This window comes from Microbacterium invictum (genome assembly GCF_034421375.1).
Classification (GTDB): Bacteria; Actinomycetota; Actinomycetes; order Actinomycetales; family Microbacteriaceae; genus Microbacterium; species Microbacterium invictum_A.
In genome coordinates, this window is sequence record NZ_CP139779.1 from 1,929,116 (window position 1) to 2,041,604 (window position 112,489).

A 112,489-nucleotide genomic window follows, 5' to 3' on the forward strand; every position below is an offset into this window, starting at 1 on the left:
TCGTCGACCATGTGCGCGGGGAGGGGGAGCTGCCAGGCGAGCTCTGCGACGTCTCCGGCAGCCGCGAGGTACCGCGCGACGGCCTCGTCGTCGCCCATGACGCCCGTGTGACGGGTTCCCAGGGCGATGGTGATGGCGCCGGTGAGGGTCGCCACGTCGATCAGCAGGTCGGGGTTCTCACGGCTGGCCGCCACCAGGCCGTCCGCGAGGACGAGACGCCCCTCGGCATCGGTGTTGAGAACCTCCACGGTCGTGCCGTCGGCGATGCGCACGACGTCACCGGGGCGGGTGGCGCGGCCGGAGGGCATGTTGTCGGCGACCGCGAGCCAGCCGGTGACGCGCACCGGCAGCTGCTGGGCCGCGGCCGCGCGGACGACCGCCAGGACGGTCGCGGCGCCGCACATGTCGTACTTCATCCCCACCATCGATGCCGCCGGCTTCAGCGAGAGCCCCCCGGTGTCGAAGGTGATGCCCTTGCCGACGAGCGCGACATGGCGCGTCGCACCGGAGGGCGAGTAGTCCAGGCGCACGAGTCGGGGCGGGCGGTCCGACCCCTGACCCACACCCAGGATGCCGCCGAACCCGCCCTCGCGCAGCGCGGTCTCGTCCCATACCGTCACCTCGACGGGAAGGTCCGCAACCTCCTCGCCCGCGCGGGCGGCGAGATCGGCGGGACCCAACCACTCCGCCGGGATCGAGACGAGATCCTTGACGAGGGCGACGGCCGACGCTGTGGCGGTGACCGCAGCGAGCGAAGCCGGGTCGAGGTCATCCGTCCCGCGCAGGATCACGCGATTCGCGCGGCGCTTGGGTCCGTCCGCCTTGTACCCGTCGAAACGGTAGCCGCCGAGGACGGCGCCCTCCGCGGCGGCGAGGAGGTGCTCGGCGGCGAAGGGCACGGCGACGACGACGGTGTCGAATCCGGTCAGACTGCGCAGGGCCGCGCCGACGGCGTCACGCACCGCTGCCGAATCCGGGGCGGCTCCCGTACCCACGACGGCGAGCGGTCGCGGGGTCACATCGGGTGCGTAGACCCGTTGGAACGAGCCGGGCGAACCGCTGAACCCGGTCGCCAGGAGTGCGTCTTGCAGGCCCGGGAAGTCCGCCAACGATGGGGCGGCATCGCCCTCGACCGGGGGCAGCGCGATGACGACGGCGTCTGCGTCGATCTCGGAGAGGGGGGCGGAACGGTATTCGAGGTCGGGGAACGACATGGGTTCCATCCTAAGGAGCGGTGTTCGCTGTCAGCGGCAGGGGCCCGGCTCGCGGTGTCGCTCCGACTCGTAGCATGGAGCCATGCCTTACGCCGGTCCTCTCTACGAGCGCTCGGTCTCCGCCCCGACTGTGCCGGCGGGCCTTCCGCTTGTGATCGCCCTCACCGGCTTCACCGACGCCGGGGGAGCGGTGGCTCGCCTGATCGAGTACATCCGCGACGATCTGGACCCCATCCCGCTGGCCGTCTTCTCCAACGACGTGCTGCTCGACTACCGTGCGCGCCGGCCGATCGTGACCTTCGAGGCCGATCACCTCACCGACTACCGTCCGCCGCGGCTGGAGCTCTCGCTCGCACACGACGCCCTGGGCACGCCCTTCCTCGTCCTCGCCGGCTACGAGCCCGATTTCGCGTGGGAAGCGGTGTCGGATGCCGTGCTCGAACTCGCCGACACCTTCGCCGTAGCCTCTGTCACGTGGGTTCACGCGATCCCCATGCCGGTGCCGCACACGCGCCCGATCGGCACGACGGTCAGCGGCACCCGCAGCGAGCTGACCGAGGCGCACTCGGTGTGGCAGCCTCACACCCAGGTGCCGGCGACCGTCGCGCATCTGCTGGAGTACCGCTTCGCCGCCCGCGAAGCCGCCGTGTCGGGGTTCGTCCTGCTCGTGCCGCACTACCTCGCCGACACCGAGTACCCCGCCGCCGCGCTCGCGGGCCTCGACAGCATCGCGGTCGCGACCGGGCTCGTGTTCGACGGCGACGGTCTGCGCGAAGAGAACCGCGAATACCTGACGAAGGTCGAGGAGCAGGTCGCGGGCAGCGACGAGCTGTCGCGGATGCTCCAGGGACTCGAAGAGCGCTACGACGCCTACATGGCGGGCGCGACGAACGCGACGCCCATCCTGCACACCGGCGACCTCCCGAGCGCGGACGAGCTCGCGGCGGAGCTGGAGCGATTCCTGGCGTCCCGGCCGAACAGCGACGAGGACAAGCGCCCCTGACGGCGTCCGAGGGAATTCCCCTCCCTCTCGCGTCGTTGTCTCCTGAGGGTGCGTCCGGGGATTCGTGGGGTGTACGGATGCGGACCGCCCGGACAGATGTGAGACAATGGACGTTCTGACCCATTGTCGTCCCCCGTCCGCTGCCCTGCGTACGGGAACGGGACTTGACAAGGGTCTTACTAGTGTCCGAAAGATACCGCCGCGGCGCTCCGCGTTCGTGACGGTGAAAGGCGAACCGTGACCGCAGGCACGAAGACGACGAACCGCAGCACCAAGGACACCGACACCGCCGACACGGTCGAGGAGGTCGAGACCGCCACCGCGGCGCCCGCGAAGAAGCGGCCGGCTGCGAAGAAGGCTCCCGCCAAGAAGCCCGCCGCCAAGGCTCCGGCCAAGGGCGCCAAGAAGACCGACGCCGACGACGTCGACGACGAGATGGACGACGTCGAGCTTGACGCCGATGACGAGGTCTCGGGCGACGACATCGATGACACCGACGAGACCGACGCCGAGGCGGACGCCCCGGCCCCGAAGGCGGCGGCCGCCGCCACGACCGAGGGGGAGTCGGAAGAGGACGAGGAGGAGAACACCAAGCCGGTGTTCGCCGAGCCGCTTCCCACGGGCGCCATCGTCATCTCCAACGACGAGGACGACATCCCCGTCTACTCGACGCAGATCACCGGCGCGACCGCCGACCCGGTCAAGGACTACCTGAAGCAGATCGGCAAGGTGCCGCTGCTGAATGCGGCCGAAGAGGTCGAGCTGGCGATGCGGATCGAGGCGGGTCTGTTCGCCGAGGAGAAGCTGTCCCACATGTCGGCGGCCGAGAAGGCGTCGCAGCTGGGTCTCGACCTGCAATGGGTCGCGCGTGACGGTCAGCGCGCCAAGAGCCACCTGCTCGGCGCCAACCTGCGCCTCGTGGTCTCTCTGGCCAAGCGCTACACGGGCCGCGGGATGCAGTTCCTCGACCTGATCCAGGAGGGCAACCTCGGTCTCATCCGCGCGGTCGAGAAGTTCGACTACACCAAGGGATTCAAGTTCTCCACCTACGCGACGTGGTGGATCCGTCAGGCGATCACGCGCGCCATGGCCGACCAGGCCCGGACGATCCGTATCCCCGTGCACATGGTCGAGGTCATCAACAAGCTCGCCCGCGTGCAGCGGCAGATGCTCCAGGACCTGGGTCGCGAACCCACGCCCGAGGAGCTCAGCCGCGAGCTGGACATGACCCCCGAGAAGGTCATCGAAGTGCAGAAGTACGGCCGCGAGCCGATCTCGCTGCACACTCCGCTCGGTGAGGACGGCGACAGCGAGTTCGGCGACCTGATCGAGGACACCGAGGCCGTGGTCCCGGCCGACGCCGTGGGCTTCACCATGCTGCAGCGCCAGCTCGAGTCGCTGCTGGACTCGCTGAGCGAGCGCGAGGCGGGCGTCATCCGCATGCGCTTCGGCCTCGGCGACGGCCAGCCGAAGACCCTCGACCAGATCGGCGACACGTTCGGGGTGACGCGCGAGCGCATCCGTCAGATCGAGTCGAAGACGATGGCAAAGCTCCGCCACCCGAGCCGTTCGCAGTCGCTGCGGGACTACCTTGAGTGAGCGGTCGGACGCATGACCGGTGAAGCGAACGACGGCAAGGCCCTCACGGTCACCGTCGACGGGGCTTCGTTCGCCCGAATCCCGATCCGTACGCGCGTCGTGATGCCGGGGGACGACCTCGATGCGTTCGTCTGCGAGTACGCCGCGAGCCTGGTCCGGCCCGATGATCTGCTGTTCGTGACCGAGAAGATCGTCGCGATCACCCAGGGTCGGTCGTACCCGCTGGACGAGATCCAGCCGCGACGGCTCGCCCGGTTCCTGTCGCGCTACGTGACCCGGACCCCGCACGGGATCGGTCTGGGCATGCCCGAGACGATGGAGATGGCCCTCCGCGAGTGCGGCACCCCTCGCATCCTGCTCGCCGCCGCCGTCTCGGCGGTGACGAAGGTGTTCGGCCGGAAGGGCGACTTCTACCGGATCGCCGGCGACAGGGCGCGTGCGATCGACGGGCCCACCAGCGGCACCATCCCGCCGTACAACAAGGCCGTGGTGCTCGGGCCGGATCGCCCCCGCGAGGTGGCGAAGCGCGTGAAGGATCTTCTCGGAGGCGTTCCCGAGGTCGCGGTGGTCGACATCAACGACCTGGGTGGCAACATCCTCGGCTCGACCGTCGACAAGGCACGCGAGAAGCAGCTCGTGGCGATCCTGAAGGACAACCCGCTCGGCCAGGGTCACCAGTCGACCCCGCTCGGTATCATCCGCGCAGTCTGACGCGGCGGACAGCGGCCCTCAGCCGAGGATCGCGGTCGCGGCCAGCAGCACCGGGATGCATCCGATCGTGGTGAGGAATACGGTATCCCGCGCGATCGCCTCACCGACGTCGAAGCGCTGGGCGTAGTTGAACACGTTCTGCGCGGTCGGAAGAGCGGCGAGCACGACGATGACGAGCACGTCGGCGCAGGGGAGCGCGAACACCACGGTTGCGACCACCCAGGCGATCGCCGGCATGACCAGCAGCTTCAGCGTCGATGCGAGGATCACGTCGCGCCGTCGCCCGTGGGCTCCGAGGACGCGCTGCCCGTACAGCGACAGGCCGTAGCTGATGAGCAGCACCGGCACGCAGGCGTTCGCCACGAGCGCGGCCGGAGCCATGACGACCTCCGGGAGCTCGAGTCCGCTGATCGAGACCGCCGCGCCGAGCGCGGAGCCGATGACGATCGGATTGGTGACGACGCGACCGACCGTCTTCCCGAACGACGAACGCCCGGATGTCACGGCATCGAGGATCGCCATCGTGATCGGCGTGAAGACCAGGAGCTGCAGGAGGATGACCGGCGCCGGGAACGCCGCATCGCCCAGGAGGTAGAGCGAGAGGGGGATGCCGATGTTGTTGGAGTTCACCTGGCCTGCGCTCAGGCTCCCGATCGTCGTCTCGGCGACGGACCGGCGCCACACCAGGCGGGCGATGACGGCGTAGACCGCGATGACCGCCACGGCGGCGATCGCGGACACCGGCAGAAGCGACGAGAAGAGCGTTCGCACGTCGGCCTCGGCCAGGACGACGAAGAGCAGGAACGGCGACAGGACGAAGAAGGTCAGCCGTGCCAGGACCGGGCGCGCGTGCTCGCCGAGCAGGTTGATGCGCCCGAGGATGTAGCCGATGAGGATCGCGACACCCACCACGACGAAGCCGGTGAGAGCCGTGAGCATCCCTCGATGCTAGTGCGGCCGAACTCTCACGCCGGTCGTACCCGGAGCCAGACGACGCCGTGCGCGGGGAGCATGAGCCCGCCCGTCAGGACGACGGGGGAGTGCGAGACGATGTCGCTGGCATCCGGTCGGAACCCCGAGAAGGTGTCCGGCTCGATCAGGACGGTGGAGTCGCCGACGTTGCCGAGCACGAGGACCGTCGATTCGACGTCCACGCGCTGGAAGCCGACGACCTGCGGAAAGGGAGTGCGGAACGGCACGAGCGGATTGCTCGCAGCGAACTCGGGGGAGCGCTGCCGGGCGTGGATGAGCGCCTGGAGCCGGGTGGCGATGCGTCCTGCGACGGTCGACAGATCGTGGCGGGAGGCGTAGGCGCGCTCGTCTCGTCGCGGGCGGTGCACCCAGCGGCTGTCATCGGCGTGGGCCGGGTCGTCCCGGTAGCCGTAGTCGTTGAGCTGACCGACCTCGTCGCCGAGGTAGATGAGCGGGATCCCGCCGCTGGAAAGGGCCAGAGCGTGGGCGAGGATGACGCGGTCCTCACCGCCGGGGTCCCCGGCCTCGATGCCTGCGAGAGAGGCCGTCGTGCCGGCGACACGGGCATCGCCGGTCTTCGGGTTCTCCTGGAAGGGCTCGCCGCGCGAGAAGGTGCCCTCGAACCTTCCGACGTAGAAGTCGTTGAGGAACCGCCGATGCGGGTAGCCGTCGATGCCGAGCTCGGCCGCGTCCTCGTCGGCGAAGGTCCAGCCGATGTCGTCGTGGCTGCGGACGTAGTTCACCCACGACGTCCCGGGCGGCAGCGCGTGGCGCTCCTCGAGCGCCTTCTGCAGCAGCCGGGCATCGCGGGTGGCGAGGGCTTCCCAGCCGAGCGCCATCTGCAGCGGGTTGTACGACAGCTGACACTCGTCGGGGGAGATGTACGTGATCACCTCGTCGGGGTGGACGATCGCCTCGGATTTGAACAGCACCGAGGGCGCCGCGAGTCGCAGGACCAGGTTGAACGCGCGCAGGAGCAGGTGGGCCTCGGGAAGCGACTCGCAGAGCGTCCCCAGGCGCTTCCAGATGAACGCGACGGCGTCCATGCGAAGCACCTCGACGCCCTGGTTGGCGAGGAACATCATCTCCTGCGCCATGGCCCGGAACACCCGGGGGTTGGCATAGTTGAGGTCCCACTGGAAGTGGTAGAAGGTCGCCCAGATCCAACGCCCGTCGGGCAGCTGCACGAACGCGCCCGGGTGGTCGTCGGGGAAGATCTCGCGCACGGTCTCCTCGTACCGGTCCGGCATCGTGCGGTCGGGGAAGATGAGGTAGAAGTCCTCGTAGTCGGGGTCGCCCGCGACGGCCTTTCGGGCCCACTCGTGCTCATTGCTGGTGTGGTTGAAGATGAAGTCGAGCACCAGCGAGATGCCCGCCGCGCGGAGGTCGGCCGACAGGGCGGCCAGATCGGCCATCGTCCCGAGCGGCGGGTCGACCTTGCGATAGCTCGAGACCGCATAGCCGCCGTCGTTGTTGCCCTCGGGGGAGTCGAAAAGTGGCATGAGGTGCAGGTACGTCAGCCCCAGCTCCTGGAAGTACGGGATCTGCGCGCGGATCCCGGCGAGGGTGCCGGCATAGCGGTCGACGTAGCAGACGCCTCCCAGCATCCGCTCCGACAGGAACCAGTTCGGGTGCGCCGTGCGCTGGGCGTCGAGCTGCTTCAGCTCCGTCGGTCGATCGCGCCACCCCGCGGCGGCCGCCGCGATCACCTCGGCGAGGGCCTCGCGTCCGTCGTCGCGATCGCCGTAGAGCTGCGCGAACAGGCCGTGAAGCTCGGGCAGCGTCGCCGTCAGACGTTCGTCGAAAGCGGGATCGGCATCTCCGAGGACGGCACGTGCAGCCGCCCGGGCGGCCTCGAGATCGAACGAGGGATCAGGACTGAGGCGTGTCATGGCGCTCCACATCGACGGGGATCACGTGGATCGCATCGTATCGCTCACGTGGCGTCGGCCTGACACCTCGGACACCACCAGGTGCGCCGGCGGCCGGGATCATCCGGGACCTCGGCGGCGACCTCGATCCTCGTGCCGCACCGCAGACACGGACGACCCGCCCGACCCACGACCCAGTGCGTGGACCCCCGTGCGCGATTGCCGGTGGTCACCTGGTACATCGCGGGGACCGTGGCTGAGACGCGGAGACAGCGGGCCGCGAGGTCGACGAGCGCGGCGATGTCGGTCCTGCCGATAGGCGCGAAAGGATGGATGCCGCGGAGGAAGGCGAGCTCGTTCACCCACAGGTTGCCGAGCCCGGCGAGGTTCGCCTGATCGAGAAGGGTGGCGACGGTCGGCCTGTCGGGCCGCCGTGACAGGCGTCGCGTCGCCTCCGCGGCATCCCAGTCCGCGCGAAGCGGGTCGGGACCGAGCCGCTCGCGAACAAGGCGTTCCTCGGCGGTGGGCGCGTGCTCCATGACCGGCACGTCGATGCCCCAGAGCGTCGCTCCGTCATCCAGGGCGAACCGGCAGCGCACACGATGCATCTCGGCGCGCGGGATCGGACGCCGGGTCACCGACCATGAGCCTTGCATCTTCAGATGGGTGTGCAGCGACCAGCCGTCGTCGAATCGTGTGAAGAGGTGCTTGCCGTGGGTGTCGTACGACACGATGCGTCGGCCGTCGAGTTTCGTCCCGGCTTGGCTGCCGGAGCGCAGTTCGCCCGCCACGATCGTCCGACCGGTCGACGCGGCGTGCAGGCGACGTGCCAATCGGTAGACGCTGTCACCCTCGGGCATCACGCAAACCCTAGGCCCACCGGCGGACACCGAAGATATCACCGATAATGCACATTATGTCAGTTCGAGCGTGACGGGCTCGAAACGACGCTCACAGCACGCTCCCCCGGGAAGGCTCAGCGATCCACCCGCACCGCGTCGTAATCGGTTGTGGGCGTCGGCGGGGTCCCGAACCGGGCGTTCGGCAGATAGAGATCCTGCCGGTACGCGGCCACCGTCGTCGGCACGCGGAATGCGTCGCTTGTGATGACGTTCTCGAGCGTGCCCGACCTGCCCTGGACATCGAGGCGGAACTCGGCGACCTGATTCAGCCTGTTCTGCACGACGTAGAGCGTGCGGTTGACGACCAGCAGGCCGTCGCCGTTCACCAGCGAGTATCCGCCCAGATCGACCGCAGTGGCGACGCCCGACTCGGGGTCGACGCGGAAGAGGGTGCCCGTGGCCGACTGGACGACCAGCAGCGCCTGGCGATTCGGCGTCAGCGCGATGCCGTTGGCGTTGAAGCCCTCCTGCTGCACCCACTCCCCCGTGAGCGGCAGCGTGACGATCTCAGAAGGGTCGGGCAGATCGCCCGATCGCGGGATCGGGAGGAAGTACAGTTCCGCCGCCGACGAGTTGGTGAACCACGCGCCATCTCGTGTCAGGACGACGTCGTTGATGAACCCACCGGGCGCCGTGAGCTGGTACCGCGCAAGCTCTTCGCCGGTCGATGCATCGATGACGCGGGCGACACCCGTGGGTCCGCCGGAGATGAACAGTCTTCCGCGCAGGTCGACCTTGAGCCCCGCGGCGGGGATGCCGGGACCCTCGCTGATGACCACGCCCTCGCCGGTGCGCACGTCGGCTGCGTAGATATCACCGTCGACGAGCGAGCCGAAATAGGCGGTTCCACGATTGTCGATCGCGATGCCCTCGGGCTGGAACCCGTCGGGAAGCGGGATCTGGTCGACCGCCCCACCGCGAGAGGCCGGTGGGGCCGCGACCGCACCGGTCACAGGAAGTGCGGCGAGAAGCCCCGCGAGAGCGAAGGCAGGAAGGACGAGGGCGAAGCGTCGGCGCGTCATGGGCCAAGGCTAGGGTCGGTTCAGGGCACTGCGGGCCGAGATGAGAAAGGTCTCAGAGATGCCGGCGCGGCCTGGTTGACTGGGCAGAGCTGTCGAACGGGAGAACTGATGCCGTCACCCCACCACACCCTCGGTCGAGTCGTCGTCGCGCCGGAGGTGAGCGACGCCGTCGCCCGCGGCATCCCCGTTCTCGCGCTCGAATCCACGATCTTCACCCATGGACTCCCCCGACCCCGCAATCTCGAGGTCGCCCGGGAAGCCGAGGACCACCTGCGCCGTCGCGGCGTCGTTCCCGCGACCATCGGTGTCGTCGACGGGCGCCCGACCGTCGGCCTCTCCCCCACCGAGATCGAACGACTCTCGAGCGAGGACGGGGTCGTCAAGGTGAGTCTTCGTGACCTCCCCGTCGTCACCGCCAAAGGCTTGAGCGGAGGGACGACCGTCGCGGCAACCGCATTCCTCGCAAGCAGTGCAGGCATCCGCGTGTTCTCGACCGGTGGTCTCGGCGGTGTCCACCGTGACGCGCAGCAGACTTTCGACGAGTCGGCCGACCTGCCGACCCTCGCGAGCCTCCCGCTCGTCGTCGTGAGCGCCGGGGTCAAGTCGATCCTCGACATCCCGTTGACCCTGGAACGCATGGAGACCTTGAATCTCACGGTCGTGGGGTATCGCACCACCGATTACCCCGGGTTCTACATCGCCGACTCGGGGCTCGACATCGAGTACTCCGCCGACTCCGCCGCCGAGATCGCCGACATCGCGCGAGCCCGCGACGCGCTGGGGATCGTCTCGACCCTCCTCGTTGCCCGGCCCGTCGACGCCGACCATCAGCTGCCGCCCGATCTGCACGACGCCGTCCTGGCCCGCGCGCTGGACGCCGCCACGACGGCCGGCGTCACAGGCCACGACACCACGCCGTTCCTGCTGGACTATATGCAGCGCGAGACCGGGGGCCGGAGCCTCGACGTCAACGTCGAGGTGTATCGCGGCAATGTCGCTCTCGGCGCCGAGATCGCCGCCGCGCTGGCCGGCGCCGACGGATGTTGACGGTCGTCGGGGACCTCCTCGCCGACGTGGTCGTCCTCGGCACCTCGACGCTCGAGCGCGGCACCGACAACCCGGCGACGATCACCCACACCCGGGGCGGGAGCGCGGCCAACGTCGCGGCGGCGGCCGCGCCCGCGACATCCGTCCGTTTCATCGGCAGGGTCGGATCGGATGCCGAGGGCGAGGCGCTCGTCCATGAGCTCGAGCGCTCGGGGGCCGAGGTGCGCGTGCAGCGAGCGGGACGGACGGGGTCGATCGTCATCCTCGTCGACGAATCCGCCGAGCGGACGATGCTCACCGATCGCGGGGCGGCGGCGGAACTCGGTCCGATCGATCCCGGATGGCTGGAAGGCACCGACTGGCTGCACCTCCCGCTCTACGGCTTTACCGATGCGCTCTCTCGAGCGGCGCTGCTGAGCGCCGCGATGTGGGCGCGAGAGCGGCACGTGCCGCTCAGCCTGGACGTGTCGAGCGTGGCGACGATGCGGGCGCTGGGGGGCGAGGTGCTCAGCGATCTGCTCCTGCGCCTCTCTCCCGCCGTGGTCTTCGCCAATGTCGAGGAAGCGGTTCTTCTCGATGAGTCGGAGGTCGTCGTGCCCGGCGGGACGGTGTTCGTCGTCAAGCGCGGTGCGGAGCCCGTGCAGCTCCGCCAGGACCACGGCATGACGGAGGTTCCGGTCGACCGTGTCGAAGGGGTGCTCGACAGCACCGGCGCCGGAGACGCCTTCGCCGCCGGGTACATCGTCGCCGCGCTGCGCAGCGAGGATCCCGCCGCATGCGCGGCCTCCGGGTGCGCCTTCGCGCGCGAAGCACTGCTGCGCCCGGGAGCGCTGTAACCCGCGGGCGCGGATGCCCGCGCCGCCGCGCCGACCTAGCCGGTCGCGAATCCGCCGTTGACCTTCAGCAGCTGTCCGTTGATCCACGACCCCTCCGCCGAGAGGAGGAAACGGACGGTGCTGGCGATGTCGTCGGGTGTGCCGAGCCGCCCCGCCGGGGTCGCGTCGTACGTCCACCGACGGATGTCGTCGTCCATCCAGCCCGTGTCGATCGGGCCGGGGTTGATGACGTTGGCCCGCACGCCCCGTGCGCCCAGCTCGGCGGCCGCCGCGATGACGATGCGATCGAGTGCGCCCTTGCTCGCGCCGTAGGGAAGGTTGTGAGCGGTGTGGTCACTCGTCAGGGCGATGATCGACCCCGCGACCTCTCCGGGCGGGGCACTCTGCGGCAACCGTTCGGCGAAGGCCCTGATGAGAAGCCAGGTCGCCCGGGCATTGACGGCGAAATGGCGGTCGAAGCTCTCGACATCCGTCGTCAGGATCGAGCTGTCGACCGACTCGCAATGCGACATGACGAGGGCACGAAGCGGACCCGCAGCAGCGGCCTCGTCCATCACTCGCTCCGGGACCGCAGGATCGGACAGATCGCCACGGACGACGGTGACCGTGACGCCGTGCGCCCGGCACTCGTCCGCGATGTCGAGAGGATCGGATGCCCCGCGGTCGAGCCCCACACGCTCGTCGTAGTCGTCCCAGTGATTCAGAACGAGGTTCCACCCATCACGGGCCAGACCGAGCGCGAGCCCTGCGCCGATCGAGCGGCGCCGGCCGACGCCGGTGAGGAGGGCGGTACCCGGCGGCGACGGAGGGCTCATCCTTCGAGCCTACGGTCCCGCCGGGTGACGTCAGAGTCCCGCTGCGTCGTCGGGACGGCTGGTCGACTGCCGGGTGACCCGCTCGTTGGTCGCCGGATCGACCGTGGTGCGGCTCACCGATTCGGTGTTGCGGCGACGGGCGAGCAGCACGATGCCGATGAGGAAGACGAGCGCACCGGCGCCCATCAGGATGTAGCCGATCATGTCGAGGTTGACCCACTCGACCTGCACATTGACGGCGAAGGCCAGGATGGCTCCGATGGCGAAGAGTGCGATACCAGCACCGATACTCATGGGTCTCCCCTTTCCGGGTATGCGAGGGCGTTGCCCACCCAACACTGTGGACTGTCTGAGACCTCGGCCGCACCCTCTTGACACGGCAGGACTCATGCGGCATGTCGGAGGCACCGCATAGGCTTCGGGCATGACTCCGGTGATCTTCCACACGGCGACGACGCTCAACGGATTCCTGGCCGACGACGCCGACTCGCTGGAATGGCTCTTCGCCACGCCGGGGGCGGACGAGGCCGAACAGGACTTCTCGGCGTTCCTCGAGACCGTCGGCGTCCTCGTTATGGGATCGACGACCTACGAGTGGGTCGTCGAGCACGAGGACCTGATCGCCCACCCCGAGAAATGGACGGAGATCTACGGCGACCGGGTGACCTGGGTCTTCACGTCGCGAGCACTCCCCCGCATCGACGGTGCGGATGTGAGATTCGCAACCGGCGCGGTCTCCTCCGAATGGCCGCAGCTCCAAGCGGCCGCGGCGGACCGGGCGGTCTGGATCGTCGGCGGCGGCGACCTCGCAGGGCAGTTCGCCGACGCGGGACTGCTGTCCGAGATCCGCGTGTCGCTCGCGCCGGCCACCCTCCCGTCCGGGCGCCCCCTCCTCCCCCGGCGGATCGGACCCGACCGGCTCCACCTCGAATCGGTGGCACGCGCGGGGCAGTTCGCCGAGCTACGGTACTCGGTCAGGCCGACCTGAGCGGCGCGCGCATCAGCCTGAGGCCGGCGTGAGGGTCACCCAGTCCGCGTACTTCGGCGCCCGGCCGTCGCCGGACGATGTGCCGGTCAGGCGCCGGCGGACCCACGGGCCGAGGTGTTCGCGGTAGTAGTCGCGCCGCCCGAGCGGATCCAGATCGAGCTCGGGCAGGGACCACCACCCTTCCGGCGGCGTCAGCCCCAGCGCCGTCAGCACGCGGGCGGCGACACGGTGATGACCGCGGCTGTTCATGTGCAGACGATCGGGTGACCAGTACGGCGGCGCCGACAGCTCCCGGTCCGGCCAGTTCAGAGCTCGGATGACATCGGGCCGGTCCTGAACCCGCCCGACCACCGCCACCGACAGCAGGTCGCCGCGCCGCTGGATGACCCGGCTGAGCGGAAGCTGCGGCGAGGGGTTCGCCCCCGAGAGCAGGATGAGTCGCACACCCTCCTCGTCGCACCGGCGGAGCACCTGGCTGAACGCGTCGGCGATCCGTCTGATGGAGGTGCGCGGCCTCAGCATGTCGTTGCCACCGCCGTTGAACGACAAGTGCGTGGGCTTCAGGGCCAAGGCGGGTTCGAGCTGCTCCTCGACGATCGGCCAGACGAGCTTCCCGCGGATGGCGAGGTTGGCGTACTGGATCGGGTGCCCGCTCGCATCCGCCCACCCCTGAGCCGCGAGATCCGCCCACCCGCGCGTGCGTCCGTCGGGGAGTTCATCGCCGACACCCTCCGTGAACGAATCCCCGATCGCGACGAAGCGCACTGCAGCCATCGGACCAGCCTACAAACGCTCAACGATCGTCGAGGGCCCGTCCCCGCCGATCCGCGAGGCCCCACGCCCCGGTCGCCGCCACGGCGAAGAACGCCGCGAAGACGACGAAGAGCAGCGGCGCGCCGCCCAGGCCCAGCAGTGGCGGCACCGCGAGCGGGGCGATGATCGAGGCGATCCGCCCCACCCCCGCCGCCCAGCCCGCCCCGGTGGCCCGTACCGAGGTGGGATAGGTCTCGGGCGTGATCGCGTACAGGGCGCCCCACGCACCCAGATTGAAGAACGACAGCGCCATACCGGCAGCGATCACCGTGGCCTCGGTGGTCGCCGTGCCGAACAGCACTGCCGAGGCAGCGGAGCCGACGAGGAAGACGGACAGGGTCGCCCGGCGCCCCCAGACCTCGATCAGCCAGGCCGAGACGGCGTACCCCGGCAGCTGGGCGAGCGTGATCACGAGGGTGAATCCGAAGGAGCGGACCAGGTCGTACCCCTGCGAGACGAGGATCGAGGGGATCCAGATGAAGGCGCCGTAGTAGCTGAAGTTCACACAGAACCACACCAGCCACAGGGACGCGGTGCGAAGGCGGAACTCCGCACTCCAGAGCGTCCCGATGCCCGTGCGCACCCTCGCCCCGTCGCCGGATGCGGCCACGGCGGGAGGCACGGGCACTCGGGCACCGGTCTCGCTCCGGAACAGTGCCGGCGACCGCTCGAACTGCCTCACGACGACCTCGGCATCAGCAGCGCGACCCCGGCGCTCGAGCCAGCGTGCCGACTCGGGAAGCCCCCATCGGACCACCAGCGCGTAGATCGCGGGGATCGCGCCGAGGGCGAACGCCCAGCGCCACCCGTCCTCGGAGGCGGGAATCACGAAGTATCCGATCAGCGCCGCCGCGGTCCATCCGACGGCCCAGAACGCCTCCAGGATGACGATGATCCGGCCCCGCATGCGTGCGGGGGCGAGTTCGCTCACATACGTCGAGGCGACGGGGAGTTCGGCTCCGAGGCCCAGACCGACGACGAAACGGAGCACCAGTAGCGCCGCGACACCCCCGACCAGCGCACTGGCCCCGGTGGCGAGGCCGTAGACGAGGAGGGTCACCGCGAACACCGAACGGCGTCCGATCCGATCGGCGAGCAGTCCTCCTAGGCTCGCCCCCACCGCCATCCCGAGGAAACCTGCCGAGGCGATGAGGGACGCCTCGGTGCCGGTCAGGCTCCACTGCTGAACGAGGACCGCGATGACGAAGGAGATCAGCCCGACGTCCATCGCGTCCAGCGCCCACCCCACCCCCGATCCGGTGAGGACCCTGAGGTGTCGGCGGGTGAAGGGAAGGGCGTCGAGTCGGTCGCTGACCGATGCGGGCGCCGTGCGGATGCTCACGCAGTCATGTTAGGGCGCTGCCGTCGTCGCCGGCGCGGGCGCGGCATCCTGCTCCTGTGCCTCGGCGACCAGCTCGCGCACGCGCGGGATCACCTGCGTGCCGAACAGCTCGATCGAGTGCATGAGCTTGTCGTGACCGAGGGTGCCGTTGGAGTACTTCAGATCGAACCGGTCGAGCCCCAGCGTCAGAACCGTGTCGGCGATCTTGCGCGCGACCCGCTCCGGAGATCCGGCGTAGATGGCGCCCTCGCCGACATCCTGCTGGAAACGCAGCCGGTTGTAGGGCGGCCATCCGCGCTCGCGCCCGATGGTCGAGAACATGACGTCGAAGGCGGGGTACGCCTCCTCCCACGCCTGCTCGTCGGTGTCGGCGATGTGGCCGGGCGAATGCACGCCGATCGGGCGCGAATCGTGACCGAAAGAGACCAACGACCGGCGGAACAGCTCGGCGTAGGGGGCGAAGCGGGCGGCCGGCCCGCCGATGATGGCGAGCATGAGACCGAAGCCGTACCGGGCGGTGCGGACGACCGACTCGGGCGAGCCGCCCACGCCGACCCACGCCGGCATTCCAGCTTCGGTCTTGGGGAACACATCCACGTTCGACAGACCGCGACGCGTCGTACCCTCCCAGGTGACCGGCCGCTCGGTGAGCAGCTGTGCGAACAGCTCGAGCTTCTCCTCGAAGAGGACCTCGTAGTCCTTCAGCTCGTAGCCGAAAAGCGGGAACGACTCGGTGAAGGAGCCGCGTCCGAGGATGGGCTCGGCGCGACCGTTCGAGAGGGCGTCCAGGGTGGCGAAGCGCTGGTAGACCCGCACGGGCTCGTCGGAGGACAGCACGGTCACCGCCGTTCCCAGACGGATGTGGCGTGTCCGCGACGCGATCGCGGCGAGAACCACCTCAGGGCTCGACACGGCGTACTCGCGTCGGTGGTGCTCCCCTACGCCGAAGAACGAGATGCCCACCTCGTCGGCGAGCACGGCCTGGTCGACGAGGTTGCGCAGGGTCTGCGCCTGCGACAGCTCGTGGCCGTCCGCGTCGACGGTGACGTCCCCGAAGGTGTGGAGTCCGAACTCGATCATGATCGCCTCTCTCTGCGGCCCGGCGGACCTATTCAAACGAATAGAACACCGCGGCTTCCAGACTATTCCCTCGACGACGCCGCCGCCCGTGTCAGCGTGCGAGCGCCGTGCGGAGGGTGTCCAGCCCCACCCCGCCGATGTCGAGCGCCTTCTTGTGGAACGCTTTCAGGTCGGCGTCCGCGCCGTTCGCGTCGCGGTAGTCGTCGCGCAGCTGCTCCCAGATGCGCTGACCGACCTTGTACGACGGCGCCTGCCCCGGCCAGCCGAGGTAGCGGTTGACCTCGAACTGCACGAATTCGTCGGGCATATTGACGTTGCGCCGCATGAACTTCAGCGCGAACGGGGCATCCCACGTGCCGTCCCCGTCGGGACGCTGCTTCTCCAGGTGCACGCCGATGTCGAGCACCACGCGCGCGGCCCGCATGCGCTGCCCATCGAGCATCCCGAGTCGATCCGCAGGGTCGTCGAGGTACCCCAGCTGCTCCATCAGCCGCTCGGCGTAGAGGGCCCATCCCTCGGCGTGGCCCGACGGCCCGGCGAGCAGCCGCCGCCAGGAGTTCAGCTGCGCGCGGTTGTAGACGGCTTGGGCGATCTGCAGGTGATGGCCGGGAACGCCCTCGTGATACACGGTGGTGAGCTCGCGCCAGGTATCGAACTCGGTGACGCCCTCGGGCACCGACCACCACATCCGGCCGGGGCGGGAGAAGTCGTCGGTGGGTCCGGTGTAGTAGATGCCCCCCTCGTTCGTCGGGGCGATCATGCATTCCAGGCGCCGGATCGGCTCGGCGATGTCGAAGTGGGTCCTGCCGAGTTCGGCGACGGCGCGGTCGCTGGTCTCCTGCATCCACTTCTGGAGGGCCTCGGTGCCGTGGAGCTTGCGGGACGGGTCCTTCTCCAGGAAGGCGACGGCCTCTTCCACGGAGGCACCAGGGCTGATCTCCCCGGCGATCTGCTCCTGCTCGGCGACCATGCGCGCGAGCTCCTCGACGCCCCAGTCGTACGTCTCGTCGAGGTCGATCGTGGCGCCGAGGAAGCGGCGGGACATCAGCGCATAGACCTCGCGACCCACCGCGTCCTTCTCCGTCGCAGCCGGGGCGAGCTCACCCGAGAGGAAGGACGCGAGCTCGTCGTAGGCGACCCGGGCGGCGCCCGCGCGGTCGGACAGCTCTCGCGCGAGGGACGCCGGCAGCTGGCCCTCAGCCGGAGCGGCGTTCCCGACGAAGGTCGTGAAGAAGCCCGCGTCGGCGGTGTACCTGCCGATCTGCGTCACGACCTCGACGACCTGGCGTCGGGCGGGGACGACCCCCTGTGCGATCCCCTCGCGCAGCGTCGAGATGTACCCGTGCACTGCCTCGGGGAGCGCCGCCATGCGGTCGCTGATGACCGCCCAGTCCTCGGCACTGTCGGTCGGCATCAGGTCGAACACGGCGCGGATGTCCTGCGCGGGCGAGGCGATGACGTTCAGGTCCCGCAGGTGCCATCGCGCCTCGTCGAGCTCGATCTGAAGGTCGAGCTCGCGCGTGAGGTCCTCTTTGGTGACGGCGTCGACGTCGTCGACCGGGGCCGCGCTCGCGAGCGCGGCGCGCACCTTCTTCGCCTCGTCGATCAGGCGGGCCTGACCCTCGGGCGAGTAGTCGCCGTACCGGTGATTGTGCTCGGACCGGCCGATGTATGTCGCCAGCGACGGATCGAGTTCGGCCAGGGTGTCGACCCACGCCTCGGCGATCGTGTCGATCGGCGTGGGGGTGCGGGATGCATCTGTCATGCCTCTGAGCCTAGGCACCCCGCTCCCCCGAGCGCCAACGCGGGGTCCTCGTCCCCGCCCCCGGCCGCCCGGTCACGGCGCCGATCGGTCAGTGCCCTGCGGCGTTCCAGTCGGCCCCCCGGCCGATCTGGACATCCAGCGGAACGGTGAGCTCCGCCGCATCCGCCATGCGTTCCCGGACGATACGCTCGGCAGCATCCCACTCCCCCGGTGCGACCTCGACGACGAGTTCGTCGTGGATCTGCAGCAGGACGCGCGAGCGGAGCTCGTGCCGGGTGAGGTCGTCGTGGATTCGGAACAGCGCGACCTTCATGATGTCGGCGGCGCTGCCCTGGATCGGCGCGTTCAGCGCCGCGCGCTCGGCATTCTCGCGCAGCACCCGGTTAGGGCTGTTCAGATCGGGGAACGGGCGACGCCGCCCGAAGATCGTCTCGGTGTACCCGTCGATGCGTGCCTTCTCGACCGACGTGCGCAGGTAATCGCGGACGGCCCCGAAGCGGGCGAAGTACTCGAGCATCAGTTCGCGCGCCTCGGACTGCTCGATCCGCAGCTGCTTGGACAGCCCGAACGCCGACAATCCGTAGACGAGGCCGTACGACATCGCCTTGACCTTCGTGCGCATCGCCGGACTGACGTCTTCGGGTGCCACGCCGAAGACCCGGGCCCCCACGAAGCGGTGGGTGTCTTCACCGGAGTTGAACGCCTCGATCAGCCCCGGGTCCTCGGACAGGTGAGCCATGATCCGCATCTCGATCTGGGAGTAGTCGGCGGTCAGCAGGGCCTCGTAGCCGTCACCGACCTCGAACGCCGACCGGATGCGGCGGCTCTCCTCCGTGCGGATCGGGATGTTCTGGAGGTTGGGGTCGGTGCTCGAAAGCCGCCCCGTCTGCGAGCCGGTCTGAAGGTACGTCGTGCGGATACGCCCGTCCCCGGCGATCGCCACGTCGAGCGACTCGATGATCTGGCGGAGCTTCGTCGCCTCGCGATGCTGCAGCAGGAGGTTCAGGAAGGGATGCGGGTGGGATTCCTGCAGATCCGCCAGCACCGCGGCATCCGTCGAATAGCCCGTCTTCGTCTTGCGGGTCTTCGGCAGCTGCAGCTCCTCGAAGAGCACCTCCTGCAGTTGCTTGGGCGACCCGAGGTTCACCTCTCGGCCGATGGCGGCGTAGGCGTCCTGCGCGATCCGGTCGGCCCGGTCGCCGAGCTCGCCCGAGAACTCCGAGAGCTTCGCGTGGGAGACGGCCACACCGGCGAGCTCCATATCGGCCAGGGTCTGGAGGGTCGGAAGCTCGATGTCGGTGAGGACCGACAGGACGGATCCCGCGAGCTGCGCCCGCTGCGCCTCGGCGACGCGCAGCGTGAACCACGACAGCTGCCCCGGGGTCGCACCCTCGGTCTCGGGGACGAGCTGCGCGGGGTCGGACTCGGGGAGCTTCTCGCCGAGGAATCGGTCGGTGAGGTCGGCGAGCGACTTGTCGGGGAAGCTCGGACGCAGCAGCCACCCTGCCAGGATCGTGTCGAAGGCGAGGCCGCCCAGCCGGATCCCTTCGCGCCGGAGCGCCTTGACCTGGGGTTTGGCGTCGGTGAGCACCTTCGGCGACTCCGAGAGCAGCCACGGCGTGAGCGCTGCGGCGATCTCCTCGGACCAGTTGGCCTCGACGGCGGCATCCGCCGTGGCAAGCCCGATGCGACGCGGGCGCCCGTTCTCGACGGTGACGGTGAGGGCCACGTCGCCCTCGACCTTCTCGAGCCAGGCCGCCAGTTCCGCCGAATCGGGCTGAGAGGGCGTGGGCGCCGTGGCGGTCGGGACCGCCGCCTGCGCGGACATGGCCTGATCGACGCCCGCTGCCTCGAAGACCCGCGGCAGCAGGGTGCGGAATTCCAGCTGTGCGAAGATCTCGCGCACGGCCTGCGCATCGATGGGCTGCACCGCGAGATCGGCGGGGCCGATCGGGAGATCGACGTCGGTGAGGAGCGCGTTCAACTGCCGGTTGCGCCGCACGTCGTCGAGGTGCTCGCGGAGGTTGTTGCCGACGACCCCGGTGACCTTGTCGGCCTGCGCGAGCAGGTCGTCGAGCGAGCCGAACTGGTTCAGCCACTTCACGGCTGTCTTCTCACCGACCTTCGGTACACCCGGGAGGTTGTCGCTGGTCTCGCCCACGAGGGCCGCGACGTCGGGGTACATCGCCGGCTCCACCCCGTACCGCTCGCGCACGGCCTCGGTGTCGTAGCGCTTGAGCTGTGAGACGCCCTGCACGTTGGGGTACAGGAGCGTGACGTCGTCGGTGACCAGCTGGATGGTGTCGCGGTCTCCGGAGCACACCAGGACATGGAAGCCTTCGGCGGCCCCGCGCGTGGCGAGCGTGGCGAGGATGTCGTCGGCCTCGATGTCCTCCTGCTCGAGCACCGGGATACTCATCGCCGCCAGGCACTCCTTCAGCAGCGGGATCTGCCCCTGGAACTCCTTCGGCGTCTCGGAGCGGTTGGCCTTGTACTCCGCGTACTGCCGGGTGCGGAACGACTGGCGGGAGGTGTCGAAGGCGACGGCGAGGTGCGTGGGCTTCTCGGCCTTAATGAGGTTGATCAGCATCGCCAGGAATCCGTAGATCCCGTTCGTGTGCTGCCCGTCCTTCGTGGAGAAGTTGTCGACGGGGAGGGCGTAGAACGCTCGGTAAGCCAGCGAATGGCCGTCCACGACGAGGAGGGTAGGCTTTGCGGAGTCCGTCACCCTGACAGCCTAGACGCGGGGTGAGACACCGCCTGAGCCGGGAACGCACCGATGACCGATACCGTCGACACCGCCTCCGACGACCTCGCGTGGGCGGAGGCCCGGGGCATCGGAGCCCTCGCCGAGAAGATGGGCTTCGAATGGCTGGAGTTCTCCGCCGCGCGGTGCGCGGCACGCATGCCGGTGGCGGGCAACACTCAGCCGGTGGGGCTCTTCCACGGCGGCGCCTACGTCGTGCTCGGCGAGTCGCTGGGGTCGATGCACGCCAATTTCCACGCCGGCCCCGGGCGGCTCGCGGTCGGCGTCGACATCAACGCCACGCACACGCGATCCGCCACATCGGGGTTCGTCACCGGCGTGTGCACTCCCCTTCACCTGGGCCGCAGCATCACCGTCCACGAGATCGTCGTGACCGATGACGAGGGGCGGCGCTGTTCGACCATACGGATCACCAATCACATCAAGGACGTGTCGGGCGGCTGAGGTTTCGCGGCGGCGGCTCCGCCGGCCCGGTCATCGAGGAGCGCGACGCGCGTATCGAGATGCGACCTGAGCCGCAGCCGCATCAACGCCGCCGCGCAGCATTGATCCGGCTCGGCTCACTTCTTCGGGGCGAGCTGTTCGATGATCGCCTTGGCGACATCCTGCATCGTCAGGCGACGATCCATCGACGCCTTCTGGATCCAGCGGAACGCCTCGGGCTCGGTGAGGCCCATCTTCTCGTTCAGGAGGCCCTTGGCCCGGTCGACGAGCTTGCGGGTCTCGAATCGCTCGACCATGTCGGCGACCTCGGCCTCGAGGGTGATGATCTGCTCGTGACGGGCCAGAGCGATCTCGATGGCGGGAAGCAGATCGTTGGGAGTGAAGGGCTTGACCACGTACGCCAGAGCGCCCGCCTCGCTGGCGCGCTCGACGAGCTCCTTCTGGCTGAAGGCGGTGAGCAGCACCACGGGCGCGATGTGGTTCTTGCTGAGCTTCTCGGCAGCGCTGATGCCGTCGAGCTGCGGCATCTTGACGTCCATGATCACGAGGTCCGGGCGCAGTTCGGTGGCCAGCTGCACGGCGGTCTCGCCGTCGCCCGCCTCTCCGACGACGTCGAAGCCGTTGTCGCGGAGGATCTCGACGATGTCGAGGCGGATGAGCGACTCATCCTCGGCGACGACCACCCGGCGGGGGGCGGATGCGGCGGCCTGCTCTTGCCCGGTCTGCTCTTGCCCGGCGCGCTCTGACTCAGTCACCCCGCAATCCTACGGCTTCGCGCGCTCTGGCCCGCAATCGTCCCCGCGCCCGCCCGCACCGGGGCGGCAGCCGCTGCGATAAGGTCGAGGACGGACGCGGCCGATGGCCCGCGCGCCGGTGTGGCGGAATGGCAGACGCGACCGACTCAAACTCGGTTGCCCGAAAGGGCGTGTGGGTTCGACTCCCACCACCGGCACCGTGCTGAATGCGTGGCCGGCTCACGCACCGTAGAACTGGTGGCCGAGCGCCTTGCTCTTCAGCGCCTCGAACTCGCCCTGGGTGATGACCCCCGAATCGAGAAGCTCCTTGGCCTTGGCGATGTCGTCCGCAGGGCTGGCCGACGGCGCGGGCCGATAGTCGTCGTTCTCCGCGACGGTTCGTGGCGCTGCGGAATGGGCCCGTTCCGCCATCCCCCGGCCCCGGGCGATGATGTAGATCAGCGCGGTCAGAAGCGGCACGAAGACGAGCGCGATGATCCACAGCGCCTTGAACCAGCCGCTGAGCTGATGGTCGCGGAACAGATCGGTGATGATCACGATGACGACATACAGATAGGCGACGAAGTAGAACGCCCACAGCATGAGCCAGATCAGATCGGTGATGTAGGGCATCTTCGCTCCGCGCCTCGAGGTGTGGCATCAGCCTAGCGACCCCGCGGTTCGTGCGGGAGAGGCGCCGGCGACCGCTCGATAGCCGGTTGTCAATCCCCCGGAGAATGCCGCACAGCACGTGGCAGGATGATCCGGCCCCCGGGAAGGACAGGATGTCGAGGATGTCGATCGCTCGCGCTGCGCGCGAGCTCTTTGGTTGGGATGAGCTTCGGGAGGGACAGGAGGAGGCCGTCCGCGCCCTGCTGGCGGGCCGTGACGTGATGGCCGTTCTTCCGACCGGCGCGGGGAAGTCCGCCGTCTATCAGCTCGCCGGAGCACTTCGGGATGGCATGACGATCGTCGTGTCTCCCCTCATCGCCCTCCAGGCGGATCAGCTCGCCGGACTGTCCGAGACCCCGCACGCGCCCCGCGGTGCCATGCTCAACTCGTCCCTCGGAGACCGGGCCACCGAAGAGCTCTGGGAGTCGGTCATGGCCGGGGAGGTTGAGTTCCTCTTCCTAGCCCCGGAGCAGCTCGCGAAAGACGACTCGTCCAGAGGCTGTCGGCGCTCGCGGTCGGGTTGTTCGTGGTGGACGAAGCTCACTGCGTCGCCAGCTGGGGCCATGACTTCCGACCCGACTATCTCGGTCTCGGCGGGGTTCGCGAACAGCTGGGGCATCCGCCCACCGTCGCCCTCACCGCTACGGCTGCAGCGCCCGTTCGCGAGGAGATCGTCGAACGCCTCCGACTGACGGATCCCCTTCTCGTCGTGCGAGGTGTCGATCGACCCAACATCGATCTGGACGTCCGGCGGTTCGCGATGGAGGCCGAGAAGGACCGGGAGGTCCTCGAGGCGATTCCGACGCTCCCTCCGCCGGGGCTCGTCTACACCGCGACCCGACGGGCTGCGGAGGAGCTGACGTCCCGGTTGCGCGAGAGAGGTGTTCGCGCGGAGACCTACCACGCCGGGCTCCCCGCCCGCGAGCGCCGTCGCACCCACGAGCGGTTCTCGCACGGGGACATCGACGTCGTCGTCGCCACCAACGCCTTCGGGATGGGCATCGACAAGTCCGACGTGCGCTTCGTCGTCCACGCCGCCGTTCCGGAGTCTCTGGATGCCTACACGCAGGAGACCGGTCGAGCGGGAAGAGACGGAGAACCCGCGCAGGCGGTGCTCTTCTACCGCTCGGAGGATCTGGGGATCCGGAAGTACTTCACCGCGCGATCCGTCGATTCGGCGGCGGTCAGCCGGGTCTACCGGACCTTGGTCGAGGCGCGATCATCGGTCCGGATCCGGGCGCTCGCTGAGACACTCGGTCTCTCGGCGCGGCGCGTCACGGGGCTCGTCAACCTTCTCGTGGAGGCGGGAGTGGTCGGCGTCGACCGCGACGGTGCGACGGTCATCGCCGTGCGCCGGCCGAAGGAGGCAGTCGCGCTGCCGCGGGAGGCCGCCGAGCGCCGGGAACGGATCGAGCGGTCGCGCCTGGACGTCATGCGCCGGTACGCCGAGACTCGGGGGTGCCGTCGACGGGTGCTGCTGTCCTACTTCGGGGACGAGGGTTCCGAGTCCTGCCGCAGCTGCGACACCTGCCGACGCGGCACCGCCGATGAGGGGGACTCCGTTGCGGCAGATGCGCCCTACCCCACCGGGTCCGAGGTCGAACACGCGGAGTGGGGACGCGGGAGCGTCGTGGACGTCGAGGACGACCGGCTCACGGTTTTCTTCGAGGAGCAGGGCTACAAGGTCCTGCAGGTGGCGGCCGTGCAAGAGAGAGACCTCCTCACGCGCGTCGCGTGAGGAGGTCTTTCGGGACCGGGTGAGTCAGTCCCGCGTCTGGTAGATCGGGGCCGCGCCGTGCACGGCATCGCCGACCTTGTGGATTCGGATGTCGTTGGTCGACCCGATGATTCCGGGGGGCGAACCGGAGATCACGACCACCTTGTCGCCGACCTTGGCCAGGTCGTTGGCGAGCAGGTAGTCGTCGACCTGGATGAACATGCGGTCGGTGTGGGGCACGTGCTCGACGAGCGTCGAGCGGATGCCCCAGGTGATCGCCATGCGACGGCGGATCGCCGGCTCCGGTGTGAATCCGATCATCGGAATCTTCGGGCGAAGCCGCGACATGCGGCGGGCGGTGTCGCCGGACTCGGTGAAGATGCAGAGGAACTTCGCCTCGACGAACTCGGCCACCTCCATGGCGGCGAGGGTGATCGCGCCACCCTGCGTCCGGGGCTTGGTGGTCAGCGGAGCGATGCGCTCGAGCCCGTGGTCCTCCGTCGACTCCACGATGCGCGCCATCGTCTCGACGACCTTCACGGGGTATTCGCCCACGCTGGTCTCGCCCGAGAGCATGACGGCGTCGGCGCCGTCGAGGACGGCGTTGGCGACGTCGCTGGTCTCGGCGCGCGTGGGCACCGGGTTGTTGATCATCGATTCGAGCATCTGCGTGGCGACGATGACGGGCTTGGCCATACGGCGGCAGAGCTCGACCGCGCGCTTCTGAACGATCGGCACCGCCTCGAGCGGCAGCTCCACGCCGAGGTCTCCGCGAGCGACCATGATGCCGTCGAAGGCGTCGATGATCTCCTCGAGGTTGTCCACCGCCTGCGGCTTCTCGATCTTGGCGATGACCGGGACGTGGCGTCCCTCCTCGGCCATGATGACGTGGACGCGCTGGATGTCCTTGGCGTTGCGCACGAAGGACAGGGCGATGAAGTCGGCTCCGATCCGCAGACCCCAGCGGAGATCGGCCTCGTCCTTCTCGGACAGCGCCGGAACGTTGACGGCCACACCCGGCAGATTGATGCCCTTGTTGTTCGAGACGGCCCCGGCGACGACGACCCGCGTCGTGACGACCGAGCCCGCGACCTCGATGACCTCGACGCGGACCTTGCCGTCGTCGATGAGGAGGAAGTCGCCCGGCTTCACGTCGCCGGGGAGCCCCTTGAACGTCGTCGAGACGAGCTCCTTGGTGCCGGGGACGTCGTCGGTCGTGATCTTGAAGATGTCGCCCTCGGCCAGCTCGTGGGGGCCGTCGGCGAAGCGGCCGAGACGGATCTTCGGCCCCTGCAGGTCGACGAGCACGGCCACCGGCCGCCCCGCGTCGTCTGCAGCCTTTCGCACGTTGGCGAAGTTCGCCTCGTGGACGGAGTAGTCGCCGTGGCTGAGGTTCAGCCGAGCGATGTCCACCCCTGCGTCGATGATCGCGCGGACCATGTCATAGGAGGAAGTGGCAGGACCCAAAGTGGCGACGATCTTGGCGCGTCTCATCCGTGTATGAACTCCGAGTGATGGGGGAAGGGGCGAAGGGCCGGGGCCAGCCTACGCGGGCTGCAGCCCGATGGCGACATCGTTCGGGTGAACGGGGGCCGGCAGGTCGGTGCTGCCCATGAGGTACTCGTCGACCGCCGCGGCTGCGGCACGGCCCTCGGCGATCGCCCAGACGATCAGCGACTGCCCACGCCCGGCGTCGCCGGCGACGAAGACGCCGGGAGCGGATGTCTGGTAGACCGCGTCGCGCTCGACGCTGCCTCGCGGGCCGAACTGCGTGCCGAGCTGATCGGCGAGGTGGGCGTGCTCGGGGCCGGTGAACCCCATCGCGATGAGAACCAGGTCGGCGGGGATCTCGCGCTCCGTGCCCGACTTGGGCACACGGCGCCCGTCCCGGTACTCGGTCTCGGCGACCCGCAGCGCACGTACCTCGCCGACGGCGTTGGCAAGGAACTCCACGGTGGACGCCAGGTACTGGCGCTCGCCGCCCTCCTCGTGTGCGGAGGCGATCTCGAACAGGTTCGGCACCATCGGCCAGGGCTGGTCCTCGGGGCGCTCCTCGGGCGGCTGCGTGCCGATGGCGAGGTTCGTCACGCTCAGCGCCCCCTGCCGGTGGGCGGTGCCGATGCAGTCGGCGCCGGTGTCACCGCCGCCGATCACGACGACATGCTTCCCCTCAGCGCTGATCTGATTGGCCACGGCGTCGCCGGCGACGGCCTTGTTCGATTCGACGAGGTACTCCATCGCGAAATGGATGCCCGCGTGATCGCGCCCAGGGATCGCGAGGTCGCGGGGCACGGTCGCGCCGGTGGCGATGACGATCGCGTCATAGCGTGCGCGGAGGTCGCTCCACGAGATGTCGACGCCGATCTCGACGCCCGCGCGAAAGCGGGTGCCCTCGTCGCGCATCTGGCGCAGCCGCGCCTCGAGATGACGCTTCTCCATCTTGAAGTCGGGGATGCCGTAGCGCAGCAGGCCGCCGATCCGGTCGTCGCGCTCGTAGACCGCGACGGTGTGCCCGGCGCGGGTGAGCTGCTGTGCGGCCGCAAGGCCCGCCGGGCCCGAGCCGACGACGGCCACCGTCTTGCCGGTGAGCCGCGCCGGGGGCTCGGGCTCCACCCAGCCCTGCGCGAACGCCTCGTCGACGATCGACACCTCGACCTGCTTGATCGTCACCGGGGGCTGGTTGATGCCGAGGACGCACGAGCTCTCGCAGGGCGCGGGGCAGAGCCGGCCGGTGAACTCGGGGAAGTTGTTGGTTGCGTGCAGGCGCTCACTGGCGGCGCGCCCCTCGCCCCGCCAGACCAGGTCGTTCCACTCCGGGATGAGGTTGCCGAGGGGACACCCCTTGTGGCAGAACGGCACGCCGCAATCCATGCAGCGACCGGCCTGCCGCCGGAGCACGGCGGAATCGCCCGGCTCGTAGACCTCTTTCCAGTCCATGATCCTCACCGGGACGGGGCGCCGGGGCGGCAGCTCCCGCTCGGTCACTTTCAGAAAGCCTTTGGGATCAGCCACCGGTCACCTCCAGGATGCGGCTCCACACGACGTCTCCATCGGGATCGAGTCCCTGATCGAGCGCGTCCTGCCGGGTCTGCAGCACCGCGGCGTAGTCGCGCGGTACCACACGGACGAAGTTCGACGCCTCGACCTCGAAGTCGTCGAGGAAGCGCTGCGCCAGTTCGGAACCGGTCTCCGTGACGTGCTGCTCGAGCAGATCGCGGAGCATCTCGACATCGCCCGCGCCGAGCTCACCGAGGACGAGTTCGCCCGACGCGAGCGCCTCGCGGTTCACGAGTTTGCGATCCAGCCGGTAGATGTAGGCCGTTCCCCCCGACATCCCGGCACCGAGGTTGCGGCCGGTCTCTCCGAGGATGACGGCGAGCCCACCGGTCATGTACTCCAGCGCGTGGTCGCCGACGCCTTCGACCACCGCGGTCGCACCGGAGTTGCGGACGAGGAAGCGCTCCCCCACGACACCGCGGAGGAACATGGTGCCCTGGGTCGCCCCGTAGCCGATGACGTTTCCGGCGATGACGTTCTTCGACGCGTCGAACGATGCACCGCGCGGCGGGCGGACGACGATCTGCCCGCCGGACAGTCCCTTGCCGACGTAGTCGTTCGAGTCGCCCTCGAGACGCAGTGTGATGCCCGCCGGCATGAACGCGCCGAAGGACTGTCCCGCCGAGCCGGTCAAGTTGACCGTGATCGACCCCGAGGGCAGACCGTTCTCGCCCCGCGCACGGGTGACGTGGTGCCCGAGGAGGGTGCCGACCGCCCGTTCGGTGTTGCGGATCGGCAGGTCGATGGTCACCGATCCGCCGCGCTCGATCACATCTCTGGCGCGCTCGATGAGGGTGTTGTCGAAGTGCTCTTCGAGCTCGTGCAGCTGAGCGCGCTCGTGACGACGGGGCTCGTCGTCGGCGAAGTTCGGTCCGTGCAGCACCGGTGCCAGGTCGAGCCCGCTGGCCTTCCAGTGCTCGATCGCACCGTTCAGATCCAGCATCTCGGTGCGTCCGATCGCCTCGTCGAGGGAGCGGAAACCGAGTTCGGCGAGATACTCCCGCACCTCCTGTGCGACGAACTCCATGAAGTTCACGACGAACTCCGGTTTGCCGTTGAAGCGGGCACGCAGGGTCGGGTTCTGCGTCGCCACACCCACCGGGCAGGTGTCGAGGTGGCACACCCGCATCATGATGCAGCCCGAGACCACGAGCGGTGCCGTGGCGAAGCCGAACTCCTCGGCACCCAGAAGCGCCCCGATGATGACGTCGCGTCCGGTCTTGAGCTGTCCGTCGACCTGCACCACCACGCGGTCGCGCATGCCGTTGAGCATGAGCGTCTGCTGCGTCTCGGCCAGTCCGAGCTCCCACGGGGTGCCCGCGTGCTTGAGCGAGTTGAGCGGGCTGGCACCGGTTCCGCCGTCGTGCCCCGACACGAGGATGACGTCGGCGAGAGCCTTGGCCGTGCCGGCGGCGACCGCGCCGATGCCCGACTGGCTGACGAGCTTGACATGCACCCGGGCGCCGGGGTTCGCGCGCTTGAGGTCGAAGATGAGCTGCTTGAGGTCTTCGATCGAATAGATGTCGTGATGGGGCGGCGGCGAGATGAGGCCGACGCCGGCTGTTGCGTGTCGTGTCCGCGCCACCCAGGGGTAGACCTTGGTGGGGGGAAGCTGACCGCCCTCGCCGGGCTTGGCGCCCTGGGCGAGCTTGATCTGGATGTCATCGGCCTCGGTGAGGTAGAGACTCGTCACGCCGAAGCGTCCCGACGCGACCTGCTTGATGGCGCTGCGGCGCTCGGGGTCGAGCAGCCGCTCGACGTCTTCGCCGCCCTCCCCGGTGTTCGACTTTCCGCCGATGCGGTTCATGGCGATCGCGAGGGTCTCGTGCGCCTCCTGAGAGATGGAGCCGTAGCTCATCGCACCCGTCTGGAAGCGCTTGACGATCGCGGACACCGGCTCGACCTCGTCGATCGGCACCGGCGGGCGGACTCCCATCCTGAGGGCGAACAGTCCGCGGAGGGTCTTCAGCTCCGCCGCCTGATCGTCGACGAGCTTGGTGTACTCGCGGAAGATGTCGTACCGGCGCGTCCGGGTCGCGTGCTGGAGCCGGAAGACGGTGTCGGGGTTGAACAGGTGCGGCGACCCATCGCGCCGCCACTGGTACTCGCCGCCGGTCCACAGCCGCTCGTGCGCGCGCACGGCGGCGTCCTCGGGGTAGGCGTAGGCATGGCGGGCGGCGTTCTCGGCGGCGATGACGTCGAGCCCCACCCCCCCGAGCTTGGTCTCGGTGCCCGTGAAGTAGGCGTCCACGAGCTCCTGGGACAGGCCGACGGCCTCGAAGACCTGAGCCCCGGCGTAGGACGAGACCGTCGAGATGCCCATCTTGGACATGATCTTCAAGACACCCTTGCCCAGGGCGTAGATGAGGTTCTTCACCGCCTTCTCGGGGGTGACACCGGTGATGTAGCCCGCACGGACGAGATACTCGACCGTCTCCATGGCCAGGTAGGGGTTCACCGCGGACGCGCCGTAGCCGATCAGCGTGGCGATGTGATGAACCTCGCGCACGTCGCCGGCTTCGACCACCAGGCCCACTTTCATGCGCGTCTCGCGCCGGATGAGGTGGTGGTGCACAGCGGCCAGCATCAGCAGCGACGGGATGGGAGCGAGGTCCTTGTTGGAGTCCCGGTCGCTGAGCACGATGAACTCCGCGCCGTCCTCGATCGCCTGGTCGACCTCGGTGCACATCTGCTCGAGCCGCTTGCGCATGCCCTTGTGTCCGGCTTCGACGCGATACAGCCCGCGGATCGTCACGGACGAGCGGCCGGGGAGCGCCGTGTCGATGTGCTGGATCTTGGCCAGCTCGTCGTTGTCGATGACGGGGAAGTCGAGCATGACGGTACGCGTGTGGTCGGCGCCCCACGACAGGAGGTTCCGTTCGGGACCGAGCCCCAGCGAGAGCGAGGTCACGACCTCTTCGCGAATCGAATCCAGCGGCGGATTCGTCACCTGGGCGAACTGCTGGACGAAGTAGTCGAAGAGCAGACGCGGCCGGTCGCTGAGCACCGCCACCGGTGTGTCGCTCCCCATCGCACCCAGCGGCTCGGCACCGTTCTGCCCCATGGGCGTCAGGAGGATCCGCACCTCCTCCTCGGTGTAACCGAAGGTGCGCTGGCGGCGCGTGATCGAGGCGATCGGGTGGACGATGTGCTCCCGCTCGGGCAGGTCGGCCAGGCGCACGCGCCCGGCATCCAGCCACTTCTGCCAGGGGTGCATGGTCGCGAGATCGCGCTTGATCTCCTCGTCCTCGATGATGCGACCCGCGGCGGTGTCGACGAGGAACATCCGACCGGGGCGCAGGCGGCCACGACGCTTGATGCGCTCGGGGGCGATGTCGAGGACGCCCGTCTCGCTCCCGATGACGACGAAGCCGTCCGTCGTCTCCGTCCAGCGGCCCGGGCGGAGACCGTTGCGGTCGAGGGTGGCGCCGACGAGCGTTCCGTCGGTGAAGATCAGGGCTGCGGGCCCGTCCCACGGCTCCATCTGGTTGGCGTGGTAGTCGTAGAACGCGCGCAGATCGGGGTCGATGTCGGCCTGCTTCTCGTAGGCCTCCGGCACCATCATCATGACCGCATGAGGGAGGCTGCGTCCCGTCAGTGTCAGCAGCTCCAAGACCTCGTCGAACGACGCGGAGTCGCTGGATCCGACGGTGCAGATCGGCAGAAGCGGGCGGATGTCGCCGAGGAGCTCGGACTCCAGCTGCGACTGCCGCGCGCGCATCCAGTTGCGGTTGCCGTTGACGGTGTTGATCTCGCCGTTGTGCGCGAGCATCCGCAGCGGCTGCGCGAGCGGCCAGGACGGGAAGGTGTTCGTGGAGTAGCGCGAGTGGACCACGGCGAGCTCGGAGGCCAAACGCTCGTCCTGGAGGTCGGGATAGAACGGCTCGAGCTGGAGTGTCGTGACCATGCCCTTGTAGCCGATGGTTCGAGCCGACAGCGAGACGAAGTAGGCGTCGAGCTCGTGCCGGGCGCGCTTGCGCATCCGGTAGGCGCGGCGATCGAGGTCGATGCCCGACAGCGCGGGGGCGTCGCCCTCCCCCGGACGGGACACGAAGATCTGCTCGAAGGCCGGCCGGGCCTCGAACGCGAGCTTGCCGAGGTGCTCCTCGGCGACCGGCACCTCGCGCCAGCCGAGCACGACGAGGTTCTCGCTCGCGGCGATCCGCTCGATTCCGGCCTTCTGCGCGGTCCGTGCCTCCTCGTCGCGGGGAAGGAAGACCATTCCGGCGGCGTACTCCCCCGCCGGAGGCAGGTCGAACGCGACGACCGCACGGAAGAAGGCATCCGGCATCTGGGTGAGGATCCCCGCCCCGTCGCCGGTACCGGCGTCGGAGCCGATCGCACCGCGGTGCTCGAGGTTCCGCAGCGCCGTCAGGGCCAGGTCGATGATGTCGTGGCCCGGTTCGCCACGGAGCGTGGCGACCATGGCCAACCCGCAGGCATCCTTCTCGAATGCCGGGTTGTACATGCCCTGCAGGGCGGGGAAGCCACCGCCCACGACCGACGTGGAGGTGCTGCTGCCGGAACTCGCGGCCATGCGTACCGTCCTCACATTGATGCTCAAGATGGGACGACGTCGGCCCGAATCAGCTGATGAACACCCCTACTTCTTGGCGGCTGTGCTTGTGGCATCGCTCTCGGCGACCTCGTTCCCCGGTGGTTCGCTGAGGTCGACGAAGTCGTTGGTGTCCTGCGATTGTACCGTGCCCGAGCCCTTCCACTCCCGACCGGGCACATACGGCGACGGCTCGGTGCCGGGGTGCCGTCGACGCTGCACGATGATGATGGCAAGGCCCACCACGACGCCGAAGATCGCCGCCCAGACGTTGGTGCGAAGACCCAGGTAGATGTCGCTCGGATCGATGCGGATCGACTCCCACACGATCCGGCCCGCGCTGTACCAGACGAGGTACAGGCCGAACAGGCGTCCCCACTGCATCCGCAGGCTCCTGCCCGCCCAGAGCAGGACGAGGACGCCCGCGGTGTTCCAGATGACCTCGTAGAGGAAGGTCGGGTGGAACAGCGTGTCGGCGGGAAGACCAGGGGGGAAGGCGGCGTTGTCGGAGTCGATCTCGAGGCCCCACGGCAGGTCGGTGGGAAGGCCGAACAGCTCCTGGTTGAACCAGTTGCCGAAGCGGCCGATCGCCTGGGCCAGCAGCATCCCCGGGGCGAGGGCATCGGCGAAGGTCCAGAAGCGGATCCCCGTCCAACGGCAGCCGAGCCACGCGCCGACGGCACCGCCGATCAGCGCACCGTAGATCGCGATCCCGCCCTCCCAGATGGCCCAGACCGAGCCGGGCTGGAACGGATTCCACGGGTTCGAGCCCTCGTAGAAGTAGAAGCCCAGGTGGGTGAGCACGTGAAAGATCCGTGCGCCGACGATCGCGAGCGGGACGGCGAGCAGGGCGATGTCGATGACCACCCAGGGCTCCGCACCGCGCTTGGTCAGCCGGTGGTTGGTGAGCAGGACCGCGGCGATGATCCCGGCGATGATGCACAGCGCGTAGAAGTAGACGCGCACCGGTCCCAGCTGGATGAAGCTGATCTCAGGGCTCGGGATGCTGGCGAGCACGGCGGTTCCCGCACTCGAGAGGGCGAACGACATGGGTTCGAGTCTAAGCGGGCCGCCCGGCGCCCGCCGACATCGTGCCCTGGTACAGCTCGGCGGTGAGATCCCGCAGCGCCGGGATGCCGCCGTCGCGCAGCGCCCGCACGAGGGCTGTGCCGACGATGGCGCCGTCGGCGTACTCGAGGACTCCCGACACGTGCGCGGCGTTGGAGATGCCGATGCCGACGCACGCCCGCTCGGCGCCGTGAGCGCGAAGCCGCGCGACGAGCCCTCGGGCGGCGGCGTCGAGGTCTTCCCGGACGCCGGTGATCCCCATCGTGGAGACCGTGTAGACGAAACCGGTCGAATTCGATGCGATGAGATCGAGGCGCTCGTCGGTGGACGTCGGGGCGGCGAGGAAGACGCGGTCGAGGTCGGCACGGCGGGAGGCCGCGATCCATTCGCCGGCGGCGTCGGGTGTGACATCCGGGGTGATGAGCCCCGCTCCCCCGGCCGCGCGCAGGTCGTCGGCGAACCGGTCGACGCCGTACTGCATCACCGGGTTCCAGTACGTCATGACGAGGACCGGCGTGTCGGTCTGCCGCGTGACCTCGGCCACCGCGGTGAAGGTGTCGCGCAGGCGGAACCCGGCGGCCAGCGCCGTCTGCGTCGCCTCCTGGATCACGGTGCCGTCCATGACCGGGTCGGAGTACGGCGGGCCGAGCTCGAGCACGTCGGCCCCCGCCTCCGCCAGGGCGACGGCGGCGTCGATGCTGGAGCCGAGATCGGGGAAGCCGATCGGAAGGTATCCGACCAGGGCGCCGCGGCCGTCAGCCTTGGCGGCGTCGATCGCCGCCGAGACGGGGGAGGTCACAGCTTCACGCCCTCCCCCTTGGCCGCGTCGACGACGGGCTCGGCCGCGGCGGCCGCGAGATCGATGCCCGCGTCGTAGAGCTCGAAGTAGCGCGCGGCGGTGTCCATGTCCTTATCACCACGACCCGAGAGGCAGATCGCGATGACGGCATCGGGACCCAGCTGCTCGCCGATCCGTATCGCTCCGGCCAGGGCGTGCGCGGATTCGATGGCGGGGATGATCCCTTCGGTCTCGGAGAGCAGTCGCAGCGCCGCCATCGACTCCGCGTCGGTGGCGGGGATGTACTCGGCTCGGCCGATCGACGCGAGCCACGCGTGCTCGGGCCCCACACCCGGGTAATCCAGGCCGGCCGAGATCGAGTGGGACTCGGTGGTCTGGCCGTCCTCGTCCTGCAGCACGAAGGTCTTCGCGCCGTGCAGGACGCCGGGGCGACCCCGCTCGATCGACGCCGCGTGCCGCACCGTGTCGACGCCGTCGCCGGCGGCTTCGACCCCGTAGAGCCGCACGTCCGCGTCATCCAGGAAGGCGTCGAACATGCCGATCGCGTTGGATCCCCCACCCACGCACGCGAACACCGCGTCCGGGAGGCGACCGACCTCGTCGAGCAGCTGCTGGCGCGCCTCTTCGCCGATCACCTTCTGGAAATCGCGCACCATGGCGGGGAAGGGGTGGGGCCCCGCCGCGGTGCCGAAGATGTAGTTGGTCGTCTCGACGCTCGAGACCCAGTCGCGATAGGCCTCGTTGATGGCGTCCTTGAGCGTGCGCGATCCCGTGGTCACCGGGACGACCTCGGCACCGAGCAGGCGCATGCGCGCGACGTTCAGAGCCTGACGCTCGGTGTCGACCTCGCCCATGTAGACGGTGCACTCCAGCCCGAACAGCGCAGCCGCGGTCGCCGTGGCCACGCCGTGCTGACCGGCGCCGGTCTCGGCGATGACCCGCTTCTTGCCGAGGCGGCGGGTCAGCAGCGCCTGACCGAGGACGTTGTTGATCTTGTGCGAACCGGTGTGGTTGAGGTCCTCGCGCTTGAGGAACACCCGACCTCCGCCGGCGTGCGCGGCAAAGCGCGGAACCTCCGTGATGATGGAGGGTCGGCCGGCGTAGCTGCGCAGCAGCTGCAGGAACTCGTCCTGGAACGCGGGGTCCGCCTTCGCGCGGTCGTATTCGGCGCTCAGTTCGTCGATGGCGGCGATGAGCGATTCGGGCATGAACCGCCCACCGAACTCGCCGAAGAATGGCCCAGCGGCTTCACGCAGACTCATGTCCGCTCCTTCCGTCGTCGGCCGGCGGGACGGTCTCCCGCCGCGAGGAACCGGCCGAGGGTCGCCACCGGATCACCCGTGACGAGGGCTTCGCCGATGAGGACGACGTCGGCACCGTGATCGCGATAGTGCGCGACGTCGTCCGGGGACGAGACCGCCGACTCCGCGATGCGGATGGTTCCTTCGGGGATGAGTGATTCCAGGCGCCCGAACAGGTCGCGATCCAGCTGGAACGTCGACAGGTCGCGCGCGTTGACGCCGATGACCTCTGCGCCGAGGTCGATCGCCCTCGACACCTCGTCGGCACTGTGGGTCTCGACCAGTGCGGTCATGCCGAGGTCGCCGATGAGGCGGTGCAGCCGGACGAGGACGTCCTGGTCGAGGGCGGCGACGATGAGGAGCACCAGGTCGGCACCGGCTGCGCGGGCCTCGAGGACCTGGTACTCGGTGGCGATGAAGTCCTTCCGCAGGACCGGCACATCGACCGCGGCGACCACCGCCTCGAGGTCGGCGAGGCTGCCCGAGAAGCGACGCCCCTCGGTGAGGACCGAGATGGCCGCGGCGCCGCCCTGCTGATAGCGCCGGGCCTGCGCGGCCGGATCGGGGATCTCGGCCAGCGCACCCCGGGAAGGGCTTGCGCGCTTCACCTCCGCGATGATCTTCACCCGATCTGCGGGTGCGAGCGTGGAGACGGCATTCCGGGCGGGAGGTCGCGCCGACGCGGAGCGCTCCACGTCGATCAGCGGGACGTGCTCGGCGCGTCGTGCGGCATCCTCGACGGCGCCTGCAGTCAGTTCGGCGAGGAGGTCGATCCCCGTCGATGTCCGCTCAGCGCCGGCGCTCAATGCTCTTTCGCCGTTGTCTTGGCCCTGCCGAGCGTCTTGGCGCCACCGACGCCGTACCCGGCCTTCGCCATGCCCCATCCGACGAGCAGACCGACGACGACGAGCCCCGCGGACGCCCACACCACGGCGGGCACGTCGAAGAAGAAGGCGACGGTACCGACGGTGAAGCCGACGAGCATGATGACGACAGCCGTCCACGCGGCCGGCGAATTGCCGTGACCGGGCTCACCGATGTGGTTGCTCATGAAAATCCTCCAGGACGCCGGGACACACCATCGCCAGTCTATCGGTCAGACCGTCGGATCCTGGCCGCGGGACAGCTCGTCCCACGAGTCGATCGCGTCCGTGCGGCGGGAGGCCGTGCCCTCGGGCGAGGCGCCGACGGCGGTGCGGTACTTGCGCCCGGCGCCCGGCCACCGGTGCGCCGTGGCGAGGATGAGGACGCCCGCGGTCAGCAGAACGACGGACGCCCCGAGCGTGATCCACGGCCATGGGGTCGCGGAGATCTCCGTGACCAGCTCGGCGACGGCGTCCAGGCCCGCGATCCCGGTCGCCTCTGTCACCGCCGACACGACGGCGGCCGCAGGCGCGGTGACGGCGATGATCGCCGTCGCCGCGCCGACGATCCCCGCGATCACCACGGTGAGGACTCCGAAGACGTACCGCAGCACGGTCCCCGCGATCGAGAGGGCGGCGCCGAGCGCGAGACCGGTCAGGCTGAGGGGGGCGAGTACCGGAAGTGCCGCCGCCCCGCTCACCGGAAGCAGATCGCGCGCGCCGTCTTCGATCGTGACGGTCAGCCAGGTCTGCGTCGAGGCGATGACACCGATCGCCCCGGCGGCCAGGATGAGCAGAACCGCCAGCGAACGAGCGCGCGCGGACGCTCTGCCGCGCCCCTGCCCGAGCGCACTCACAGCCGGTCGCCGACGGGCGGGGTGCCGACGGCCGGATCCAGATCATCGGCGTCGAAACACGTGCGGGTCCCGGTGTGACAGGCGACGCCGATCTGCTCGACCTCGACGAGGATCGCGTCGCCGTCGCAGTCCAGCCGTGCACCGCGGACGAACTGCGCGTGGCCCGAGGTGTCGCCCTTCCGCCAATACTCCTGCCGCGATCGCGACCAGAACGTCACCCGGCCTTCGGTGAGAGTGCGGCGCAGCGCCTCGGCATCCATCCATCCGAGCATGAGCACCTCGCGGGTGTCCCACTGCTGGATGATCGCTGCGACGAGGCCGTCGCCGCCGAAACGCACCCGCCCGATGCGGTCCTCGACCCGCGAGGAGGACTCGGTGCCCGTCATCGGTCGACCTCCGTCCGGCGCACGGGAATCCCGTGACGCGCCAGGGCCTCTTTGACCTCGCCGACGCGCAGCTGGCCGGTGTGGAACACCGAGGCGGCGAGTACGGCGTCGGCGCCGGCGGTGATGGCGGGGGCGAAGTGCTCCAGCGCGCCGGCACCACCGGAGGCGATGACGGGAACACGCGCGACCTCTCGCATCGCCGCGATCAGCTCCAGGTCGAACCCCTGCTTGGTTCCGTCGGCGTCGATCGAGTTGACCAGCAGCTCCCCCGCGCCTCGTTCCACGGCCTCGCGCGCCCAGACGAGGGCATCGAGCTCCGTCTCGGTGCGACCGCCGTGGGTGGTGACCACGAAGCCCGACGCCGAGCCCGCCCGTCGCTCCGCCGACACCCGCTTGACGTCGAGGGAGAGCACGAGCACCTGGGCGCCGAAGCGGTCCGCGATCTCATCGAGCAGCCCCGGCCGCGCGATCGCCGCGGAATTCACGCCGATCTTGTCCGCTCCGACCGCCAGCAGACGGGCGACGTCCTCGGAGGAGCGCACCCCGCCGCCGACCGTGAGGGGGATGAACACCTGCTCGGCCGTGCGCTGTACGACGTCGTACGTCGTCGCGCGCTCGTCGACGGTCGCGGTGACGTCCAGGAAGGTGACCTCGTCGGCCCCCTGGTCGAAGTAGGCCTTGGCGAGCTCCACCGGATCGCCCATGTCGCGCAGATCGACGAAGTTCACGCCTTTCACGACGCGACCGCCGGCGACGTCGAGACACGGGATGACACGCGTGGCGAGGGTCATCTCAGAGCCTCGCCGCGTGGATCTCGGTGACGAGGATCGCGCGTGCGCCGATGGCGTACAGGGCGTCCATGACCTGGTTCACACCCTTCCGGGGGCTCATCACCCGCACCGCCACCCACTCCGGATCCCGCAGCGGCGAGACGGTCGGCGACTCGATGCCCGGCGCCACCGCGACGGCGTCGTCGATCAGCCGGGCGGGCAGGTCGTAGTCGATGAGCACGTAGCGACGGGCGACGAGGACGCCACGGAGCCGCCGGAGGAGGGTCTCGGTCCCCGCGGCATCCGTCGGTCCGCTGATCAGCACGCCCTCGGACTGGAGGATCGCGGGGCCGAAGATCTCGAGCCCGGCCTGACGGAGCGTCGTCCCCGTCGAGACCACATCGGCGACGGCGTCGGCCACGCCCAGGCGCACGGCCGACTCCACCGCGCCGTCGAGCGGGACGAGATCGACGGCGACCCCGCGTTCGTCGAGGAAGCCGTCGACGAGACCGGGGTAGGCGGTGGCCACGCGGACGCCGTCGAGATCGTCGACATCGGTGAAGCGCCCCGGAGGCCCGGCGAAGCGGAAGGTCGACTCGCCGAAGCCGAGCGCCTCGATCTCGCGCGCCCCGGGCATGCGGGCATCCAGCAGCAGGTCGCGGCCGGTGATGCCGACGTCCAAGGCGCCGGATCCGACATAGGTGGCGATGTCCTTCGGGCGCAGATAGAAGAACTCGACCTCGTTCTCGGGGTCGATGACGTGCAGATCCTTCGGATCACGTCGGCCGGTGTACCCCGCCTCCTGGAGCATCGCGGAGGCGGTGTCGGCGAGGGAGCCCTTGTTGGGCACGGCGATTCTGAGCATGGGGGAACGCTTTCGGGAGGGAGGACGGATGGCGGACCGCTCAGAGATGTCGGTACACGTCCTCGAGGGTGAGCCCCTTTGCAACCAGCATCACCTGTAGGTGGTACAGCAGCTGGGAGATCTCCTCCGCGGTGCGCTCGTCCGATTCGTATTCGGCGGCCATCCACACTTCGGCGGCCTCTTCGACGATCTTCTTGCCGATCGCGTGCATACCGGCGTCGAGTTCGGCGACCGTTCCCGATCCGGCCGGGCGTTCGACGGCTTTCGCCGTGAGCTCGGCGAACAGCGCGTCGAAAGTCTTCACCATGCCAGGGTAGCGAACGGGCAGGCCCGCCCGGCGCCCGCGGGTCAGTGCACGAGGATGCTCAGGCCGATGACGAGGAGCCCGAGGACCGTCGTCGCGATGACGCCCAGCACCCGCCACGGCCAGGTGGCCCCGTTCCGGCGCGCGTTGAGGTAGCCGATCAGACCGAGGATGACCACACCGCTGCCGAGCGCGAGGAAGTACGCCGTCCATTCGTCCAACACCCCCCAGGTGCCCGTGGCCAGGAGGAACACGGGGATCAGCATCGCCAGCGCCATTCCGCCGGAGTGGCGGACGCCGTCGCGGATGCCTACGTGCAGTGGCGGTACGGGCCGGCGCGACCTGCTCGCGACGACGGCGGCGTAGATGTGCGCGAGCCAGAACACGCCCACCGTCCCGGCGACGAACCAGATGACGTCGAGATCGGTCGGCGCCTCGATCTCCGCGCCGATGAGGGCGGTGACGAGGACGACGCCGTAGATGCCGTGCTCGCCGCTGTAGGCCGACAGCAGCCACCTCGCGCCGCGGGCGCCGGCCACGCGCATCGCTCCCGTGCCGGGGGGCGTGGTCGCCCCGAGGCCGTCGGCCGCGGGGTCAGGCGCGGGGCGGACGGGCTCGTCTGCGGAGCGGTCGGTCATGGCGTACTCCGATCAGCCTCGGGGATGACGGTGATGGCGGTGCGCTCGGTCGCGGAGCGCGACGATCGCCTGCTCGGGATGCGCCGCGCCGAACACGGCGGAGCCCGCGACGAAGGTGTCCGCGCCCGCCTCCGCAGCCTGGGCGATGGTGGACTCGCCGATGCCGCCGTCGACCTGGAGCCACACCTCCGATCCTCGCCGCCGGGCCTCGGCGGCGAGGGCGCGGAGCTTGGGCATGGTGTCGGGCATGAAGGACTGCCCGCCGAATCCCGGTTCGACGGTCATCACCAGGATCTGATCGAACTCGTCGAGCACGTCGAAGAGCGATTCGACCGGGGTCGCGGGCTTGACCGCCACCCCGGCGCGGGCGCCGACCGCACGCAGGCGGCGCGCGAGGCTCACCGGTTCCCTGGCCGCCTCGAGATGGAAGGTCACCGACGCGGCGCCGATCTCGGCGTAGCCCGGGGCCCAGCGCTCGGGATCATCGATCATGAGGTGGACATCGAGCGGGACGGGGCTGGTGTCCTGGATGCGCTCCACCATCTGCGGACCGAACGTCAGGTTCGGGACGAAGTGGTTGTCCATGACGTCGACGTGCACGAAGTCGGCGGCGGCGATGCGCGCCAGCTCGTCGGCCATGCGGACGAAGTCCGCGGCGAGGATGCTGGGGTTGATCCGCACCGCTGCGGCGGTGTCGTTGTCGGCGTGCACCGGACCATTATGTCGGCCTGCCCCCGCAGACCCGCGTCCTGCGCGGGTCAGCGCCGCCGGAGCAGCGAGATCGACATCGCGTCGGTGTTGTGCCGGTGGGGCCACAGCTGCGCACGCCCCGAGCCGTCGGCCTGCGGGACGAGAGCAGGATCGGTCACGCAGAACGCCGTGACGACGGCGCGCGCATCGAGTTCTTCGACCTCGGCGTCGCGGTCGCGCAGCACGTCGGCGACGACGCCGGCGGTCTCGGCGAGGTGGGGCGAGCAGGTGACGTAGGCCACCAGACCCCCGGGCACGAGCCCGTCGATCGCTGCGTTCAACAGGCCCCGCTGCAGGTCGACGAGGTCGGCGACGTCGGCGGGCGTCTTCCGCCAGCGGGCCTCGGGGCGCCTGCGGAGGGCGCCGAGCCCCGTGCATGGGGCGTCGACGAGGATGCGGTCGTACCCGCCGGCCCGCGCTCGGACACGCCCGTCCTCCTCGCTGACGGGAACCTCGAGAGGCACGCCCGCGATCGACTGCCGCACCAGTCCCGCACGCGCGGGATTGATCTCGTTGGCCTCCAGCCGTGCATCGGCGGCGAGGGCTTCGGCGGCGAGGATCGCCGTCTTCCCGCCGGGAGCGGCGCACAGGTCGAGCCAGCGCTCCCCCGCCTGTGCCGGCCGAGCACGGGTGAGCGCGAGGGCGGCGATCTGCGATCCCTCGTCCTGCACTCGGATGCGGCCGCCTGATTCGGTGACCTGCGTCTCCGGGTCCCCACCGGGCGAACGGAAGCCGAGAGGGGAGAAATCGGTTCGTCGCGCGTCGTTCGGGACGTCGGCGAGGCCCGGAAGGGCGGCGAAGGTCACACGCGGTGAGGCGTTGTCGGCCTGGAGGAGGTCGTCGAGCTCGTCCGCGCGGCCCTCGGCGGCCAGGGCCCGGCGGAAGGCGCGCACGACCCAGACCGGGTGAGACGTGAGAAGTCCCAGCCGCTCGTCGTCCGAGCGGGCGGTCTTGCCGACCCGGGTCATCCACTCCCCCGGGGTGTCGCGCGAGATCCGCCGGAGCACCGCGTTGGCGAAGCCGCCGGCGCTCCGGCCCGCGCTGCGGCGGGCCAGCTCGACGGACTCGTTGACGGCGGCGTGGGAGGCGACACGCGTCGACAGCAGCTGATGGACCCCCAGTCGCACAGCGTCCAGGACGGGCGGGTCGATCAGGTCGACCGTGCGATCGGCGGCGAGAGAGATGACGGCGTCGTAGGTGTTCTCACGGCGGAGCGTCCCATAGGTGAGCTCGGTCGCGAGCGCCGCGTCGGCGCTGTCGAGCCCGGCCCGGCGGATCGCCGTGGGCAGCAGCAGATTGGCGTAGGCGTCGGAGTCGTGGACCGCGCGGATCGTCTCGAACGCCACGAGCCGGGCGGGATTCATCGCGCTCATGATCCGAGCACCAGCGCATTCTGACGCAGCCCGCGGAACCAGTCTCCGGCGTCCATCGGCCCGCGCCCCGCGGGTTGGACCCGCTCGAGCGCGACGGGCTCGGTGGCCGTTCCGACCACGACGGTTCGCGCATGCAGGCCGAGACGCCCCGGCGGCAGAGCAGGCGCTTCGGGAGCGGCGGCACGGGCCCGCAAGACTTTCAGCCGGCCACCGTCGAGGGTGGTGTGGGCTCCCGGCTCGGGAGTGACGCCCCGGAACCGGTGGAGGACCTCGTCTCGGGGGGCATTCCACTCCAGGCGGCCGTCGTCATCGCCGAGCTTGGGGGCGAAGGACGGAGCACCCACCTGCGGACGGGCCACCGCCGACCCGTCGGCGATCGCGTCGACGACGTCGCGCAGCAGGAGGGCGCCTCGCTCGGCGAGGAGGTCGAGCACCTCCCCCGCAGTGGCGTCTGCCGGGGTGGGGAGCACCACCTCGTCGAACACGTCGCCGGCGTCGAGCTCGGCGACGAGTCGGAAGACGCTCGCGGCGATCTCGAAGTCTCCCGCGATCAGTCCGTGCTGCACGGGGGCGGCGCCCCGCCAGCGCGGCAGCCTCGAGAAGTGGAGATTGATCCACCCGTGGCGCGGCGTCGACAGCAGGGGCTCGCGGACGAGACCGCCGTAGGCGACGATGACCCCGAGGTCGGGGCGGACGGCGGCGATGGCGGACGTCGCCGCCTCATTCAACCGGCCGGCCTTGACGATGGGCAGGCCGAGCTCCGTCGCGGCGGCGGCGACCGGTGACGGGGTCAGCACGCGCTTACGCCCCAAGGGTGCGTCTTCGCGCGTCACGACGGTCACGATGTCGTGGGATGACGCATGCAGCGCGCGAAGCGACGGCACAGCCGGTGCGGGGGTGCCGGCGAAGACGAGACGCATGGGGGCTCTCACAGGTCGAGGTCGGGCAGATCCACCCGCACTCTGAGTGTAGGCGGCGTACCGGTGGACGCCGGGGCGCGTCCCCGGGATCGCCGGGTGCGGAGCGCGGCCGCGACGACGGAGGAGCGGAGCGACGCGGCGACGTCTGCACCCAGGCGATAGTCGAAGCGGACCAGTGCCCGCATCCCGCCCTCCGGGCGGGATGCGGGGCCCAGGACGCTGTCGTCATCGAGAGCCGGGACGGCCTCGCGCAACGCCGCGACGGCCGTCTCGACGCTCGGCGCATCGCCGTCGACCGCCGCAACGCGTACCGCGGGAGGCATGCGCAGCGGTGCGCGCGAGGCCAGTTCGGCGCGGGCGTACGCCGACTGCGACCAGGTGGCCAGAGCCCGGGCAACGGAGCCGGTCACCCCGACCAGATGCACCGGAGCGTCGGGGGCGGCGAGGGCCGCGGCGTTGGACCACCATCGAAGGGCGGCTTCGCCGATCCGCAGATCGTCCGACAGCAGCATCCGCTCGCCGTCGAGGAGCACCACCGCGCGATATCCCCCCTCGGCCGGGGGCTCGGCGCCGCGGGTGGCGATCACCAGCGCAGGGGTCGCGGGCACGCCCTCTACCTGATGACCGCCGTCGGAGACGATGATGCGCACGCCGGGGAAGGCCCGGCCGAGCTCCTCGGCGGTGCGCTCGCTGCCCGACGACGCCAGGCGCACCTTCTCGGAGCCGCAGTGCACGCAGGTCCAGCCGCGCGCTGCGCGCGCGCACCAGGAGCATTCGGGCACGGCACCGATACTCCGCGCGCGAAGAGGTCCCTCGCAGTGACGGCACCGCGCGGGACGACGGCACTCGGCGCACACCAGCACCGGGGCGTACCCGGGCCGCGCGACCTGGACGAGGACGGGCCCCTCGGCGAGGGCGTCTCGAGCAGCCCGGAACGCGGTCGACGGGATGCGCACTCCGCGGCGCTCCCCCTCCTGGGTGGCGCTCAGCACCACCCGGGGTGAGCGGCGCCTCGCCGCGGGGATGTCGCGGACGAAGCCGAGCTGCACCAGCCTCTCCACATCGGTCGTGCGCGTGTGACCGGCGAACAGCAGGGCGCAGCCGTCGAGCTCCTGCCGGATGAGGGCCGCGTCGCGGGCGTGGACCCCCGGAGACAGCGGTTCGGTCAGAAGGGGATCTCCGTCGTCCCAGATCGCGACGAGTCCGACGCGGTGGACCGGGGCGTAGACGGCCGACCGGTTGCCGACGACGATGCAGGGGGTGTCGGCGAGCATCCGCAGGAAGCCGGCGTACCGCACGGGGCCGGATCGACGCGCGTCGTCGCGGACGATCGCCGCGTCGTCCACACGGGCGGCGAGGGCCCGCTCGATCTGCGCCTGGTCGCGGTGGTCGGGGACGACCACGACGGCGCTCCTGCCCGCCGCGAGCGTGTCCACCGCCGCGGCCGCCAGCAGATCCGCCCACCCGCCGACCTCGCCCGCCGAGGTCAGGACCGGGTGAGGCGGAGCGTCGACAGCGAGGCGCTCGGCCGCACGGATCGCCTCCCTGAGTCCCGGAAACGCCCCGAGCGTCGCGCGGGCGTGCTCCGCAGCGTCGCCCGAGACGATCGTCGGCACCGCCCCCTCGCCCGCGAGCCACGCCTTCTCGGCACGCACCATGCGCTTGGGGATCACCAGGCGCAGGATGTCGGAGGCCGACCCCGCCGCGCGGTCCGCCGCCCGTCGTGCGAGGCGATACAGTCCCTCGGGCAGCACCGGCACCGACGAGACGACGGTGTCGATCTCGGAGAGAGGTCGCTCGCCGACATCCGGCTCATTGTCGACCTCGACCACGTAGGCGTCGACGACGCGCCCGGCGCTGCGGAGCGGAACCTTGATGCGGATGCCCGCAGCGACCTCGCCGGCGAGGGCCGGCGGCACGGCGTAGTCGAACAGGCGGTCCAGCTGCGGCAGCGGGGAGTCGATGAGCACTCGCACCACCCGCACCCCGCTCATGGGCGCTGATCCCCTCCCGGGAGGGAGGCGGTCACAGGCCTGCGGCGGCGCGCAGGTCGTCGACCCGGTCGGTGCGCTCCCAGGTGAAGTCGGGAAGCTCACGACCGAAGTGCCCGTACGCCGCCGTCTGCGCGTAGATCGGACGGAGAAGATCCAGCTGCTCGATGATCGCCCGGGGGCGCAGGTCGAAGACCTCGCGGATCGCGGCGGTGATCACCTCGTCGGGCACGTGACCCGTGCCGAACGTCTCGACGTAGAGACCGACGGGCTTGGCCTTGCCGATCGCGTAGGCGACCTGCACCTCGAGGCGGTCGGCGAGCCCCGCGGCGACGGCGTTCTTGGCCACCCACCGCATCGCGTACGCCGCCGACCGATCGACCTTCGAGGGATCCTTGCCGCTGAAGGCCCCACCCCCGTGGCGGGCTGCGCCGCCGTAGGTGTCGATGATGATCTTCCGACCCGTGAGTCCGGCGTCGCCCTTGGGCCCGCCGACGACGAAGGGTCCTGCCGGGTTGATGTAGAACTTCACGCCCGAGATGTCGAGCCCGGTCGCCTCGAGCACCGGCTCGATGACCTCGTCGCGCACCGCACCGCGGAGCGCCTTCTGCGAGATGTCGGGGTGGTGCTGCGTGGAGAGCACCACCGACTCCACGGTGCGCGGCACCACGCCGTCGTACCCGAGGGTGACCTGGGTCTTGCCATCGGGGCGGAGGAACGGCAGTCCGCCGTCGCGCCGCACGGCGGCGAGTCGCTCGGCCATGCGATGGGCGGTCCATGCGGCCATCGGCATGAGCTGAGGGGTCTCGGTGGTGGCGTAGCCGAACATGATGCCCTGGTCGCCCGCGCCCTGCTCGTCGTTGGGATCGACCGATCCGCCCTCACGGCGCTCGAAGGCCTTGTCGACGCCTGCGGCGATGTCGGAGGACTGTGCGCCGATGGAAACGCTCACGCCGCAGGAACCGCCGTCGAAGCCGGTCTCGCTGGAGGTGTAGCCGATGCGGTTGACCACCGAACGGACGATCGCGGGGATCTCGACGTATGCGGCGGTGGAGACCTCGCCGGCGACGTGGACGAGCCCGGTGGTCACGAGCGTCTCGACCGCGACCCGCCCGTGCGGATCCTCGGCGAGGATGGCGTCGAGGATGCTGTCGGAGATCTGGTCGCAGATCTTGTCGGGATGCCCCTCGGTGACGGATTCGGACGTGAACAGACGCAGTGCGGTCATCGATGCTCCAGATCTCGCGGGGACGGGCACAAGTATGCCCGGGGTGGCCGACAGCCACCCCGGGCAGGGACGCGGGGACGACTTACTCGGCGGCCCGCAGGCGCAGCTTGTCTTCGTTGATCTCGTGAAGGGCGATCGTCAGCGGCTTGTCCTCGACCGTGGAGTCCACGAGCGGACCGACGTTGTCGAAGAGGTTTCCCTCGTGCAGATCCGAGTAGTAGTCGTTGATCTGACGCGCGCGGCGGGCGGCGTAGATGACGAGCTGGTACTTCGAGTCGACCTTCTCGAGAAGGCTGTCGATGGGGGGCTCGATGATGCCCTGGTTGGTTCCGGCCATGGCTGAACCTCCTGGTTCGAAAGGATGTCGGCGGAGAAGTCCTGAGGCGCGGGGCGGTCGGCCGAGCCGCGCCATCCACCCATTCTACAGGTCCGCGCGCCTGCTCAGCAGTTGACGGCGCGAGCTGATCACCCCGGTGTCGAATCCGGCGAGGTGGAGCCCTCCGTGGAACCGCGCGTGCTCGATCTTCACGCACCGGTCCATGACGACCGACAGGCCGGCGTCCTCGGCGATGGCCGCGGCACCCTCGTGCCAGGAGCCGAGTTGCAGCCACAGTGTCTTCGCACCGGCGGCCACCGCTTCGGCCGCGACCCCCGGCAGATCGTCATGGCGGCGGAAGACGTCGACGAGGTCGGGCGCGACCGGAAGGTCGGCGAGCGAGGCGTAGGCCGGCCGGCCGAGGATGGTGTCGGCGCGGGGGTTGACGAAGTACACGTCGTAGGGCGCGCTGCCCAACAGGTAGGAGGCGACGAAGTAACTCGCCCGCGCCGGGTTGTCCGAGGCGCCGACGATCGCGATGGAGCGGGTCCGGCGCAGGATCTCGAAGCGCTCCTGCGCCCCGGGGCCCTGCCAGGTGCGACCCGGTGTCGGCGCGGAGGGCAACGCGCAGAAGGCGCCGTCGGCCGTGGCCGGAGTATCCAGGGGCTCGGCGGTCTCGCGGGCGGCGGGCAGGGCGCAGGACGCGTCGGTCATCGGGTCGCTCCCGTCGCGATGGTGAGGGCCTGATCGAGGTCCCACAGGATGTCTTCGGGGTCTTCGAGCCCGACCGAGATGCGCACCAGGTCGGCGGGGACGCCGGCGGCGCTGAGCTGCTCGGCGCTCAACTGCTGATGGGTCGTGGACGCGGGATGGATGACGAGGGTCCGCGCGTCGCCGATGTTGGCGAGGTGCGAGGCGAGCTGGAGCGCGTCGATGAATCGCTCCCCCGCTGCGCGCGCCGCATCGGGGTCGATCTCGCCCGTGGAACCCGCCGGACGGATGCCGAAGGCGAACACCGAACCGGGGCCGAGCGGCAGGTACCGCCGCGCCCGGTCGTGGTGGGGGTGCTCGGGGAGCCCGGCCCACGTGACGTACGACACCCGGGGGTCTTCCTTCAGCCACTCGGCGACGATGCGCGCGCCGGCCAGGTGCGCGTCGATGCGCTGCGGCAGGGTCTCGACCCCCTGGAGGAGCTGGAAGGCCGACTGAGGGCTCAGGGCCGGACCGATGTCACGCAGCTGCTCGCTGCGGAGCTTGGTGAGGAAGCCGTACTCGCCGAAGTTGTCCCACCACCGGATGCCCCCGTACGAGGCCACCGGCTCGGTCATCTGCGGGAACTTGCCATTGCCCCAGTCGAAGCTGCCCCTCTCGATCACCACCCCGCCGAGGGTCGTGCCGTGCCCGCCGAGGAACTTCGTGACCGAGTGGATGACGATGTCGGCCCCGTGCTCCAGCGGGCGCGCCAGGTAGGGCGTCGCGAGCGTGGAGTCGACCACGAGAGGGATGCCCGCGGCGTGCGCGACCTCGGCGAGGCCCTCGATGTCGGCGATGGAGCCCGAGGGGTTTCCGATCGTCTCGACGTAGAGCACCTTGGTCTCGGGCCGGATCGCGGCGGCGTAGTCGGCCGGCTCGGTCGAGGCGACGAAGGTGGTCTCCACGCCGAAGCGCCGGAGCGTGACATCCAGCTGCGTGACCGTGCCGCCGTACAGCTGCGCCGACGCGACGACGTGATCGCCCGCGCCGACGAGGGCGGCGAAGGTGATGAACTCCGCGCTCATGCCCGACGCCGTCGCCACCGCGCCGATGCCCCCCTCCAGCGAGGCCAGGCGCTCCTCGAGCGCCGCGACCGTGGGGTTGCCGATGCGCGAGTAGATGTTGCCGTACTTCTGCAGGGCGAAGAGGTTCGCGGCATCCTTCGCACCCTCGAAGACGAACGAGGTGCTCTGGTAGATCGGAACGGCACGGGCGCCGGTGGCGGCGTCGGGCGTGCCGCCGGCGTGGAGCGCGCGGGTGCGGAAGCCGAAGCGGTGGTCGTCGGTCATGGGTCCTTTTCCTGGGGGGCGGCGGGTCAGCGGGCCGCGAGGGTCTGGGCGATCGCCGCGACGGCGTCGGGGTTCTGCAGCGAGGTCGTGTCGCCGAGCGGCGTCGGCGCACGTCCGGCGCGGCGATCGAGGTCGGCCTCCCACAGCTGGGCGAGCAACCGCCGGAGGATCTTCCCCGATCGGGTCTTCGGAAGCTCCGGCACGCAGACGACGCGGTGCGGACGGGCGACGGGCCCGATCGCGCGCGCCACCTCGTCGCGCAGGGCCTGCTCGTCGGGTCGTGCGTGGCCGGCGGCCACGACGAAGACGACCACGCGCTGGCCGGTCACCGGATCGGTGACGCCTGTGGCCCCCGCCTCCGCGACGTCGTCGCGCGCGACCAGGGCCGACTCGATCTCGATGGTCGACAGACGGTGGCCCGAGACGTTCACGACGTCGTCGAGGCGGCCGAGGATGCGGATGTTCCCGTCCTCGTCGCGCGTCGCGCCGTCGCCGGCGACGTAGTACCCGCCCCAGTCGCCGAGACCTGCGAAGGTCGACCAGTAGGCGCTCCGGTAGCGCGCCGGATCGCCCCACACGGTGCGGGCCATCCCCGGCCAGGGGCGCCTGACCACGAGGGTGCCGGCGTCGCCCGGGGCGATCTCCGCCCCGCGGTCGTCGACGACGGCGACGTCGATGCCCGGGAGGGGCCGAGTGGGCGAGCCGGGGACCAGGGTGGTCGCTCCCGGGAGCGGGGCCACCATCGCCGCGCCGGTCTCGGACTGCCACCAGGTGTCCACGACCGGGAGCTCGCCTCTTCCGAACGTCTCGCGGAACCACAGCCAGGCCGCGGGGTTGATCGCCTCGCCCACCGTGCCCAGGAGGCGCAGGGTCGACAGGTCGAACCCGGCCGGGAGCGACTCGCCGAACCAGGCCATGAACGTGCGGATGAGCGTGGGCGCGGTGTAGTACACCGTCACGCCGTAGCGCTCGATGATCTCGAGGTGCCGCGTGCGGTCGGGGGTGTCGGGGGTGCCTTCGTAGATGACCTGCGTGAGTCCGTTGGAGAGCGGCCCGTACAGCTCGTAGGTGTGCGCGGTGACCCAGGCGAGGTCCGCGGTGCACCAGTGGACGTCGTCGGCCTTGGCGTCGAAGTGCGCCCAGTGGGCCCACGACGCGTGCGCGAGGTACCCGCCCGAGGTGTGCACCAGCCCCTTCGGGCGGCCGGTGGTTCCCGAGGTGTAGATGATGAAGAGCGGATGCTCCGCGTCGACGTCGTCCGCCTCGTGCACGTCGGGCTGCCCGGCGGTGATCTCGTGCCACCACACGTCGCGTCCGGACGTCCACGGCACGTCGTGCCCGGTGCGGCGGACGACCAGGACGTGCTCGAGGTCGGCGAGGCCCTCAGCCGCGGCATCCGCCGTCGACTTCACCTCCACCGCGGATCCCCGGCGGAACTGCCCGTCTGAGGTGATGAGCAGCTTCGCCCCGGTGTCTTCGAGGCGGAAGCGGAGGGCCTCCGCGGAGAACCCGCCGAACACGAGGGAGTGCACGGCGCCGATGCGGGCGCACGCGAGTGCGACGACCACGGTTTCGACGAGCACCGGCAGGTAGACCACCACGCGATCGCCCGCCTCGATGCCGAGCGCGGTGAGCGCGTGCGCGGCGCGAGCGACCTCGCGCTGCAGGTCGGCGTAGGTGACCCGGCGCCGGTCGCCCGGCTCACCCTCGAAGTACAGCGCCACGGTGTCGCCGCGCCCGGCGGCCACGTGCCGGTCGACGCAGTTGACCGCGACGTTGAGGCGCCCGCCGTCGAACCAGGTCGCCGACGGGACGATCTCGGGATCGTCCGGGTCGGGCGGCGTCCACTCGAGCGTCCGCCGCCAGGGCGTCGTCCAGTCCAGGCGCCGCGCCGCGTCGTCCCAGAAACCGAGCGGGTCGGCGGCGCCGCGCTCGTACGCCTCGGCAGTGACGTTGGCGCGGGCGGCGAGATCGGCCGGCGGGGCGAAACGCAGGGCCGCGCGGTCGAGGGTGTCCGAGCCCGTCACGCCCACCGCCGCAGGAGCCGCTTCTGCACCACGCTCAGGATCGCGTTGGAGAGCGCGCCGAGGAGCGCGAGCAGGACGATCGTGAGGAGGATGCGGTCGACCCGCCCGGTCTGCTGCGAGATCGTCAGCAGGAACCCCAGTCCCATCGCCGCGCCGAGCAGCTCGGAGGCGACGAGGAACAGCCACGCCTGCGCCATCCCGAGTCGGAGCCCCGAGACGAGCGCGGGGAGCACGGCGGGGAGCTGGACGGTACGGAAGAGCCCCCACCCTCGCAGGCTGAACGAACGTCCCATCTCCACCAGGTGCGCGTCGACGTGACGGAGAGCGCCGGCGACCGTGGTGAAGACGGGGAAGAACGCGCCGATCGCGATCAGCGTGACCTTCGACTCCTCCCCGATCCCCATCCACAGCAGCAGGAGCGGAACGAGGGCGAGCGACGGGATGGCGCGCAGCGCGGCGAGCGAGGGGCTGAGCAGCACGTCGCCGATGCGGGTGAGACCCACGAGCCCCGCCGCGGCGATCCCGATGACCGAGCCCAGGGCGAACCCGAGGAGCACACGCTGCACCGAGATCGCGATGTTCAGCCACAGCTCGCCGGTCTGCGCCATCTCGACCGCGGCGGTGACGACCGTCGCCGGCGCCGGCAGCCGGTAGGCGGGGATCGCCCCCGTGCTCGAGGCGACCTGCCAGGCGAGAAGGAGCACGGCGGGAACGATCAGGCCCCCGACGATCCGGACTCCGGGCCGTGCCCAGAACTCCCGACGCGCGGGAGCCCCCGTCGCCGCAGCGACGGGGGCGGGGGCCGGAGCGGCCGTCACAGACGGCCCGTCCCGCCCGGGTTCGTGATGGAGCGTCGAGGCGCGGCCCTGTCGGACGTCGGTGCTCACTGGTCCTCCGTCGCCGCGCGGGCGAAGCTGTCGTCGACGAGGGTCTCGAGGGCGTCGTCGACCGCGGCCTGGCCGCCTTGGATGGAGCCGGACTCGACGAGCACCGGACCGATCTTCTCCAGCACCGACAGCTGGTCGTCGCCGGGGATGCCGCTGACGTCGAGGTTCGAGCGCTCGGTGATGACCGTCTCGGCGACGACGGGGTCGATGCCGGCGACCTCGGCCAGGAGCGCCGCGGTCTCGTCGGGGTTCTCCAGGGCCCAGGCACGGGCTTCCTCGTAGGCGTCGACGACGACCTGGGCCACGTCGGGGTGGTCGGTCAGGAACTCCTCGGTGGCGTTCAGGAAGCCGTAGGAGTTGAAGTCGACGTTGCGGTAGACCAGCTCGGCGCCCGACTCCGCCTCGGCGGCGGCCATGATCGGGTCGAGCCCGGCCCATGCGTCGACCGAGCCGGCGTCGAGGGCGGCGCGACCGTCGGCGTGCTGCAGGTTCTGCAGCTGGACGTCGGCGATCGTCAGCCCCTCGGTCTCCAGGGCCTGGAGGAGGAAGAAGTAGGGATCGGTGCCGGGGGTGGCGGCGACAGACTTCCCGGCCAGATCGGCGACGGAGGTGATGTCGCTCCCCGCGGGGACGACCAGGGCCGACCACTCGGGCTGCGAGTAGATGTCGATGACCTTGATCGGCGAGCCGTTCGCGCGGGCGAGGAGCGCCGCCGAGCCTGCCGTCGACCCGACGTCGATCGACCCGGAGCGCAGGAACTCGTTGGCCTTGTTCGATCCCGCCGACTGCACCCATTCGACGGTGACCTCGTCGCCGAGGGCCTCCTCGATGAGCCCCTGGTCGCGCACGATGAGGCTCAGCGGGTTGTACGTGGCGAAGTCGATCGACAGGGTGTCGGTGGACCACTCGGTGCTCTCGGCGCCCGTCGAGCCCGCGGCGTCCGCGTTCGACGCGTCCGCGCTCTCGCCGGCGAGGCATCCTGTCGTGGCGAGCATGATCGTCCCGGCGATCGCAAGGGCGGGAACGGTTCGGCGGACGATGGTGCTCATCGGGTCTCCTCGGCGGTGCGGCGGGTGTCGGGTGCGCTGTGGTGGGTGTCGACGCCGAGCCCCTCGAGGAGTTCGGCGCGAAGGGCGGTGAAGTCGTGGGCGGCGCGATCGCGCGGGCGGACGCCGGGCACGTCGACGATCCGGGCGATCGAGGATGCCGCGGGGTCGCCGCCGAGCGAGCGGAGGAGCAGCACGCGGTCGGCCAGGTACAGCGCCTCCTCGACGTCGTGGGTGACGAGCAGGACGGTGGTGGGCCGCGCGGCGTGGATCTGCAGCAGCAGGTCCTGCATGCGCAGGCGGGTGAGGGCGTCCAGTGCGCCGAAGGGCTCGTCGAGCAGCAGCACCTCGGGGTTCCGGGCGAGCGCCCGGGCGAGGGAGGTGCGCTGGGCCATTCCGCCGGAGACCTCCCGCGGACGGCGATCGGCGGCGTGGCCGAGACCGACGAGAGCGAGGAGCTCGGCGACGCGCTCACGGCGCTCCGCCCCGCGCACCCCGCGGGGAAGGCCCAGCGCGACGTTGTCGGCGATGGTGCGCCAGGGCAGGAGACGCGGCTCCTGGAACGCCACGGCGGTGCGCTCGTCGGTGTCGCGGACAGGGGCGTCGTCGAGCTCGATTATCCCGGCGGTCGGGGTGTCCAAGCCCGCGAGAAGACGCAGCAGCGTGGACTTGCCGCACCCGGAGGGGCCGACGACGGCGACGATCTCACCGGGCGCGAGAGCGAGGTCGACGTCACGCAGGACGGGCAGCGGGGCCGGCGTCGGAAAGGTTCGCGACACCCCGGCCACCCGCACCGCGCCACGACGACCGCCGCGGGCGGGCACGTCGATGACGCGGGAGTTCGGGGTGGGCATGCACCAAGCCTGCCCACCCCGGCGCTCGATGACACATCGGGCGTAACGTTCTGAAACGTCCGCGTCCGCGAAGTCAGCGCGCAGCGAGCGAGACGACCTCCGCCGCCGCCCGCGCGACGTCGTCATTGACCACCCGGTAATCGAACTCCGACTGCGCCGCCAGCTCCACCCGCGCCGTCCGCAGCCGGCGCGCCCGCTCCTCGGCGTCCTCGGTGCCTCGGCCGACGAGACGGTTCACCAGTTCGTCCCAGCTGGGTGGGAGGAGGAAGACGAGCGTCGCCGACGGCTCGGCCGCCCTCACCTGCCGGGCGCCCTGCAGATCGATCTCGAGCAGCACCGTGCGCCCGTCCTCGAGGGCGTCCTCGATGGGCCGGCGAGGGGTGCCGTACCGGTGGGAGTTGTGCACGGTGGCCCACTCCAGAAGCTGACCCTCGGCGATGAGCCGGTCGAATCCCGCGTCATCGACGAAGAAGTAGTGCTCTCCGTCACGCTCGCCGGGCCGGGGTGCGCGCGTCGTCGCCGAGATCGACAGCAGGATGTCGGGATGGTGCGCTTTGATGTGCGCGGCCACCGTGCCCTTGCCGACCGCCGTCGGGCCGGCCAGGACGATCAGGCGGCTCCGGTCGGTGCGCGGCGCCGGCTCGGGCCAGCGGTCGTCGAGGAATGCCAGCAGATCGCGGCGCTGGCGGGCGCCCAGCCCGCCGAGCCGCTTGACCGGTGCAATGGCGAGGGTCTCGAGGATGCGGTCGCGCTTGCCCTCGCCGATCGCCGGGAGGGCGGTCAGGAACTCCGTGACGCGGAGGGTTCCGGCGGGCGAGTCGGGCGCGGCGAACGCACGACGAGCGAGCTCCTGGGGCGAGGTCACCCGTGTGGCGAGGTCGCGCTTGAGCGCCGCCCTCGCGCGGCGGGCCGCGACGGCCCGCTCCGACGCGGCCCGACGGTCGACCTCGGGGGGACGACGCGGCGAGCTCACGACAGCACCTTCCGGTATAGGGCCCGCCGTTCGTCGATCCGGGCGGCGAGCTCTGTCGGACCGGCGGAGAGGATGCTTCGGCTCTCGCTGGCGAGCACGTTGCGCGAGAGCGCCCCGAACAGGCGCGGCAGGTCGGCGGGCTCTGCACCCTGGGCTCCGAAACCGGGCGCGAGGATCGGCGCACCGCGGAGCAGGTCGTCGGTGAGCCCGAGCTCGCCACGGTCGACGGTCGCGCCGACGACGAGGCCGATCGGGCCGAGATCGCCGGTGAAGGCGGCCGAGCCGTTCACCCAGGTCACGTCGCGGGCGACCCGGGCGGCGACGGTCTGCCCGTCGTCCGCGGCCACGTCCACCGGGTGGGCGGTCTGCAGCGGAGCCGCTTCGGGGTTGCTGGTACCCGCGAGGACGAAGACGCCCTTGCCGGCACGGACCGCCCCGGTGAGGGTCTCGCGGAGAGAGTCGGGCCCGAGATAGGGGCTGACGGTGAGTGCATCGGCCTCCAGCGGCGCACCGGTGCTCAGCCAGGCTGCGGCGTACGCCGCCATCGTGCTCCCAATGTCGCCGCGCTTGGCGTCGGCGATGACGAGCAAGCCCGATGCGCGGGCGGCGGAGAGGGTCTCTTCGAGCACGGCGAAGCCCGCGGCGCCGAACCGCTCGAAGAACGCCACCTGGGGCTTGACCGCACCGACGCGCCCGGCGGCGGCCTCGACCGTCCGCAGGGCGAAGGTGCGAACCCCTGCCGCGGTGTCGTCGAGACCCCAGTCGGCGAGCAGATGCGCATGCGGATCGATGCCCACGCAGAGAGGGCCGTGGTCGTCGAGGGCGGCCCGCAGGCGTTCGGCGAAACCGGTCACCGGGCCGCCGCCCGGTCGGCCGCGTACTCCTGCAGGCTCCGCACCGCGAACCCCTCGCGCAACACGGGGAGGGCGCTCACGGCGGCACCGAGCACCGCCATGGTGGTGAACAGCGCCTTGTCGGCCGCGACCGCCGCGGCGCGGATCTCGTAGCCGTCGGCCCGGGCGAGCCCGCCGCTGGGGGTGTTCACGACGATGTCGATGTCGCCGGCGTTGATGAGGTCGACGATGTTCGTCTCCCCTGTCGCCTGGGTGGCGGAGTACTTGTTCACCACCCGCACCTGGATGCCGTTGCGCCCGAGGATCTCGGCCGTCCCCTCCGTGGCCACGAGGTCGAACCCGAGTTCCTGGAGCCGGTGGGCGGGAAGGATCACGGCGCGCTTGTCGCCGTCGGCGACGGAGATGAAGACGGTGCCCGTCAGCGGCATCCCGCCGTAGGCGGCCTCCTGGCTCTTGGCGAACGCGGTCGGGAAGTCGCGGTCGATTCCCATGACCTCGCCGGTCGAGCGCATCTCCGGCCCGAGGACGGAGTCCACGATCTGGCCGTCGCGTGTGCGGAACCGCTTGAAGGGCAGCACCGCCTCCTTGACGGCGACGGGGGCGCCCAGGGGCACACGCGAGCCGTCGGCCTCGGGGAGGAGCCCCTCGGTCACGAGCTCTGCCACCGTCGAGCCCGCCATGATGCGGCTCGCGGCCTTGGCGAGCGGGATCCCGAGCGCCTTGGAGACGAACGGCACCGTGCGGCTCGCGCGGGGATTCGCCTCGATGACGTAGAGCACACCCGCGCTGATCGCGAACTGCACATTCAGAAGACCCCGCACCCCCACTCGGTGGGCGATGGCGAGGGTCGCCTCGCGCACCCGGTCGATGTCGCTCCGACCGAGCGACATCGGTGGCAGCGCGCAGCTGGAGTCGCCGGAGTGGATGCCGGCCTCCTCGAGGTGCTCCATGATGCCGCCGACGTACAGCCGGTCGCCGTCGTAGAGCGCATCGACGTCGATCTCGATGGCGTCGTCGAGGAACCGGTCGACCAGAAGCGGCATCCCCGGTCCGATGATCGCCTGATCGGCGATGCGGACGAAGTAGTCGCGCAGGCTCGGGGTGTCGTACACGATCTCCATGCCGCGGCCGCCGAGCACGAAACTCGGGCGGACGAGCACCGGGTACCCGATCTCCTCGGCAATGGTGACGGCCTGGTCGACGTCGATGGCCGTGCCGTTGCGCGGCGCGATCAGACCGGCGTCGTCGAGGAGGCGCGAGAAGAGCTCGCGCTCCTCGGCGAGCTCGATCGCGGCGGGACTCGTGCCCAGGATCCGGTAGCCGGCATCCTCGATCCCCTGCGCGAGGCCGAGCGGCGTCTGGCCGCCCAGCTGGCAGATGACGCCGAGGATCTCCCCCGACTGCGATTCGGCGTGCAGGACCTCCAGCACGTCCTCCAGCGTCAGCGGCTCGAAGTACAGCCGGTCTGAGGTGTCGTAATCGGTCGACACCGTCTCGGGGTTGCAGTTGACCATGATGGTCTCGAAGCCGGCGTCTGCGAGGGCGAACGAGGCGTGCACGCAGGAGTAGTCGAACTCCACGCCCTGGCCGATGCGGTTGGGGCCAGAGCCGATGATGACCACCTTGGTGCGCTCGGACGCCGCGATCTCGGTCTCGCTGTCGTAGCTGGAGTAGTGGTACGGCGTCAGCGCCGGGAACTCTCCCGCGCAGGTGTCGACGGTCTTGTACACCGGGCGGATGCCGAGCCCGTGGCGCAGGGCCCGCGCCTCGGCCTCGGAGATGCCGCGCAGCTGCGCGATCTGCACGTCGCTGAAACCGTGATCCTTCGCCAGACGCAGGGTCGCGTCATCCAGCTCCTGCGCCCCGCGGATGGCCTCGGCGACCTCGTTGATGAGCACGATCTGATCGAGGAACCACGGGTCGATCGCCGTGGCCTCGAACGCCTGCTCGGGGGTGGCGCCCAGGCGCAGGGCCTGCTGGAGGACCACGATGCGTCCGTCGGTCGGGGTCTTCGCGACCTCGAGCAGCTCCTCGGCCGACCGGGACTCCTCGCCCCAGTGGAAGCTCGAGCCGCGCTTCTCCAGCGACCGGAGCGCCTTCTGCAGGGCCGTGGTGAAGTTGCGGCCGATGGCCATCGCCTCGCCCACCGACTTCATGGTGGTCGTCAGCGTGGTGTCGGCCGCCGGGAACTTCTCGAAGTTGAAGCGGGGCACCTTGACGACGACGTAGTCGAGCGTCGGCTCGAAGCTCGCCGGGGTCACCCGCGTGATGTCGTTGGGGATCTCGTCCAGGCGGTAGCCGATCGCGAGCTTCGCGGCGATCTTCGCGATCGGGAACCCCGTGGCCTTGGAGGCCAGCGCCGAGGAGCGCGACACCCGCGGGTTCATCTCGATGACGATGATGCGACCGTCGTCGGGATTGACGGCGAACTGGATGTTGCAGCCGCCGGTGTCCACACCCACGGCGCGGATGATGTCGATGCCGATGTCGCGGAGCTTCTGGTACTCGCGGTCGGTGAGGGTCAGCGACGGGGCGACGGTGATCGAGTCCCCGGTGTGCACGCCCACCGCGTCGACGTTCTCGATCGTGCAGACCACGACGGTGTTGTCGGCGGTGTCGCGCATGAGCTCGAGCTCGTACTCCTTCCACCCGAGGATCGACTCCTCCAGGAGCACCTCGTGGGTGGGCGAGTCGTGCAGGCCCGCGCCCGCGATGCGCCGCAGGTCGGTCTCGTCGAAGGCGAATCCGGACCCGAGGCCTCCCATCGTGAAGGACGGTCGCACGACGAGGGGGTAGCCGAGCTCGGCGGCCCCGGCGAGGACCTCGTCCATCGTGTGGCAGATGCGGCTGGCCGCGACATCCGCGCCCGCTTCGATCACGAGCTCCTTGAAGACCTGACGGTCCTCGCCCTTGCGGATGGCATCGACCTTGGCGCCGATCAGCTCGACGCCGTACTTGTCGAGGATGCCCTTCTCATGCAGCGAGATGGCGGCGTTCAACGCGGTCTGGCCGCCGAGGGTCGGCAGGATCGCGTCGGGCTTCTCCTTGGCGATGATCGTCTCGAGCACGTCCGAGGTGATCGGTTCGATGTAGGTCGCGTCGGCGAAGTCGGGGTCGGTCATGATCGTCGCCGGGTTGGGGTTGACGAGGATGACCCGCACCCCTTCGGCGCGCAGGACCCGGCACGCCTGGGTTCCGGAGTAGTCGAATTCGGCGGCCTGGCCGATGACGATCGGGCCGGACCCGATCACGAGGACGCTGTGGATGTCGTCGCGCTTGGGCATCAGTCGTTGCTCTCCTGGGCGTTCGCGGTGCCGGGCTGGGTGTCTCGGTGCTCGCGCACCATGTCACGGAACCGGTCGAACAGGTAGTTGGCGTCGTGCGGGCCTGCGGCCGCCTCGGGGTGGTACTGCACCGAGAAGGCGGGGATGTCGAGGGCGCGGAGCCCCTCCACCACGCGGTCGTTGAGTCCGATGTGGCTGACCTCGACCCGGCCGTAGCCCTGCGGGCTGTCGAAGGGGCCGTCGAGGGGCGCCTCGACGGCGAAGCCGTGGTTGTGGGCGGTGATCTCCACGCGGCCGGTGACCTTGTCGAGCACCGGCTGGTTGATGCCGCGGTGACCGAAGGGCAGCTTGTAGGTGCCGAGACCGAGGGCGCGACCCAGCAGCTGGTTGCCGAAGCAGATGCCGAAGAACGGCAGCCGGTCATCGAGCACCGCACGCAGCAGCTCGATGTGGTCTGCCGATGCGGCGGGGTCTCCGGGTCCGTTGGAGTAGAACACCGCCACCGGGTCGATCGCGCGGATGTCGTCGATCGTGGCGTTCTGCGGCAGGACGTGCACCTCGAAGCCGCGGTCGGCGAGGTTCTCGATGGTCGCCTGCTTGACGCCGAGATCGAGCACCGCGAGGTTGCCGAGACGCTCGCCCCGGGCGGGGGTGACCTCCGCGACCGCCACCGACACCGTGGAGGAGAGGTTCTGCCCCGTCATCTCCGGCGCCTCGCGCACGACGCGCAGCTGCGCGTCGGGATCGAGAGCCGCCGCCTCGCCCGAGAAGATCCCGCCGCGCATGCTGCCGGCCGAGCGGATGTGGCGGGTCACCGCCCGAGTGTCGATCCCGCTGATCCCGACGATGCCGTCCGTGGCGAGGGCATCGTCGAGCGACCGCTCCGAGCGCCAATTCGACACGACGCGGGCAGGGTCTCGGACGATGTAGCCGGCCACCCAGATGCGACGTGACTCGACGTCCTCGGAGTTCATTCCGGTGTTGCCGATGTGCGGTGCGGTCTGCAGCACGATCTGACCCGCGTACGACGGATCGGTCAGGGTCTCCTGGTAGCCGGTCATACCGGTCGAGAAGACGACCTCGCCGAGGGTCGTGCCGCGCGCACCGTAGGCGCGGCCGGCGTGGCGGGTGCCGTCCTCCAGGACGAGGACGGCGGGGTCGGTGGCGAGGAGCCCTGTGGTGGGGAGCACTGTGGTGGGGAGCCGGGTCATGCGTCGTCTCCAGTCTGGGGAACGAGGGGGCGGATGGCGGTCGCGAGAGCCTGCGCGGAGGCTTCCTGCGGCCGGAAGAACGAGTCCACGGGGGTGCCGTCGTCGAGCCGCCACACCAGGCGGGTGAGGCCGCCGGACTCCACGACACGGTCGATGGCGACGGTGGCCTGGTCGACGGCGGCGAGGCGGGCCGTGGGGAGGAAGAGCAGGGGCGCGCCGTCGAGGTCGACCGCGACGCCACCATCGGTGACGGTGACCTCGCCGCGGGCCCGGAACCCCAGATGTCGGATCGCGAGGCGCTCGAGCGGTTCGTCGTGGCGGGTGGTGGCGACGTAGAGCACGCCGAAACGGGCGAGCTCGGCGGAGCCGGCGGGGGGCGCGCCCACGGGCGCGGCCAGGCCCGCGTCACGACGGGATCGTCGGCGCCACGCCCAGACGAGGAGGACGAGCACGACGACGACCCCGGCGAGGGTGACGATGAGGGCACCCTCGCGGGTCATGCGTGCACCCCCGGCGTCTCGAGTACGTCGCCGTCGGCGACGGTGACCGTCCCGCGGTGGAGGGTCCAGCGGACCTCCCCCGGCAGGTCGCGGCCGAGGTACGGGGAGTTCTCACTACGCCCTCGCAGATCCGCCGTCGTGAACGGTCGGGGGGCGGCGGGGTCATACAGGGTCAGCGACGCCGGCTGCCCGGCGTCGAGCGGCGTGCCGGCGGCGTCGAGCCGACCGATGCGCGCGGGAGCCTCGGACATCACCCGCGCGACGTCGGCCCAGCCCAGCATCCCGGTCTCCACCATCGCCTCGTGGACGACGCGGAGGGCGCTCTCGAGGCCCACCATGCCGTTGGCGGCGGCCTGCCATTCGCAGGCCTTGGCCTCGGCGGGGTGCGGGGCGTGGTCGGTCGCGACGATGTCGATCGTGCCGTCGGCAAGACCCTCCCGCACGGCCCGCACGTCCTCGTCGCGGCGCAGCGGCGGGTTGACCTTGAAGCGGGCGTCGTAGCCGCGGACGAGCTCGTCGGTGAGCAGCAGGTGGTGCGGGGTGACCTCGGCGGTCACCGCCACTCCGCGGCGCTTGGCCCACCGGATGATGTCCACCGATCCGGCGGTGGAGAGGTGGCAGACGTGCAGGCGCGAACCGACGTGCTCCGCAAGGAGGACGTCGCGGGCGATGATCGACTCCTCCGCCACCGCCGGCCAGCCGGCGAGGCCGAGCTCGGCCGAGACCGCCCCCTCGTTCATCTGCGCGCCCTCGGTGAGCCGCGGGTCCTGCGCGTGCTGGGCGATGACGCCGTCGAACGCTTTGACGTACTCCAGGGCCCGGCGCATGATCAGCGGGTCCCAGACGCAGAACCCGTCGTCGCTGAAGACGCGCACACGCGCGCGGGAGTGCGCCATCGCACCGAGTTCGGCGAGCCTCTCGCCGCGCTGCCCTACCGTGACCGCGCCGATCGGCTGCACGGCGACGTAGCCGGCGGCCTCGCCGAGTGCCAGCTCCTGCTCGACGACCCCGGCCGTGTCGGCCACGGGCGAGGTGTTCGGCATCGCGAAGACCGTCGTGTATCCGCCGGCGGCGGCCGCCCGCGAGCCGGTGAGGACCGTCTCGGCGTGCTCGAACCCGGGTTCGCGCAGGTGGGTGTGCAGATCGACCAGGCCGGGGAGGGCGATGAGGCCGTCGGCGTCGATCGCGGTGGCACCCGCGCGGCTGAGGCCCGAACCGACCTCGGCGATCCGTCCGTCCTCGATGAGGATGTCGACGCGTTCACCGGCCAGCGGCGCGGCGCCGCGGATCAGGAGGGGGGCCGGGGTGGCGGAGTGAGAGGCGCTCATCGTCCGTCCTCTCTCTCGTCGTCGCGCTCGCCGGCCAGCAGGAGGTACAGCACGGCCATCCGCACGGAGACACCGTTGGTCACCTGCTCGAGCACCGTCGACCGCTCGGAATCCGCGGCTTCGGCGGCGATCTCCAGCCCTCTGTTCATCGGGCCCGGGTGCAACACCATCGTATCGGGAGGAAGGGCGGCGACCCGTTGCCGCGACAGCCCCCACACCCGCGCGTACTCGCGCTCGGTGGGGAAGTAGGCCGCCCTCATCCGCTCCAGCTGGATCCGCAGCATCATCACCGCGTCGGGACCCTCGGCGATCGCCCGGTCGAGGTCGTAGTCGACCCTGACCGGCCAGTCCGAGACATCCTGCGGGATCAGCGTCGGCGGGGCGACGAGGGTGACCTCCGCGCCGAGCGCGGTGAGCAGCCAGACGTTGGAGCGGGCGACCCGCGAGTGGAGGATGTCGCCGACGATCGTCACGCGGATGGCGTCGAGGCCGCGGCCGCGGCTGGCGTCGCCGAAGCGGCGTTTGCGGATCGTGAAGGCGTCCAGGAGCGCCTGCGTGGGATGCTCGTGGGTGCCGTCGCCGGCGTTGACCACGCCGGCGGTGATCCACCCGCTCGTCGCGAGCGTGCGCGGAGCGCCCGAGGCGCCGTGACGGATGACGACAGCATCGGCGCCCATCGCCTGCAGCGTCTGGGCGGTGTCCTGCAGCGACTCGCCCTTCGAGACGCTCGAGCCCTTGGCCGAGAAGTTGATGACGTCGGCCGACAGGCGCTTGGCTGCCGCCTCGAACGAGATGCGGGTGCGCGTGGAGTCCTCGAAGAAGAGGTTCACCACCGTCTTGCCGCGGAGGGTCGGGAGCTTCTTGACCTCGCGTCGCTGGGTGTCGGCCATGTCCTCGGCGACGTCCAGGATGCCGACGGCGGTCTGGCGGTCGAGGGTCTTGGTGTCGAGCAGGTGCCTCACGATGCGCCCCCCTCGATCGAGACGGAGTCCTCGCCGTCGATCTCGCGGAGGCGCACGTTCACCCGCTCCTCTCGCGCGCTCGGCAGGTTCTTGCCGACGAAGTCGGGCCGGATCGGCAGCTCGCGGTGCCCGCGGTCGACGAGCGCCGCCAGACGCACCGCAGCGGGTCGCCCGATGTCCTGGAGCGCGTCGAGGGCGGCGCGGATGCTGCGGCCCGAGAAGAGCACGTCATCGACCAGGACGACCACGGCGCCGTCGATGCCGCCCGGCGGGATCTGCGTGGGGTGGGGCGCGCGCGTGGGATGGCGATGCAGGTCGTCGCGGTACATCGTGACATCCAGCGCTCCGATGGGGACGGAGACGCCGCCGAACTCGGTGACGAACGCTCCGATGCGCTCGGCGAGGGGGACGCCGCGTGTGGGGATGCCCAGGATCACGAGACCGTCCGGCCCCTTGTTGGACTCGAGGATCTCGTGAGAGATCCTCGTCAATGCCCGAGTGATGTCGGCGTCGTGCAGAACGGTGCGCACGGTCATCCGCCGCTCCCTTCTCCGCCTCACGGGACGGATTTAAAGGTTGCCGGTTACCACCCCTCACCCTACCGGACCCGCCCCGGTTCCCCCGCGCGCCCCACCCCCGCTCCCCCGACCAACGCCCGTTCATCCGTCGGAGATGTACACGTCAGGGCCCTTCTGGCGTACATCTGCGACGAACGAAGAGCGGACGCGACGCGCTGCGCCCCGCCTGCGGACGGCCGATCGTCAGCGGCGCGTGCTCAACGCGACGCGGACGCGGTCGACGTACTGCAGCGGGTATCGGAAGAGCTGATCGCGGGCGACCCGGATGACCCGCCACCCCGCATCCATGAGCCGCTCGTGCTTCTCGAGGTCGCGCTGCCACTGCGCGGCGTCGGTCCGGTGCTGGTCGCCCTCGTATTCAATGGCGATCCGCAGCTCCGGGTACGCCAGGTCGACGCATCCGAGGAACTCTCCCGCAGCGCCGTAGACGTCATGGTCGGTCACCGGCTCGGGAAGACCGGCGTCGACGAGCAGAAGCCGCGCCCAGGTCTCGGTGCGCGACGCGACCCCGGGACGGATGCGCTCGAGCGCCGCGCGAAGCGCCTCGGCACCGATCCGGCGGCCGATGGTGACGGCGCGACGGAGTTCGTCGAGGTCCCCCAAGGCGGGACGGATGACATATCCGAAGGGCCCGGCCACACGCGGAGATCGCACGATCGCATCGCCGATCGCGACCAGGTCGTACCCGGTGATCATAGGGGCGAGCATCGCCCAGGTCGTCGCCGGATCGGACACGGGCACCCCGAACAGCGGATGCCGCACGATCCGGACGAGGTCGGGGCGGACGTGGTGCCCAACGGTGCCGGCAGCCCGAGGTGCGCGGCCCGGCGTGCTGACATGAACGCGCGTGTCGGAGAGATTCGGAAGCGGCAGATCCCACAGGAGCGCCGCCGTGGTGTGGCTGAAGCAGCCGCCGTCGTTCATCCGCACGCTGAACCGCAGGGCTGCCTCGATGATCGCGGCGCGCTCGCGCGCGAACGGATGCGCCGCGGCATCGTGCGCACGGGGTGCGGCCCTGACTCCGTAGAACGGCCTTTCGAGCTCCGCTCGGTCTACGCGGCGGCGCGACATCCCTCGCGTCCGCGCGTCGGCCACGGTGAAGGCCCCTCGCTGCGCGCCTGCATTCATCCGACCAGGGTGCCCCGCGCGCCATCCGTCCCTCTGCCGTTGTCCACAGCCATGCTTCATCCGTCGAAGATGAACGGGAAAGCCCCTTCGCGACGTACATCTTCGACGGATGAGCGGCGGGGGCGTGGGGGCGTGGGGGGTGGCGCCGTCCACGCCGACGGCCCGGCTGCGCGGCGGGGCGTGCGTCAGAGGGCGTCGTCGCGCGGCGGCGGGCGCGGGGGGACGCGCGACGGAGCGATTGCCCGGCTGTCGTTCACGAGCAATTCGTTCGTCGCAGATGTACGCGTTTTCGCGGCTGTGGCGTACATCTTCGACGAACGAACGGATGGCGAAGGTGTGCCGGCGCGCGAGGCCAGGGCAGCGAGGCGAGGGCGCCGAGCCGACGGCGCCGGGGTCAGGCGCCGAGCCGTCGGCGGCGGGGTCAGGCGGCGGGCGCCTCGGCGCGGTCAGCCGACTCCTCGGCCTGGCTGGCGCGGATCGGGTGTCCCTGCGAGGTCAGGCACTTCCCCGACGTGAGGTCCCACTTCCAGTCGTGGAGGCTGCAGGTGAGCACGCCGTCCTCGACCTTGCCCGTTTTCGACAGATCGGCGCGCAGGTGCGGGCACCTGCGCTGCACGACCCAGTCGGCGAGTCGGATGTCTTCGGAGACATCCGACTGCTCGGCGTACCAGTTCTCCACGTACTCGATCCGGTCCCGCGACAGGCACTTCAGGAACGTCGTGAGGAACTCGTTGAACTTGCCCGACCGGCCGACCTCGAACTGCATCGACAGGAAGATCGAGTTCGACCAGTCGATCTCGTGGTCGCGGATGTTCGTCGAGACGAGATCGGCGGGGATGGTGTACCAGTAGATGCACTCCTCGCCGTCGTACGCCCGCACCTTCGCGCGCGGGAAGTCGACGACCATGTCGAGGTCGCCGATGCGGAAGCGCACATTCCCGCCGACACCGTTCCGGATGGTCCGCGCGCGGCGCAGCAGAGGCTCCCACCACTCCTTGATGGCCGCGAGCATCTCGTCCGGCGCGAGCACGGGCGCGCGGGTGGCCTCCTCCGCGGCGATCTCGGCCTGCCGCGCGTCGCGCTGCTCGGCGAGGTAGGCCCACTTGTCGTCGAAGACGCGGTCGATCTCGGTCTCGGTGTACAGCGTCTGCGTGACCGAGAGCGCCCCGTCGTTCATCTCCACGACGGTCCCGGGGACGAACTCGTAGCCCTTCTGGTCGGGGCGCACCTCGGCCATGTGCCGCAAGAACTCCCTCTGGTCGGTGAAGATGGCGTCGCCGTCCAGCCCCTGCCCGTTGAACTTGAAGAGCGCCTCGCGGAGGAACATCGGCGGACCCGCCATCGGGAACACGTGCTCGGCGTCGACCTTCTCGATGTAGTACATCGCGCGCTTGTTCTGGGCGTCGCGCTTCAGTCGAGCGAAATTCTGCTTGGCGTCCTGGGGAAGGTCGTAGACCATCGGCCACCAGATCGCTCCCGAGACCTGGGTGAAGTACGCCTCGGGCTTGGAGAACGCCATCAGCTTGTCGAGGTCCAGCGGGTGGGAATCGTTCTGATTCAGGATGCTGGCGGTGCCGTCGTCCACTGACAGAGACGAATCCCCGATGGGGCCGTCGCTGGGGGCCCGCAGCGGGGTGACCATCAGCTTCATCGGCCCGAACTCCAGCGGCACGCCCGCCTGGGTGAAGACGATGTTGTCGTAGCCCAGGCGCCGCAGGTCTTGCTCGAGGTCGTCGGTGGGGTACTCCGGGAGGAGCACGCGGATGTCCTTCGGCACGTACCGCTCGAGCAGCGCGGGGTCGAAGTGGTCGCGGTGCCGGTGGGAGATGTAGAGGAAGTCGGCCTTGCCGAAGCGCTCCCAGTCCAATCCCCGGTTGTCGGGGAAGGGGAACCACGAGCCGAAGAAGGTCGGTCCCATGACGGGGTCGCAGAGGATGCTGCCACCGCGCGTCTCGATGAACATCCCCGCGTGGCCCAGGCCCGTGATCCGCATGCGTCTCCTCCGTTCGAACCGGAGCGATTCTACGCGGGTCGGCTCCGCATCGGCCATGCGTGGCGAGCCGCGCCGTCCGTCACTGCGCGGCCGGACCGCTGTCGGCGGCGTCCCCGACGGTGTCGCGGGAGTAGGCACGATCGCCCATCACCCAGGTTTCGGCGACGGCGCGGTCATCGCCCACCATCATGATCGCGAAGAGCAGCTCGGCGGCCTCCTCGAGTGTCGCCGGTGCACCGCCGCCGGGGGCGAGGTCGGTGCGCCACGTCACCGCCGGCGGCCCGCCCCGTGCGTCGAGCACCACGAAATCGGCCTCCTTGCCGACGTCGAAGCTCCCGACCTTGTCCTCCAGCCGCAGCGCCTCGGCTCCCCCGAGGGTGATCGCATAGAAGGCGCGGTACGGCGACAGCCTGTTGCGCTCCGCCTCGGCGGCATCCTTCTTCGAGGGATCGACGCTGCCGTCCAGCAGGGTGTTGTTGAGCATCCCGACCTTGTAGGCGTCTTCCAGCACGCTCAGCATGCTGAAGCGGTTGCCTCCGCCCACGTCGCTGCCGAAGGTGAGCCGGACCCGCTGATCCGGGTCGGTGGCGCGTCCGAGCCGGAACAGCCCGCTGCCGAGGAACAGGTTCGAGCACGGGCAGAAGGTGACCGCGGCACCGGCCGCGGACAGTCGCCGGAACTCGTCGTCCGTGAGCCAGACCCCGTGTCCGCCGGTGAACTTCGGACCGACCAGACCGTACTTCTCGTAGACGCCGAGGTAGTCCGTGCAGTCGTCGTGCAGCGCGAGCACCCCGCGGATCTCGGAGGGGTTCTCCGAGATGTGGGTGTGCACCCAGAGATCGGGGTACTCGGCCTTGAGACGTCCGCAGGCGGCGAGCAGGGCGTCGCTGGCTCCGTAGGCGAAGCGCGGTGTGATGGCGTACGCGCTCCTGCCGACACCGTGGTACTTCTCGATGAGGAGCCGGGATGCGGCGACGAACTCGTCCGCGGTCGTGGTGAACCACTCCGGCGCGTTCACATCGATCGCGGTGATCCCCGTGATGATGCGGACGTTGCGACGCGCGGCCTCTTCGAAGACGACCTCGGTGGTGACGGGCTTGGCCGTGGTGAAGGCCTGACAGGTCGTCGTGCCCGAGGCGAGCAGGGTGTCGAAGAACCGACGGACTCCGGCCTCGGCGTAGTCGCGGTCGAAGTAGCGACGCTCCTCGGGGAACACCCACTTCTCCAGCCACGGCAGCAGCTGCTCGCCGTACGACCCGAGGATGCGCGTCTGCGGAACGTGGATGTGCCCGTCCACGAAGCCGGGGAGGATGAGCCTGTCGGGGATGCGGGTGACCGGCGCATCCGGATGACGCGCGGCGACCTCGTCGCCCGGACCGAAATCCGCGATGATGCCGCGGTCGTCGACGACCAGCATCCCGTCGGAGACGAATCGCGCGGCGGCCTGCTCGTTGCCGACGTGCCGCCACGGATCATCGACGAAATCGAGGAACGCCCCCCTGATCGCGCGCATGGCGGTCTTGGTACCCGCTGATCAGGATGCGCGGGAGATGCGCCCGAGCACGCCGTGGACGAACGCCCCGGAATCATCCGTGGAGAACTCCTTGGCCAGCTCGACGGCCTCGTCGATGGCGACCGCCGCGGGAACGGCGTCGTTGTAGAGGATCTCCCAGGCGCCGATGCGCAGCAGTGCGCGATCGACGGCGGGCATCCGCGCGAGCGACCAGTCCTTGGCGAACGTGGTGATCTGCTCGTCGATGTCGTCGCGCTGGTCGATGATGCCGTCGACGATCTCGCGGGCATACAGCCACGAGGCCTCGCGAGCGGGCTCGCTGGCGGCTCGCTTGGCCTCGGCGGCCAGGATCACCCCGAGCTCCTCGCCGCGCACGTCGGCCTGGAACAGGATGTCGAGCGCGCGCTTGCGTGCTTTGGTGCGGGCACTCATCGGGCGGCGTCCGCGTTCAGTTCACACGACCGAGGTAGTCGCCGGTGCGGGTGTCGACCTTGACCTTGGTGCCGGTCTCGAGGAACAGCGGAACCTGGATCTCGTACCCGGTCTCGACGGTGGCGGCCTTGGTGCCGGCCGACGACCGGTCGCCCTGCAGCCCCGGCTCGGTGTAGGTGATCTCCAGGACGACGGATGCCGGCAGATCGATGTAGAGCGGGTTGCCGTTGTTCAGCGCGATGGTGACCTGCTGGTTCTCGAGCAGGAAGTTCTTCGCATCCCCCACGGTGGCGGCCGGGACGTTGACCTGGTCGTAGTCGCTCATGTCCATGAAGACGAAGCTGTCGCCGTCGTTGTAAAGGTAGGTGAAGTCGCGGCGATCGACGTTCTCGATCTCGACCTTGGCGCCGGCGTTGTAGGTGCGGTCGACGACCTTGCCGGTCACGACGTTCTTGAGCTTGGTACGGACGAACGCCCCACCCTTGCCGGGCTTGACGTGCTGGAACTCCACGACGCTCCAGAGCTGTCCGTCGATGTTGAGGACGACGCCGTTCTTGATGTCTGCGGTCGATGCCATTGCGCTGATCGGATCCTTCGAAGTGCGGGCGATGTGCCCCGGAGGCGTGACGGCCGAACGGCCGACCACCGATTCTACGGGACGATCGGCGATCAGCCCTCGGCCTGGCCGGTGAGGAGGTCGATCAGCAGGCGCGTCGCTGTGCGGTATCCCTCGATCCCCTCCCCCATGACGTGGACGGCGGCGACGTCGGCGACGTAGGAGTGGTGGCGGAACGGCTCCCGGGTGCGGATGTCGGAGATGTGGACCTCGGCGACGGGGAGCGCGACGCCCGACAGCGCGTCGCGCAGCACGACGGAGGTGTGGGTGAGCCCCCCGGGATTGATGACGATGCCGTCGCAGTCCTCCCGCGCCGCGTGGATCGCATCGAGCAGGACGCCCTCGTGGTTGCTCTGCAGCGCCCGGATCTCGAATCCGCGCTCGGCCGCGGTGCGGGTGACGAGATCCTCGACGTCGGCGAGGGTCTGCGAGCCGTACACCGCGGGCTCCCGGACACCCAGCAGGTTCAGGTTCGGCCCGTTGACCAGCAGGATGCGTCGGGTCGTCGTCATATCCGTCTCTCTAGGGGTTTGCGCATCTCGATCTCGGGACCGATGACGCTGGTGAAGGCGACTCCCGTGGGCACGAAGCCGATCCGTCGGTACGCCGCCTGGGCCCGCGCATTGTCGCGGTGCACGTCGAGGGTCAGCGCGTCGGCGCCGTGACCGGCCGCCCACGTCGCGGCGGCGTCGATCAGTCGGTCCAGCAGCCCCGCACCACGCGCAGCCGGGGCGATGAACACCCCGACGACATCGGCCCGAGGGGCGTCGAGGGTGCGGCCGAGATGGTCGCGGTCACCCGATGTGCGCAGCAGCACGCTGACCGAGCCGACCCAGGAATCACCCTCGACCGCGACGAACTGCGCGGCGTCCTCACCGAGCGCTGCGGCGGACGCGCGATCGCGCCACGCCGCCTCGTCGCGCGCCCGTTCCTCCTCGAGCGTGGTGAGGAAGGCCATCGAGGCGGCGGGATCGCTGACGGCGGCCATGCGAAGATCGCGGATCTCGGCCCACTCGTGCAGGCGGACCCGGCGCACCTCCGCCGGCGACGTCACCCCGCGACCCTTCGCGCTCACTCCTGCACGCTATCAGCGCCCCGCTGCGCGACGAGGCGTACCGGCGCCGTCCCCGCGCCGTAGCCGGCGTAGCCGTGCACACGCTCGACGAACTCCAGGAACACCTCGCCGAGGGTGCCGGTGTAGAAGTGGAGGTACTCCCCCTTCGCGTCGCGGTCGTACGCGAGATGCAGGTCCTGCAACTCGTCGAGAACGTCGTCGGCGAGGGCGAACCGTGCCGCGAGGTCGTCGTAGTAGTTCCTCGGCAGGGGCAGGGGACGGAAACCGCGCGTACGCGCCGCCCGCGCGAGCGCACGCACATCGCTGCACCGGAACGCCGCGTGCTGCGGAAGCGATGCGCTCCCCGCCGCACCTCGTTCGGCGAGGATCGCCGGTGCGACGTTGAGCGGGATGCGGATGGCTCCGCCCGGGGCGGTGAGCACCCGGCTCTCCACCAGTCCCTCGGGACCGGGGACTTCCGTGCGGCTCTCCAGGCTCAGCGAGAAGCCCGCCATGTAGAACAGCGTGGACTCCTCCACCACCTGCCACGGCTGAGTGAGACTGATGTGGTCGACGCCGAGGATGGTACTGTCCTGCGGCGGCTCACCGTGCTCGAACTCCGCCACCCATGCCGGGTCGCCCTCGTCCGCGGCCTGCGCCCAGTAGACCGCCGTGCCGTCCGGGGCCACTGCGCCGTTCAGCCGCTCCTCCGTGGCGTACGTCCGGCGATAGGCCCGCGGTACACGCAGGTCGCGCAGGCGGAGGTCGACCGCCTCTGCGTCGTCGACCTCGAAGCCGATCGCCGCGAGCTGGGGCTCCCGACCCCGCGCATGCTGCTCGTTGAGCACGACCCGCGCCTCGCCCGCCGTCCACAGGGTGACGGCCTTCGTCCGGTGACGTCCTCGAGGGGTGAAGCCGAGCTTGAGGAGCAGCTCCTCCACCGCAGAGGTGTCTTCCGCAGTGATCTCGACGAAGTCGATGTCGGACGGGGCGGCCGAATCGGGAAGCATGGCGATGTCGGATCGGTGCGCGGTGGCATCGGGATCGGTCCGCGCGACCGCGTCCTCCAGCCAGCGCAGCGAGCGTCGAGCGTGAAGGGCGGTGCGACCAGGGTCGGTCTGCCGGAACGTGTCATTGAAGACCTCCAGCGACCACGGTCCGCGATACCCGGCGGCCACCACCAGGGCGGTGAAATCCGCGAGATCGAATCCCCCCTCACCGGGGAAGAGGCGGTGATGGCGGCTCCACGACAGGACGTCCATGCTGAGCAGCGGTGCATCCGCGAGCTGGACGAAGAAGATCCGATCCCCCGGGATGTCCCGGATACGAGCCGGGTCGTGTCCACGCGAGAGGATGTGGAAGGAGTCCAGGCACACGCCGACGGCGGGATGGTCGGCCAGTTCGACGACCCGCCACGCCCGACGGTAGTCGTCGATGAATCGCCCCCATGCGAGTGCCTCGAACGCGAGGCGGATGCCGTAACCCTGCGCCAGGTCGCCGAGGCGACGCAGCTGCGAGGCGGAGACGGCGTCGTCGTCGATCGTGGCCGTCGCCACGTTGCTGCAGCAGAGCACAAGATCCATGCCCAGACGCTGCATGAGTCGGAACTTGGCTTCTGCGCGGTGCATCACCGCAGAGAAGGCCGCGTCGTCGACGCCCTCCACGTCGCGCAGGGGCTGATACAGATCGAGCGTGAGCCCGAGGCGTTCCGCGAGGGCGGCGATCTCCTCAGGACTCTCGGGGGCCGCGAGCAGGTCGGGTTCGAAGATCTCGACTCCGTCGAACCCGGCGGCCGCGCACGCGTGCAGCTTGTCGGTGAGGGTTCCGCTCAGGCACACGGTCGCGATCGAGGTCTTCATGGGCGCCGAATGTACCAGTCGGTACATTCGGCGTCCACTAGTCTGGGCCGATGCCCGAGGTGCGTCGAGACGCCGAGCGCACACGCGCGGAACTCCTCGCCGTCGCGACCGAGGTCTTCGCCGAAGACGGCTACTCCGGTGCCCGTGTCGACGAGATAGCCGCTCGGACGCGCACCACGAAGCGGATGATCTACTACTACTTCGGTGGCAAAGAAGGCCTTTACACCGCTGTCCTCGAGGACGCCTATCGCGGCATCCGGGAGGCCGAACGCGGGATCGATCTCGACCACTCCGACCCGGTGGAGGCGATCCGCGCGCTCGCACAGGTGACCTTCGACCACCACGTGGATCACGACGCCTTCATCCGGCTCGTCGCGATCGAGAACATTCACCGCGGAGAGTTCATCCGCAAGATCGACGGTCTTCGCGAGGCGTCCCAGCCCGCGAAGGACGTGCTCGATCAGATCCTGCAGCGCGGGCGCGAGTCGGGTCTGTTCCGCCGCGACGTCGACGCACTCGATGTGCATCTCGTCATCAGTGCCTACTGCGTCTTCCAGGTGGCCAACCGGTACACCTTCGGGCACCTCTTCGATGTCGACCTTGCCGAGCCGACGCGGCGCACGCATCTGCGCTCCATGATCGGCGATGTCGTGGTGGGTTGGCTCACCACACCTGCTGACTGACCCGCAACGTCTTCTCACCGCGGCGTTACGCGACATCGCGGAGGTGTTGACACGCGCTGCCGGCTGTGGTTTTCTCTGAACGTACCGGTTAGTACATTGCGGAGGATCGCACGCCGGGATCCGGAGACGAAGGAGTACCGTGATCGACTCGCACCCCTACCTCGTCGGCCTCGTCGGCGCCGGCGTCCTGCCGTCGCTCACGCCGCGCATGCACATGGCGGAAGCCCGCGCGCTCGGCCTCACCTACGTGTACCGGCCTCTGGATCTTCCCTCGCTGGGGATCGACCCCGACCGCCTCGGCGAGGTGCTGGCGTGGGCCGAACGCCTCGGCTACGACGCCGTGAACGTCACGCACCCGTGCAAGCAGAGCGTTCTGACGCATCTCGATCGCATCGATCCCGTCGCGGCCGCCCTGGGCGCAGTCAACACCGTGCTGTTCACCCCCGGTGGACGCGTCGGGTACAACACGGACACGACCGGATTCGCCGCAGCGTTCACCCAGGGCCTTCCGGGTGCGAGCACGGAACGCGTCGTGCAGATCGGCGCAGGAGGAGGGGGATCGGCGGTCGGCGATGCCCTCCTGCGGCTCGGCACCGCGCACCTCACCGTGGTGGACCTCGACCCGGTTCGCGCGCGCGCCCTCGCCGAAGATCTCGCGACGCGGCATCCCTCCGCCGTCGTCGATCCCGGGTCGCCGGCGGATCTCCCCGCGCTCCTCGCGGTCGCCTCCGGGCTGGTGCACTGCACTCCGGTGGGAATGGCCGACCACCCCGGTATGCCGCTGGAATCCGATCTGCTGCGACCCCCTCTTTGGGTCGCCGACATCGTCTACCGGCCGCTCGACACCGAGCTGCTGATCACGGCCCGCGAACGCGGCTGCCGAACGCTGAGCGGCGGAAGGATGGCGGTTCACCAGGCCGTCGACGCCTTCGCGCTCATCACGGGGACGCGACCCGATCCCGAACGCATGACAGCCCACTTCCTCGACCTCGTCGCCGCAGACGACGTTCTCGCACGCTAAGGAGCACACGTCCATGACCACCACCGCAACGTCGCGGAAGACTCCCGTGAAGGCCGCTGCCGCCAGTTTCATGGGCAGCGCCGTGGAGTACTACGACTTCTTCCTGTTCGGCTCTGCCGCCGCACTCATCTTCCCGACGGTGTTCTTCCCGTCCGGAGACGACGCGGCGCTCGTGATGTCGTTCGCCACCTTCGGGTTCGCCTACATCGCGCGTCCGGTGGGCGCGGTCATCCTCGGTCACTTCGGCGACCGGATCGGCCGCCAGAAGGTGCTGATGTTCACGCTGCTGCTCATGGGCATCTCGACGTTCATCATCGGCTGTCTTCCCGGATTCGCCCAGATCGGCTGGTTCGCTCCGGCATTGCTCGTGGTGTGCCGCCTCCTCCAGGGTCTGTCCGCGGCGGGCGAGCAAGCGGGCGCGTCCTCCCTGACTCTCGAGCACGCACCCGAGAATCGCCGCTCCTTCTTCACCTCCTGGACCCTCACCGGCACACAGGGCGGTCAGATCCTCGCCGCGCTGATCTTCATCCCCGTCGTCGCACTGCCCGACGACATCAAGTTCAGCTGGGGCTGGCGGGTGCCTTTCTGGCTGAGCGCCGTCGTCGTCGTCGTGGCGTTCTTCATCCGCCGGAGCCTCCACGAGACGCCGGAATTCGAGACGGCCAAGGCCACCGGACAGATCGCGCGCATGCCGCTCGTCCCCCTCCTGCGCGACCACTGGCGCGACGTCCTGCGCGTCATCTGCTGCGCGTTCATCGCGGCCGTGTCCACGGTCTTCGGCAACCTGGCTCTCGCGTACGGCACCGAACAGGGCCTGGCCCAGAGCATGACCCTCTGGCTGGTCGTCGTCGCGAACATCGTCGCCCTCGGAACCCAGCCCCTGTTCGGAGTGCTGGCCGACCGGATCGGACGCAAGCCCGTCTTCATCTACGGCGCGCTGTCGTCAGCGGCGTTCATGCCGTTCTACATGCTCTCCATGGGCGCGGGGAACGCATTCGTCACCTTCGCCCTGGCGATCCTGACGTTCTCCTGCGGGTACGCCGCGGCCAACGCCGTCTGGCCGTCGTTCTACGGCGAGATGTTCAGCACTCGCGTGCGGTTCTCGGGCATGGCCATCGGAACACAGCTGGGATTCCTGATGGCGGGGTTCGCGCCGAGCATCGTTGCTGCCTTGGGCGGCGTCGAGGAGGGCGGATGGGTCGTGATCAGCCTCTTCACCGCCGTGATCGCCGTCATCGCCTCGGTGAGCGCCCTGACCGCCCGCGAGACGAAGGATGTGCCGACCGCGCGTCTCGGCGTCGCCGCCGAGGAGCGCGTGCCCGTCACGGCCTGACGTGGACTACGGCGTACGGCTGCTCACGCGCCGACCTCCTGATAGGCCGCGAACATCAGCGACTCATCAGGGGCCTGGAGCACCGTAGGTCGCGCGAGGTCGTCGAGGACGATGAAGCGCAGCATGCCGCCGCGGCTCTTCTTGTCCCGCTGCATCGTGGCCTTGAGCGTCGGCCACGCCCCGGCGCGATAGGTGGTGGGCAGGCCGAGCGAGGTGAGGATGTCGCGGTGGCGTTGCGCGACGTCGTCCGACAGCCTGCCGGCCAGCCTCGACAGCTCCGCCGCGAAGACCATGCCGACAGAGATGGCGGCACCGTGACGCCAGCGGTACCGCTCGGCGTGCTCGATCGCGTGGCCGAGCGTGTGGCCGTAGTTCAGAACCTCTCGCAGCCCCGCTTCCCGGAAGTCCTCCCCCACGACCCGCGCCTTCATGTCGATCGCGAGCTCAAGGCATCGGCGGAACGCGGGGTTGCCCGGGTCGACGATGTGCTCGGGGTCGGCTTCGATGAGGTCGAGGATCTCCGGATGCCACACGAAGCCGGCCTTCACCACCTCCGCGAATCCGGCGGTCGCTTCGTTGCGAGACAGCGTGTCGAGCAGATCCAGGTCGCAGACGACGGCGTGGGGTGGCCAGAAGGCGCCGACGAGATTCTTGCCCTCTGCGGTGTTCACCCCGGTCTTGCCGCCCACGGCCGCATCGACCATGGCGAGGACGGTCGTCGGCACCTGCACGATCGGAACACCCCGCAACCACGTCGCGGCGACGAATCCGGCGAGGTCCGTCACCGCGCCGCCTCCGAAACCGACGACGACGTCGGTGCGTGTGAAGTCCGCTTGGCCCATGATCTGCCAGCAGAATGCGGCGACCTCGATGCGCTTGCCCTGCTCGGCATCGGGAATCTCTGCGAGCAGCACCTGCCGGTCGCCGACCAGGTCGGTGCGGAGAGTCTCGGCCTGGGCGGAGAGCGTGGGAGGGTGCACGATGAGCACCTTCCGAGCCTCCGGGGGGAGGACGGCGCCGAGTCCGGTCAGCAGGCCGCGCCCCACGGTGACGTCGTACTGGGCGGGTCCGGGCACGGTGAGGGTGGTGGTGTCGGTCATGGAGTCTCCTGGGCAGGAACGCGCCGCGTCCATGCCACGATGTCGTCGACGACGCGGGCCAGCGGGCCCGACGAGGTGTCGAAGGTCACGTCTGCCGCTGCTTCATAGATCGGTCGCCGCTCCTCCCAGATGCGGCGCCACCGCACGGCGGGATCGTCGCCGCCCAGCAGCGGTCGTTCGTCACCGTGGATGCGAGAGGCCACGATGTGCGATGCGACCGTGAGCAGGACGACGCGATGGCGGGTCAGCCGCTCCCGCGTCTCCGGATCGAGGATCGCTCCGCCGCCGAGTGCGACGACGCCACCGCGGGAGAGCGCTTCGGCGACGGCCTGACGCTCGACGGCTCGGAAATACGCTTCGCCGTGGGTAAGGAAGAGGTCGCGGATCGGTCCGTGATCGCGAACCACGATCTTGTCCGTGTCGCTGAACGTGCATCCGAGCGACCGGGCGACCCTCCGCCCGACGCTCGTCTTCCCCGCCCCCATCGGGCCGATGAGGACGATCGCCTCAGACGGCGAGGTCATCGTGCGTGGCGATCGCCGGATCGCTCTCGCCGACCGTCCGGAGGGTGTCGGGGATGGCGGCGACGTAGCTCTCGAGGTTGCGCAGCGTCTCGGCGACGCTGTCGCCGCCGAACTTCTCCAGCACCACCTCGGCGAGGACGATGGCGACCATCGCCTCGGCGACGACACCGGCGGCGGGCACCGCGCACACGTCCGAACGCTGGTGGTGGGCCGCGGCGGCCTCACCGGTGGCGACGTCGATCGTGCGCAGCGCGTGCGGCACGGTCGCGATCGGCTTCATGCCGGCGCGGACCCTCAGCACCGTCCCCGTGGACATGCCGCCCTCGGTTCCGCCGGCACGGTCGGTGCTGCGGGTGATCCCGGCCGCCGCGGCGAACAGTTCGTCGTGCGCCTGCGAGCCGCGGCGACGGGTGGTCTCGAAGCCGTCGCCGACTTCAACCCCCTTGATGGCCTGAATGCTCATCAGCGCCTGGGCCAGCTTGCCGTCCAGCCGCCGGTCCCAGTGCACGTGCGAGCCGAGCCCCGGCGGGAGCCCGTAGGCGAGCACCTCGACGATCCCGCCGAGGGTGTCGCCGTCCTTGCGTGCGGCATCGACCTCGGCCACCATCCGCTCGGAGGTGGCGGGGTGGAAGCACCGCAGCGGATCGGCGTCGAGGATCTCGAGGTCTTCGGGCGTCGGCAGTGGCGCGTCCTCGGGGGTGCGCACGGGTCCGATGGACAGCGTGTGGCTGATCAGCTCGATGCCCAGCTCGGCGAGGAAGCCGCGGGCAAGGGCCCCCAGGGCCACGCGTGCCGCGGTCTCCCGCGCGCTCGCGCGCTCGAGGATCGGCCGGGCCTCGTCGAAGCCGTACTTCTGCATGCCGACCAGATCGGCGTGGCCCGGGCGCGGACGGGTGAGGGCGGCGCCTCGCCCGCGGGACATCTCGGTGAGCTCGACCGGCTCGGGGCTCATGACCTCGGTCCATTTGGGCCACTCGGTGTTGCCGATGCGCAGGGCGATGGGGCTGCCCAGGCTGTACCCGTGGCGGACCCCGGCGGAGATCTCCAGCGCGTCGGCTTCGAACTTCATCCGCGAGCCGCGACCGTAGCCGAGGCGCCGCCGGGCGAGGTCGGCCTGGATGGCGGAGCGGGAGACCGGGACGCCGGCGGGAAGACCCTCCATGATGGCGACGAGTTCGGGGCCGTGGGATTCCCCGGCGGTGAGCACGCGAAGCATGGGTCCTAGTCTTCCATGAGGGCCCGGCGCATCGACGCGACGACGTCGGACTCCCGTGCGAGCGGCTGGTCGGCGTCGCCGGTGGCGAAGATCCGCACCTGGCGCACGGCCTGATGCAGCAGCATCGGCAGCCCCGAGATCGCCCGCCCGCCCGCGCGTTCCCATGCCTCGGCGAGGAGCGTCGGCCAGGTGCCGTAGACGACATCGACGAGCAGGGCCTCCGGCGCGAGGACGGCCTCGAGGACGGATGCCGGCAGTGCGGCGTCTCCGGGCAGCGTCGCGATCGTCAGCGGAGCGGCGCCCGCAGAGCCGATCCGGGTGCGCGGAGCGTCGAGCGGCACCGCCGTGACCGCGAGGTGGAGCTTCTCCCCCAGCGCGACGAGGTGACCGGCGGCCTCCGGCCGGCGCGCCCGCACCTCGACCTCTCGCGCGCCCAGCGCATCCAGCGCGAGGAGCGCCGAGGTCGCGGTCGCGCCCGCGCCGAGGATCCTCCCGGTGTCGGCTCCGTCGATCCCCTCCTCGCGGATCGCGGCGACGAGCCCCGCGACGTCGGTGTTGAAGCCGCATGCCCCGTCACCGTCCGGGATCAGGGTGTTCACCGCGCCGCTGAGCTGCGCGGCACGGTCGAGACGGCGGGCGGCCTTCGCGGCGACGTGCTTCAGCGGCATCGTCAACGACAGGCCGCGCCAGGTCTCCGCGGGGTCTCGGAGCGTGGTCGCGAACTGCTCGGCGGACACGCGGCGGCGCTCGTAGGTCCACGGCAGACCGAGCTCGGCGTAGGCGGCGGCGTGCACCTGCGGGGAGCGACTGTGCGATATCGGGTCGCCCCACACCGCCAGTCGCGTCGCAGCCCCACTCAGCATCCGGCGTCGGGATTCTGGCTGCACCACTCCCGCCACTGCTCGACGTACCGCAGGTGCTCGTTGTAGGTCTCGGTGAAGATCGTCTCGCCCGTGTTGAGGTTGACGGTGACGAAGTACAGCCAGGGCCCGTCGGCGGGGTTCATCGCCGCGTTGATCGCGACGTCCCCGGGATTGGCGATCGGCCCGATGGGCAGTCCGACCTGGACGTAGGTGTTCCAGGGGTTCGGATCGGTCAGGGCTTCCTCGCTCGAGCTCACGACGCCCTCACGACTCTCCCCGACGCCGTACTGGGCGGTGGAGTCCATCTGCAGCTTGCCGAAGGTCTCCTGGTTGTTCGGGTCGAGACGGTTCTGGATGACACGCGAGACCTTCTGCATGTCCGCCTCGTAGCGGGCCTCGCGCTGGATGATCGAGGCGATGGTGAGGATGCGCTGCCGATCCTCGACCGGGACACCCGCGGCATCCAGGGACTGCACCGTGCGATTCACCATCGTCTGGATGACGTCCGTCGCCGTCACGCCCGGATCGAAGGTGTACATCGCGGGGAACAGCCATCCCTCGAGACTCTGAGCGGACACGCCGTACACGGCGGGGTCGGCGGCGGCGGCCTGCAGCTCTTCCAGGGGCATCGCGAGGCTCTCGGAGACGATCTCGAGGGTCGCCTCCGCGGTCTGGCCCTCGGGGATGAGCGCGGAGTTCTCGAGCTTGTTCTCGGGGTTCTCGATCGCCGCGAGCGCCGCTTCGGAGGTCATCTGCAGCTGCAGCCGATAGACACCCGGCATGAAGGTGGGGCTCCGGCCGTTGTCGATCAGGTAGTCGTAGAACGCATTCGAGGTCTTGGTGACCCCGGCGTCGAAGAGGGTCTGCGAGATCGACTGACCGGTGTCGCCCGAGACGATCGTCACGAGCGCCTCGCCGTTCGCGAGACCGTCCTCGAAGTCGGCCGGCTCCTCCCAGCCCATCACCTCCCGGATCTGCGACTCGTAGGTGTTCCAGACGTAGAGACCGCCTCCGACGATGCCGCCGATGATGGCGAGGACGAGTCCGATCGCGATCGCCGCCCCGATGCGACGCCGCCGCCGATTCGGCTTCGGCGGCGGGGATCCGAGGGCCTCGGTGGTGGCCTCACCGGTGAAGAGGTCCTCGAGGGTCGCTGTTCCGGCCGGACGAATGGCGGTGCGCGTGGCACCACGCTCGCGGCTCGGCGAGTCGTCGATGGATGCTCCGGCGGAGGCCCGCGCCGGTGTGACCCGCGGAGCGGGAGCGGGAGCAGGGTCGCTCCGCGGAGCGGGAGCGGGAGCAGGGTCGCTCCGCGGAGCGGGCACGGGCGCAGGATCGCTTCGCGGAGCGGGCACGGGAGCCGGGGGCGCGTCGCTCGACCGAGACGCTGCTTCCCGCGCGGCGCGGCGGGACGGGGGGACGGACCCACCCGCGTCGCTCTGCTCGGCACAAGCCGGCGCTGGAGTCCGCGGGGTCGCCTCCGCCGCACCGGGGGTCTCGGGGGCGCGCCCCGACCGGCGGGCGTCGCGCTTACGGGGATCGGGCAGCTTCCCGAACAGATCCGCGAACGGATCCTCGGAGGACGGGTTATCGGGCATCAGGCGGGCTCCTGGGGGACGGGGGTTCCGGGCGGTCGTCCCTGCCGCTTCTCCACATCGAGGGCGTGCTGAAGCAGAACGACGGCCGCGGCCTGGTCCACAATGCTACGAGAAGAACGCTGCGATCTGCCCGAATCGCGCAGAACCGCGTGCGCCGAGACCGTGGTCAGACGCTCATCGACCAGCCGGACGGGCACCGCCGAGGATCGCGCGAGCTCCTCGGCGAACGCCCGGGCATCGTCCGTCGAGGGCGTCGACTCGCCCCGCAGATTCAGCGGCAGACCGACGACGAGCTCGACGGCCGCGTACTCCCCCGCGAGCTCGATCACCCGCGCGACGGCACGCTCGTCCCGGGCCACGGTCTCCACCGGCGTCGCGAGCAGCCCGTCGGGATCCGAACGGGCGACCCCGACACGAGCCTTCCCGACGTCGACCCCCAGGCGCGCGCCTCGCCGGAACCCGGTCATGCCCCCGCGAGCACCCGGGCGACGGCGTCCATCGCGGCCGGCAGCGCCCCGGCATCCGTCCCCCCGCCCTGGGCGAGGTCGTCGCGTCCCCCGCCGCCGCCGCCGAGGATCCCGGCGGCGGTCTTGGCGAGCACACCGGCGCGGGCACCGGCGCCGCGCGCGGCGTCGTTGGTGGCCACGATCACCACGGGGCGCTCCCCCACCACGGCGCCGAGGGCCACGACGGCCGGATCCGCACCGAGCCGCTCACGCACCTGCAGGGCGAGGGTCCGCACGTCGTCCGCGCTGGCGGCCGTACCCAGATTCTCGGCGACGACCGAGTAGGAACCCTGGCGGGAGGCGGCCGCGACAAGCTGCGGGAGGCGCTCGCCGAGCGCCTTGGACTCCAGCTGCGCGATCTTCTTCTCCGCCGCCTTCAGGCTCGCCGTGAGGTCGGCGATGCGTGCGGGGAGCTGATCGCGAGGGGTCTTCAGCGACGAGGTCAGCTGCGACACGATGGCGCGTTCGGCGGCCAGCTCGCGGAAGGCGTCCGCTCCGACGAGGGCCTCGACGCGCCGGTTGGACGCGCCCACCGACGACTCCCCGACGAGATTGATGAGGCCGACCTCTGCGCTGCGGCTCACGTGGGTGCCGCCGCACAGTTCGCGCGACCAGGGCCCGCCGATGTCGACCATCCGCACGGTGTCGCCGTACTTCTCGCCGAACAGCGCCAGGGCGCCGAGCTCCTTGGCCTCATCGAGCGAGAGCACGCGCGTGGTGACCTCGAGATTGTCGCGCACCGCGTTGTTGGCGATCTCCTCGATCTCGGACCTCGTCTCGCCCGAGAGCGCCTGGCCCCAGGTGAAGTCGAAGCGCAGATACCCGGCCCGGTTGAGCGATCCGGCCTGCGTCGCAGACTTACCGAGGGTGTCGCGAAGGGCCGCGTGCACGAGATGTGTGGCCGAATGCGCCTGCATCGCGGCGCGACGGTTCGCCGCATCGACGACCGAGGTCGCCGCCTGGCCGACTCCGACCTCGCCGGTGCGCACCTCCACGGTGTGGCTGATGAGCCCCGGCACCGGGCGCTGCACGTCCAGCACGTCGAGCACGTACCCGGGACCGACGATCACGCCCTTGTCGGCGACCTGACCGCCCGACTCGGCGTACAGGGCCGTCTCGGCGAGGATGACCTCGGCGACCTCGCCCTGGCGGGCACGGTCGACCGACACGCCGTCCACCAGCACGCCGAGCACGGTCGACTCGGTCTCGAGGTCGGTGTACCCGGTGAAGGCCGTCTCGCCGCGAGCGCGGAACTCGCGGTAGACGCTGTGGTCGGCGATCGCTCGCTTGCGCGCCTTCGCGTCAGCCTTCGCGCGGGAGCGCTGCTCCTGCATGAGGGTGTCGAAGGCGGCCCGGTCGACGCTCAGCCCGGCCTCCTCGGCGATCTCCAGCGTGAGGTCGATCGGGAACCCGTAGGTGTCGTGCAGCAGGAACGCGTCAGCACCCGCGATGCTCGTGCCCCCGGCATCCTTCGTCGTCGCCACCGCGAGATCGAGGATCGTCGAGCCCGACGCCAGGGTCCGCAAGAACGTCTCCTCCTCGGCGACGGCATACGCCGACAGGCGGGAGTACTCCGCGTCGAGGTTCGGGTAGGCGGCCTTCATCGCGTCACGGGACGCCGCGAACAGCTCGGGGAAGGTCGGCGCGTCCACGCCCAGCAGGCGCATCGCGCGGATCGCGCGGCGCATGAGGCGCCGCAGGATGTAGCCGCGACCCTCGTTGGACGGGGTCACGCCGTCGGCCAGCAGCATGAGGGAGGAACGGACGTGGTCGGCCACGACGCGGAAGCGCACGTCGTCGTCATGCACTGCTCCGTAGCGACGGCCCGACAGCTCGACCGCGCGATCGAGGACCGGCCGCACCTGGTCGGTCTCGTACATGTTCTCGACACCCTGCTTGAGGAACGCGACGCGCTCCAGCCCCATGCCGGTGTCGATGTTCTTCTGCGGCAGCTCGCCGATGATGTCGAAGTCGACCTTGGAGCGGACGTTGGTGATCGCGTACTGCATGAACACGAGGTTCCAGATCTCCACGTACCGGTCGTCGTCGGTCGCAGGGCCGCCGTCGATGCCGTAGGCCGGGCCGCGATCGAAGAAGATCTCCGAGCAGGGACCCGCCGGCCCCGGCTGCCCGGTGCTCCAGTAGTTCGAGTCGCGGCCGAGTCGCTGGATCCGATCGGGCGAGATGCCGGCCACCGTGCGCCAGAGCGATTCGGCCTCGTCGTCGTCCTCGTAGACGGTGACCCAGAGGTCCTTCTCGTCGAACCCGAGACCGCCGTCGGCCTCGGAGGAGAGAAGGAGATCCCACGCGTAGCGGATCGCCCCCTCCTTGAAGTAGTCGCCGAACGACCAGTTGCCGAGCATCTGGAAGAACGTGCCGTGCCGCGGGGTCTTGCCGACCTCTTCGATGTCGTTGGTGCGGATGCACTTCTGCACGTCCGCGGCGCGCGAGTACGGCGCAGGCACGACGCCCGTGAGGTAGGGGATGAAGGGCACCATGCCGGCGACGGTGAAGAGCAGGGACGGGTCGTCGCTCACGAGCGAGGCCGAGGGGACGATGGTGTGGCCGTTGCGCTCGAAGTAGTCGAGGTAGCGCTGGGCGATCTCAGCGGTTCTCATGCGGAGTCCTCAGAAGACGTGGGTCATCCTCCCCGGATCGCGGGCGGATGAGGGATCGGGCGACGGATTCAGTCGGATGACGACGTGGTGGCCGCTTTGGCTTTCGCCAGCGCCTCACCGGCGGCGTCCGCGGCCGCGTCGACCGCCTTCTCGGCGGCGTCGCCGAGGTCGTCGATCGTGTCGGCGAAGCGCCCCTGCTGATCGCGGTAGGCGTCGCCCATGCGGTCGGTGAACTCCGAGATGCGGGCGTCGACCTCGGCGAGGAGTTCAGCGCCGCGCGGGTTCTTGTTCACGATGTGGGCGGCGACGAACCCGCCGATGATCCCGAGCAAGAACCACGAGAGACTTCTCATCACACCACTTCCTCCGCCGCGGGCGCGGCACTTTCTCATCGTAGGCGGAAACGACGGAAGGCGCCGGGGTGACCCGACGCCTTCCGAGGGGGACGCTGCCGACGGAACGTCAGCGTGCGGCGTAGTACTCGACGACGAGCTGGACGTCGCAGACGACGGGGACCTCGGCGCGCTTGGGGCGACGCACGAGCTGCGCCTGCAGCTTGTCGAGCTCGACGTTCAGGTACCCCGGAACGGGGGGCAGCACGTCGGCGTGCCCGCCGGCGGCGGCGACCTGGAAGGGCTCGGTGCCCTCGCTCTTGGCCTTGACGTGGATGGTCTGGCCCGGCTTCACGCGGAACGACGGGCGGTCGACGGTCTGGCCGTCGACGAGGATGTGGCGGTGCACGACCAGCTGGCGCGCCTGCGCGGTGGTGCGGGCGAAGCCCGAGCGCAGCACGAGGGCGTCCAGACGCATCTCGAGCAGCTCGACGAGGTTCTCACCTGTCAGGCCCTGGGTGCGACGGGCTTCGTTGAAGGTGTTGCGCATCTGCTTCTCGCGGATGCCGTACTGCTCGCGCAGACGCTGCTTCTCGCGCAGGCGGACGGCGTAGTCGCTGTCGGCCTTGCGCTTGGTGCGACCGTGCTCGCCCGGAGCGTAGGGACGCTTCTCGAGGTAGCGGGCGGCCTTCGGGGTGAGGGCCACGCCGAGGGCGCGGGACAGGCGGACCTTGCGGCGGTCCTGGGACTTCGTAGCCACGAAGTGTTCCTTTCGATGACGCTGCCGTGTCTTTCACGGCTCGCGGACGTATCGCCCCTCCTCGCCCTTCCGGACTGCACGCCGGGGCATGCCGGGAGGTCGGTGAAGAAGAGAGGGGATGCCCGAAAACGGTGTTTCAAGCCGGTCAAGCCTACCAGATCGGCACTCAGCGCCCCGTCTGCGCCTGCGCCAGCCCCAGCGCCTCCACGGGATACAGCGGCAGGTCCCCCGACGCGAGGCCGGCGAGGTCGTACCACCCGACCGTGGTGTCGCTGTCGGCCACCGCCCGCCTCGCTCCCCGCGGGAGTCGTTCGAGCGCCGCGCTTCGCAGGGAGAAGACGTGGACGATCTCGTGGCCGCGCCGGCCGTGTGCGTCGTAGATGTTCTCGGTGATGGCGAGAAGCTCCACCTCGGCGACGTCGGCCTGCAGCTCTTCGGCGAACTCTCGCCGGACCGCCTCGGCGGCGTTCTCACCGAACGCGACGCCGCCCCCGGGAACACGCAGGAACGCAGGACGGCCCGCTCCGGCGGCGTACTCTTCCGCGAGGACCCAGCCGTCACGCACGAGCAGTCCCACCGCGACGACCCTCACCCGATCTCGCGGAGCGAGATCCCCGGCGTAGAACGACACCGCCCGCTGATAGGACGGGAGTCGCGGCCCCAGTGCCGCCAGGGCGGTGCGAAGGGCCGGCGTGGGCTTGTCGTCATCATGCAGCGCCAGCGCCAGGAACGCCTGCGCGGCCGGAAAGAGCGGATCCTCGGCCTCCACGGTCTGGAGCAGCGCGATCGCCGCCGACACGTCGCCGACATTGCGCAGCGAACTGCCAAGCTGGATAATCGCCGGCGTCCGGTGCGCAGCGGGAAGCCCGGCCTCCAGCGCCGCGCGGTACAGCGGCACGGCGGCGGCCTCGTCGCCGAGGTGGTCGTGGAGGGACGCGCGCTCGAAGAGGGCGCGTCCCGTCGCCGCCGACTCCTCGGAGAGGATCGTCTCCAGCATCCCGAACAGCTCGGCGCCGGGCCGATCGCCCGCCGTCTGCCAGAACTCACCGAGACGGGCGTCGAGACGACCGGTGGTGCTCATCGCCCGAGCAGCTTCCTGATCTTCTCCAGCCGCGCCTCGACGTCGCGCTCCTGACCGTGGGTCGTCGGCCGGTAGTACCGCGTGCCGCGCAGCTCATCGGGCAGGTACTGCTGGGCCACAACCCCGACATCGCTGTCGTGCGGGTAGACGTAGCCCTTGCCGTGGCCCAGGCGCTTCGCTCCCGGATAGTGGGCGTCGCGTAGGTGCATCGGCACCCGCCCGAATCCGCCCGCGCGCACGTCGGCGATCGCGGCGTCGACGGCGAGGTAGGCCGCGTTCGACTTCGCGGTCGTGGCCAGGTACGCCGTCGCCTCGGCGAGGGGGATGCGCCCCTCGGGCATTCCGATGAACTGCACGGCGTCCGCCGCAGCGACGGCGATGACGAGCGCCTGCGGGTCGGCCAGGCCGATGTCTTCGGATGCCGAGATGATGAGTCGTCGCGCGATGAAGCGGGGGTCCTCCCCCGCTTCGATCATGCGGGCGAGGTAGTGGATGGCCGCATCGACGTCGGAGCCGCGGATCGACTTGATGAACGCACTGATGACGTCGTAGTGCTCGTCGCCCTGACGGTCGTAGCGCAGCAGCGCCCGGTCGACGGCCTGCGAGACGTGATCGACCGTGATCGTCGGTGCCGTCGCATCCGCATCTTCCTCGACGCCCTCGGGACCGTCCCCCTCCGGATCGCCCCCCTCGGCGGCGTCGCGCCCGGCCAGCAGGGCCGCCGCTTCGAGAGCGGTCAGCGCGCGCCGCGCGTCACCGGAGGCCAGCCGGACAAGCGCAGCGCGGGCCTCAGTGTCGAGGGTGACGCGCCCCGCCAATCCCCGCGGATCGCCCACCGCACGGTCGATGAGCAGCCCGAGATCGGCGTCGGTCAGCGGGCGCAGCGTCAGCAGGAGCGACCGGGACAGCAGCGGCGAGATGATCGAGAACGACGGATTCTCGGTCGTCGCGGCGATCAGCACCACCCAGCCGTTCTCGACGCCGGGGAGGAGCGCATCCTGCTGGGCCTTGGTGAACCGGTGGATCTCGTCGAGGAACAGGATCGTCGACTGCCCGTACAGATCGCGCTGGGTGAGGGAGTCCTGCATCACCTCGCGGACGTCTTTCACGCCGGCCGTCACAGCCGACAGTTCCACGAAGCGACGGCCCGACGAGCGGGCGATGGCCTGGGCGAGCGTCGTCTTGCCCGTGCCGGGTGGACCCCACAGGATCACCGACGTCGCCGTGGTCCCGGTCGACGCGGGATCGGCGAGCGTCACCAGCGGCGACCCCTTGCGCAGCAGATGCCCCTGCCCCGCGACCTCGTCGAGGGAGGTGGGGCGCATCCGCACGGCGAGGGGCGTGTGGCTGCGCACGAGACCCGCCGTATCACTCACTCCCCAAGGCTAACGGCGACCGTCGACACCGCTCCTCCCGCGTTTGGCGGCCCCCCAGCGCTGTGCGTAGGATCATTGCGCCCGGGACCCGCCGGGACCGAAGGAGGATCGGTGGCCACCGGAAGCAAGGATCGCGCGTCCCGCGCGGAACGCGAGCGGGCCCGCCTCTACCAGGCCCGCCAGAGCTTTCACGAGGGCCAGCAGCGCCGCCGCCGCCGCGACGATCTCATCGCTGGTGTCGCCGGCGGTCTGCTGATCGCCGGGATCGTCGCCGCCCAGACCGCCTACTTCACCGTCGGCCCGGGTGTGCCCGCGCCGGTCCCCTCCCCCAGTCAGACGTCGGTGCCGAGCCCGACTGACGAGCCGACGCCCTCTCCCGCACCCGACGAGACGACTCCGGCACCGAGCGGCGAGCCGACCGCTGAGCCCTCCGAGCCGGCGGAGCAGTAGGCGCACCGGGGCGCAATCCCCCCTCGCCCGGATGCGAGCCCGTACTAGGCTGGGGCGCGTCCATCCCCCACACCCGGCCTCGGCCGCGATGAGGTGCATCCCGTGACTGCCGCAGCAGACCCCACCAGCCCGGAAACCCCCACCGAAGACCAGCCCTGGGGCCGCGTCGACGACGACGGCACCGTCTCGGTGCGAGAGTCGGACGGATGGCGCGTCGTCGGCCAGTTCCCCGACGGCTCGCCGGATGAGGCCTTGGCGTACTTCGAGCGCAAGTTCACCGACCTGGCCTCCGAGGTGAGCCTCCTGGAGGTTCGTCACCGTCGGGGCGGAGCGTCCGCCGCGGACCTCCGCTCGACCGCGACCTCGCTGCAGGCGAAGATCGCCGGCGCGGCGGCCGTGGGTGATCTCGCCGCCCTCGAGGCCCGGGTCACCGCCCTCACCTCCTCCCTCGCCGAGGCGTCCGCGACCGAGGCCGCGGCCGCGCGGGAGGCCGTGGATGCTGCGGTGAAGGAGCGCACCGCGCTCGTCGAGCGCGCCGAGGAGCTCGCCGCGCGCGATCCGCGCACCGTGCAGTGGAAGCAGGTCTCGACCGAGCTGTCCGCCCTGTTCGATCAGTGGCAGTCGCAGCAGCAGAACGGTCCGCGGCTGCCGCGCTCCACCGCGCAGCAGCTCTGGAAGCGCTTCCGCGACGCCCGCGCCACGATCGACAAGCACCGCCGGGCGTTCTACGCCGAACTCGACGAGGCGCACAAGTCCGTCCGAGACCGCAAGACCCGCCTGATCGAGCGCGCCGAAGCCCTCGCCACGCGCGGCGAGGACGGCATCGGCGCCTACCGTGACCTGCTCGACGAGTGGAAGTCGGCGGGCCGCGCCGGGAAGAAGGCGGATGACGCGCTGTGGGCGCGCTTCAAAGCCGCCGGTGACGCACTGTACGCCGCGCGCGGCGAGCGGGAGGCCGCGGACGCCGAGGCGTCGAAGGAGAAGATCGAGGCGAAGAAGGCACTGTTGGCCGAGGCGCGTCCGATCCCGGATGAGAAGGACCTCGCCAAGGCCCGCTCGCTGCTGACCGGCATTCAGCGCAAGTGGGACGAGATCGGCCGCATCTTCCCGCGGGACGCAGAGCGGACGCTGGACGATGAGCTGCGCAAGATCGAGCAGTCCGTGCGCTCGCGCGAAGAGGTCGAGTGGAAGCGCAACGATCCCGAGACGCAGGCGCGGGCGAACGACATGACCCGGCAGCTCACGGAGGCGATCGCCAAGCTCGAAGCCGAGGTGACGGCTGCTGAGGCGTCGGGCGATGCCCGCGCCGTGAAGAAGGCCAAGGAGGCCCTCGAGGCCCGACGGGCCTGGTTGCGCGCCCTCGGCGGCTGAGGCTCGACCGGGTTGTCCACAGGGCAGCCCACCGCAGGGGGATCCGCGGCAGACTCGCGACCATGGCGACGTCGCGCTTCCTCTACCTCCCAGGAGACCGGTTGTCGACAGCCGAGCTGTCGGCGGCGCGGTTGGACGGCGACGTCGTCGAGGTGGGTGACGGGTACATGCCGGCCGATGCGGTGGAGACGGCGGCCCTGCGGGCGGGGTCGCTCGCCGGCATCCTCACCGATCTGTTCGCCGCCACCCACCTCAGTGCCGCGTGGATCCACGGCGCGATCGCGGAGCCGCCCGCGCGTCACTACGTGCAGCGGGCCGTCGCCCGGCGGGTGAGTGCGGTACACGACCGGCGGGTCGTCGTGCGTGACACCGCGCTCGCACGGAGCGACCTCGACCGTGTGGGCGGGGTCTGGGTGACCACGCCGGAGCGGACGCTGGCGGACCTCTGCCGGATGGACGACGATCCGCATCGCCGCGCTGCCGGGGAGCTCTCGCGCCTGAGACCCGGGCTGGCGGCGAGGACCCACGCCCACCTCAGCGGTCGGGGGCGGGTGCCCCACAAGCGGCGCGCGCTGCGCCTGCTGGAAGACCTCGCCGTCTGACGCGGGTCAGGACGAGGTCACACGGTAGACGTCGTAGACCGCGTCGATCCGGCGGACGGCGTTGAGGACGCGGTCCAGGTGCACGGTGTCGCCCATCTCGAACACGAAGCGACTGATGGCCAGCCGATCGTTGGAGGTCGACACGGTCGCCGACAGGATGTTGACGTGATGCTCGCTGAGCACGCGTGTGACATCGCTCAGAAGCCCCGAGCGATCGAGGGCCTCGACCTGGATCTGGACGAGGAACACGCTCTTGGTCGTCGGCGCCCACTCCACCTCGATGAGACGCTCGGGGTCCTCCTTCAGCGATCGCACGTTGGTGCAGTCCGAACGGTGGACCGACACACCGCTGCCGCGTGTCACGAATCCGACGATCTCATCCCCCGGCACGGGTGTGCAGCACTTGGCGAGCTTGACAAGGATGTCGGGGGCGCCGCGCACCAGCACACCGGACTCGCCGCCCCGGGGCGCCCGCGACCGCCCCACGGCGGGAAGGTCGATCGGTCCCGTGGAGGTGTCCTCGGCGGCGCTCACGAGCGCGGTGACCTTCTCGATCACCGACTGCGTCGAGACGTGCCCCTCGCCGACCGCGGCGTAGAGGGCCGAGACGTCCTCGTAGCGCAGCTGACGGGCGACCTCGGTGAAGGAATCCTGGTTCATCAGGCGCTGGAGCGGCAGGTTCTGCCGGCGCATGGCGCGGGCGATGGCATCCTTCCCCTGCTCGACCGCCTCTTCGCGCCGCTCCTTCGTGAACCAGCCGCGGATCTTGTTGCGGGCGCGGGTGCTCTTGACGAATCCGAGCCAGTCCTGGCTCGGCCCCGCGTCGGGGTTCTTCGAGGTGAACACCTCGACCACGTCGCCGCTGCTCAGCTCGGACTCCAGCGGCACGAGGCGGCCGTTGACCTTGGCCCCCATCGTGCGGTGGCCGATCTCGGTGTGGACGGCGTAGGCGAAGTCGACCGGCGTCGCGCCCGCGGGCAGTCCGATGACCCGGCCCTTGGGCGTGAAGACGTAGACCTCTTTGGCGCCGATCTCGAAGCGCAGCGAGTCGAGGAACTCGCCCGGGTCGGCGGTCTCTGCCTGCCAGTCGGAGATGTGGGCGAGCCACGCCATGTCGGCGTCGACGGCCTTGGCGTCGGCCTTGCCGCCGTTCATCCGCTCCTTGTACTTCCAGTGCGCCGCGACGCCGTACTCGGCCTGCTGGTGCATCTCGTTGGTGCGGATCTGGATCTCGACCGTACGGCCGGACGGCCCGATCACGGTCGTGTGCAGCGACTGGTAGAGGTTGAACTTCGGGGTCGCGATGTAGTCCTTGAACCGGCCCGACAGCGGCGTCCAGCGCGCGTGGATCGCGCCGAGAACCGCATAGCAGTCGCGGACGCTCCCCACCAGGATGCGGATCCCGATGAGGTCGTAGATGTCGTCGAACTCGCGGCCGCGGACGATCATCTTCTGGTACACCGAGTACAGCTGCTTCGGCCGCCCCATCACCCGACCGCGCACCCGCAGGTCCCGGAGGTCGCCCTCCACGGCTTCGATGACGCTCTGCACGTACTGCTCGCGCTGCGGGGTGCGCTGCTTGACGAGGCTGTCGATCTCGGCGTAGAGCTTCGGGTGGAGCACAGCGAAGGAGAGGTCTTCCAGCTCGGACTTGATCGTCTGGATACCCAGGCGGTGCGCCAGCGGGGCGTAGATCTCGAGGGTCTCGGTGGCCTTCTTCTTGGCCTTCTCGGGCGGGACGAATCCCCAGGTGCGGGCATTGTGGAGGCGATCCGCGAGCTTGATGATGAGGACCCGGATGTCGCGCGACATCGCCACGATCATCTTCCGGACGGTCTCGGCCTGCGCACTCTCGCCGTATTTGACCTTATCGAGCTTGGTGACGCCGTCGACGAGCATGGCGACCTCGTCGCCGAACTCCGCCGAGAGGGTGTCGAGCGGGTACCCGGTGTCTTCGACGGTGTCGTGAAGGAGGGCCGCGGCGATCGCCCGCGGTCCGAGGCCGAGGTCGGCGAGGATCTGCGCCACCGCGAGCGGGTGGGTGATGTAGGGCTCGCCACTCTGCCGGGTCTGGCCCGCGTGCGCCTGGTCGGCGACGGTGTAGGCGCGCTCGATGATCGTCAGGTCGCCCTTGGGGTGGTGGGTGCGCACGGTGCGCAGCAGCCGCTCGACATCGTCGCGACGGGCCGACCGCGAGAAGATGCGGGGCACGAGCCTCCGCAGCGACGAGGTCGTCGTCTGCGAAGAGGACGCCTGCGGGGCCGGAGGTGCCGGGGGTGCCGGGGCGGACGGGACGGTCTCAGTCACGCGACCCCTCCCTCCGCTGGAGATCTCATCCTACGCCGCGGGCGGGGCCCCTTCGCGCGAGCGCCCACCCGGGCACCCCGACCGCGGACCGCCGCTCAGACGGGAGTGCCCGCGAGCTCGCGCGCCGCCTGGACGCGCTCGTCGCGTGCGCGCACGGCGGGCTCCTTCTCGCGGAAGAGTGCGTAGAGCGGGGCGGCGACGAAGATCGTCGAGTACGCCGCCACGATCGTGCCGACGAAGATCGACAGCGAGATGTCGGTCAGCGTCCGTGCGCCGAGCCACAGCGCGCCGATGAAGAGGATCGCCCCGGTGGGGAGCGCAGCGACGACGGTGGTGTTGATCGAGCGCACCAGCGTCTGGTTCACCGCCAAATTGACCGATTCGCCGAAGGTGCGACCCGAGACCTCGCCGTCCTCGCTGGTGTTCTCCCTGATCTTGTCGAAGACCACCGTAGTGTCGTACAGCGCATAGGACAGGATCGTGAGGAAGCCGATGACCGCGGCCGGCGAGATCTCAAACCCGAACAGGGCGTAGACCCCGACGGTGATGATCAGCACGTCGACCAGGCCGATGATGGCGGCCGTGGACATCTTCCACGTGCGGAAGTAGATCGCGAGGATCAGGAAGGTCAGCGCGAGGAAGATCGCCAGGCCCCACAGGGACTGCCTCGTGACATCCGCGCCCCAGCTGGGACCGATGAAGGAGTAGCTGACGTCGGCGGCCGGCACCTGGTACTCCTCGGCCAGCGCGGCGGAGATCGCCAGGCTCTCGTCATCGGAGACCTGATCGGTCTGCACGCGGATGGCGTCGGTGCCGACGGTCACCACTCGGGTGGCCGCGTCCGGCACGACGGACTGCACCGCGTCGGTGGCCAGACCCTGATCGGTCGTGGAGACTCCGGAGACGGTGAACTGCGAGCCGCCGGTGAACTCGATGGAGAGTTGGATCGGACGGAAAAGCGGAACCAGGGCCGAGCCGATGACGAGGATCGCCGCGATGATGAACCACAGGCGCCGCCGTCCGACGAACGGGAAGCTGGTCTTGCCGGTGTAGAGATCGTTGCCGAGCTGGCTCATGGACCGCATCAGTGGTCTCCGTCCTTGACCTTCGTTGCGGATCTGCCCGATTCCGAAGCGGCGAGCTCCGCCTGCTTGCGCTCGGCGATCGTCTGGCGGCGCTCGGCTTCGCCGCGCGCCTTGGCCGCCCGCCGGGCCGCCGGGGTCTTGCCCGCCGACACGGGCGCGCGGAACTGCGCGCGTCCGCGATAGACGGCCCCGAGGGCTTCCGGATCCAGACCCGACAGCGGATGCCCGGAACCGAAGAACCGGGTCCGTGCCAGCAGCTGGAGCACCGGGTGGGTGAAGAGGATGAAGATGAGCACGTCGATCACCGTGGTGAGCCCCAGCGTGAAGGCGAACCCCTTCACGGTGGCATCGGCGAGGATGTAGAGCACGACCGCCGCGAGGACGTTGATCGACTTGGAGATGTAGATCGTCCGCCGTGCCCGGGCCCAGCCGTCCTCGACCGCACCCGTGATCGACTTGCCGTCGCGGAGCTCATCTCGTATTCGTTCGAAGTAGACGATGAAGCTGTCGGCGGTGAATCCGATCGAGACGATCACACCGGCGACGCCCGCCAGCGACAGGCGGTATCCGATGCGCCACGCCAGGATGCACAGCGTGATGTAGGTCAACACGCCCATCACGATGAGCGACGCGATGATGACGAAGCCCAGCGCGCGATAGACCGCCAGGGAGTAGAGGGCGACGAGGATCAGGCCGATGAGCCCGGCGATGAGACCGATCTGCAGCTGCTGGGATCCGAGCGTGGCGGAGATGGTGTCGGAGCTGACGACCTCGAAGCTCAGTGGGAGTGCACCGTAGCGCAGCTGATCGGCGAGGACCTGCGCCGTCTCCTGCGTGAAGCTGCCGGTGATGCTCGGCCGGCCGTCGAGGATGACGCCGTTCATCTGCGGAGCGGAGAGAACAGACCCGTCGAGGACGAAGGCGAACTGATCCTGCGGGGGCGTCGCGCCGAACAGTCGCTGGCTGATCTCGCCGAAGATCTGCGTCCCCTCCCCGTCGAAGACGAGGTTGACCGCCCAGCGGCCGTCGGTCTGCTGGAGTCCGAAGGTCGCGTCGTCGATGGCCGAGCCGTCGAGCTCGACCGGTCCGAGGAGGTACTTCACCGTGCCCGTGGGATCGCACGTGATCAGCGGCTGGTCCGCCGGCGCGTTCGCGGGATCGTTCTGCGGGTCGGAGCAGTTGTAGGCGTTGTACTGCGCCTGCAGCGCCGGGGTGATCCAGGCGAGGTCGCTGCCATCGGACGGCGAGGGGGACGGCGTGGACGGCAGCGACGGGTCCGGGGTCGGATAGGGGGTCTCGACGCCGTCCTGCCCGATGAAGGTGCCGGTCGTCTCCTGGCTGGTCGCGAGCACCGCACGCAGCTGCAGCTGCGCCGACTGCTCGATGCGCTGACGGGTCTCCTCGTCGGCCTCGCCGGGGATCTGCACGACGATCTGGTTGCCGGCCTGGGTGGCGACATCCGCCTCACCGACGCCGGAGGCGTCCACGCGCTGGCGGATGATGGTGACCGCCTGCTCCAGCTGCTCCGTCGTCGGGGGTTCCGCGTCCTCGGTCTGCGCCTGGAGGACGATCTGGGTGCCGCCCTGCAGGTCGAGCGCGAGCTCGGGTACCCAGGAGCTCTGGCCGAAGGCGTAGACACCGAGCGCGTTGATGCCGAACAGGGCTGCCGTGATCGCCAGCAGGCCGATCAGAGCCCGCCAGGCGCGGCGGACGGGGGTGGATGTGGCCACGAGGGGTCAGCTTTCTTCGAGCCGTCGGATGACGGGTCAGGCGTCGGGCTTGGTGCGCTTGTCCGTGTCGGAGTCGTCGATGGTCTCGGCGGACGCGGCGGCACGTCGGTCGTCGCTGATCGAGGAGATGTCACCGGTGGCCACGCCCTCGAGGTACTCCTCCTTGCTCACCTCGGCCTCGATGAACTCCTCCTCCGACAGCACGTCGGTGGGGTTGACGACCCGGAGGATCGCCTGGCTGTGAACCTTGATGTTCACTCCGGGCGAGACCTCCACGATGGCCGGCTGGTCGAGGTTGTCGGGGTCGTAGGAGATGATCGTGCCGTACAGCCCGCCCTGCAGGAGCACCTCGGCGCCGGGAACGGTCTGGCGCGCGCGCTCCTCCTGCTCGGCCTTCTGCTTCTGCAGGCGACGGCGCGAGCTCCAGAACATGAAGACCAACAGCGCGGCCAGCAGGAGGATCAGGCCGTAATTGGCGAAGAAGGTCGCGAAGTCCATGAGGTGAGAAGCACCTTTCGGTTTCGGCGCGCCTGGGGCGGCGCTGCCGTGCAGGGAGGAAGGGCGGCGAGAAGCCTTGAGCGATTATAGGTCATCGAATCTGAGGGTCCCCTCGCGATGCGGGGCTCCCAGGTGCGCGTAGGCGTCGGGCGTCGCCACCCGACCGCGGGGTGTGCGACCCATGAATCCGATGCGCACGAGGTACGGCTCGACGACGGATTCGATCGTGTCGGGCTCTTCGCCGACGGCCACCGCGAGCGTCCCGAGGCCGACGGGGCCGCCGTGGAATCGGCGGATGAGCGCATCGAGTACCGCGCGATCCAGGCGATCCAGGCCGATCCGATCGACGTCGTAGAGCTCGAGGGCCGCGTCGACCGCGGCGGCGTCGGCGGCTCCTCCGCCCCGGTGGACGATGAGGTAGTCGCGCACCCGGCGAAGCAGCCGGTTGGCGATCCGGGGGGTGCCGCGGGAGCGGCGCGCGATCTCGGACCGCGACGCCGCCGGGATCTCCACGTTGAGCTTCTCGGCGGAGCGCCGGATGACCTGCTCGAGCTCCTCCGGTTCGTAGAACTCCAGGTGGGCGGTGAAGCCGAAACGGTCGCGGAGGGGGTTGGGCAGCATCCCCGAGCGCGTCGTCGCGCCGACGAGGGTGAAGGGGGCGAGATCCAGCGGGATGCTGGTGGCCCCCGCGCCCTTTCCGACCATGATGTCGATGCGGAAGTCCTCCATGGCGAGATAGAGCATCTCCTCCGCGGAGCGGGCCATCCGATGGATCTCGTCGATGAAGAGCACCTCGCCGGGGACCAGGCTCGACAGCAGCGCGGCGAGGTCGCCGGCGTGCTGGATCGCAGGGCCACTGGACATCCGCAGCATCCGCTCGCTCTCATACGCGACGATCATCGCCAGCGTCGTCTTGCCGAGTCCCGGCGGGCCCGAGAGCAGGATGTGGTCGGCCGGCCGCTGCTGGATGCGCGCCGCTTGCAGGAGCAATTGGAGCTGGCCGCGTACCTTCTGCTGCCCGACGAAATCGGCGAGCGAGGTGGGCCGTAGCGCCCCCTCGATGGCGAGCTCTGTCTCGTCGGCGGGCTCGGCAGGATCCAGGACCTCACCCACGGAGGGTCTCCCGGGCGGGGCCGAGCTCGGCGAGGGTGCGGCGCAGGAGCGCGCCCACGGAGGAGCGGTCGGCGTCGGTCGCGCTCTCGGACACCGAAGCCACCGCTTCGGCCGCCGTCCGCTCGGACCAGCCGAGGCCGACCAGCGCCTGGACGACCTGAGCGCCGAGGTCCGGAGCGGGTGCCGTCGCGGTCGCCGCGCCCGCGGGGCGGGCGGGGGCGAGCTTGCCGGCGAGCTGCACGACGATGAGCTTGGCGGTCTTGGGCCCAATGCCCGAGACGCGTCGGAACGGCGCGTCGTCGTCGGCAGCCACGGCATCGGCGATCTGCGGCACCGTGAGGGTGGCCAGCACCCCCAGGGCAGATTTCGGACCGACCCCGGTGACGCCCAGCAGCACTGAGAACACCGCGAGCTCCTCTCGGGTCGAGAAGCCGAACAGCGACAGTGCGTCTTCGCGGACGATGAGAGCGGTGTGCAGGAGCACACGCTCCCCCACCGGGGCGCTGCGCGAGACCTGCGGCGTCACGGCGACGGAGAACCCGACGCCGCCGACCTCGACGATCATGCTGTCCGCCTCGACGTGCAGCACGGTGCCGTGGAGGGAGGAGATCATGCGGACAGCCTAGACGACACTTCGGACATATGTTCTAGCGACACCCCGGCGGTGCCCTCAGCGACGAGCGAGCCGCTCGGCGTCGGCCCATCGCTGCTGAGCCGGGGTGAGCGCACCCGCGGCCGGGCCGGCGGCGGAGGAACCGCGCCGCCACGCATGGCACAGCGCGAGCGCGAGCGCATCCGCGGCGTCGGCAGGCTGGGGCAGGGCGTCCAGGCGCAGCACGCGCGCGACCATCGTCTGCACCTGGCGCTTGTCGGCCGCTCCGTACCCGGTGACGGCCGCCTTCACCTCGGTCGGCGTGTGCGTGGCGGCAGGGATGCCCGCCTCTCCCGCGACGAGGAGGGCGATGCCGCTGGCCTGCGCCGTGCCCATGACGGTCTGGCGGTTGTGCTGCGCGAACACCCGCTCGACGGCCACGGCGGCGGGATCGTGAGCTCTGACGACGTCGCGCAGGCCCGCCGCGAGGGCGGCGAGCCGAAACTCGATGGGGGCGTCCGCCTCCGTACGGATGACGCCGACGTAGACCAGACGCGCGCTGCGGTCGGCGGCGACGTCGACGACGCCGACCCCGCACCGGGTCAGCCCGGGGTCGACACCCAGCACCCGGAGGGAGGGAACGCGCGAGGAGGCCACCCCGCAACGGTAGGTGTCACACGGGCCGTCGGGGGTGAGGCGCGCCCCGGCCTCAGTCCTCCGCTTCGAGCTCGGCCTGCACCTCGGGGGTCAGGTCGAGATTGCTGAAGACGTTCTGCACGTCGTCGCTGTCCTCGAGGGCGTCGATCAGCCGGAACACCTTCCGCGCGGTGTCGGCGTCGACCTCGACCTTGAGGTTGGGGACGAACTCGACGTCGGCCGAGTCGTAGTCGATCCCGGCGTCCTGGAGCGCCGTGCGCACCGACACCAGCTCGCTGGCCTCGGTGATGACCGCGAAGCCCTGGCCGTGCGGCTCGACCTCTTCGGCGCCGGCGTCGAGGACGGCCAGCATGACGTCATCCTCGCTCGTCCCCTCACCGGGGACGACGATCACGCCCTTGCGGGTGAAGTTGTAGGCGACACTTCCGGGATCGGCGAGGTTGCCCCCGTTCCGCGACAGCGCGGTGCGTACCTCGGCGGCGGCGCGGTTGCGGTTGTCGGTCAGACACTCGATCATGAGCGCCACGCCGTTCGGACCGTATCCCTCGTACATGATCGAGGTGTACTCGACCGCTTCGCCGCCGATCCCCGCACCGCGCTTGATCGCGCGGTCGATGTTGTCGTTGGGGACGGAGGTCTTCTTGGCCTTCTGCACGGCGTCGTACAGGGTCGGGTTGCCGGAGAGGTCGGCACCGCCGATCTTGGCGGCGACCTCGATGTTCTTGATGAGCTTGGCGAACGACTTCGCACGGCGGGCGTCGATGACGGCCTTCTTGTGCTTGGTGGTCGCCCACTTGGAGTGGCCGGACATGCCATCGATTCTAGCCGCGCCTCTCCTCCCGCCCCCGCGACCCCTCCCCGTCCCCTCCCCGTCGCCGCCCGCGGCCCCCCTCCCCGTCCCCGCGAGAGTGCATCTGCGCGCCGAGGGCGCGGAACGCACCCGCATCCTCGGCGCCCCGTTGCACTCTCGCGGGAGCAGCGGGACACTGTCGCCATGGGAGGACACTGTCGCCATGGAGGACACTGTCGCCATGGATGAGCGCGACGCGGCGCTGGACGCCGCCCACCAGGCGGCGGCGGACTTCCTCGCCTCTCTACCCGACCGCCCCGTCTGGCCGCGGGCGAGCGTCGAGGAGATGACCGCTGCGCTGGGCGGGCCGCTCCCCCGCACCGGCACTCCTGCTCCCGAGGTGATCCGCAGCCTCGCCGCCCGCGCCGACCCGGGCCTGGTCGCCATCCCCGGCGGGCGGTTCTTCGGCTTCGTCATCGGCGGTACGCTCCCGGCAGCGCTCGCCGCCGACTGGCTGGTGTCGGCCTGGGACCAGAACTCCGGCACGAGCGCCATGACCACCGCCACCGTCGCGCTGGAGCGCATCGCCGGAGAGTGGCTGCTGGGAGATCCTCGACCTTCCCCGCGGCGCCTCCGTCGGGTTCGTCACGGGCGCCCAGGTGTCCAACTTCGTCTGCCTCTCCGTCGCCCGGCACGCACTTCTTCGGCGCCGCGGCTGGGACTTCACCCGGCAGGGGCTCGCCGGATCACCGCCCGTGCGGCTCGTCGTCGGCCGCGACCGCCACGGGTCGGTCGATCGCGCGGCGCGCTTCCTCGGGCTCGGCGTGGCCGACACGGTCGTCGTCGATTCCGACACGGACGGCCGGATGAGACCGGACGCCCTCGCCCGCGCTCTCGACGAGCAGACCACGGCGGATGCGGCGACGATCGTCTGCCTGCAGGCGGGCGAAGTCCACACCGGAGCCTTCGACCCGTTCGCCGAGCTCATCCCGATCGCGAAGTCGCACGGGGCGTGGGTCCACGTCGACGGCGCATTCGGTCTGTGGGCGGCGGCCTCGCCGCGCCTTCACGCCCTCACCTGGGGAGTGGATGCGGCCGACTCGTGGACCACCGATGCCCACAAGACCCTCAACGTCCCCTACGACTGCGGCATGGCCATCGTCCGAGACCCGGCCGACTCGATCGCGATGTTCCGCGCGGGCGGCGATTACCTCATGTACACGGGGTTCGACCCCTGGGATGTCACGCCGGAACTGTCGCGCCGGGCTCGGGGCGTGCCGGTGTGGGCGGCCCTGGCCTCGCTCGGCCGCGAGGGCGTGGAAGCCCTGGTCGATCGGCTGCACGGCAACGCCCGCCGGCTGGAACGGGGCCTTCGCGCCATCCCGGGGGTGACGGTGGTGTGCACGCCCGACTTCACCCAGGTGATGTTCCGCCTGCATGACGACGATGCGACCCAGGAACTCGGGCGCACCATCCTGCAGGAGGGCACGGCCGCTCTCACCGGAGCGCACTGGCGCGGGCGTGCCGTGCTGCGCTGCTCGATGTCGTCGTGGGTGACGTCCGACGACGACATCGACCTCACCCTGGCCGCGATCGCCCGCCTGACCTCGCCCGCGGTCATCTGACCGCTCGCGTCGACGGCGCAGGCGCCGGACTCAGGCCCGCGATGCCACGCGATCGAGGAAGCGGCGGTGGAACCGGGTCTCTCCCGAGACCTCGGGGTGGAACGCGATCCCCAGCAGGGCGCCCTGCTCGACGGCGACCACCCTTCCGCCCGCGAGCGACGCGAGCGCCCGGGCGCGAGGTCCGACGTCGGTGACGAGCGGGGCCCGGATGAAAGCGGCGCGGACGGACGGCCCGGAGAAGCCGTCGACCGCCAGCTCGGTCTCGAACGACTCGACCTGTCCGCCGAACGCGTTCCGCCTCACCGTCACGTCGAGTCCTCCGAAGGTCTGCTGTCCCGCGATCGCGTCCTCCAGGCGGTCGGCGAGGAGGATGAGCCCCGCGCACGTGCCGAACACCGGCATCCCGTCCGCGATCGCCCGGCGGACCGGGTCCTGCATCCCGAACGCGCGCGCGAGCTTGTCGATCGTGGTCGACTCCCCACCCGGGATCACCAGTCCGTCGACGGCTGCGAGCTCGTCGGGCCGGCGGACGAGTGCGACCTCCGCGCCGAGCCCGGAAAACACCCTGGCGTGCTCCCGCACGTCCCCCTGGAGGGAGAGGATGCCGACGCGGGACCTACCAGCCACGTTCGGCGAGTCGGTGGGGAGCCGGCAGGTCGGAGACGTTGATGCCGACCATGGCCTCCCCGAGCCCGCGCGAGACGTCGGCGATGACCTTGGGGTCGTCGAAGAACGTCGTCGCCTTGACGATCGCCGCCGCGCGTTCGGCCGGGTTCCCGGACTTGAAGATCCCCGAGCCGACGAAGACGCCGTCGGCTCCCAGCTGCATCATCATCGCCGCGTCCGCGGGTGTCGCGACACCTCCTGCGACGAACAGCACGACCGGGAGGCTCCCCGTCTCGGCGATCTCGGCGACCAATTCGTAGGGCGCCTGGAGTTCCTTCGCGGCGACGTACAGCTCGTCCTTCGGCAGCGCGGTCAGCGCGGCGATCTCGCCGCGGATCTTGCGGATGTGCTTCATCGCCTCCGACACGTCGCCGGTGCCGGCCTCGCCCTTCGAGCGGATCATCGCCGCTCCTTCGGTGATGCGTCGGAGCGCCTCGCCGAGGTTCGTCGCACCGCAGACGAAGGGCACGGTGAAGTTCCACTTGTCGATGTGATTGACGTAGTCGGCGGGCGAGAGCACCTCGGACTCGTCGATGTAATCGACCCCGAGCTCCTGAAGCACCTGGGCCTCCACGAAGTGCCCGATGCGCGCCTTGGCCATCACGGGGATCGAGACGGCCTCGATGATGCTGTCGATCATGTCCGGGTCGCTCATCCGCGACACCCCGCCCTGGGCGCGGATGTCGGCGGGCACCCGCTCGAGAGCCATGACGGCCACCGCGCCGGCATCCTCGGCGATGCGCGCCTGCTCGGCGGTGACGACGTCCATGATGACGCCGCCCTTCAGCATCTCGGCGAGACCGCGCTTGACCCGGTCGGATCCGGTCGTCGGTGTGCTCATCATCGATCCTCTCGAGGGGGGGAATTTTGACCTAGGCCAGAAAATACCATGACCTACGGCGTAGGCTGATCGGGATGACGGCAACCGACCTGCGCCACGCGATCCGCGGCACCACCGCGGCCGAGATCGCCCGCAGCATCCGTTCCTCGATCGAGGAGGGCATCCTCTCCCCCGGCCAGTCCCTCCCGCCCGTCCGCGATCTCGCCGCGGCGCTCGGAGTCAACCGCAACACCGTCGTCGCCGCCTACCGGCAGCTCGGCCAGGCGGCCCTCGTGGTCTCGCGCGGTCGCGGTGGCACCCGGGTGGCCGACCGGGCGCCGGTCGCACAGGAAGGCTTCGCCCCCGACACGGTTCTGCGCGATGTCGGCACCGGCAACCCCGACCCCGCTCTCATCCCCGACCTCGCGCCGGCGCTCGGGCGGATCGCCTCACGGCCCGTGCTCTACGGCGAACCCGTCGTCGATGCGGAGCTCGCCGCGTGGGCGGGGGCCTGGTTCGCACCCGATGTGCTGGCCGACGAGATGCGCATCACCGTCACCAACGGCGCGGTCGACGCCCTCGAGCGGCTGCTCGCACAGGCCCTCACGCGCGACGACGCGGTGGCGCTCGAGGACCCGTGCTTCCTCTCCGCCCTCCACACCGTCCGGGTCGGCGGGTACCGGCCGATCCCCGTCCCCGTCGACGACGAGGGGATGACGGTGGCGGGCCTTTCGGTGGCGCTGCACGCCGGAGCTCGCGCGGTCGTCTGCACCCCGCGCGCCCAGAACCCCACCGGTGCGGGGATGACCGCGGAACGCGCCGAAGCCCTGCGGAGCGTGCTCGCGCAGCATCCCTACGTCCTGGTCGTCGAGGACGACCACTACTCCCTGCTTTCGCGTCGTCCCTACCTCTCGCTCATCCCGGCAGGGCACCGCCGCTGGGCGCTGGTGCGCTCGGTGTCGAAGTTCCTGGGGCCGGACATGTGTCTCGCCCTCGCCGCGACCGACCCCGACACGGCCGAACGCCTCGCCACGCGCCTGAGTCCGGGGACGACGTGGGTCAGCCACCTTCTTCAACGCCTGGCCTTGGCGCAGCTTACTGAACCCGGAGCCCGCGCGACCATCGACAAGGCGGCGGAGCACTACGCCGCCCGCAACGCCCGCGTCGCCGCCTTCCTGCGCGACGCGGGCCTCGACGCGACGGCGCGGGACGGCCTGAACCTGTGGGTCGACACCGGCGCGTCGTCTCGGGCGGTGTCGGAGCAACTGATGCGCCGCGGCTGGCTCGCGCGCACCGGAGACGAGTTCTCACTGCGCACCGATGCGCCCAGCACGCACCTCCGCCTCACCGTCCACGATCTCGACGACGCCGACGCTCAGGCGCTCGCCCGCGATCTGTCCGCCGCCGCGCACGCCGCGGCCCTCACCGAAGGATGATGCTCCCGTGAAGATCCTCTCCATCCAGTCCGCGGTCGCGCACGGCCACGTCGGAAACTCCGCGGCGGTCTTCCCGCTGCAGCGGATCGGCGTCGAGGTCCTGCCGGTCTACACGGTGAACTTCTCCAACCACACCGGATACGGGGCCTGGCGCGGGCCCCTCATCCCCCCGACCGACGTCGCCGAGGTGCTCACCGGGGTCGAGGAGCGCGGGGTGTTCGGGCAGATCGACGCCGTCCTGTCGGGGTACCAGGGCAGCGAGGGCATCGGCGACGTCATCGTCGACGCCGTGCGCCGGGTGAAGGCCGCGAATCCCGATGCGCTCTACGCGTGCGATCCGGTGATGGGGAACGCCCGCTCCGGATGCTTCGTTGCCCCCGCCATTCCCGTGCTGCTGCGCGAACGGGTCGTCCCCGTGGCCGACATCATCACCCCCAACCAGTTCGAGCTCGGCTTCCTCACCGATACCGAGCCGCTGTCGCTGGAGTCGACGCTGGACTCCGTCGACGCCGCCCGCGCGATGGGTCCGCGAACCGTGCTCGTGACGAGCGTGGAGCGCCCCGAGCGCGAGGAGGGCACCCTCGAGATGCTGGCGGTCGACGACGCCGGGGCGTGGATCGTGCAGACTCCCCAGCTGCCGATGAAGGCGAACGGCTCGGGAGACGTCACCGCCGCGCTCTTCACCGCGCACTATCTGCGCACCCGCAGTGCGGCCGAGGCGCTGGCGCGCACCGTGTCGAGCGTCTTCGATCTTCTCGCGCTGACCCTCGAATCCGGCGAACGGGAACTCCAGCTCGTCGAGGCGCAGGAATACTATGCGCACCCGCGGATGCAGTTCCCCGTCGCGCAGGTGCGCTGAGGGCGGCCCGCCCGCGCGTTCAGCCGTAGACCTCGGTGAACGCCGCTTCCCACTGGGGTCCGTCCTCGGGGCAGAGGAACCCGGCGCCGAAGACCATGACGCTCGCCACGTTCCGCTCGGCGGCGAGGCGCTGATCGGCGCTGAAGTCGGCGGGGATCAGCTGCGCGAAGACCGGCGACGAGGCGACGTGGGCCTGGAGGAGGGATGCGTCGACCTCGTGATAGTTGAGGATCGCCGTCTCGCACGCGTCGGCGGCGAGCGCGAGCGAGATGCTCTCGGTCTGGGCGTCCCACGTTCCGCCCTGCGACTCGATGAACGCCCGCTGCTGGGCGATGAACTCCTGCTGTGCGGGCGTGACCGCCACGAGCGGTGAGCCGTCGAGGGGAAGCTGCTGGTCGGCGAGGAACTGGTCGCGTTCGGCGAGAGCGTCGGCCATCGGATCGTCGCCGTCCGCGTCGTCGCTCGCCGAGGGCGTGGGAGCCGACGGCGTGGGAGCCGACGAGGGGGCCGCGGGGGTCGACGAGCTCTCGGCCTCGACGGGGATCGAGAACGAGCAGCCCGCGATGCTCAGGGCGACGACGATGAGGGATGCGGCTGCGGCGCTCGAGCGTGAAGGCATGCCCGTCACCGTATCGGTCCGCAGGATGGTGCGCCGGGGGTTGTCCACACCCCCGATCCAGCGGTATCAGGCGGGCCAGGCGTCGGCGATCGCGACCCGCACGTCACCGAGGAGCTGCGGGAGGGCCTTGGTCTTGGCGATGATCGGGAAGAAGTTCGCGTCCGTCGCCCACCGCGGCACGATGTGCTGATGAAGGTGCGCGGCCACGCCGGCCCCCGCCACCGCACCCTGGTTCATGCCGATGTTGAAGCCGTCGCAGCGCGAGACCTTCCGCAGCACCCGCATCGCGGTCTGGGTGAGAGCGCCGATCTCGGCCACCTCTTCCGGCGTCGCCTCGTCGTAGGTGGCGATGTGCCGATAGGGGCAGACGAGAAGATGCCCGGAGTTGTACGGAAAGAGGTTCAGAAGGACGTACGCCGTCTCGCCGCGGAAGACGATCAGTCCGTCCTCGTCGGACTTCCGCGGGGCCTCGTCGAACGGACACACCTCGCGCAGCGGCTCGGGGCCGGCCTGGATGTACGCCATCCGGTGAGGCGTCCACAGGCGTTGGAACTCGTCGGGGACGCCTGCCAGCTCCGCGGCGGCGACGAGGTCGTCGCCGCCGCGGTCGGCGTCAGACACCGAAGTCCTCGGCGGTGTTCACGAGCAGGTGGCCGTCGATGGCGGCGCGGATGCGCCGGACCGCGTCATCCACGGCGATCCCGTTCTCCTGGGTGCCGTCACGGAACCGGAACGACACCGTGCCCGCCGACCGGTCCTGCTCGCCGGCGATGAGGATCAGCGGCACCTTCTGCGTGGTGTGGGTGCGGATCTTCTTCTGCATGCGGTCGTCGCTGTGATCGACCTCGGCGCGCACGCCCTCGCCGCGCAGTCGCCCCACGATCTGGTCGAGGTAGTCGGCGTACTCCTCCGCGACCGGCACCCCCACGACCTGCACGGGCGAGAGCCAGACCGGGAAGGCGCCGGCGTAGTGCTCCAGGAGGATCGCGAAGAACCGCTCGATGGATCCGAACAGCGCCCGGTGGATCATGATCGGGCGCTTCTTCTGACCGTCGCGGTCGGTGTACTCGAGCTCGAACCGCTCCGGCAGATTGGGGTCGACCTGGACCGTCGACAGCTGCCAGGTGCGGCCGATCGCGTCGCGGGTCTTCAGGTCGATCTTCGGTCCGTAGAACGCCGCCTCGCCGGGGACCTCGGTGAGCTTCAGACCGCTCGCGACCGCGACGTTGCGGAGCGCATCGGTGGAGTACTCCCAGAACTCGTCCGAGCCGATCCACTTCTCCTTCTCGTCATCGCGCATCGACAGCTCGAGCTCGAAGTCGTCGAGACCGAAATCGCGCAGCATCGAGATGACGAACTCCAGCACGCGGGTCGCCTCCCCCTCCAGCTGCTCGGGGGTGACGAAGAGGTGCGAGTCGTCCTGGGTGAATCCGCGCACACGGGTGAGTCCGTGGAGCGCCCCCGAGAGCTCGTTGCGATACACGGTCCCGTTCTCGGCGAGGCGCATCGGCAGGTCGCGGTAGCTGCGCGCACGCTCCTTGAAGATCAGGATGTGCATCGGGCAGTTCATGGGCTTGAGGTAGTAGTCCTGCCCCGCCTTGGTGACGACACCCTCGGCGTCCCGCTCCTCATCCAAGGTGATCGGCGGGAACATCCCCTCCCGGTAGGTCACCAGGTGGTTGGACTGCAGGAACAGGTCCTCCTTGGAGATGTGCGGGGTGTAGACGTAGGTGTAGCCGCCTTCGATGTGACGACGCCGGGCGTGCTGCTCCATCTCGCCGCGGACGATTCCGCCACGGGGATGCCACACCGACAGTCCCGATCCGATCTCCTCGGGGAACGAGAACAGGTCCAGGTCGCGGCCGAGCTTGCGGTGGTCGCGCTTGGCCGCCTCCTCCAGGCGATGCTGATAGGCCCGCAGGTCGTCCTTCGACGCCCAGGCGGTGCCGTAGATGCGCTGCAGCTGCGGGTTCTTCTCGCTCCCCCGCCAGTAGGCCCCGGCCACGCGCTGAAGGGCCCAGCCGTTGCCGATGGAGCGGGTGTTGGGCACGTGCGGACCTCGGCAGAGGTCCTTCCACACCGTCTCGCCGTCGCGGTCGACGTTGTCGTAGATGGTCAGCTCGCCGGCTCCCACCTCGACCGACGCACCCTCGGTCTTGTCGGCTCCGCCCTTCAGCCCGATCAGCTCGAGCTTGAACGGCTCGGACGCGAGCTCGGCCCGCGCCTCCTCGTCGGTGACGACACGTCTGACGAATCGCTGACCCTCGCGGACGATGCGCTGCATCTCCTTCTCGATGGCTTTCAGGTCGTCGGGGGTGAAGGGCTGGTCCACGCCGAAGTCGTAGTAGAACCCGTCGGTGATGGGCGGCCCGATTCCGAGGTTCGCCTGCGGAACGGTGCGCTGCACGGCCTGCGCCAGGACATGCGCGGTCGAGTGCCGCAGGATCGACAGACCCTCGGGGCTGTCGATGGTGATGGGCTCGACGTCGTCGCCGTCGTCGACGGGCGTTGCGAGGTCTCGTGGTTCGCCGTTCACGCGCATGGCGATCACGGACTTGTCGGGGAAGAGCGCGAAGCCGTCGGCGCGGGCGGATTCGTCCGACGAGAAGGCGTCAGTCACGGAAGTACTCCTGGGTCTCGGTCACGGGTGGTCGGTCACGTTCTCAGCTTCGGGCGCGTCAGCGCCCCGCCCGCTCAGGCGTCGAGCGTTCGCGTGCCGACCAGGGCGGCGAGAGCCGCGATGCTGGGCCGGGAATCCATGCCGACAGTCTAGTCAGGTCGGGGGAAACGAACCGGGGCACCATGATGGTGCAGTGAAGACCTGGATGCTGGGACTCGGGCTGCTCGCCGCGGGTGCCGTCGCCCTGCTGACCGGGGTCCTCCCGGCATCCGATCTCCTCGCCGTCGCCGACCGGGTCTGGAGCATCCTCCTTTTCGTCGTCGCGATCACCGTGGTCGCCGAACTCGCCGCGACCGCCGGGGTCTTCGACATCGCCGCCGCGGCCCTGTCGCGGCTCGCCCGCGGCAGGACCCTTCTGCTGTGGATGCTGGTGGTCGCCCTCGCGGTCGGCGTCACCGTCTTCCTCTCCCTCGACACCACGGCCGTCCTCCTCACCCCCGTCGTGCTCGCGGTCGCGCGTTCCCACCGGCTGGATCCGCTGCCCTTCGCCCTTGCCACGGTGTGGATCGCCAACACCGCCTCGCTGCTCCTGCCGATCTCCAACCTGACGAACCTCCTGGCGGTCGAGCGGATCTCGGGCGGTGACATCCTCGGTTTCGTCGCGCTGATGTGGCCGGCCGCGCTGACGTCGATCCTCGTCTCGGTGGCACTGCTCTTCGTCGTCTTCCGCCGGAGACTCCGCGGACGGCACGAACCCGCCGCGCCCCCCGTGGTCACCGACCGCGTGCAGCTGAGGATTGCGGCGGGGATCGTCATCGTGCTGCTGCCGCTGCTCGTCAGCGGCATCCCCCCGTGGATCCCCGCGTGCCTCGCCGCGCTGGCGCTCGTGGCTCTCTTCGCATGGCGCTCGCCGCGGCGGCTCGGCCCGTCACTGGTCCCGTGGTCGCTGCTGGTCTTCGTGTCGGGCCTCTTCGTCGCCGTCGCCGCCCTCGAAGCGCTGGGGGCGCTTCAGCCGCTGGAGGCACTCATCGGTCCGGGCGATTCGGCGGCGTCGCTGGCCGGTATCGCGGGGACGGGCGCCGTCGCGGCGAACCTCGCCAACAACCTTCCGGCCTACCTGCTCCTCGAATCCGCCGCCGACGATCCGGTGCGACTGGGAGCACTGCTGATCGGTGTCAACGCCGGACCCCTCATCACGCCCTGGGCGTCGCTGGCGACCCTGCTCTGGCACGCGCGGGTCGTGGCAGCCGGGGTCTCGCTGTCGTGGGCGCGTTACGCACTCCTCGGACTGGCCGGCGCGCCGCTCGTCGTCGGCGCCGCGGTGCTCGCGCTCGCCGCCACCACGGTCTAGGTGCTGCGTCCGCGCAGCATCACGAGAGCGTGAGCCAGATCCAGAGAGCCAGTGTGACCAGCGGGATGAGGAAGTCGAGCACCAGGATGGGCCCGGCGTTGTTGATCGAGAGGTTGCGCTCGACCACGATCGCGCGGATGTGACCGATGCCGGCGAGGACGAGGAAGATCAGGGCGGCGAGGATCGGGGCGAGCCAGGCATCCGAGTCGAACGCGGCGGCGGCGACGATCGCGGCGACGCCGATGCCGAGGTTGGCCGCGCCGACTTCGAACTGGAACGGGCCGGGCTGCCAGCCGATCGATCGGGCGATCACCGGGCCGAAGAAGAGGTGGGCGATGCCGTTGCCGACGCTGGAGGACCCGATGAGGAAGAGCACGGCGTTCATCGTCGTCCAGCGCAGGGCGTCCGCGCCGCCGGTGACGACGAAGCCGACGATCTCGGCGATGACGAAGAGGATCACCCCCGCGAACGGCAGGAGGCCGATGAAGAGCGGAGTCTTCTGGGGTGCCGCGGATCGGGCGGCCTCGGGCGGTACACCGGTCATGAGCGTGATCGTAGCGTTTCGACTCACAGGTGTTTGGTCGCCTCGCGGACGGACAGCGCACTGAGGGGGTGATCGGTGACGAAGGCGCGCACCCAGTCCGGGTCGACGCGGGCGATGTCGCGAAGAGCCCAGCCGATCGCCTTGCGGATGAAGAAGTCGAAATCCGAGGCGTTGTGCTCGATGACCTCCGCCAGGAGGTCGCGGTCGACGCGGGCGCGTCTGCCCAACTGGGACAGGATCGCGATGCGCCGGATCCAGAGATGGTCGTCCTGGGCCCATGCGCGCACGAGGGGTACTGCGTCATGAGGACGGGTGTCGAGGAGGTCGCCGAGTCGGTGGGCGAGCTCGTCGGTGATGTCCCACCAGGCGCCCGTGCGCACCATGTGCTCCACGAGGGGCACCAGGCGCAGCTCCCCGCGGAGGGCTCGGTGCCGGAGGAGAGCCATCGCGGCGTAGCGCTCCTCGCGGTGGGTCGCCTCGTCCCACAGGCGTCGCGAGGCCGCGAGCACCGTGTCGGCGTCCCGCCCGGCTGCGATGCGGGAGGTGATCGCGCGCACCTCGGGCACCCGGACGCCGAGGAACGGCATGGCCGACTTCATGTAGGCCTGCTGGCCGGGGGCGCGCTCGGGTTCCGCGGCGTCACGCAGGCCTCGGCGGATGTCGTCGACCAGCGCGGCGGCCCCCGAGCCGGCAGCCGTCATGCGTCGCGGGGGTTCCGCCGCTCGACGATGAGCGGATCGATCGGCGTGAAGGGAAGCGTCGGCAGATCCCGCTCAGGGATGCCGAACGCGCCGGCGAGCACCTCGCGGGAGAACGCCGACGCAGTCGCCCGGTAGCCGATGTCACCCGGGGTGGGCTGGTCGAAGAAGATCAGGAAGTCCAGTCCGTCGTCGCCGAGGGTTTCGATGTGGTGCGGGAAGGCGCGCGGGATGAAGTAGACCTGCCCGGGCTCGAGCTCGTACTGGTCGACGGTTCCGTCGGGGCCGAGCACCCGCATCCGTCCTCTGCCCTTCCAGACGTAGCCGAGCTCGGCGGTGACCGGATGCCAGTGCGGCTCGCGCATTCCGTTCCCGGCGATGTGGAGGTGGTACATCGAGATGTCCTCGAGCGCGGCCCAGTACTGCGCGCGTGCGAGCTTGGCGAACCCGTAGCCGTAGGACAGTGGCGACTGCTGTCCGTCTGCGTCGAACAGCCGGGCGTTGGGAAGTCCGGCGGTGTCGGGAATGCGCACGGGGCCCTGGCGTCGGAAGATCGGGGTCGGGTCCCGTCGAGGGAGGATCTCGAAGGCCACCGCCGGGAGGTCGTAGGTGTTGCCGAGCACCGAATCGGTCATCGCGTTCACACTGCCGGCGAAGGAGAAGTGCTGCGGATGGGCCGAGCGGAGCGCGGCTATGATCTCCGCGTCGCCGTCGCCGACGTTCTCGATGTGCGCGACGGCACCCGACTCGATGTGGAACATCTGACCGGCGTCGACGACGAAGGTGGCGAAGGCGTCGGCGTTGCCGAGGACGGAGACCAGCACTCTGCCCCGCGTGACGTAGGCGAGCTGGTGGGCGTTGACGTTCCACTGCGGCTCGCGAACGCCGCCGGGGGCGAGGACGATCCGCTGGATGGACATGCGCCTGAGCATCGGGAAGTCCGTCCGGGTGAGCCGGCGGATCTCCCCGGCATCGCCCTCGAAGGTGATCGGAGCGGTGTGCAGCGATGCGACATGCGGCGAGGCCATGTCGAAAATCTAGACCCGGGGCCGCGAGAGTGGGGAGCGGAACTGCTGTCGTCGCCCGTCGATAGACTCGCCGCTGCTCGGCCGGAGGAAGGACGACCAGCATCGGCACGAACAGGCGCTACGCCGACGCGGTGGACCGCCGGATGAGCGACCGCGTCCTCGAGCGGACTATTGCCCAGGGGCCGTTGCAGACGTTGACGCGGGCGGAGCTGCAGCTCGATCTGCTGCCGTGCACGACTGATCCCCGACCTAGGCCGGTGCGCGCGTGGGTCCGCTTCGGCGCGACGCCGGTGCAGGTCGACGCCGAGGCGTGCATGTGGACTCCGCGCGCGGTGGCGATCCGGTTCCGCGTGGGCACGCGGGAGTACCGCTGCTGGGTGTGGACGAACGCCGTCGACCCTGCGCCGTGACGCACCCTCGTGACCGAGACCTACCCCGCGCGCCGAAACCTACCGTGGCGCGGTCGGTCTCGCGCGGGAAACTCGGTATCGGCTGCGTCCGCGGCGGGACGTCCCTCCATGAACAAGAAAACCCCCGGAATTCCGGGGGTTTTCGTCTGTGCGCGATACTGGGATCGAACCAGTGACCTCTTCCGTGTCAGGGAAGCGCGCTACCGCTGCGCCAATCGCGCCCAAGGGCTGTTTCGTTGTGTGGAGTGGAGGTGGCGACGGGATTCGAACCCGTGTAAACGGCTTTGCAGGCCGGTGCCTAGCCGCTCGGCCACGCCACCGTGTGTGGTTCGACCCACGCGTCGTGTCCACCCCGGAGGGTGGACCCCGCACTCGAGCGGATGACGAGACTCGAACTCGCGACCCTCACCTTGGCAAGGTGATGCGCTACCAACTGCGCTACATCCGCGTGCTCCCGGCTTCCCGGGCGCTTCACCGACTTTAGCCGATGGAGCGCCTGGTTCCAAACCAGCGCCGCCGCCGCGTGTCGTCGCGGCATGCGGTTCGGACCGTGCCCCCGCATCCGGTAACATCGGTACCCGGCCCCCGGGCCGCTGGGCGATTGGCGCAGTTGGTAGCGCGCTTCCTTCACACGGAAGAGGTCATCAGTTCGAGTCTGGTATCGCCCACCACATCAGCCCGCGAAACACCGGGGATCTTGCTCTCGGGTGACTGCGGCGTGGACCGGCGAGCTGCGCTGTACCCCAACTTCGTACCCCATCGAGCTGGCCGAAGGTCAGAGTCCGATTGCTGCGCCAAGGTCGTCGATCGCCTTCCGAGCCGTAGGCGCGGTGAGGTGGGCGTAAATGTCTCCCGTGATCTGTGTTCCCGCATGCCCGAGGAGCGTCGACACGGCTTTCAGGTGCACTCCCCCGTCAAGCATCACCGTCGCTGCCGAGTGGCGCAGAGCGTGAACGTCCACATCCTGAACACCCGCACGTCGCGCGGCCGCCTGAATAGATCGGAGCACGTTGCGCGGGTCAATCGGGGCGCCGAGCGCCGTCGTGAAGACGTGCCCCGAGTCAACCCAGACATTCGCTGCTCGCATGCGATCCTCTAGCTGCGCCACGCGGTGCGTCCGCAACAGTTGCACCGCACCCTGCGAGATTGGGAGCACACGTCTTGATGCTCTGGTCTTTGGCGCGGTGACGATCAGTTTCCCGTCAACCCGAGACAGCGTGCCCCGAACGGTCACCGTCGCTGCGTCGAGGTCTATGTCCTGCCACCGCAGGGCGAGGGCTTCGCCTTTTCGCATCCCAGTCGCGGCGATGAGAGCGAACAGAGGGTAGCTGTGTGTCCGCCATCCGCGAGGGTCCTGGTCGATAGCCCTCGCGGCGTCCAAGAGGGCGCGGATCTCGCGAGCGTTCAGGACGCGCGCTTCGGAGCGATCGGCTCTTGGCTGGTCGACTTTCCTGGCCGGGTTAACGGCCAAGGCTCCGTCACGCACGGCGCCGTCTAACACGACGGACAACACTCGGAAGACTCGCTGAATGGTCGCATCCGACAAAGCGCGCGCCTTCGCTTGCGGGTTCGTCGACGTGAGGGGCTTTTCCTTCCTTCGGAGGTCGATAACCCACGAGTCGAAATGGCTCGGCCGCAACTTTGCCAGCGGGACAGCGCCGATTCTTGCTGACTTCACATGCGAGTTGATGAGCGATCGCATCAACGCCTTCGTGGTGGGCTTCCGAGTGGATGCCTCTAGCGTCGTCGCGCACCAGTGGTCACACCACTGAGCCACCGTTTTGGCGGAGTCTTTCGCGGGATCGCCTCGCTCGATCCTGGCTGCCGCTTCCCTCACCTTGGCGCGCGCGGCCCTCTCCGTCGGCGCGTAGCACGACAGCCGTCGGCGCACGCCGTCTTCATCGGTGTACCCAAGCCGACCTTCCCAGAGTCCCGGCTTGCGTTCGCGAAAGGTTCCCTCGCCGTTGAACCGCTTACCCATCCTCCTGGTCCCCTTCTCTTTGACTGCGCTCCTCGGCCGCGGCTCGCGCTACTTGTCGGCGTTGCCATGCGTCCGCCTTCTCCTGCATGGCCGCCTCGGGGTGGGTACGAGCCCAGCTCCGGGCTTCGCG

At 70.0% G+C, this 112,489-nt stretch carries 104 protein-coding genes, 5 tRNA genes and 1 pseudogene (2 of these 110 cut by a window edge); 22 read left to right on the plus strand and 88 right to left on the minus strand.

Translation table 11 applies throughout. The annotated features are described in order from the left end of the window. Nucleotides 1–1,214, minus strand: partial view of a leucyl aminopeptidase gene (locus T9R20_RS09340; RefSeq protein WP_322409051.1) — the 5' portion only. The gene continues 259 nt to the left of window position 1, outside the view; 1,214 of the gene's 1,473 nt are visible here — the first part of the coding sequence; the start codon lies at nucleotides 1,212–1,214; its stop codon lies beyond the left edge, outside the window. Nucleotides 1,215–1,296: 82 nt separating this feature from the next. Here T9R20_RS09340 and T9R20_RS09345 point away from each other — a divergent pair, with 82 nt between their 5' ends. The 3 genes from T9R20_RS09345 (at nucleotide 1,297) to T9R20_RS09355 (ending at nucleotide 4,527) form a co-directional block, all read left to right on the plus strand. Beyond that, on the plus strand, nucleotides 1,297–2,217 hold the full coding sequence (locus T9R20_RS09345; protein WP_322409052.1) for a PAC2 family protein: 921 nt from the start codon (nucleotides 1,297–1,299) through the stop codon (nucleotides 2,215–2,217). Nucleotides 2,218–2,454: 237 nt separating this feature from the next. Further along, the gene (locus T9R20_RS09350; RefSeq protein ID WP_322409053.1) at nucleotides 2,455–3,816 is read left to right on the plus strand and encodes an RNA polymerase sigma factor; all 1,362 of its coding nucleotides are present in this window, start codon (nucleotides 2,455–2,457) and stop codon (nucleotides 3,814–3,816) included. Nucleotides 3,817–3,828: 12 nt separating this feature from the next. Further along, nucleotides 3,829–4,527, plus strand: a complete 699-nt coding sequence (locus tag T9R20_RS09355; protein WP_322409054.1) for a coenzyme F420-0:L-glutamate ligase — start codon at nucleotides 3,829–3,831, stop codon at nucleotides 4,525–4,527. A gap of 18 nt (nucleotides 4,528–4,545) precedes the next feature. On the opposite strand, the gene T9R20_RS09360 is transcribed toward T9R20_RS09355, so the two are convergent. The 4 genes from T9R20_RS09360 to T9R20_RS09375 all read right to left on the minus strand — a co-directional run bounded on the left by T9R20_RS09360 (nucleotide 4,546) and on the right by T9R20_RS09375 (nucleotide 9,294). Continuing rightward, nucleotides 4,546–5,466, minus strand: coding sequence for an AEC family transporter (locus T9R20_RS09360; protein ID WP_322409055.1), 921 nt, complete (start codon nucleotides 5,464–5,466; stop codon nucleotides 4,546–4,548). A 26-nt stretch (nucleotides 5,467–5,492) separates the two neighbouring features. After that, nucleotides 5,493–7,391 carry an alpha-amylase family protein gene (locus T9R20_RS09365; protein ID WP_322409056.1) on the minus strand — a complete coding sequence of 633 codons (1,899 nt, stop codon included), beginning with the start codon at nucleotides 7,389–7,391 and terminating at the stop codon, nucleotides 5,493–5,495. A 44-nt stretch (nucleotides 7,392–7,435) separates the two neighbouring features. Then, the gene (locus T9R20_RS09370) at nucleotides 7,436–8,230 is read right to left on the minus strand and encodes a DNA-formamidopyrimidine glycosylase family protein (protein WP_322409057.1); all 795 of its coding nucleotides are present in this window, start codon (nucleotides 8,228–8,230) and stop codon (nucleotides 7,436–7,438) included. Nucleotides 8,231–8,346: 116 nt separating this feature from the next. After that, nucleotides 8,347–9,294 (minus strand): hypothetical protein, encoded by a 948-nt coding sequence (locus T9R20_RS09375; protein ID WP_322409058.1) that lies wholly within the window; start codon nucleotides 9,292–9,294, stop codon nucleotides 8,347–8,349. Between the two features lie 108 nt (nucleotides 9,295–9,402). Here T9R20_RS09375 and T9R20_RS09380 point away from each other — a divergent pair, with 108 nt between their 5' ends. Together T9R20_RS09380 and T9R20_RS09385 are read left to right on the plus strand one after the other, a co-directional pair. Beyond that, on the plus strand, nucleotides 9,403–10,341 hold the full coding sequence (locus T9R20_RS09380; RefSeq protein ID WP_322409059.1) for a pseudouridine-5'-phosphate glycosidase: 939 nt from the start codon (nucleotides 9,403–9,405) through the stop codon (nucleotides 10,339–10,341). Then, on the plus strand, nucleotides 10,338–11,177 hold the full coding sequence (locus tag T9R20_RS09385) for a carbohydrate kinase family protein (RefSeq protein ID WP_322409060.1): 840 nt from the start codon (nucleotides 10,338–10,340) through the stop codon (nucleotides 11,175–11,177). Before T9R20_RS09380 ends, T9R20_RS09385 begins: the two co-directional genes overlap by 4 nt. Before the next feature lie 35 nt (nucleotides 11,178–11,212). Here T9R20_RS09385 and T9R20_RS09390 read toward each other — a convergent pair whose 3' ends face one another. Together T9R20_RS09390 and T9R20_RS09395 are read right to left on the minus strand one after the other, a co-directional pair. Further along, the gene (locus tag T9R20_RS09390) at nucleotides 11,213–11,992 is read right to left on the minus strand and encodes an SDR family oxidoreductase (RefSeq protein ID WP_322409061.1); all 780 of its coding nucleotides are present in this window, start codon (nucleotides 11,990–11,992) and stop codon (nucleotides 11,213–11,215) included. Nucleotides 11,993–12,022: 30 nt separating this feature from the next. Beyond that, nucleotides 12,023–12,286, minus strand: coding sequence for a DUF6458 family protein (locus T9R20_RS09395; protein ID WP_322409062.1), 264 nt, complete (start codon nucleotides 12,284–12,286; stop codon nucleotides 12,023–12,025). Between the two features lie 130 nt (nucleotides 12,287–12,416). Here T9R20_RS09395 and T9R20_RS09400 point away from each other — a divergent pair, with 130 nt between their 5' ends. Continuing rightward, a complete protein-coding gene (locus T9R20_RS09400) occupies nucleotides 12,417–12,980 on the plus strand; it encodes a dihydrofolate reductase family protein (protein ID WP_322409063.1) in 564 nt (187 codons plus the stop codon). A gap of 12 nt (nucleotides 12,981–12,992) precedes the next feature. Here T9R20_RS09400 and T9R20_RS09405 read toward each other — a convergent pair whose 3' ends face one another. The 5 genes from T9R20_RS09405 to polA form a co-directional block, all read right to left on the minus strand. Then, on the minus strand, nucleotides 12,993–13,754 hold the full coding sequence (locus T9R20_RS09405) for an SGNH/GDSL hydrolase family protein (protein WP_322409064.1): 762 nt from the start codon (nucleotides 13,752–13,754) through the stop codon (nucleotides 12,993–12,995). 19 nt (nucleotides 13,755–13,773) lie between these two features. After that, complete coding sequence (locus tag T9R20_RS09410) at nucleotides 13,774–15,135, minus strand: MFS transporter (protein WP_322409065.1); 1,362 nt, start codon at nucleotides 15,133–15,135, stop codon at nucleotides 13,774–13,776. A 9-nt stretch (nucleotides 15,136–15,144) separates the two neighbouring features. Then, complete coding sequence (locus T9R20_RS09415) at nucleotides 15,145–16,215, minus strand: LLM class flavin-dependent oxidoreductase (protein ID WP_322409066.1); 1,071 nt, start codon at nucleotides 16,213–16,215, stop codon at nucleotides 15,145–15,147. A gap of 91 nt (nucleotides 16,216–16,306) precedes the next feature. Beyond that, nucleotides 16,307–17,980 carry a DUF885 domain-containing protein gene (locus T9R20_RS09420; protein ID WP_322409067.1) on the minus strand — a complete coding sequence of 558 codons (1,674 nt, stop codon included), beginning with the start codon at nucleotides 17,978–17,980 and terminating at the stop codon, nucleotides 16,307–16,309. Nucleotides 17,981–18,068: 88 nt separating this feature from the next. Further along, on the minus strand, nucleotides 18,069–20,708 hold the full coding sequence (polA, locus tag T9R20_RS09425) for a DNA polymerase I (protein WP_322409068.1): 2,640 nt from the start codon (nucleotides 20,706–20,708) through the stop codon (nucleotides 18,069–18,071). Nucleotides 20,709–20,759: 51 nt separating this feature from the next. Between polA and T9R20_RS09430 the strand changes: the two genes are divergently transcribed. Continuing rightward, nucleotides 20,760–21,191 carry a hotdog fold thioesterase gene (locus T9R20_RS09430; protein WP_322409069.1) on the plus strand — a complete coding sequence of 144 codons (432 nt, stop codon included), beginning with the start codon at nucleotides 20,760–20,762 and terminating at the stop codon, nucleotides 21,189–21,191. Nucleotides 21,192–21,307: 116 nt separating this feature from the next. Here T9R20_RS09430 and T9R20_RS09435 read toward each other — a convergent pair whose 3' ends face one another. Then, nucleotides 21,308–21,946, minus strand: coding sequence for an ANTAR domain-containing response regulator (locus tag T9R20_RS09435; RefSeq protein ID WP_141938525.1), 639 nt, complete (start codon nucleotides 21,944–21,946; stop codon nucleotides 21,308–21,310). Nucleotides 21,947–22,060: 114 nt separating this feature from the next. On the opposite strand from T9R20_RS09435, the gene T9R20_RS09440 reads away from it, so the two are divergent. Next, a tRNA-Leu gene (locus tag T9R20_RS09440) sits at nucleotides 22,061–22,143 on the plus strand. A 22-nt stretch (nucleotides 22,144–22,165) separates the two neighbouring features. Here the strand turns inward: T9R20_RS09440 and T9R20_RS09445 are convergent. Then, nucleotides 22,166–22,558, minus strand: a complete 393-nt coding sequence (locus tag T9R20_RS09445) for an SHOCT domain-containing protein (RefSeq protein WP_322409070.1) — start codon at nucleotides 22,556–22,558, stop codon at nucleotides 22,166–22,168. Nucleotides 22,559–22,818: 260 nt separating this feature from the next. Between T9R20_RS09445 and T9R20_RS09450 the strand changes: the two are divergent. Both T9R20_RS09450 and T9R20_RS09455 read left to right on the plus strand, forming a co-directional pair. Beyond that, nucleotides 22,819–23,019: pseudogene (locus tag T9R20_RS09450) on the plus strand (DEAD/DEAH box helicase); the annotation flags it as partial. Between the two features lie 107 nt (nucleotides 23,020–23,126). Next, entirely contained in the window at nucleotides 23,127–24,335 is a 1,209-nt protein-coding gene (locus T9R20_RS09455; RefSeq protein ID WP_322409071.1) for a RecQ family ATP-dependent DNA helicase, read from the plus strand. Between the two features lie 24 nt (nucleotides 24,336–24,359). Here T9R20_RS09455 and pyk read toward each other — a convergent pair whose 3' ends face one another. The 42 genes from pyk to T9R20_RS09665 form a co-directional block, all read right to left on the minus strand. Then, the gene (gene pyk / locus T9R20_RS09460) at nucleotides 24,360–25,808 is read right to left on the minus strand and encodes a pyruvate kinase (protein WP_322409072.1); all 1,449 of its coding nucleotides are present in this window, start codon (nucleotides 25,806–25,808) and stop codon (nucleotides 24,360–24,362) included. A gap of 51 nt (nucleotides 25,809–25,859) precedes the next feature. Next, entirely contained in the window at nucleotides 25,860–27,326 is a 1,467-nt protein-coding gene (locus T9R20_RS09465) for a glutamate synthase subunit beta (protein WP_322409073.1), read from the minus strand. Beyond that, complete coding sequence (gene gltB / locus T9R20_RS09470) at nucleotides 27,319–31,908, minus strand: glutamate synthase large subunit (RefSeq protein ID WP_416182891.1); 4,590 nt, start codon at nucleotides 31,906–31,908, stop codon at nucleotides 27,319–27,321. Before gltB ends, T9R20_RS09465 begins: the two co-directional genes overlap by 8 nt. A 66-nt stretch (nucleotides 31,909–31,974) precedes the next feature. Then, complete coding sequence (gene lgt / locus T9R20_RS09475) at nucleotides 31,975–32,976, minus strand: prolipoprotein diacylglyceryl transferase (protein WP_322409074.1); 1,002 nt, start codon at nucleotides 32,974–32,976, stop codon at nucleotides 31,975–31,977. 10 nt (nucleotides 32,977–32,986) lie between these two features. Next, the gene (trpA, locus tag T9R20_RS09480; protein WP_322409075.1) at nucleotides 32,987–33,793 is read right to left on the minus strand and encodes a tryptophan synthase subunit alpha; all 807 of its coding nucleotides are present in this window, start codon (nucleotides 33,791–33,793) and stop codon (nucleotides 32,987–32,989) included. Beyond that, a complete protein-coding gene (gene trpB / locus T9R20_RS09485) occupies nucleotides 33,790–35,055 on the minus strand; it encodes a tryptophan synthase subunit beta (RefSeq protein WP_322409076.1) in 1,266 nt (421 codons plus the stop codon). The genes trpA and trpB overlap by 4 nt, the downstream gene beginning before the upstream one ends. After that, complete coding sequence (gene trpC, locus T9R20_RS09490; protein WP_322409077.1) at nucleotides 35,052–35,900, minus strand: indole-3-glycerol phosphate synthase TrpC; 849 nt, start codon at nucleotides 35,898–35,900, stop codon at nucleotides 35,052–35,054. Before trpC ends, trpB begins: the two co-directional genes overlap by 4 nt. Then, complete coding sequence (locus T9R20_RS09495; protein WP_322409078.1) at nucleotides 35,897–36,145, minus strand: DUF6704 family protein; 249 nt, start codon at nucleotides 36,143–36,145, stop codon at nucleotides 35,897–35,899. Before T9R20_RS09495 ends, trpC begins: the two co-directional genes overlap by 4 nt. Before the next feature lie 45 nt (nucleotides 36,146–36,190). Next, nucleotides 36,191–36,814 carry a Trp biosynthesis-associated membrane protein gene (locus T9R20_RS09500; RefSeq protein WP_322409079.1) on the minus strand — a complete coding sequence of 208 codons (624 nt, stop codon included), beginning with the start codon at nucleotides 36,812–36,814 and terminating at the stop codon, nucleotides 36,191–36,193. Further along, nucleotides 36,811–37,200 carry a phosphoribosyl-AMP cyclohydrolase gene (gene hisI / locus T9R20_RS09505; RefSeq protein WP_322409080.1) on the minus strand — a complete coding sequence of 130 codons (390 nt, stop codon included), beginning with the start codon at nucleotides 37,198–37,200 and terminating at the stop codon, nucleotides 36,811–36,813. The genes T9R20_RS09500 and hisI overlap by 4 nt, the downstream gene beginning before the upstream one ends. Continuing rightward, nucleotides 37,197–37,991, minus strand: a complete 795-nt coding sequence (gene hisF / locus T9R20_RS09510) for an imidazole glycerol phosphate synthase subunit HisF (protein WP_322409081.1) — start codon at nucleotides 37,989–37,991, stop codon at nucleotides 37,197–37,199. The genes hisI and hisF overlap by 4 nt, the downstream gene beginning before the upstream one ends. A 1-nt stretch (nucleotide 37,992) precedes the next feature. Next, entirely contained in the window at nucleotides 37,993–38,835 is an 843-nt protein-coding gene (gene hisG, locus T9R20_RS09515; RefSeq protein ID WP_322409082.1) for an ATP phosphoribosyltransferase, read from the minus strand. A 40-nt stretch (nucleotides 38,836–38,875) separates the two neighbouring features. Further along, nucleotides 38,876–39,139: a phosphoribosyl-ATP diphosphatase gene (locus T9R20_RS09520; protein WP_322409083.1), complete on the minus strand. Its 264-nt coding sequence runs from the start codon at nucleotides 39,137–39,139 to the stop codon at nucleotides 38,876–38,878. 44 nt (nucleotides 39,140–39,183) lie between these two features. After that, nucleotides 39,184–39,777, minus strand: coding sequence for a hypothetical protein (locus tag T9R20_RS09525; RefSeq protein WP_322409084.1), 594 nt, complete (start codon nucleotides 39,775–39,777; stop codon nucleotides 39,184–39,186). Between the two features lie 12 nt (nucleotides 39,778–39,789). Then, nucleotides 39,790–40,488: a ribulose-phosphate 3-epimerase gene (gene rpe / locus T9R20_RS09530; RefSeq protein ID WP_322409085.1), complete on the minus strand. Its 699-nt coding sequence runs from the start codon at nucleotides 40,486–40,488 to the stop codon at nucleotides 39,790–39,792. Between the two features lie 47 nt (nucleotides 40,489–40,535). Next, nucleotides 40,536–41,891 (minus strand): RsmB/NOP family class I SAM-dependent RNA methyltransferase, encoded by a 1,356-nt coding sequence (locus T9R20_RS09535; protein ID WP_416182976.1) that lies wholly within the window; start codon nucleotides 41,889–41,891, stop codon nucleotides 40,536–40,538. 5 nt (nucleotides 41,892–41,896) lie between these two features. Further along, nucleotides 41,897–42,820 (minus strand): methionyl-tRNA formyltransferase, encoded by a 924-nt coding sequence (locus T9R20_RS09540; protein WP_322409087.1) that lies wholly within the window; start codon nucleotides 42,818–42,820, stop codon nucleotides 41,897–41,899. A gap of 8 nt (nucleotides 42,821–42,828) precedes the next feature. Then, nucleotides 42,829–44,814, minus strand: coding sequence for a primosomal protein N' (locus tag T9R20_RS09545; protein WP_322409088.1), 1,986 nt, complete (start codon nucleotides 44,812–44,814; stop codon nucleotides 42,829–42,831). A gap of 31 nt (nucleotides 44,815–44,845) precedes the next feature. Beyond that, nucleotides 44,846–46,039 carry a methionine adenosyltransferase gene (gene metK, locus T9R20_RS09550; RefSeq protein WP_322409089.1) on the minus strand — a complete coding sequence of 398 codons (1,194 nt, stop codon included), beginning with the start codon at nucleotides 46,037–46,039 and terminating at the stop codon, nucleotides 44,846–44,848. An 82-nt stretch (nucleotides 46,040–46,121) separates the two neighbouring features. After that, nucleotides 46,122–46,376 (minus strand): DNA-directed RNA polymerase subunit omega, encoded by a 255-nt coding sequence (gene rpoZ / locus T9R20_RS09555; protein ID WP_124293224.1) that lies wholly within the window; start codon nucleotides 46,374–46,376, stop codon nucleotides 46,122–46,124. A gap of 84 nt (nucleotides 46,377–46,460) precedes the next feature. Further along, nucleotides 46,461–47,069, minus strand: a complete 609-nt coding sequence (locus T9R20_RS09560) for a CoA-binding protein (protein WP_322409090.1) — start codon at nucleotides 47,067–47,069, stop codon at nucleotides 46,461–46,463. After that, nucleotides 47,066–48,397, minus strand: a complete 1,332-nt coding sequence (locus tag T9R20_RS09565; RefSeq protein ID WP_322409091.1) for an O-acetylhomoserine aminocarboxypropyltransferase/cysteine synthase family protein — start codon at nucleotides 48,395–48,397, stop codon at nucleotides 47,066–47,068. The genes T9R20_RS09560 and T9R20_RS09565 overlap by 4 nt, the downstream gene beginning before the upstream one ends. A 26-nt stretch (nucleotides 48,398–48,423) precedes the next feature. Next, nucleotides 48,424–50,424 (minus strand): acetate--CoA ligase, encoded by a 2,001-nt coding sequence (gene acs, locus T9R20_RS09570; protein WP_416182892.1) that lies wholly within the window; start codon nucleotides 50,422–50,424, stop codon nucleotides 48,424–48,426. Next, a complete protein-coding gene (locus T9R20_RS09575) occupies nucleotides 50,421–51,311 on the minus strand; it encodes an ABC transporter permease (protein ID WP_322409092.1) in 891 nt (296 codons plus the stop codon). Before T9R20_RS09575 ends, acs begins: the two co-directional genes overlap by 4 nt. Next, nucleotides 51,308–52,360, minus strand: coding sequence for an aliphatic sulfonate ABC transporter substrate-binding protein (locus T9R20_RS09580; RefSeq protein ID WP_322409093.1), 1,053 nt, complete (start codon nucleotides 52,358–52,360; stop codon nucleotides 51,308–51,310). Before T9R20_RS09580 ends, T9R20_RS09575 begins: the two co-directional genes overlap by 4 nt. Next, nucleotides 52,357–53,211 (minus strand): ABC transporter ATP-binding protein, encoded by an 855-nt coding sequence (locus tag T9R20_RS09585; RefSeq protein WP_322409094.1) that lies wholly within the window; start codon nucleotides 53,209–53,211, stop codon nucleotides 52,357–52,359. The genes T9R20_RS09580 and T9R20_RS09585 overlap by 4 nt, the downstream gene beginning before the upstream one ends. Before the next feature lie 73 nt (nucleotides 53,212–53,284). Continuing rightward, nucleotides 53,285–54,184 (minus strand): guanylate kinase, encoded by a 900-nt coding sequence (gmk, locus tag T9R20_RS09590; RefSeq protein WP_322409095.1) that lies wholly within the window; start codon nucleotides 54,182–54,184, stop codon nucleotides 53,285–53,287. After that, nucleotides 54,181–55,038 (minus strand): orotidine-5'-phosphate decarboxylase, encoded by an 858-nt coding sequence (pyrF, locus tag T9R20_RS09595; RefSeq protein WP_322409096.1) that lies wholly within the window; start codon nucleotides 55,036–55,038, stop codon nucleotides 54,181–54,183. Before pyrF ends, gmk begins: the two co-directional genes overlap by 4 nt. Then, nucleotides 55,035–58,322 carry a carbamoyl-phosphate synthase large subunit gene (carB, locus tag T9R20_RS09600; protein WP_322409097.1) on the minus strand — a complete coding sequence of 1,096 codons (3,288 nt, stop codon included), beginning with the start codon at nucleotides 58,320–58,322 and terminating at the stop codon, nucleotides 55,035–55,037. Before carB ends, pyrF begins: the two co-directional genes overlap by 4 nt. After that, complete coding sequence (carA, locus tag T9R20_RS09605) at nucleotides 58,322–59,533, minus strand: glutamine-hydrolyzing carbamoyl-phosphate synthase small subunit (RefSeq protein ID WP_322409098.1); 1,212 nt, start codon at nucleotides 59,531–59,533, stop codon at nucleotides 58,322–58,324. Before carA ends, carB begins: the two co-directional genes overlap by 1 nt. Next, nucleotides 59,530–60,033, minus strand: a complete 504-nt coding sequence (locus T9R20_RS09610) for a hypothetical protein (protein WP_322409099.1) — start codon at nucleotides 60,031–60,033, stop codon at nucleotides 59,530–59,532. Before T9R20_RS09610 ends, carA begins: the two co-directional genes overlap by 4 nt. Further along, nucleotides 60,030–61,361 (minus strand): dihydroorotase, encoded by a 1,332-nt coding sequence (locus T9R20_RS09615; RefSeq protein WP_322409100.1) that lies wholly within the window; start codon nucleotides 61,359–61,361, stop codon nucleotides 60,030–60,032. The genes T9R20_RS09610 and T9R20_RS09615 overlap by 4 nt, the downstream gene beginning before the upstream one ends. Continuing rightward, complete coding sequence (locus T9R20_RS09620) at nucleotides 61,358–62,323, minus strand: aspartate carbamoyltransferase catalytic subunit (RefSeq protein WP_322409101.1); 966 nt, start codon at nucleotides 62,321–62,323, stop codon at nucleotides 61,358–61,360. Before T9R20_RS09620 ends, T9R20_RS09615 begins: the two co-directional genes overlap by 4 nt. Beyond that, a complete protein-coding gene (pyrR, locus tag T9R20_RS09625) occupies nucleotides 62,320–62,859 on the minus strand; it encodes a bifunctional pyr operon transcriptional regulator/uracil phosphoribosyltransferase PyrR (protein ID WP_322409102.1) in 540 nt (179 codons plus the stop codon). The genes T9R20_RS09620 and pyrR overlap by 4 nt, the downstream gene beginning before the upstream one ends. Nucleotides 62,860–63,084: 225 nt before the next feature. Continuing rightward, nucleotides 63,085–64,029, minus strand: coding sequence for a hypothetical protein (locus T9R20_RS09630; RefSeq protein ID WP_322409103.1), 945 nt, complete (start codon nucleotides 64,027–64,029; stop codon nucleotides 63,085–63,087). A 421-nt stretch (nucleotides 64,030–64,450) separates the two neighbouring features. Next, the gene (locus T9R20_RS09635) at nucleotides 64,451–66,022 is read right to left on the minus strand and encodes a Rieske 2Fe-2S domain-containing protein (protein WP_322409104.1); all 1,572 of its coding nucleotides are present in this window, start codon (nucleotides 66,020–66,022) and stop codon (nucleotides 64,451–64,453) included. Between the two features lie 79 nt (nucleotides 66,023–66,101). After that, nucleotides 66,102–67,535 (minus strand): guanine deaminase, encoded by a 1,434-nt coding sequence (gene guaD / locus T9R20_RS09640; RefSeq protein ID WP_322409105.1) that lies wholly within the window; start codon nucleotides 67,533–67,535, stop codon nucleotides 66,102–66,104. Nucleotides 67,536–67,556: 21 nt separating this feature from the next. Continuing rightward, nucleotides 67,557–67,967 (minus strand): transcription antitermination factor NusB, encoded by a 411-nt coding sequence (nusB, locus tag T9R20_RS09645; RefSeq protein WP_322409106.1) that lies wholly within the window; start codon nucleotides 67,965–67,967, stop codon nucleotides 67,557–67,559. Nucleotides 67,968–67,983: 16 nt separating this feature from the next. Further along, a complete protein-coding gene (efp, locus tag T9R20_RS09650; RefSeq protein WP_322409107.1) occupies nucleotides 67,984–68,544 on the minus strand; it encodes an elongation factor P in 561 nt (186 codons plus the stop codon). 92 nt (nucleotides 68,545–68,636) lie between these two features. Next, on the minus strand, nucleotides 68,637–69,095 hold the full coding sequence (gene aroQ / locus T9R20_RS09655) for a type II 3-dehydroquinate dehydratase (RefSeq protein WP_322409108.1): 459 nt from the start codon (nucleotides 69,093–69,095) through the stop codon (nucleotides 68,637–68,639). Next, entirely contained in the window at nucleotides 69,092–69,658 is a 567-nt protein-coding gene (locus T9R20_RS09660) for a GNAT family N-acetyltransferase (protein WP_322409109.1), read from the minus strand. Before T9R20_RS09660 ends, aroQ begins: the two co-directional genes overlap by 4 nt. Then, entirely contained in the window at nucleotides 69,655–71,496 is a 1,842-nt protein-coding gene (locus T9R20_RS09665; RefSeq protein ID WP_322409110.1) for a sugar phosphate isomerase/epimerase and 4-hydroxyphenylpyruvate domain-containing protein, read from the minus strand. Before T9R20_RS09665 ends, T9R20_RS09660 begins: the two co-directional genes overlap by 4 nt. A 50-nt stretch (nucleotides 71,497–71,546) precedes the next feature. Here T9R20_RS09665 and T9R20_RS09670 point away from each other — a divergent pair, with 50 nt between their 5' ends. From T9R20_RS09670 to T9R20_RS09680, 3 genes are all read left to right on the plus strand, one after another. Continuing rightward, entirely contained in the window at nucleotides 71,547–72,179 is a 633-nt protein-coding gene (locus T9R20_RS09670; protein ID WP_322409111.1) for a TetR/AcrR family transcriptional regulator, read from the plus strand. A gap of 139 nt (nucleotides 72,180–72,318) precedes the next feature. Then, on the plus strand, nucleotides 72,319–73,200 hold the full coding sequence (locus T9R20_RS09675; protein WP_322409112.1) for a shikimate dehydrogenase: 882 nt from the start codon (nucleotides 72,319–72,321) through the stop codon (nucleotides 73,198–73,200). 13 nt (nucleotides 73,201–73,213) lie between these two features. Then, nucleotides 73,214–74,533, plus strand: coding sequence for an MFS transporter (locus tag T9R20_RS09680; RefSeq protein WP_322409113.1), 1,320 nt, complete (start codon nucleotides 73,214–73,216; stop codon nucleotides 74,531–74,533). Nucleotides 74,534–74,556: 23 nt separating this feature from the next. Here T9R20_RS09680 and aroB read toward each other — a convergent pair whose 3' ends face one another. The 11 genes from aroB to T9R20_RS09735 form a co-directional block, all read right to left on the minus strand. Continuing rightward, the gene (gene aroB / locus T9R20_RS09685) at nucleotides 74,557–75,633 is read right to left on the minus strand and encodes a 3-dehydroquinate synthase (protein ID WP_322409114.1); all 1,077 of its coding nucleotides are present in this window, start codon (nucleotides 75,631–75,633) and stop codon (nucleotides 74,557–74,559) included. Next, nucleotides 75,630–76,157, minus strand: coding sequence for a shikimate kinase (locus T9R20_RS09690; RefSeq protein ID WP_322409115.1), 528 nt, complete (start codon nucleotides 76,155–76,157; stop codon nucleotides 75,630–75,632). Before T9R20_RS09690 ends, aroB begins: the two co-directional genes overlap by 4 nt. After that, nucleotides 76,141–77,373, minus strand: a complete 1,233-nt coding sequence (gene aroC, locus T9R20_RS09695; RefSeq protein ID WP_322409116.1) for a chorismate synthase — start codon at nucleotides 77,371–77,373, stop codon at nucleotides 76,141–76,143. The genes T9R20_RS09690 and aroC overlap by 17 nt, the downstream gene beginning before the upstream one ends. A 5-nt stretch (nucleotides 77,374–77,378) precedes the next feature. Next, nucleotides 77,379–78,236: a shikimate dehydrogenase gene (locus T9R20_RS09700; RefSeq protein ID WP_322409117.1), complete on the minus strand. Its 858-nt coding sequence runs from the start codon at nucleotides 78,234–78,236 to the stop codon at nucleotides 77,379–77,381. Beyond that, nucleotides 78,230–79,561 carry an endolytic transglycosylase MltG gene (mltG, locus tag T9R20_RS09705; RefSeq protein ID WP_322409118.1) on the minus strand — a complete coding sequence of 444 codons (1,332 nt, stop codon included), beginning with the start codon at nucleotides 79,559–79,561 and terminating at the stop codon, nucleotides 78,230–78,232. Before mltG ends, T9R20_RS09700 begins: the two co-directional genes overlap by 7 nt. Nucleotides 79,562–79,833: 272 nt before the next feature. Further along, the gene (ruvX, locus tag T9R20_RS09710; RefSeq protein ID WP_322409119.1) at nucleotides 79,834–80,301 is read right to left on the minus strand and encodes a Holliday junction resolvase RuvX; all 468 of its coding nucleotides are present in this window, start codon (nucleotides 80,299–80,301) and stop codon (nucleotides 79,834–79,836) included. Further along, nucleotides 80,298–82,958 carry an alanine--tRNA ligase gene (gene alaS, locus T9R20_RS09715; protein ID WP_322409120.1) on the minus strand — a complete coding sequence of 887 codons (2,661 nt, stop codon included), beginning with the start codon at nucleotides 82,956–82,958 and terminating at the stop codon, nucleotides 80,298–80,300. Before alaS ends, ruvX begins: the two co-directional genes overlap by 4 nt. Nucleotides 82,959–83,026: 68 nt before the next feature. After that, nucleotides 83,027–83,311, minus strand: a complete 285-nt coding sequence (locus tag T9R20_RS09720) for an ATPase (protein ID WP_322409121.1) — start codon at nucleotides 83,309–83,311, stop codon at nucleotides 83,027–83,029. Between the two features lie 109 nt (nucleotides 83,312–83,420). Continuing rightward, nucleotides 83,421–84,050: a 30S ribosomal protein S4 gene (gene rpsD, locus T9R20_RS09725; protein ID WP_322409122.1), complete on the minus strand. Its 630-nt coding sequence runs from the start codon at nucleotides 84,048–84,050 to the stop codon at nucleotides 83,421–83,423. Nucleotides 84,051–84,216: 166 nt separating this feature from the next. Continuing rightward, on the minus strand, nucleotides 84,217–85,131 hold the full coding sequence (locus T9R20_RS09730) for a tetratricopeptide repeat protein (RefSeq protein WP_322409123.1): 915 nt from the start codon (nucleotides 85,129–85,131) through the stop codon (nucleotides 84,217–84,219). Continuing rightward, on the minus strand, nucleotides 85,128–86,507 hold the full coding sequence (locus T9R20_RS09735; RefSeq protein ID WP_322409124.1) for a replication-associated recombination protein A: 1,380 nt from the start codon (nucleotides 86,505–86,507) through the stop codon (nucleotides 85,128–85,130). Before T9R20_RS09735 ends, T9R20_RS09730 begins: the two co-directional genes overlap by 4 nt. 111 nt (nucleotides 86,508–86,618) lie before the next feature. On the opposite strand from T9R20_RS09735, the gene T9R20_RS09740 reads away from it, so the two are divergent. The 3 genes from T9R20_RS09740 (at nucleotide 86,619) to T9R20_RS09750 (ending at nucleotide 88,930) form a co-directional block, all read left to right on the plus strand. Further along, entirely contained in the window at nucleotides 86,619–86,957 is a 339-nt protein-coding gene (locus T9R20_RS09740; RefSeq protein ID WP_322409125.1) for a dioxygenase, read from the plus strand. Nucleotides 86,958–87,059: 102 nt separating this feature from the next. After that, the gene (locus tag T9R20_RS09745) at nucleotides 87,060–88,328 is read left to right on the plus strand and encodes a DUF349 domain-containing protein (RefSeq protein WP_322409126.1); all 1,269 of its coding nucleotides are present in this window, start codon (nucleotides 87,060–87,062) and stop codon (nucleotides 88,326–88,328) included. 62 nt (nucleotides 88,329–88,390) lie between these two features. Further along, nucleotides 88,391–88,930 (plus strand): type IV toxin-antitoxin system AbiEi family antitoxin, encoded by a 540-nt coding sequence (locus T9R20_RS09750; RefSeq protein WP_322409127.1) that lies wholly within the window; start codon nucleotides 88,391–88,393, stop codon nucleotides 88,928–88,930. A 6-nt stretch (nucleotides 88,931–88,936) separates the two neighbouring features. Here the strand turns inward: T9R20_RS09750 and T9R20_RS09755 are convergent, their stop codons facing one another. The 8 genes from T9R20_RS09755 to T9R20_RS09790 all read right to left on the minus strand — a co-directional run bounded on the left by T9R20_RS09755 (nucleotide 88,937) and on the right by T9R20_RS09790 (nucleotide 97,723). Then, nucleotides 88,937–91,237 (minus strand): RelA/SpoT family protein, encoded by a 2,301-nt coding sequence (locus T9R20_RS09755; protein WP_416182893.1) that lies wholly within the window; start codon nucleotides 91,235–91,237, stop codon nucleotides 88,937–88,939. A gap of 95 nt (nucleotides 91,238–91,332) precedes the next feature. After that, complete coding sequence (gene secF / locus T9R20_RS09760; RefSeq protein ID WP_322409128.1) at nucleotides 91,333–92,322, minus strand: protein translocase subunit SecF; 990 nt, start codon at nucleotides 92,320–92,322, stop codon at nucleotides 91,333–91,335. Next, entirely contained in the window at nucleotides 92,322–94,052 is a 1,731-nt protein-coding gene (gene secD / locus T9R20_RS09765; RefSeq protein WP_322409129.1) for a protein translocase subunit SecD, read from the minus strand. The genes secF and secD overlap by 1 nt, the downstream gene beginning before the upstream one ends. Nucleotides 94,053–94,088: 36 nt before the next feature. Next, a complete protein-coding gene (locus T9R20_RS09770) occupies nucleotides 94,089–94,550 on the minus strand; it encodes a preprotein translocase subunit YajC (protein ID WP_322409130.1) in 462 nt (153 codons plus the stop codon). Between the two features lie 84 nt (nucleotides 94,551–94,634). Next, nucleotides 94,635–95,663: a Holliday junction branch migration DNA helicase RuvB gene (gene ruvB, locus T9R20_RS09775; RefSeq protein WP_322409131.1), complete on the minus strand. Its 1,029-nt coding sequence runs from the start codon at nucleotides 95,661–95,663 to the stop codon at nucleotides 94,635–94,637. Further along, the gene (gene ruvA, locus T9R20_RS09780; RefSeq protein ID WP_322409132.1) at nucleotides 95,656–96,276 is read right to left on the minus strand and encodes a Holliday junction branch migration protein RuvA; all 621 of its coding nucleotides are present in this window, start codon (nucleotides 96,274–96,276) and stop codon (nucleotides 95,656–95,658) included. The genes ruvB and ruvA overlap by 8 nt, the downstream gene beginning before the upstream one ends. A 57-nt stretch (nucleotides 96,277–96,333) precedes the next feature. Next, nucleotides 96,334–96,912 (minus strand): crossover junction endodeoxyribonuclease RuvC, encoded by a 579-nt coding sequence (gene ruvC / locus T9R20_RS09785; RefSeq protein WP_322409133.1) that lies wholly within the window; start codon nucleotides 96,910–96,912, stop codon nucleotides 96,334–96,336. Between the two features lie 52 nt (nucleotides 96,913–96,964). Next, a complete protein-coding gene (locus T9R20_RS09790; RefSeq protein WP_141938422.1) occupies nucleotides 96,965–97,723 on the minus strand; it encodes a YebC/PmpR family DNA-binding transcriptional regulator in 759 nt (252 codons plus the stop codon). 638 nt (nucleotides 97,724–98,361) lie between these two features. Between T9R20_RS09790 and T9R20_RS09795 the strand changes: the two genes are divergently transcribed. Beyond that, a complete protein-coding gene (locus tag T9R20_RS09795) occupies nucleotides 98,362–99,327 on the plus strand; it encodes a pyridoxal phosphate-dependent decarboxylase family protein (protein WP_322409134.1) in 966 nt (321 codons plus the stop codon). A 30-nt stretch (nucleotides 99,328–99,357) separates the two neighbouring features. On the opposite strand, the gene pdxT is transcribed toward T9R20_RS09795, so the two are convergent. Together pdxT and pdxS are read right to left on the minus strand one after the other, a co-directional pair. Further along, entirely contained in the window at nucleotides 99,358–99,954 is a 597-nt protein-coding gene (pdxT, locus tag T9R20_RS09800) for a pyridoxal 5'-phosphate synthase glutaminase subunit PdxT (protein ID WP_322409135.1), read from the minus strand. Beyond that, entirely contained in the window at nucleotides 99,944–100,834 is an 891-nt protein-coding gene (gene pdxS / locus T9R20_RS09805) for a pyridoxal 5'-phosphate synthase lyase subunit PdxS (RefSeq protein WP_322409136.1), read from the minus strand. The genes pdxT and pdxS overlap by 11 nt, the downstream gene beginning before the upstream one ends. A 74-nt stretch (nucleotides 100,835–100,908) precedes the next feature. Here pdxS and T9R20_RS09810 point away from each other — a divergent pair, with 74 nt between their 5' ends. Further along, a complete protein-coding gene (locus T9R20_RS09810) occupies nucleotides 100,909–102,249 on the plus strand; it encodes an aminotransferase class I/II-fold pyridoxal phosphate-dependent enzyme (protein ID WP_322409137.1) in 1,341 nt (446 codons plus the stop codon). 7 nt (nucleotides 102,250–102,256) lie between these two features. Further along, nucleotides 102,257–103,108 carry a pyridoxal kinase PdxY gene (pdxY, locus tag T9R20_RS09815; protein ID WP_322409138.1) on the plus strand — a complete coding sequence of 284 codons (852 nt, stop codon included), beginning with the start codon at nucleotides 102,257–102,259 and terminating at the stop codon, nucleotides 103,106–103,108. Nucleotides 103,109–103,127: 19 nt separating this feature from the next. On the opposite strand, the gene T9R20_RS09820 is transcribed toward pdxY, so the two are convergent. From T9R20_RS09820 to thrS, 3 genes are all read right to left on the minus strand, one after another. Then, nucleotides 103,128–103,727: a hypothetical protein gene (locus T9R20_RS09820; RefSeq protein ID WP_322409139.1), complete on the minus strand. Its 600-nt coding sequence runs from the start codon at nucleotides 103,725–103,727 to the stop codon at nucleotides 103,128–103,130. Between the two features lie 66 nt (nucleotides 103,728–103,793). After that, complete coding sequence (locus tag T9R20_RS09825) at nucleotides 103,794–104,348, minus strand: HIT domain-containing protein (RefSeq protein WP_322409140.1); 555 nt, start codon at nucleotides 104,346–104,348, stop codon at nucleotides 103,794–103,796. Further along, nucleotides 104,341–106,269, minus strand: coding sequence for a threonine--tRNA ligase (gene thrS / locus T9R20_RS09830; protein WP_322412153.1), 1,929 nt, complete (start codon nucleotides 106,267–106,269; stop codon nucleotides 104,341–104,343). Before thrS ends, T9R20_RS09825 begins: the two co-directional genes overlap by 8 nt. Nucleotides 106,270–106,540: 271 nt before the next feature. Between thrS and T9R20_RS09835 the strand changes: the two genes are divergently transcribed. After that, nucleotides 106,541–107,698, plus strand: coding sequence for an SLC13 family permease (locus tag T9R20_RS09835; RefSeq protein WP_322409141.1), 1,158 nt, complete (start codon nucleotides 106,541–106,543; stop codon nucleotides 107,696–107,698). A 19-nt stretch (nucleotides 107,699–107,717) separates the two neighbouring features. Here the strand turns inward: T9R20_RS09835 and T9R20_RS09840 are convergent, their stop codons facing one another. The 3 genes from T9R20_RS09840 to T9R20_RS09850 are packed head-to-tail and all read right to left on the minus strand — an operon-like array spanning nucleotide 107,718 to nucleotide 109,968. Then, nucleotides 107,718–108,242, minus strand: a complete 525-nt coding sequence (locus tag T9R20_RS09840) for a DUF6790 family protein (protein WP_322409142.1) — start codon at nucleotides 108,240–108,242, stop codon at nucleotides 107,718–107,720. A 23-nt stretch (nucleotides 108,243–108,265) separates the two neighbouring features. Continuing rightward, nucleotides 108,266–108,943, minus strand: coding sequence for a DNA alkylation repair protein (locus T9R20_RS09845; protein ID WP_322409143.1), 678 nt, complete (start codon nucleotides 108,941–108,943; stop codon nucleotides 108,266–108,268). Then, nucleotides 108,940–109,968 carry a cupin domain-containing protein gene (locus T9R20_RS09850; protein WP_322409144.1) on the minus strand — a complete coding sequence of 343 codons (1,029 nt, stop codon included), beginning with the start codon at nucleotides 109,966–109,968 and terminating at the stop codon, nucleotides 108,940–108,942. Before T9R20_RS09850 ends, T9R20_RS09845 begins: the two co-directional genes overlap by 4 nt. Nucleotides 109,969–110,111: 143 nt before the next feature. Between T9R20_RS09850 and T9R20_RS09855 the strand changes: the two genes are divergently transcribed. Further along, entirely contained in the window at nucleotides 110,112–110,378 is a 267-nt protein-coding gene (locus tag T9R20_RS09855; protein WP_322409145.1) for a hypothetical protein, read from the plus strand. Nucleotides 110,379–110,527: 149 nt separating this feature from the next. Here the strand turns inward: T9R20_RS09855 and T9R20_RS09860 are convergent. The 3 genes from T9R20_RS09860 to T9R20_RS09870 form a co-directional block, all read right to left on the minus strand. Then, nucleotides 110,528–110,599, minus strand: a tRNA-Val gene (locus tag T9R20_RS09860). Between the two features lie 25 nt (nucleotides 110,600–110,624). Further along, nucleotides 110,625–110,698, minus strand: a tRNA-Cys gene (locus T9R20_RS09865). Between the two features lie 55 nt (nucleotides 110,699–110,753). Further along, a tRNA-Gly gene (locus T9R20_RS09870) sits at nucleotides 110,754–110,826 on the minus strand. A gap of 147 nt (nucleotides 110,827–110,973) precedes the next feature. On the opposite strand from T9R20_RS09870, the gene T9R20_RS09875 reads away from it, so the two are divergent. After that, nucleotides 110,974–111,049, plus strand: a tRNA-Val gene (locus T9R20_RS09875). A 104-nt stretch (nucleotides 111,050–111,153) separates the two neighbouring features. Here the strand turns inward: T9R20_RS09875 and T9R20_RS09880 are convergent. Together T9R20_RS09880 and T9R20_RS09885 are read right to left on the minus strand one after the other, a co-directional pair. Next, on the minus strand, nucleotides 111,154–112,359 hold the full coding sequence (locus T9R20_RS09880) for a site-specific integrase (RefSeq protein WP_322409146.1): 1,206 nt from the start codon (nucleotides 112,357–112,359) through the stop codon (nucleotides 111,154–111,156). After that, a protein-coding gene (locus T9R20_RS09885; RefSeq protein WP_322409147.1) for a hypothetical protein crosses the window boundary here: on the minus strand, nucleotides 112,352–112,489 show its 3' portion. 657 nt of this gene lie beyond the right edge of the window; 138 of the gene's 795 nt are visible here — the last part of the coding sequence; the start codon falls outside the window, past its right edge; it ends in the stop codon at nucleotides 112,352–112,354. Before T9R20_RS09885 ends, T9R20_RS09880 begins: the two co-directional genes overlap by 8 nt.

What these genes read in the sequence shown, in the direction of transcription:
- T9R20_RS09580 (WP_322409093.1), bottom strand. Translation starts at nt 52,360, where the DNA reads ATGAGCACCATCGTCCGCCGAACCGTTCCCGCCCTTGCGATCGCCGGG.
- T9R20_RS09820 (WP_322409139.1), bottom strand. Translation starts at nt 103,727, where the DNA reads ATGCCTTCACGCTCGAGCGCCGCAGCCGCATCCCTCATCGTCGTCGCC.
- alaS (WP_322409120.1), bottom strand. Translation starts at nt 82,958, where the DNA reads ATGAGAACCGCTGAGATCGCCCAGCGCTACCTCGACTACTTCGAGCGC.
- aroC (WP_322409116.1), bottom strand. Translation starts at nt 77,373, where the DNA reads ATGCTTCGCGTGCTCACCGCCGGGGAATCCCACGGCCCCGAACTCGTC.
- T9R20_RS09540 (WP_322409087.1), bottom strand. Translation starts at nt 42,820, where the DNA reads ATGCGTCTCGTCTTCGCCGGCACCCCCGCACCGGCTGTGCCGTCGCTT.
- nusB (WP_322409106.1), bottom strand. Translation starts at nt 67,967, where the DNA reads ATGAGTGCCCGCACCAAAGCACGCAAGCGCGCGCTCGACATCCTGTTC.
- trpB (WP_322409076.1), bottom strand. Translation starts at nt 35,055, where the DNA reads ATGAGTCTGCGTGAAGCCGCTGGGCCATTCTTCGGCGAGTTCGGTGGG.
- efp (WP_322409107.1), bottom strand. Translation starts at nt 68,544, where the DNA reads ATGGCATCGACCGCAGACATCAAGAACGGCGTCGTCCTCAACATCGAC.
- T9R20_RS09790 (WP_141938422.1), bottom strand. Translation starts at nt 97,723, where the DNA reads ATGTCCGGCCACTCCAAGTGGGCGACCACCAAGCACAAGAAGGCCGTC.
- T9R20_RS09670 (WP_322409111.1), top strand. Translation starts at nt 71,547, where the DNA reads ATGCCCGAGGTGCGTCGAGACGCCGAGCGCACACGCGCGGAACTCCTC.
- T9R20_RS09615 (WP_322409100.1), bottom strand. Translation starts at nt 61,361, where the DNA reads ATGAGCGCCTCTCACTCCGCCACCCCGGCCCCCCTCCTGATCCGCGGC.
- T9R20_RS09630 (WP_322409103.1), bottom strand. Translation starts at nt 64,029, where the DNA reads ATGAATGCAGGCGCGCAGCGAGGGGCCTTCACCGTGGCCGACGCGCGG.
- T9R20_RS09850 (WP_322409144.1), bottom strand. Translation starts at nt 109,968, where the DNA reads ATGGCCTCGCCGCATGTCGCATCGCTGCACACCGCTCCGATCACCTTC.
- guaD (WP_322409105.1), bottom strand. Translation starts at nt 67,535, where the DNA reads ATGCGCGCGATCAGGGGGGCGTTCCTCGATTTCGTCGATGATCCGTGG.
- T9R20_RS09370 (WP_322409057.1), bottom strand. Translation starts at nt 8,230, where the DNA reads ATGCCCGAGGGTGACAGCGTCTACCGATTGGCACGTCGCCTGCACGCC.
- T9R20_RS09560 (WP_322409090.1), bottom strand. Translation starts at nt 47,069, where the DNA reads ATGACCGACGCGTCCTGCGCCCTGCCCGCCGCCCGCGAGACCGCCGAG.
- thrS (WP_322412153.1), bottom strand. Translation starts at nt 106,269, where the DNA reads ATGCGCGTGAACGGCGAACCACGAGACCTCGCAACGCCCGTCGACGAC.
- T9R20_RS09415 (WP_322409066.1), bottom strand. Translation starts at nt 16,215, where the DNA reads ATGATCGAGTTCGGACTCCACACCTTCGGGGACGTCACCGTCGACGCG.
- pdxS (WP_322409136.1), bottom strand. Translation starts at nt 100,834, where the DNA reads ATGAGCACACCGACGACCGGATCCGACCGGGTCAAGCGCGGTCTCGCC.
- ruvX (WP_322409119.1), bottom strand. Translation starts at nt 80,301, where the DNA reads ATGACCGGGTTCCGGCGAGGCGCGCGCCTGGGGGTCGACGTCGGGAAG.
- T9R20_RS09420 (WP_322409067.1), bottom strand. Translation starts at nt 17,980, where the DNA reads ATGACAGATGCATCCCGCACCCCCACGCCGATCGACACGATCGCCGAG.
- T9R20_RS09400 (WP_322409063.1), top strand. Translation starts at nt 12,417, where the DNA reads ATGACTCCGGTGATCTTCCACACGGCGACGACGCTCAACGGATTCCTG.
- aroQ (WP_322409108.1), bottom strand. Translation starts at nt 69,095, where the DNA reads ATGACGACGACCCGACGCATCCTGCTGGTCAACGGGCCGAACCTGAAC.
- T9R20_RS09690 (WP_322409115.1), bottom strand. Translation starts at nt 76,157, where the DNA reads ATGACCTCGCCGTCTGAGGCGATCGTCCTCATCGGCCCGATGGGGGCG.
- ruvA (WP_322409132.1), bottom strand. Translation starts at nt 96,276, where the DNA reads ATGATCTCCTCCCTCCACGGCACCGTGCTGCACGTCGAGGCGGACAGC.
- T9R20_RS09730 (WP_322409123.1), bottom strand. Translation starts at nt 85,131, where the DNA reads ATGAGCACCACCGGTCGTCTCGACGCCCGTCTCGGTGAGTTCTGGCAG.
- rpoZ (WP_124293224.1), bottom strand. Translation starts at nt 46,376, where the DNA reads ATGGCCGGAACCAACCAGGGCATCATCGAGCCCCCCATCGACAGCCTT.
- T9R20_RS09855 (WP_322409145.1), top strand. Translation starts at nt 110,112, where the DNA reads ATGAGCGACCGCGTCCTCGAGCGGACTATTGCCCAGGGGCCGTTGCAG.
- T9R20_RS09360 (WP_322409055.1), bottom strand. Translation starts at nt 5,466, where the DNA reads ATGCTCACGGCTCTCACCGGCTTCGTCGTGGTGGGTGTCGCGATCCTC.
- pyk (WP_322409072.1), bottom strand. Translation starts at nt 25,808, where the DNA reads ATGAGACGCGCCAAGATCGTCGCCACTTTGGGTCCTGCCACTTCCTCC.
- gltB (WP_416182891.1), bottom strand. Translation starts at nt 31,908, where the DNA reads ATGGCCGCGAGTTCCGGCAGCAGCACCTCCACGTCGGTCGTGGGCGGT.
- hisF (WP_322409081.1), bottom strand. Translation starts at nt 37,991, where the DNA reads ATGACCCTCGCCACGCGTGTCATCCCGTGTCTCGACGTCGCCGGCGGT.
- T9R20_RS09355 (WP_322409054.1), top strand. Translation starts at nt 3,829, where the DNA reads ATGACCGGTGAAGCGAACGACGGCAAGGCCCTCACGGTCACCGTCGAC.
- T9R20_RS09375 (WP_322409058.1), bottom strand. Translation starts at nt 9,294, where the DNA reads ATGACGCGCCGACGCTTCGCCCTCGTCCTTCCTGCCTTCGCTCTCGCG.
- T9R20_RS09720 (WP_322409121.1), bottom strand. Translation starts at nt 83,311, where the DNA reads ATGAGAAGTCTCTCGTGGTTCTTGCTCGGGATCATCGGCGGGTTCGTC.
- pyrR (WP_322409102.1), bottom strand. Translation starts at nt 62,859, where the DNA reads ATGACCGTGCGCACCGTTCTGCACGACGCCGACATCACTCGGGCATTG.
- T9R20_RS09545 (WP_322409088.1), bottom strand. Translation starts at nt 44,814, where the DNA reads ATGAGCGGGGTGCGGGTGGTGCGAGTGCTCATCGACTCCCCGCTGCCG.
- aroB (WP_322409114.1), bottom strand. Translation starts at nt 75,633, where the DNA reads ATGACCGACACCACCACCCTCACCGTGCCCGGACCCGCCCAGTACGAC.
- T9R20_RS09525 (WP_322409084.1), bottom strand. Translation starts at nt 39,777, where the DNA reads ATGACCGACCGCTCCGCAGACGAGCCCGTCCGCCCCGCGCCTGACCCC.
- T9R20_RS09395 (WP_322409062.1), bottom strand. Translation starts at nt 12,286, where the DNA reads ATGAGTATCGGTGCTGGTATCGCACTCTTCGCCATCGGAGCCATCCTG.
- hisI (WP_322409080.1), bottom strand. Translation starts at nt 37,200, where the DNA reads ATGACGGGCACCGAGTCCTCCTCGCGGGTCGAGGACCGCATCGGGCGG.
- carA (WP_322409098.1), bottom strand. Translation starts at nt 59,533, where the DNA reads ATGACCCGGCTCCCCACCACAGTGCTCCCCACCACAGGGCTCCTCGCC.
- T9R20_RS09380 (WP_322409059.1), top strand. Translation starts at nt 9,403, where the DNA reads ATGCCGTCACCCCACCACACCCTCGGTCGAGTCGTCGTCGCGCCGGAG.
- T9R20_RS09700 (WP_322409117.1), bottom strand. Translation starts at nt 78,236, where the DNA reads ATGCTGAGTGGGGCTGCGACGCGACTGGCGGTGTGGGGCGACCCGATA.
- T9R20_RS09880 (WP_322409146.1), bottom strand. Translation starts at nt 112,359, where the DNA reads ATGGGTAAGCGGTTCAACGGCGAGGGAACCTTTCGCGAACGCAAGCCG.
- T9R20_RS09565 (WP_322409091.1), bottom strand. Translation starts at nt 48,397, where the DNA reads ATGACCGACGACCACCGCTTCGGCTTCCGCACCCGCGCGCTCCACGCC.
- secF (WP_322409128.1), bottom strand. Translation starts at nt 92,322, where the DNA reads ATGCGGTCCATGAGCCAGCTCGGCAACGATCTCTACACCGGCAAGACC.
- metK (WP_322409089.1), bottom strand. Translation starts at nt 46,039, where the DNA reads ATGACCGCACTGCGTCTGTTCACGTCCGAATCCGTCACCGAGGGGCAT.
- T9R20_RS09585 (WP_322409094.1), bottom strand. Translation starts at nt 53,211, where the DNA reads ATGCCCACCCCGAACTCCCGCGTCATCGACGTGCCCGCCCGCGGCGGT.
- T9R20_RS09845 (WP_322409143.1), bottom strand. Translation starts at nt 108,943, where the DNA reads ATGACGGCTGCCGGCTCGGGGGCCGCCGCGCTGGTCGACGACATCCGC.
- T9R20_RS09365 (WP_322409056.1), bottom strand. Translation starts at nt 7,391, where the DNA reads ATGACACGCCTCAGTCCTGATCCCTCGTTCGATCTCGAGGCCGCCCGG.
- T9R20_RS09495 (WP_322409078.1), bottom strand. Translation starts at nt 36,145, where the DNA reads ATGAGCAACCACATCGGTGAGCCCGGTCACGGCAATTCGCCGGCCGCG.
- hisG (WP_322409082.1), bottom strand. Translation starts at nt 38,835, where the DNA reads ATGCTCAGAATCGCCGTGCCCAACAAGGGCTCCCTCGCCGACACCGCC.
- T9R20_RS09810 (WP_322409137.1), top strand. Translation starts at nt 100,909, where the DNA reads ATGACGGCAACCGACCTGCGCCACGCGATCCGCGGCACCACCGCGGCC.
- T9R20_RS09390 (WP_322409061.1), bottom strand. Translation starts at nt 11,992, where the DNA reads ATGAGCCCTCCGTCGCCGCCGGGTACCGCCCTCCTCACCGGCGTCGGC.
- T9R20_RS09680 (WP_322409113.1), top strand. Translation starts at nt 73,214, where the DNA reads ATGACCACCACCGCAACGTCGCGGAAGACTCCCGTGAAGGCCGCTGCC.
- T9R20_RS09535 (WP_416182976.1), bottom strand. Translation starts at nt 41,891, where the DNA reads ATGAATCCCGCCCGGCTCGTGGCGTTCGAGACGATCCGCGCGGTCCAC.
- lgt (WP_322409074.1), bottom strand. Translation starts at nt 32,976, where the DNA reads ATGTCGTTCGCCCTCTCGAGTGCGGGAACCGCCGTGCTCGCCAGCATC.
- T9R20_RS09750 (WP_322409127.1), top strand. Translation starts at nt 88,391, where the DNA reads ATGGCGACGTCGCGCTTCCTCTACCTCCCAGGAGACCGGTTGTCGACA.
- carB (WP_322409097.1), bottom strand. Translation starts at nt 58,322, where the DNA reads ATGCCCAAGCGCGACGACATCCACAGCGTCCTCGTGATCGGGTCCGGC.
- T9R20_RS09770 (WP_322409130.1), bottom strand. Translation starts at nt 94,550, where the DNA reads ATGGACTTCGCGACCTTCTTCGCCAATTACGGCCTGATCCTCCTGCTG.
- T9R20_RS09405 (WP_322409064.1), bottom strand. Translation starts at nt 13,754, where the DNA reads ATGGCTGCAGTGCGCTTCGTCGCGATCGGGGATTCGTTCACGGAGGGT.
- T9R20_RS09840 (WP_322409142.1), bottom strand. Translation starts at nt 108,242, where the DNA reads ATGACCGGTGTACCGCCCGAGGCCGCCCGATCCGCGGCACCCCAGAAG.
- T9R20_RS09430 (WP_322409069.1), top strand. Translation starts at nt 20,760, where the DNA reads ATGACCGATACCGTCGACACCGCCTCCGACGACCTCGCGTGGGCGGAG.
- T9R20_RS09345 (WP_322409052.1), top strand. Translation starts at nt 1,297, where the DNA reads ATGCCTTACGCCGGTCCTCTCTACGAGCGCTCGGTCTCCGCCCCGACT.
- T9R20_RS09445 (WP_322409070.1), bottom strand. Translation starts at nt 22,558, where the DNA reads ATGCCCTACATCACCGATCTGATCTGGCTCATGCTGTGGGCGTTCTAC.
- T9R20_RS09665 (WP_322409110.1), bottom strand. Translation starts at nt 71,496, where the DNA reads ATGAAGACCTCGATCGCGACCGTGTGCCTGAGCGGAACCCTCACCGAC.
- T9R20_RS09610 (WP_322409099.1), bottom strand. Translation starts at nt 60,033, where the DNA reads ATGACCCGCGAGGGTGCCCTCATCGTCACCCTCGCCGGGGTCGTCGTC.
- T9R20_RS09635 (WP_322409104.1), bottom strand. Translation starts at nt 66,022, where the DNA reads ATGCGGATCACGGGCCTGGGCCACGCGGGGATGTTCATCGAGACGCGC.